The 115,343-nt window shown below is 39.8% G+C and carries 113 protein-coding genes and 2 pseudogenes (1 of these 115 running past the window's edge); 45 read left to right on the top strand and 70 right to left on the bottom strand.

The genetic code is table 11. From position 1 onward, the window contains the following. Positions 1-334: the beginning of a DNA polymerase IV gene (gene dinB / locus D7322_RS23595; RefSeq protein ID WP_121126653.1), read on the bottom strand. The gene continues 839 nt to the left of window position 1, outside the view; the window shows 334 of its 1,173 coding nt (coding positions 1-334); its start codon is at positions 332-334; its stop codon lies beyond the left edge, outside the window. 241 nt (positions 335-575) lie between these two features. Between dinB and D7322_RS23590 the strand changes: the two genes are divergently transcribed. Continuing rightward, positions 576-968 carry a hypothetical protein gene (locus D7322_RS23590; RefSeq protein ID WP_121126652.1) on the top strand — a complete coding sequence of 131 codons (393 nt, stop codon included), beginning with the start codon at positions 576-578 and terminating at the stop codon, positions 966-968. A 488-nt stretch (positions 969-1,456) separates the two neighbouring features. Here D7322_RS23590 and D7322_RS23580 read toward each other — a convergent pair whose 3' ends face one another. Then, entirely contained in the window at positions 1,457-2,200 is a 744-nt protein-coding gene (locus tag D7322_RS23580) for a penicillin-binding transpeptidase domain-containing protein (protein ID WP_394342608.1), read from the bottom strand. A 221-nt stretch (positions 2,201-2,421) separates the two neighbouring features. Between D7322_RS23580 and D7322_RS23575 the strand changes: the two genes are divergently transcribed. Next, positions 2,422-2,814 (top strand): (deoxy)nucleoside triphosphate pyrophosphohydrolase, encoded by a 393-nt coding sequence (locus D7322_RS23575; RefSeq protein ID WP_121126649.1) that lies wholly within the window; start codon positions 2,422-2,424, stop codon positions 2,812-2,814. A gap of 198 nt (positions 2,815-3,012) precedes the next feature. Here D7322_RS23575 and D7322_RS23570 read toward each other — a convergent pair whose 3' ends face one another. After that, entirely contained in the window at positions 3,013-3,735 is a 723-nt protein-coding gene (locus D7322_RS23570; RefSeq protein WP_121126648.1) for a hypothetical protein, read from the bottom strand. A 231-nt stretch (positions 3,736-3,966) separates the two neighbouring features. On the opposite strand from D7322_RS23570, the gene D7322_RS23565 reads away from it, so the two are divergent. The 5 genes from D7322_RS23565 (at position 3,967) to D7322_RS23545 (ending at position 8,424) form a co-directional block, all read left to right on the top strand. After that, entirely contained in the window at positions 3,967-5,157 is a 1,191-nt protein-coding gene (locus D7322_RS23565) for a hypothetical protein (RefSeq protein WP_147430531.1), read from the top strand. Between the two features lie 62 nt (positions 5,158-5,219). After that, the gene (locus tag D7322_RS23560; protein WP_121126646.1) at positions 5,220-5,927 is read left to right on the top strand and encodes a hypothetical protein; all 708 of its coding nucleotides are present in this window, start codon (positions 5,220-5,222) and stop codon (positions 5,925-5,927) included. Between the two features lie 96 nt (positions 5,928-6,023). Next, complete coding sequence (locus D7322_RS23555; RefSeq protein WP_147430530.1) at positions 6,024-6,971, top strand: hypothetical protein; 948 nt, start codon at positions 6,024-6,026, stop codon at positions 6,969-6,971. A 19-nt stretch (positions 6,972-6,990) separates the two neighbouring features. Then, positions 6,991-7,698: a hypothetical protein gene (locus tag D7322_RS23550; RefSeq protein WP_147430529.1), complete on the top strand. Its 708-nt coding sequence runs from the start codon at positions 6,991-6,993 to the stop codon at positions 7,696-7,698. 264 nt (positions 7,699-7,962) lie between these two features. Next, the gene (locus D7322_RS23545) at positions 7,963-8,424 is read left to right on the top strand and encodes a hypothetical protein (RefSeq protein WP_147430528.1); all 462 of its coding nucleotides are present in this window, start codon (positions 7,963-7,965) and stop codon (positions 8,422-8,424) included. A gap of 186 nt (positions 8,425-8,610) precedes the next feature. Here the strand turns inward: D7322_RS23545 and D7322_RS23540 are convergent, their stop codons facing one another. The 5 genes from D7322_RS23540 to D7322_RS23515 form a co-directional block, all read right to left on the bottom strand. Further along, a complete protein-coding gene (locus D7322_RS23540) occupies positions 8,611-9,021 on the bottom strand; it encodes an OsmC family peroxiredoxin (RefSeq protein WP_121126642.1) in 411 nt (136 codons plus the stop codon). A 100-nt stretch (positions 9,022-9,121) separates the two neighbouring features. Then, positions 9,122-9,970, bottom strand: a complete 849-nt coding sequence (locus tag D7322_RS23535) for an AraC family transcriptional regulator (RefSeq protein ID WP_121126641.1) — start codon at positions 9,968-9,970, stop codon at positions 9,122-9,124. Between the two features lie 684 nt (positions 9,971-10,654). Further along, positions 10,655-11,278 carry an ExbD/TolR family protein gene (locus D7322_RS23525; RefSeq protein WP_121126639.1) on the bottom strand — a complete coding sequence of 208 codons (624 nt, stop codon included), beginning with the start codon at positions 11,276-11,278 and terminating at the stop codon, positions 10,655-10,657. Between the two features lie 109 nt (positions 11,279-11,387). Next, positions 11,388-11,816, bottom strand: a complete 429-nt coding sequence (locus D7322_RS23520) for a MarR family winged helix-turn-helix transcriptional regulator (protein ID WP_183078824.1) — start codon at positions 11,814-11,816, stop codon at positions 11,388-11,390. 92 nt (positions 11,817-11,908) lie between these two features. Further along, positions 11,909-12,271, bottom strand: a complete 363-nt coding sequence (locus tag D7322_RS23515) for a winged helix-turn-helix transcriptional regulator (RefSeq protein WP_121126637.1) — start codon at positions 12,269-12,271, stop codon at positions 11,909-11,911. 114 nt (positions 12,272-12,385) lie between these two features. On the opposite strand from D7322_RS23515, the gene D7322_RS29145 reads away from it, so the two are divergent. Both D7322_RS29145 and D7322_RS23510 read left to right on the top strand, forming a co-directional pair. After that, positions 12,386-12,520, top strand: coding sequence for a hypothetical protein (locus D7322_RS29145; RefSeq protein WP_262707663.1), 135 nt, complete (start codon positions 12,386-12,388; stop codon positions 12,518-12,520). A gap of 73 nt (positions 12,521-12,593) precedes the next feature. Further along, the gene (locus tag D7322_RS23510) at positions 12,594-13,493 is read left to right on the top strand and encodes an SDR family oxidoreductase (protein ID WP_165307816.1); all 900 of its coding nucleotides are present in this window, start codon (positions 12,594-12,596) and stop codon (positions 13,491-13,493) included. Positions 13,494-14,136: 643 nt separating this feature from the next. Here the strand turns inward: D7322_RS23510 and D7322_RS23505 are convergent. From D7322_RS23505 to D7322_RS23425, 17 genes are all read right to left on the bottom strand, one after another. Continuing rightward, positions 14,137-15,771 carry an alpha-L-fucosidase gene (locus D7322_RS23505; RefSeq protein WP_165307818.1) on the bottom strand — a complete coding sequence of 545 codons (1,635 nt, stop codon included), beginning with the start codon at positions 15,769-15,771 and terminating at the stop codon, positions 14,137-14,139. Positions 15,772-15,822: 51 nt separating this feature from the next. Beyond that, complete coding sequence (locus tag D7322_RS23500; RefSeq protein WP_165307820.1) at positions 15,823-17,448, bottom strand: RagB/SusD family nutrient uptake outer membrane protein; 1,626 nt, start codon at positions 17,446-17,448, stop codon at positions 15,823-15,825. Positions 17,449-17,478: 30 nt separating this feature from the next. Continuing rightward, positions 17,479-20,835 carry a TonB-dependent receptor gene (locus D7322_RS23495; RefSeq protein ID WP_121126634.1) on the bottom strand — a complete coding sequence of 1,119 codons (3,357 nt, stop codon included), beginning with the start codon at positions 20,833-20,835 and terminating at the stop codon, positions 17,479-17,481. A 161-nt stretch (positions 20,836-20,996) separates the two neighbouring features. Beyond that, entirely contained in the window at positions 20,997-21,938 is a 942-nt protein-coding gene (locus D7322_RS23490; RefSeq protein WP_121126633.1) for a FecR family protein, read from the bottom strand. A gap of 64 nt (positions 21,939-22,002) precedes the next feature. Further along, complete coding sequence (locus D7322_RS23485; protein WP_121126632.1) at positions 22,003-22,593, bottom strand: RNA polymerase sigma factor; 591 nt, start codon at positions 22,591-22,593, stop codon at positions 22,003-22,005. A 619-nt stretch (positions 22,594-23,212) separates the two neighbouring features. Next, a complete protein-coding gene (locus D7322_RS23480; protein WP_121126631.1) occupies positions 23,213-24,043 on the bottom strand; it encodes a DUF4595 domain-containing protein in 831 nt (276 codons plus the stop codon). Positions 24,044-24,053: 10 nt separating this feature from the next. Further along, positions 24,054-24,821: an MbnP family protein gene (locus tag D7322_RS23475; RefSeq protein ID WP_121126630.1), complete on the bottom strand. Its 768-nt coding sequence runs from the start codon at positions 24,819-24,821 to the stop codon at positions 24,054-24,056. 28 nt (positions 24,822-24,849) lie between these two features. Continuing rightward, positions 24,850-25,575, bottom strand: coding sequence for a superoxide dismutase (locus tag D7322_RS23470; RefSeq protein WP_121126629.1), 726 nt, complete (start codon positions 25,573-25,575; stop codon positions 24,850-24,852). A gap of 19 nt (positions 25,576-25,594) precedes the next feature. Next, complete coding sequence (locus tag D7322_RS23465; protein WP_241254764.1) at positions 25,595-26,083, bottom strand: c-type cytochrome; 489 nt, start codon at positions 26,081-26,083, stop codon at positions 25,595-25,597. Between the two features lie 25 nt (positions 26,084-26,108). Further along, positions 26,109-27,059: a transporter family protein gene (locus D7322_RS23460; RefSeq protein WP_121126628.1), complete on the bottom strand. Its 951-nt coding sequence runs from the start codon at positions 27,057-27,059 to the stop codon at positions 26,109-26,111. Positions 27,060-27,069: 10 nt separating this feature from the next. Beyond that, on the bottom strand, positions 27,070-28,137 hold the full coding sequence (locus D7322_RS23455) for a cytochrome-c peroxidase (protein ID WP_121126627.1): 1,068 nt from the start codon (positions 28,135-28,137) through the stop codon (positions 27,070-27,072). A gap of 15 nt (positions 28,138-28,152) precedes the next feature. After that, positions 28,153-29,052 (bottom strand): MbnP family protein, encoded by a 900-nt coding sequence (locus tag D7322_RS23450; RefSeq protein WP_241254765.1) that lies wholly within the window; start codon positions 29,050-29,052, stop codon positions 28,153-28,155. Positions 29,053-29,057: 5 nt separating this feature from the next. Beyond that, positions 29,058-30,179 carry a cytochrome-c peroxidase gene (locus D7322_RS23445; RefSeq protein WP_121126626.1) on the bottom strand — a complete coding sequence of 374 codons (1,122 nt, stop codon included), beginning with the start codon at positions 30,177-30,179 and terminating at the stop codon, positions 29,058-29,060. Next, positions 30,179-31,051, bottom strand: a complete 873-nt coding sequence (locus D7322_RS23440) for an MbnP family protein (RefSeq protein WP_121126625.1) — start codon at positions 31,049-31,051, stop codon at positions 30,179-30,181. Before D7322_RS23440 ends, D7322_RS23445 begins: the two co-directional genes overlap by 1 nt. A 32-nt stretch (positions 31,052-31,083) precedes the next feature. Next, entirely contained in the window at positions 31,084-31,926 is an 843-nt protein-coding gene (locus D7322_RS23435) for a FixH family protein (protein ID WP_121126624.1), read from the bottom strand. Between the two features lie 96 nt (positions 31,927-32,022). Continuing rightward, a complete protein-coding gene (locus D7322_RS23430; RefSeq protein ID WP_147430527.1) occupies positions 32,023-32,403 on the bottom strand; it encodes a hypothetical protein in 381 nt (126 codons plus the stop codon). Between the two features lie 14 nt (positions 32,404-32,417). Next, the gene (locus D7322_RS23425; protein WP_121126622.1) at positions 32,418-33,074 is read right to left on the bottom strand and encodes an SCO family protein; all 657 of its coding nucleotides are present in this window, start codon (positions 33,072-33,074) and stop codon (positions 32,418-32,420) included. Between the two features lie 668 nt (positions 33,075-33,742). Here D7322_RS23425 and D7322_RS23415 point away from each other — a divergent pair. The 5 genes from D7322_RS23415 to D7322_RS23395 all read left to right on the top strand — a co-directional run bounded on the left by D7322_RS23415 (position 33,743) and on the right by D7322_RS23395 (position 37,570). Beyond that, a complete protein-coding gene (locus D7322_RS23415) occupies positions 33,743-34,696 on the top strand; it encodes an AraC family transcriptional regulator (RefSeq protein ID WP_121126620.1) in 954 nt (317 codons plus the stop codon). A gap of 42 nt (positions 34,697-34,738) precedes the next feature. Beyond that, positions 34,739-35,740: an NAD(P)/FAD-dependent oxidoreductase gene (locus D7322_RS23410; RefSeq protein ID WP_121126619.1), complete on the top strand. Its 1,002-nt coding sequence runs from the start codon at positions 34,739-34,741 to the stop codon at positions 35,738-35,740. Then, positions 35,741-36,043, top strand: coding sequence for a hypothetical protein (locus tag D7322_RS28595; RefSeq protein WP_121126618.1), 303 nt, complete (start codon positions 35,741-35,743; stop codon positions 36,041-36,043). Between the two features lie 251 nt (positions 36,044-36,294). Beyond that, positions 36,295-37,149, top strand: coding sequence for an MBL fold metallo-hydrolase (locus tag D7322_RS23400; protein ID WP_206531770.1), 855 nt, complete (start codon positions 36,295-36,297; stop codon positions 37,147-37,149). A gap of 13 nt (positions 37,150-37,162) precedes the next feature. After that, positions 37,163-37,570 (top strand): ester cyclase, encoded by a 408-nt coding sequence (locus tag D7322_RS23395; RefSeq protein ID WP_121126617.1) that lies wholly within the window; start codon positions 37,163-37,165, stop codon positions 37,568-37,570. Here D7322_RS23395 and D7322_RS29310 read toward each other — a convergent pair. Then, a complete protein-coding gene (locus D7322_RS29310) occupies positions 37,478-37,675 on the bottom strand; it encodes a TetR family transcriptional regulator (protein WP_394342607.1) in 198 nt (65 codons plus the stop codon). The two genes, D7322_RS23395 and D7322_RS29310, sit on opposite strands and share 93 nt — an antisense overlap. Before the next feature lie 364 nt (positions 37,676-38,039). On the opposite strand from D7322_RS29310, the gene D7322_RS23380 reads away from it, so the two are divergent. Further along, positions 38,040-38,912 (top strand): AraC family transcriptional regulator, encoded by an 873-nt coding sequence (locus tag D7322_RS23380; protein WP_121126614.1) that lies wholly within the window; start codon positions 38,040-38,042, stop codon positions 38,910-38,912. Between the two features lie 62 nt (positions 38,913-38,974). Beyond that, complete coding sequence (locus D7322_RS23375; RefSeq protein ID WP_121126613.1) at positions 38,975-39,526, top strand: cysteine hydrolase family protein; 552 nt, start codon at positions 38,975-38,977, stop codon at positions 39,524-39,526. Positions 39,527-39,683: 157 nt separating this feature from the next. Here the strand turns inward: D7322_RS23375 and D7322_RS23370 are convergent, their stop codons facing one another. Both D7322_RS23370 and D7322_RS23365 read right to left on the bottom strand, forming a co-directional pair. Beyond that, positions 39,684-40,862 carry a rhodanese-like domain-containing protein gene (locus D7322_RS23370; protein WP_121126612.1) on the bottom strand — a complete coding sequence of 393 codons (1,179 nt, stop codon included), beginning with the start codon at positions 40,860-40,862 and terminating at the stop codon, positions 39,684-39,686. Between the two features lie 42 nt (positions 40,863-40,904). Continuing rightward, positions 40,905-41,579, bottom strand: coding sequence for a hypothetical protein (locus D7322_RS23365; protein WP_121126611.1), 675 nt, complete (start codon positions 41,577-41,579; stop codon positions 40,905-40,907). A 234-nt stretch (positions 41,580-41,813) separates the two neighbouring features. On the opposite strand from D7322_RS23365, the gene D7322_RS23360 reads away from it, so the two are divergent. From D7322_RS23360 to D7322_RS23335, 6 genes are all read left to right on the top strand, one after another. Continuing rightward, the gene (locus D7322_RS23360; RefSeq protein WP_121126610.1) at positions 41,814-42,068 is read left to right on the top strand and encodes a VOC family protein; all 255 of its coding nucleotides are present in this window, start codon (positions 41,814-41,816) and stop codon (positions 42,066-42,068) included. Between the two features lie 230 nt (positions 42,069-42,298). Continuing rightward, a complete protein-coding gene (locus tag D7322_RS23355; protein ID WP_206531771.1) occupies positions 42,299-42,880 on the top strand; it encodes a Crp/Fnr family transcriptional regulator in 582 nt (193 codons plus the stop codon). Between the two features lie 90 nt (positions 42,881-42,970). Further along, positions 42,971-43,678 carry a DUF5131 family protein gene (locus D7322_RS23350; RefSeq protein ID WP_121126608.1) on the top strand — a complete coding sequence of 236 codons (708 nt, stop codon included), beginning with the start codon at positions 42,971-42,973 and terminating at the stop codon, positions 43,676-43,678. A 257-nt stretch (positions 43,679-43,935) separates the two neighbouring features. Further along, positions 43,936-44,316: a VOC family protein gene (locus tag D7322_RS23345; protein ID WP_121126607.1), complete on the top strand. Its 381-nt coding sequence runs from the start codon at positions 43,936-43,938 to the stop codon at positions 44,314-44,316. Between the two features lie 35 nt (positions 44,317-44,351). Further along, on the top strand, positions 44,352-45,116 hold the full coding sequence (locus D7322_RS23340; protein ID WP_121126606.1) for an MBL fold metallo-hydrolase: 765 nt from the start codon (positions 44,352-44,354) through the stop codon (positions 45,114-45,116). 396 nt (positions 45,117-45,512) lie between these two features. Next, complete coding sequence (locus D7322_RS23335; protein WP_121126605.1) at positions 45,513-45,875, top strand: hypothetical protein; 363 nt, start codon at positions 45,513-45,515, stop codon at positions 45,873-45,875. A gap of 579 nt (positions 45,876-46,454) precedes the next feature. Here D7322_RS23335 and D7322_RS23330 read toward each other — a convergent pair. The 11 genes from D7322_RS23330 to D7322_RS23285 form a co-directional block, all read right to left on the bottom strand. After that, a complete protein-coding gene (locus tag D7322_RS23330) occupies positions 46,455-48,716 on the bottom strand; it encodes a hypothetical protein (protein WP_121126604.1) in 2,262 nt (753 codons plus the stop codon). Positions 48,717-49,157: 441 nt separating this feature from the next. Next, positions 49,158-49,928: a helix-turn-helix transcriptional regulator gene (locus D7322_RS23325; RefSeq protein ID WP_121126603.1), complete on the bottom strand. Its 771-nt coding sequence runs from the start codon at positions 49,926-49,928 to the stop codon at positions 49,158-49,160. A gap of 33 nt (positions 49,929-49,961) precedes the next feature. Beyond that, positions 49,962-50,561 carry a hypothetical protein gene (locus D7322_RS23320; RefSeq protein ID WP_183078823.1) on the bottom strand — a complete coding sequence of 200 codons (600 nt, stop codon included), beginning with the start codon at positions 50,559-50,561 and terminating at the stop codon, positions 49,962-49,964. Positions 50,562-50,598: 37 nt separating this feature from the next. Further along, positions 50,599-51,078, bottom strand: a complete 480-nt coding sequence (locus D7322_RS23315) for a hypothetical protein (RefSeq protein WP_147430526.1) — start codon at positions 51,076-51,078, stop codon at positions 50,599-50,601. A 93-nt stretch (positions 51,079-51,171) separates the two neighbouring features. Beyond that, entirely contained in the window at positions 51,172-51,819 is a 648-nt protein-coding gene (locus tag D7322_RS23310) for a hypothetical protein (RefSeq protein WP_121126600.1), read from the bottom strand. 1 nt (position 51,820) lies between these two features. Next, on the bottom strand, positions 51,821-52,051 hold the full coding sequence (locus tag D7322_RS23305; RefSeq protein WP_138096930.1) for a hypothetical protein: 231 nt from the start codon (positions 52,049-52,051) through the stop codon (positions 51,821-51,823). A 198-nt stretch (positions 52,052-52,249) separates the two neighbouring features. Further along, on the bottom strand, positions 52,250-52,993 hold the full coding sequence (locus D7322_RS23300; RefSeq protein ID WP_121126598.1) for a hypothetical protein: 744 nt from the start codon (positions 52,991-52,993) through the stop codon (positions 52,250-52,252). A 21-nt stretch (positions 52,994-53,014) separates the two neighbouring features. After that, positions 53,015-53,179 carry a hypothetical protein gene (locus D7322_RS28590; RefSeq protein ID WP_183078822.1) on the bottom strand — a complete coding sequence of 55 codons (165 nt, stop codon included), beginning with the start codon at positions 53,177-53,179 and terminating at the stop codon, positions 53,015-53,017. A gap of 10 nt (positions 53,180-53,189) precedes the next feature. After that, positions 53,190-53,597 (bottom strand): hypothetical protein, encoded by a 408-nt coding sequence (locus D7322_RS23295; protein WP_183078821.1) that lies wholly within the window; start codon positions 53,595-53,597, stop codon positions 53,190-53,192. 155 nt (positions 53,598-53,752) lie between these two features. Further along, positions 53,753-54,142 (bottom strand): hypothetical protein, encoded by a 390-nt coding sequence (locus tag D7322_RS23290; protein WP_121126596.1) that lies wholly within the window; start codon positions 54,140-54,142, stop codon positions 53,753-53,755. Positions 54,143-54,152: 10 nt separating this feature from the next. Next, positions 54,153-54,605, bottom strand: coding sequence for a hypothetical protein (locus D7322_RS23285; protein WP_121126595.1), 453 nt, complete (start codon positions 54,603-54,605; stop codon positions 54,153-54,155). Between the two features lie 150 nt (positions 54,606-54,755). Here D7322_RS23285 and D7322_RS23280 point away from each other — a divergent pair, with 150 nt between their 5' ends. Further along, positions 54,756-55,565 carry a LuxR C-terminal-related transcriptional regulator gene (locus tag D7322_RS23280; protein ID WP_121126594.1) on the top strand — a complete coding sequence of 270 codons (810 nt, stop codon included), beginning with the start codon at positions 54,756-54,758 and terminating at the stop codon, positions 55,563-55,565. A 338-nt stretch (positions 55,566-55,903) separates the two neighbouring features. Here D7322_RS23280 and D7322_RS23275 read toward each other — a convergent pair whose 3' ends face one another. The 10 genes from D7322_RS23275 to D7322_RS23230 all read right to left on the bottom strand — a co-directional run bounded on the left by D7322_RS23275 (position 55,904) and on the right by D7322_RS23230 (position 68,797). Beyond that, a complete protein-coding gene (locus tag D7322_RS23275) occupies positions 55,904-56,644 on the bottom strand; it encodes a hypothetical protein (protein WP_183078820.1) in 741 nt (246 codons plus the stop codon). Positions 56,645-56,804: 160 nt separating this feature from the next. Next, positions 56,805-57,392, bottom strand: a complete 588-nt coding sequence (locus D7322_RS23270; RefSeq protein ID WP_241254766.1) for a nucleotidyl transferase AbiEii/AbiGii toxin family protein — start codon at positions 57,390-57,392, stop codon at positions 56,805-56,807. 65 nt (positions 57,393-57,457) lie between these two features. Continuing rightward, positions 57,458-57,946 (bottom strand): helix-turn-helix transcriptional regulator, encoded by a 489-nt coding sequence (locus D7322_RS23265; RefSeq protein WP_121126591.1) that lies wholly within the window; start codon positions 57,944-57,946, stop codon positions 57,458-57,460. 406 nt (positions 57,947-58,352) lie between these two features. Beyond that, positions 58,353-59,468 (bottom strand): TlpA disulfide reductase family protein, encoded by a 1,116-nt coding sequence (locus tag D7322_RS23260; protein ID WP_121126590.1) that lies wholly within the window; start codon positions 59,466-59,468, stop codon positions 58,353-58,355. A gap of 23 nt (positions 59,469-59,491) precedes the next feature. Then, positions 59,492-61,033 (bottom strand): PKD-like family lipoprotein, encoded by a 1,542-nt coding sequence (locus D7322_RS23255; protein ID WP_121126589.1) that lies wholly within the window; start codon positions 61,031-61,033, stop codon positions 59,492-59,494. A 52-nt stretch (positions 61,034-61,085) separates the two neighbouring features. Further along, on the bottom strand, positions 61,086-61,940 hold the full coding sequence (locus tag D7322_RS23250; protein WP_121126588.1) for a DUF4843 domain-containing protein: 855 nt from the start codon (positions 61,938-61,940) through the stop codon (positions 61,086-61,088). A gap of 13 nt (positions 61,941-61,953) precedes the next feature. Beyond that, positions 61,954-63,426 carry a RagB/SusD family nutrient uptake outer membrane protein gene (locus tag D7322_RS23245; protein ID WP_121126587.1) on the bottom strand — a complete coding sequence of 491 codons (1,473 nt, stop codon included), beginning with the start codon at positions 63,424-63,426 and terminating at the stop codon, positions 61,954-61,956. An 18-nt stretch (positions 63,427-63,444) separates the two neighbouring features. Next, positions 63,445-66,762 carry a SusC/RagA family TonB-linked outer membrane protein gene (locus D7322_RS23240; protein ID WP_121126680.1) on the bottom strand — a complete coding sequence of 1,106 codons (3,318 nt, stop codon included), beginning with the start codon at positions 66,760-66,762 and terminating at the stop codon, positions 63,445-63,447. 198 nt (positions 66,763-66,960) lie between these two features. Beyond that, positions 66,961-68,118 carry a FecR family protein gene (locus D7322_RS23235; RefSeq protein WP_121126586.1) on the bottom strand — a complete coding sequence of 386 codons (1,158 nt, stop codon included), beginning with the start codon at positions 68,116-68,118 and terminating at the stop codon, positions 66,961-66,963. A gap of 88 nt (positions 68,119-68,206) precedes the next feature. Then, entirely contained in the window at positions 68,207-68,797 is a 591-nt protein-coding gene (locus D7322_RS23230; protein ID WP_121126585.1) for an RNA polymerase sigma factor, read from the bottom strand. A 529-nt stretch (positions 68,798-69,326) separates the two neighbouring features. Here D7322_RS23230 and D7322_RS23225 point away from each other — a divergent pair. Continuing rightward, positions 69,327-69,488, top strand: a complete 162-nt coding sequence (locus D7322_RS23225; RefSeq protein WP_183078819.1) for an NUDIX hydrolase — start codon at positions 69,327-69,329, stop codon at positions 69,486-69,488. 59 nt (positions 69,489-69,547) lie between these two features. On the opposite strand, the gene D7322_RS23220 is transcribed toward D7322_RS23225, so the two are convergent. The 6 genes from D7322_RS23220 to D7322_RS23195 all read right to left on the bottom strand — a co-directional run bounded on the left by D7322_RS23220 (position 69,548) and on the right by D7322_RS23195 (position 75,619). Further along, positions 69,548-70,948 (bottom strand): Ig-like domain-containing protein, encoded by a 1,401-nt coding sequence (locus D7322_RS23220; protein ID WP_183078818.1) that lies wholly within the window; start codon positions 70,946-70,948, stop codon positions 69,548-69,550. Next, on the bottom strand, positions 70,938-72,245 hold the full coding sequence (locus D7322_RS23215; protein WP_121126583.1) for a hypothetical protein: 1,308 nt from the start codon (positions 72,243-72,245) through the stop codon (positions 70,938-70,940). Before D7322_RS23215 ends, D7322_RS23220 begins: the two co-directional genes overlap by 11 nt. Before the next feature lie 89 nt (positions 72,246-72,334). Further along, the gene (locus D7322_RS23210) at positions 72,335-73,594 is read right to left on the bottom strand and encodes an OmpA family protein (protein ID WP_121126582.1); all 1,260 of its coding nucleotides are present in this window, start codon (positions 73,592-73,594) and stop codon (positions 72,335-72,337) included. Between the two features lie 74 nt (positions 73,595-73,668). Beyond that, complete coding sequence (locus tag D7322_RS23205) at positions 73,669-74,472, bottom strand: hypothetical protein (RefSeq protein WP_121126581.1); 804 nt, start codon at positions 74,470-74,472, stop codon at positions 73,669-73,671. Between the two features lie 65 nt (positions 74,473-74,537). Beyond that, entirely contained in the window at positions 74,538-74,957 is a 420-nt protein-coding gene (locus tag D7322_RS23200) for a nuclear transport factor 2 family protein (protein ID WP_121126580.1), read from the bottom strand. Between the two features lie 23 nt (positions 74,958-74,980). Continuing rightward, positions 74,981-75,619, bottom strand: a complete 639-nt coding sequence (locus D7322_RS23195) for a hypothetical protein (protein ID WP_121126579.1) — start codon at positions 75,617-75,619, stop codon at positions 74,981-74,983. Between the two features lie 619 nt (positions 75,620-76,238). Here D7322_RS23195 and D7322_RS23190 point away from each other — a divergent pair. From D7322_RS23190 to D7322_RS23160, 6 genes are all read left to right on the top strand, one after another. Further along, positions 76,239-78,653 carry an outer membrane beta-barrel family protein gene (locus D7322_RS23190; protein ID WP_121126578.1) on the top strand — a complete coding sequence of 805 codons (2,415 nt, stop codon included), beginning with the start codon at positions 76,239-76,241 and terminating at the stop codon, positions 78,651-78,653. A 158-nt stretch (positions 78,654-78,811) separates the two neighbouring features. Then, the gene (locus D7322_RS23185) at positions 78,812-81,811 is read left to right on the top strand and encodes a sensor histidine kinase (protein WP_121126577.1); all 3,000 of its coding nucleotides are present in this window, start codon (positions 78,812-78,814) and stop codon (positions 81,809-81,811) included. 69 nt (positions 81,812-81,880) lie between these two features. Next, positions 81,881-82,504, top strand: a complete 624-nt coding sequence (locus D7322_RS23180; RefSeq protein WP_121126576.1) for a response regulator — start codon at positions 81,881-81,883, stop codon at positions 82,502-82,504. 30 nt (positions 82,505-82,534) lie between these two features. Beyond that, the gene (locus tag D7322_RS23175; protein ID WP_121126575.1) at positions 82,535-82,813 is read left to right on the top strand and encodes an NUDIX domain-containing protein; all 279 of its coding nucleotides are present in this window, start codon (positions 82,535-82,537) and stop codon (positions 82,811-82,813) included. A 344-nt stretch (positions 82,814-83,157) separates the two neighbouring features. Beyond that, complete coding sequence (locus tag D7322_RS23170) at positions 83,158-83,619, top strand: hypothetical protein (protein ID WP_147430523.1); 462 nt, start codon at positions 83,158-83,160, stop codon at positions 83,617-83,619. Positions 83,620-84,842: 1,223 nt separating this feature from the next. After that, positions 84,843-85,034, top strand: a complete 192-nt coding sequence (locus D7322_RS23160) for a hypothetical protein (RefSeq protein WP_121126572.1) — start codon at positions 84,843-84,845, stop codon at positions 85,032-85,034. 490 nt (positions 85,035-85,524) lie between these two features. On the opposite strand, the pseudogene D7322_RS29305 reads toward D7322_RS23160, so the two are convergent. Further along, positions 85,525-85,719: pseudogene (locus tag D7322_RS29305) on the bottom strand (penicillin-binding transpeptidase domain-containing protein); the annotation flags it as partial. Positions 85,720-85,897: 178 nt separating this feature from the next. Next, positions 85,898-86,326, bottom strand: a complete 429-nt coding sequence (locus D7322_RS23150) for a hypothetical protein (RefSeq protein WP_121126570.1) — start codon at positions 86,324-86,326, stop codon at positions 85,898-85,900. Positions 86,327-86,976: 650 nt separating this feature from the next. Between D7322_RS23150 and D7322_RS23140 the strand changes: the two genes are divergently transcribed. The 5 genes from D7322_RS23140 (at position 86,977) to D7322_RS23120 (ending at position 88,705) form a co-directional block, all read left to right on the top strand. Next, positions 86,977-87,414 carry a hypothetical protein gene (locus D7322_RS23140; protein WP_121126568.1) on the top strand — a complete coding sequence of 146 codons (438 nt, stop codon included), beginning with the start codon at positions 86,977-86,979 and terminating at the stop codon, positions 87,412-87,414. Further along, positions 87,368-87,643 (top strand): DUF1016 N-terminal domain-containing protein, encoded by a 276-nt coding sequence (locus tag D7322_RS29300; RefSeq protein WP_121126567.1) that lies wholly within the window; start codon positions 87,368-87,370, stop codon positions 87,641-87,643. The genes D7322_RS23140 and D7322_RS29300 overlap by 47 nt, the downstream gene beginning before the upstream one ends. A 73-nt stretch (positions 87,644-87,716) precedes the next feature. Then, complete coding sequence (locus D7322_RS23130) at positions 87,717-88,070, top strand: hypothetical protein (RefSeq protein WP_121126566.1); 354 nt, start codon at positions 87,717-87,719, stop codon at positions 88,068-88,070. 4 nt (positions 88,071-88,074) lie between these two features. Then, positions 88,075-88,428: a hypothetical protein gene (locus D7322_RS23125; protein ID WP_121126565.1), complete on the top strand. Its 354-nt coding sequence runs from the start codon at positions 88,075-88,077 to the stop codon at positions 88,426-88,428. A 40-nt stretch (positions 88,429-88,468) separates the two neighbouring features. Next, on the top strand, positions 88,469-88,705 hold the full coding sequence (locus D7322_RS23120) for a hypothetical protein (RefSeq protein WP_183078817.1): 237 nt from the start codon (positions 88,469-88,471) through the stop codon (positions 88,703-88,705). Positions 88,706-88,977: 272 nt separating this feature from the next. Here the strand turns inward: D7322_RS23120 and D7322_RS23115 are convergent, their stop codons facing one another. The 12 genes from D7322_RS23115 to D7322_RS23060 form a co-directional block, all read right to left on the bottom strand. Beyond that, positions 88,978-89,301, bottom strand: coding sequence for a hypothetical protein (locus tag D7322_RS23115; RefSeq protein WP_147430522.1), 324 nt, complete (start codon positions 89,299-89,301; stop codon positions 88,978-88,980). 334 nt (positions 89,302-89,635) lie between these two features. Then, a complete protein-coding gene (locus D7322_RS23110) occupies positions 89,636-90,598 on the bottom strand; it encodes an Rpn family recombination-promoting nuclease/putative transposase (RefSeq protein ID WP_121126563.1) in 963 nt (320 codons plus the stop codon). A gap of 459 nt (positions 90,599-91,057) precedes the next feature. After that, entirely contained in the window at positions 91,058-91,330 is a 273-nt protein-coding gene (locus tag D7322_RS23105; protein ID WP_121126562.1) for a hypothetical protein, read from the bottom strand. Between the two features lie 79 nt (positions 91,331-91,409). Then, positions 91,410-92,651, bottom strand: a complete 1,242-nt coding sequence (locus D7322_RS23100) for a right-handed parallel beta-helix repeat-containing protein (RefSeq protein WP_121126561.1) — start codon at positions 92,649-92,651, stop codon at positions 91,410-91,412. Positions 92,652-92,711: 60 nt separating this feature from the next. Then, positions 92,712-94,121 (bottom strand): alpha-L-fucosidase, encoded by a 1,410-nt coding sequence (locus tag D7322_RS23095; protein WP_183078816.1) that lies wholly within the window; start codon positions 94,119-94,121, stop codon positions 92,712-92,714. 1 nt (position 94,122) lies between these two features. Beyond that, entirely contained in the window at positions 94,123-95,391 is a 1,269-nt protein-coding gene (locus D7322_RS23090) for a glycoside hydrolase family 88 protein (protein WP_245971434.1), read from the bottom strand. 83 nt (positions 95,392-95,474) lie between these two features. Beyond that, entirely contained in the window at positions 95,475-96,401 is a 927-nt protein-coding gene (locus D7322_RS23085; RefSeq protein ID WP_121126679.1) for a DUF5017 domain-containing protein, read from the bottom strand. Positions 96,402-96,424: 23 nt separating this feature from the next. Further along, positions 96,425-98,002, bottom strand: a complete 1,578-nt coding sequence (locus tag D7322_RS23080; protein WP_121126558.1) for a RagB/SusD family nutrient uptake outer membrane protein — start codon at positions 98,000-98,002, stop codon at positions 96,425-96,427. Between the two features lie 4 nt (positions 98,003-98,006). After that, positions 98,007-101,135, bottom strand: coding sequence for a SusC/RagA family TonB-linked outer membrane protein (locus D7322_RS23075; protein WP_121126557.1), 3,129 nt, complete (start codon positions 101,133-101,135; stop codon positions 98,007-98,009). 156 nt (positions 101,136-101,291) lie between these two features. Then, complete coding sequence (locus D7322_RS23070; protein WP_121126556.1) at positions 101,292-105,278, bottom strand: hybrid sensor histidine kinase/response regulator transcription factor; 3,987 nt, start codon at positions 105,276-105,278, stop codon at positions 101,292-101,294. Positions 105,279-105,338: 60 nt separating this feature from the next. Then, positions 105,339-105,494, bottom strand: coding sequence for a carbon starvation CstA family protein (locus D7322_RS23065; RefSeq protein WP_121126555.1), 156 nt, complete (start codon positions 105,492-105,494; stop codon positions 105,339-105,341). A gap of 265 nt (positions 105,495-105,759) precedes the next feature. Beyond that, positions 105,760-108,105 carry a TonB-dependent receptor gene (locus D7322_RS23060; protein WP_245971433.1) on the bottom strand — a complete coding sequence of 782 codons (2,346 nt, stop codon included), beginning with the start codon at positions 108,103-108,105 and terminating at the stop codon, positions 105,760-105,762. A 151-nt stretch (positions 108,106-108,256) separates the two neighbouring features. Here D7322_RS23060 and D7322_RS23055 point away from each other — a divergent pair, with 151 nt between their 5' ends. Next, positions 108,257-109,351 carry a hypothetical protein gene (locus tag D7322_RS23055; RefSeq protein ID WP_121126554.1) on the top strand — a complete coding sequence of 365 codons (1,095 nt, stop codon included), beginning with the start codon at positions 108,257-108,259 and terminating at the stop codon, positions 109,349-109,351. 437 nt (positions 109,352-109,788) lie between these two features. Here D7322_RS23055 and D7322_RS23050 read toward each other — a convergent pair whose 3' ends face one another. Further along, complete coding sequence (locus D7322_RS23050) at positions 109,789-111,147, bottom strand: hypothetical protein (protein WP_121126553.1); 1,359 nt, start codon at positions 111,145-111,147, stop codon at positions 109,789-109,791. A gap of 316 nt (positions 111,148-111,463) precedes the next feature. Here D7322_RS23050 and D7322_RS23045 point away from each other — a divergent pair, with 316 nt between their 5' ends. The 9 genes and pseudogenes from D7322_RS23045 (at position 111,464) to D7322_RS23005 (ending at position 115,165) form a co-directional block, all read left to right on the top strand. After that, positions 111,464-111,673: a hypothetical protein gene (locus D7322_RS23045; protein WP_147430521.1), complete on the top strand. Its 210-nt coding sequence runs from the start codon at positions 111,464-111,466 to the stop codon at positions 111,671-111,673. A 139-nt stretch (positions 111,674-111,812) separates the two neighbouring features. Further along, positions 111,813-111,914, top strand: a pseudogene (locus D7322_RS28820) (ATP-binding protein); the annotation flags it as partial. A 284-nt stretch (positions 111,915-112,198) separates the two neighbouring features. Then, positions 112,199-112,453 (top strand): hypothetical protein, encoded by a 255-nt coding sequence (locus D7322_RS23035; protein ID WP_121126551.1) that lies wholly within the window; start codon positions 112,199-112,201, stop codon positions 112,451-112,453. Between the two features lie 54 nt (positions 112,454-112,507). Next, positions 112,508-112,885, top strand: a complete 378-nt coding sequence (locus D7322_RS23030) for a hypothetical protein (protein WP_121126550.1) — start codon at positions 112,508-112,510, stop codon at positions 112,883-112,885. After that, positions 112,882-113,409, top strand: a complete 528-nt coding sequence (locus tag D7322_RS23025; protein WP_121126549.1) for a hypothetical protein — start codon at positions 112,882-112,884, stop codon at positions 113,407-113,409. Before D7322_RS23030 ends, D7322_RS23025 begins: the two co-directional genes overlap by 4 nt. 169 nt (positions 113,410-113,578) lie before the next feature. Continuing rightward, positions 113,579-114,118 (top strand): hypothetical protein, encoded by a 540-nt coding sequence (locus tag D7322_RS23020; RefSeq protein WP_121126548.1) that lies wholly within the window; start codon positions 113,579-113,581, stop codon positions 114,116-114,118. A gap of 47 nt (positions 114,119-114,165) precedes the next feature. Beyond that, positions 114,166-114,459 carry a hypothetical protein gene (locus tag D7322_RS23015; protein ID WP_121126547.1) on the top strand — a complete coding sequence of 98 codons (294 nt, stop codon included), beginning with the start codon at positions 114,166-114,168 and terminating at the stop codon, positions 114,457-114,459. A gap of 32 nt (positions 114,460-114,491) precedes the next feature. After that, a complete protein-coding gene (locus tag D7322_RS23010) occupies positions 114,492-114,860 on the top strand; it encodes a hypothetical protein (protein ID WP_121126546.1) in 369 nt (122 codons plus the stop codon). An 11-nt stretch (positions 114,861-114,871) separates the two neighbouring features. Then, the gene (locus tag D7322_RS23005) at positions 114,872-115,165 is read left to right on the top strand and encodes an antitoxin Xre/MbcA/ParS toxin-binding domain-containing protein (protein ID WP_121126545.1); all 294 of its coding nucleotides are present in this window, start codon (positions 114,872-114,874) and stop codon (positions 115,163-115,165) included. Positions 115,166-115,343: the final 178 nt, after the last annotated feature.

The raw sequence follows: 115,343 nt of genomic DNA, 5'->3' as shown, positions 1-115,343 counted from the left end.
TACCGGAGACATCGAGGTAGTGCTCGTCTATACTGGCTTTTTCAACGATGGGGGTTTCCTCTTCGATGATCTGGGTGACGATACTGGAATACTGACTATAGCGATCGTGATCGCCCCGCACCACAACGGCCTCGGGACACATACGCAGCGCCAGCCGCATCGGCATAGCGGAATGCACGCCATACTTACGGGCTTCATACGAACAGGACGCAACTACCCCACGGTCGCTGCTGCCGCCGATGAGCACAGGTACGCCCTGAAGCTTGCTGTTCTGCAAGCGCTCCACCGATACAAAAAAGGTATCGAGATCACAATGTACTATACTCCTTTCCATGTCTTTCAATTGCCTAAAAAGCCCTGTATTGTGGCTTTTGATTTTTGGTAGTTGCTCTGTTCAAAAATACTAATATTATTAGCAAACAAACAAGAAGATATTTTGATTTAGTTTTTATCACATTCACAGTCAGCGCTATAATTTGTGGTGGACGTCGCGTTAACTTTAGCTACATTACAGAAGATTACACATTTTTTAAACATAAATTATTACTTTCGTTTAAAACATAGTTGACCAAACGATGAAAAGCCTAACGAAAAATGGTCTAAAATGGTCTTATATTTTTAAGCATTGGATAGGTACTCTGCTGTTGGGTAATATACTTGTGTCTATATTCCCGGTATTTAATCGGTTAAATTCTGTAGATATCGGTCTGACAATACTAGTTTCGATACTTTGGCTTTGCTACAGCGCAATTTATTCTATTCCTACGTTGGTATGCTGTATATTGGCATTCAGCTGGTTTGAAGACAATACGCTCAATGTAAATTGGATCAAAATGACTTTAATACTGGTTATATTGGCTGGAATTACAATGACAGTAGCCTTAACAGTTGGCTCAATGGAAGTGGCGATATATTATTCGATCGCAGCAATAGTTACCGGGATATTATTTAAGATTGAGAAGGTATAATTAATTCGATTGCTATGTTAAAGAGAACAGTTTATAAGATACTAACCGACTCCCTCCTTTGTCGAATAATGGGGACTTTAATAATTCTTTTCAACATCCTGATTACTTATGAAGATGTTTATATGCTCTATCAATACAATTTTTGCAAGGGCTGCTATTGGTACGCCATGGAGTATGAATCTATACTGTATTTTCGAATTGTTATAGGCGCTATTGGCATATTACTAGGAGCTGCATTGATAAGCTTAAAAATCAGATATTGGCTCATTGTTTTGATTGTCTATGTGCTAATTTTTAAAGCTCGATTTGAGGGAGAAAAGATGATTTATAGAATAGAAGCCGAAGCGTACAGGCCCAAAACGACTAGATAAGCTGAAATCGGTATAATCGGACTCACACCCCATAAAGGAACTTTTGGCAACTTGTTCAAAGAATTGTACAACGTGGTATTAGGATGCCTAAAATATTCCTTTCCATCACAATTTAATTTATTGCATTATTTTAAGATCCCGAAATACCTTTTTGGTAATTTCCTTCCTACAGCTAGAAAAATCTGATCTATTGAATTTACGATCCTGTATAAGTCGTGTCGCGAAAAAATAGACATTTTGACCAGATTCAAGGTATCCTACCCACCATCCTGTATTCGTATTGTGCTCCCTTGTCCATCCAGTTTTTGACCGTATTATGTAGTCTTTGTCTTTCTCTGTTATCATTACCTTTTTGACAATGTCCATGTTTCGATCGGAAAAAGGTAAATTCCCATCATATAATCGTTTCAAAAATTCAACCTGATTGATAGGAGAAATACCCATCGCTCCAAAATTCCAAAAATCTTCTCCTTTTTCAGTTAGATCGACATTTCCATAACCTGATTCTCGTAAAAATTTTTGGTAGGTAGATCTGTCTATTTTCTTTGCAAGCTCAATAAAAGCCCAGCCTGCAGACACCTGAAAAGCTTCCTTTACTGAAATATCTCTGTAGATATCAGGGCGATAGCCATATTTAATGGTATCTATTGATCCCGGCCATTTCACCACAGCATTTTCGTCTTTGATCGTATTCGTCTCTAATGCAATGAGCATATTTATGATCTTAAACGTAGATGCAGGTACCTTTTCAATCTTGGAATCCGATGTATCGGATACAAACCAGATGTCATTTCCATGATCATAAATAGCTATAGTCCCGCTTACCCCACATTCCTTAAAATACCCCTGAATATTGGGCATTACAATTTTCGTACCTTTAGAAAATATCCCTTTTGTCTGTCCATTTACCCCAGAAACATAAAAGGCAGCTATAAATATCAATAGTGTAATCCTTAATATCATCTTTATAAAATAGTTATCGGAACCGAAAAATTCTTACTGTATTTCATCATTCAGTCTTCTTTTTAGTCCACACAGGATAAGTTAATAATATTTTTCTAAATCATTACCTTTGAACCAGTATGCTGAAAGTAACCTGTGCGATTATAGAGCACGCCAATAAAATACTGATCTGCCAACGGTCGGCTTCGATGAAGCTTCCATTGAAATGGGAATTTCCGGGTGGCAAGATCGAAACCGGAGAATCTAAAGAAGAATGCCTACGCCGAGAAATTAAAGAGGAACTCCATATTGATATTAGCATACATAGCGCACTTACGATGGTAGAACACCACTACGCCGACTTCTCGCTGCAGCTCTACCCTTTTGTATGCAGCCTACAATCAGGAGAAGTAAAAGCGCTGGAACATGCCCAGGCGATATGGGTAGATGCGGCTCAATTAAAGAACTACGACTGGGCGGCAGCTGACCTGCCTATTGTAGATGAATATTTAAACAAAAAAGCTTCCCCCTAACCGGCAGAGGGAAGCAATTTGGCTAACGAGTTGGTCTGCATAGCCGTGAAACCAACAATTGGTTTTCATTACATAAAGATAGACATGTCATCCGAAATAGCTATTGTTCATTTTATCGAAAATGTTGTTCAAAACACCACTTTTATAGATTGCAAGCAAACGGATGATGAATGATTTACAATATTTTTTTTGGAATCTTTATATCTGTTTCCAAACTTTTGAAATAGCATGCTCATTATTGAGATAACTCAATCCATTATGGTTCATTGGATCGTCCTTATCATCGAATAGGGTTTCAATCTGCATAAAGTTATCGAACTTTGCAGATATGTCGTGTCTTGCGAAAACATTATCATAGCTGTTGTTTAAATTGTACCATTTATTTAATGGTAATCTTACAATTGGATAAGGTAAGTGATATTTTAAGCCAGGATTTCCCAGTTGCGATCCTGCTGTGACCAATATTATATCTTCATGTCCTTTTTGATTTTCCGGATGTGAAAAATAGTCGTAGCACAACAACGAGCCTAGGCTGTGGGAATAGATTACATCGGGCTTTAAAATTGTTATGTATTTCTTTAGCTCATTGCGCAACTTCATCCTTAAGTCGGGGTATTGAAAAAACTCAACAACCATATCTGGATAGTTATCCATCCAGTCTTTAACAAGGCCTTTATGCCTCCTTCGATCACCCCAAAGCCCTAGAAAGGACTGTGATAAAAAACGAAGATAATCAGTCGCAGTTGCGTCGTAGGGTTTAAAAAAAGAATCAAAGGGCATAAACTGAACATCTTGATCATTCGCAAGGCTGAGGTGGCTTATTAAGGCTTCGCGCCAGTCTTTCACCCATCCCGTATTATCATTCATTAATGCATCCTTGCCACCGATTCCATGGATACATAATACTTTTTTGGTTTTCATAAATAAGTTTAAAATTTAATTATATAGGTTATTAGCTGAAACTAATTTAATGAATTTTCGAAATAAAACCATGTGTCTTGAATAGAAATTTTAGGATAAATTTTGCGATATGAATTATTGTTTTTATCTTTTACCTAGCCAAATAAGTATTTAATCAAATAGTATAACAGTTAAGATTCTCGCCATTAACCTGAATATACGAGCATGCTATTGACAACTAAACCAATTGATATGAAAAGACTATTATTTACCATCATTTCTGCTATGATAGCAATTAGTTCCCACGCACAGTTTGTATCCTCATTCAGCAGCAGCTATGTAAACGAAGTGAAATCCAAACAAGCAGAGTTAAGTCCTAACACAAAAAGAATTTTAAAACAAGAAGGCCTTTGGGCTGACAGAATCGATGAGGCTTTAGGAACCTTATATCAACATAATTGCGAGAAAAAACTTCAGGACATAGTAGCGAAAAGAAAAGAATTTAAATTGATAGCTGCGATAGATAAACAGGAATTCAGCGAAAACACAGAGGCTGCAAATGCGATCATTGCCGAGAACAAAATCATGCACTTTAACCAGAGCGAAGTTAATAGCATTTTAAATTATACGTTAGATCAGAAAAATATTCTTGCGTTGGCATTAAAAGATGAAGAAAATGCCTACCAAGATGGTATTCGTTATTTTAGCTCCTTAAATAACACTGGAGTGAGCGGTAAAATATTCTTTCCATTTAGGAATCCAGACCAGGCTAAAGCGTATTTTTTTGGAAAAGACCTGCAAGAACATTTAAAGCTGGTCCAAGATGTGATGATACAGCGAAACTTTGACGGCTCGAACTCATTAAACTCAGAGCTGATCTCCGCAATTGTCCCTATCCCATCAATACCGATCAAACTTTCCATAGGTAGTACAATAACGCAGGTAGACGAGAAAAAAATAGACAGCACCAATATAGGCAAAAACAAACTGCCTTATGGCGGGCTTTTTAACGCTACATTTACATATCCATTGGTGTTCACCACAATTAATACCGGAAAAGAAGGTCACCTACTAAGAATATATCTGCCGATGGAGTATAAATTTAACATCGATGAAGTAAAGGACAATCAACCTATGGCAAACTCCTATAGTTTTAGTGAATTATCTAGCATGGCATTTTTCTCAATAGACCTCGTACGGTCTGATAAATCATTGTCTAAAATGAATCTATTTTTGGGGTTAAAAGGCTCATATTACTTCGGGAATGAAAAATTTGCAGATAGAATCGGGCGTCGTGACTTCAGCTTATTACAATTTAATACGGGGATAAAAATCGCCGACAAATTCACAATAGGTTTTAATATTCCACTAAAATCCAATTATAACAGCCTATTAGAAAGCCAAGCTGCCAGTATCGCCTTAAAATTCCAGCCGGGAATATAAACTTTAAACTTATTCTCCGAAATGCGGCAGTAAGCCTATTATATCCCTAAATATTAAAAATTATGAAAAGAAGTGCAATTTTATTAGCTATCATCTGCCATATAGTGATGGTGGCTTGCAATGGAACCGTGAAAACAAAGAATGTGGTGACTAGTCAAGATTCCTGTACTACTGATTCAATGGCGAGAGACAATTTTTTGAAGACCAACGCTAGTCTCCTAAAACCTATTTCTCAATCAAAAGGAGCCTTAAGTGTCACTTTACAGGTCGGTGATTTTAAAACATATAATTCTACGCTGTTATCAAAAGAGATTGCTGACAAGGCTATGGTTCTGGCCACTCAAATCCTGAATTCGAAAGAATTTCAAGACGAGGTAAACAGCCTGGATTTTGCATATAAAAACCATTGTACCTCCTGTGGAGGTAAAAGAGAATCAAGAAAAGAAAGGATCGCCGGTAAAACTGTAGTCGATAGCTTATATAGAAATGCGGAGGTTTCCCTAGATCTAACAATACAGGCCGGCAGGTGTGGCGGCGCTTTAGGTGCAACATGCCCCAACACGAAGCATATTTCCTCAAATTATAAGTCGATAGCCTGTGACATGCGTAACCTCCCTATTGAGCTTGCCTATGCTGTACATATTTGCCATGAGTTTGCGCATACAGTTGGCTATTGTCATACGGACCATAAAGATGATGTCGCCGAAAAAATTGGTTGGATTGCCTATTATATAGCAGTTAAAATGAACACAGAACGATCTAATAGCTAAAGCAAAAAATATGTTATCCCCATACATTTTGACAGCATTTCCTTTAATTACGAAAATTTAATGTAAAATAAGACAATTACAAGAACATTTTATGCCATGAAATTAGCACCTATTTATAGTACAATAGCACTACTTATCTGCTTCCTATACAGTAGGGCCCAAATCTATGAAAGCAAGAGTAACTTATTTCAATATGGTATGTCCAGCTCGTTGACCATTGGATTTAAACTGATCAAGCCCAAAAATCTTGCTGAGAACTTGTATGCCTATGGTAATCTAAATTTCGGAGGCAGTATAAATCCTGATTACGGAGGTTTGGTGGCACAGGTAGGAATAAATGGTACTTACAACTTCTTTTCAAGTAAACGGAAGGGGTTTGCAGCACAGGTCCACTCTACCGTACAAGCAGTGATATCTCCATACAAAGCGAAAGAAATGGATAAACTGAACAGCTACAACCAGCCTTTCTACAGTATGGCGGACTTGTCATTCCCAGCTGTCAAAAATCCGTATCCTTTATCTTTAGCTATCGGAACTGGCCATGTATTATTATTGTCGCGGTCTGGCCCATTAAGTGAAAAGACACAACGCGTGGGATCAGTATATGGAAAATTTGGAAACGTACACATATTTTACCAAAACGATGGTGTATTACCCAAATTCATGGCTGACCAAAAAGATCGCTGGTTTACTTCTGCGGCCATGATAGCATGGCATTCCAATAAAGACTATATCGATATAAATCATATTCAACTAGCATACAACAGATTTACAGGTTATTCTCTGGGAAGCTATGAGTTAGCTAGCGCGTTAAACAATAACATGGTGGTCTATGGTGCGCCAAATGAACGACAGTTTAATATGGATTACTTTAGATTGGGCGTTGGATTAAAACATAACCGTCAGCTGAATTTTAACCTGATCAATTCAAAACTTAGGGCTTTTCAGGGACAGAAAATGATCCATTACATGAGAAATAACCCTTATCATCCCGATAACTCTACTTTTCATATAGGGGTTGATGGGACAATCAGATCAAAGTGAAACGATAAAAAGATCGACAATGAATCTATTTAAATATCTAATTATTTCCTTTCTGTTTACACTTAGCAGCTGTTCGACCTACTACATTAACTTCCCCGACCGAACAACATTCGAGGAAACAATCTTGGATACGCTTAATTTCAAAAATTTCAGTTGTTATAGCCGAGAAGAGTTTTATACCTATCCGGAACAGGATACCGCAACCAAGATTGGGATACATTACTTGTTTATAGAAAAAACATCTGACACCTTAAAAAGGGTACTGAATTTAGTACCAATAAAACCATACCGACAAAGGCTCGGCGCTCCTCAATATGCGAGCAATTATACCAATCAACCTGACAGCATCGTTAATTTAAGCAACTATATCATTTATCAAATGGGATATTTGCATCGCGACAAAATCATTTTTACGAACCAACGAAAAAAAAGAAATATAGTACCAACTTTATACATTAAACAAAGTGATAACAGGCTAGAAATTGACAAGGTATATTATCCAAATAAAGATACTTATAAGATAAGTGAATTTATAAAAGAGGGAATTATTTATCACAAAATCAACCCTACCATAAAAGTGAGGTTAAACCCGGATAATAACTGTGGTATTATGGACTGGGGTGTTGCTGACATGTTTTACATAACCAAAGAAGGCATTATATTTAAATTTCAGCAGGAAATCTGTGATAAAAAGCATTACTTCTCTTTTAAAAAGTATCAGGATTAGTCAATATTGGTTGATGCAAAACACATGATAGATTCCTGTGTTCTGATCGTCTATTTGCCTTAACAGTGTATTGCGGGAGAAGTATTTGTACACTCAGATCTCTTAAGCTACTAACCAGAGAATCTAAAAAAAAACATTGCTGTAAGAAATAGCTATTGTTCATTTCATAGCTACAGCTCAGCCATCCAATTGCATAACATGAGGAAAATGTTAAATCGAAAATTTATCTTGACAAATTACTAATATTATTAGTAATTTTATTTTATGAAACCACTTGAAGTTCACTGTAGAAATCGTGTGCTATATGTTCATATGACCATAGATGATAAGAGTATGGGCATGAGGGATTACTATTTATATGACAAAAACGGGAAGTCTTTCTATATATTCAGGCGATCACAGGGCGAATGGGAATTAGCATATGGCGTACTGGCACACGACATTAAGGAGGCCTGCATCGATGCTCTTATTCGTCGGTTTGACCACGATTCGCCAGAGCTATTCTACAGCAATGGCAAACGCAACATTGTCCGTATTAGCGTAAAGAAAGGCGGTATCTGGCATATTTATGTCAACAATGTTTATGTAGCATCTATTCAATATGACCTGTTTGCAAAGAAATTTGAATATTACCTGGACGATAATACACCACTAACGAAGGATCATATCGAAAAATATATCGGAATGATTGAGCGTGGCGAAATTCAGTGGAAGAAAGAACGATGAAAAGTATACTATTCCGCTGCCTAATTGATGGTGAAATGGAATATGTCGACATATCAGAACTAAAGAATATGATATACGTGGAAAATTAGGCGAGTGGCTTTGCGAGATGTTTGACTTTTTGGTTCCACGACAAAGGAACAAAAATGTCACTTAAAAAAAGCCGTCTTTTCAACGACTTTCTCTACGTTATTTTAGCGATGCCTTCAAATTAATTTCTACACTAAGCGCATTTCCTATTGTACACATATCTTTGGCCTTGCCTGCAAACTGCTGAAAACGATCGTTATCAATATCAGGGATTTTGGCTTCAAGATTAAGGTTTGAGCTCTTAACTACATTGTTTTCTACTACTAGTGAAACACTCGTTTCAAGACTGTCAGCAGAAATTCCGCTTTCCGAAAGGATGTAAGCTAGCGTCATCGCATAACATGTTGCGTGAGCTGAAGCCAGCAGTTCTTCCGGATTTGTAAAGCTACCATCACTTTTTGCAAAAAAAGGTTGAAAACTTACGCCATTCAATTCAGAATTCTCTATACCCAATTTTCCGTTTCCTTGCTTAAAACTTCCCTTCCAAACGGCTCTCATATTTATTGCCATAAAATCTATTGTTTAAAATTATTAACTGTACAAAGTTACCTGTGTAAAAATTTGAAGACAATGGACATACGGCACAATGTATAGGACATTTTGCCACCTGCTATTCGGAAATTGCTCTTCTTTTAAATTCAAATGGGGATTTCCCTGTTTGGATTCTGAAAAAGCGGACAAAATAAGATTGATCATCATAGCCGAGCTGAGCGGCGATTTCCTTTACTTTCAGATCTGTATTGATCAGTAACCGCTTAGCCTGAAGAATAATCCTGTTCTTGATAATGGTATTGGGAGATATTCCTTTTTCACGTACAATCTTTCGATTGAGGGTCTTTGGACTAATAAAGAGCAGTTCCGCATAATCAGCAACACTGTGATTCTTATGGTAATTTGTTTCCACCAATTCGCTGAATTTCCTGTTCAGCGCATCTTCCATTGTTCTCGGGCCTTTCTGCTCGGGGCTGCGGTCAAGCCACGATCTGCTTGCCGTAATAATAAGTTCTTTAAGTTTTGTCCTTGTCATTTCCTCTGTCCAGTAATCTTCCCTGTTCAGTTCCCCTTTTATCTCTGCAATAACCTTTCTGAATGAAATGCCTTCGTCCTCTGTAAGTGTTATTGATGGTGTTTCGAAAACATTATTGAATAGAACACCGTCACATGTCAGTTCTTTATCGTGAAAGGCAATACAGTAAAATTCTGGATTGAAATAAACGAGTTCCCCTTCAGTATTATTGTCCATTTGAAATTGCTGTCCGATATTAAAAAAAAACAAGGTATCCTGCTCCGCTTTATACTCAACAAAGTCAGAAATAACAGTACTTCCGCTCCCCGCAAAGAGAATAATGTAACAGTCGCCCGATTTATGGCAAGGCAACGAAACACTATCAAATGGAATCGTTGTATCTAATTGCAGATAGCCTATTTTCTTTTGTCCGAAAGACCTTAAAATTTCCATAGTTTGACTATCGAATTACTTCTTCTTTTCTTATGATTTTAAGATCAGAACGTATGCAAAGTTGAGGAAATATCCACTTCCATACAAGTACCTACCAATTTGTAGGATACCCACAAATTGGTTAGGATAACTGGTTATCAATATATAAGGGTTTACAAATTATCAGTTATGATAACTTTTCCCTTACTTGGAGAGCCTGCTTACGTAGTAAGAATATCTTACCAAAAGAATGGTCGATACCAGTAAAAACAGCATTGCAGAAGTGAATAAGGCCCTTGTTATTCCTTCGAGATATGAATTTTTAGGATATGCATTCAGTAAAATCAGTGTACCCATTATAAAGATTATGACAGACGAGATCATAATCTTTATTCTCAAACTTTTCAGAACTGATTGCCCTTTCACTTTTTCAGAACTTACAATGCAAGCTGTTATTTCTATAGGTTCAAACAATATTGATTGTCTACGCATAAAAACATGTGTTTCACGGATAATAAGGATTGTTGCTATTGATAAACCATGCTTCAATCCGTTTGAAAAATCAGTGTAATTTTGTAAATAATAAGTGTAAAGCAGAAACAACAGAACCACAGAAGTACATATTCCTAATGAAAAAAATGTCATTATCCGATAGAACCGTATTATATAATCAAACATAGATAAAAATATTTGAACGGTTGGAGATTATGCCTCACTCTTTAAACTTGTAATAAAACTGAATTTATTAGCTTTTTGATTACGTAATGTTTCGATGACCTGACTTACCGCTGGGAACTTTACATTACCGTCTGCCTTTATTAATATCTTCAATTGATTGTCGTGCAGACCATAGTTTACTTTTCTTGCTGTAGAAATCCAATTGAAAAGTTCATTTGACATATTAGTTGTCGTATCGACAGCGATACCGGGATTAAATGATTTGTCCAAATATTTATCAGTAGATAAAGACAAAAATTGCTTTAGCTGCCTTATCGGAACACCTAAAGTTTCCAGTGCTAAAAATTTTTCTTTTTCTTCAGGCGTCAGTCGGATATTGTATTTTTCAATCATAATATCCAAAGTTTGTTGTTTTACATCTCTTTCCGCAAAAGACAAAAGACACTTCCCGTCATTACTTACGGTTATCATTGCGAAATTTTCGTCGGGCATTTTTTCCGTTACTACTGAGGCAGGAACATCTATAGGAATGGGTTCTGGAGTTTTGAATACTGCTGTCATTACAAAGAAGTTCAATAAGAGAAATGTCACATCAGACATTGCTGTCATATCTACACTTGGTGCTGTTCTTTTGATTTTAATTCTTGGCATCGTTGTACAAATTAATTATACAATAGTAAGCATTGTTGACTAATATTAGTCAACAATGCTTACTATATTAATGCGTTATTACATTAATATGACAAGACCAAAAGATCTGCTATTTTTTAAGAAGCGAAGAAAGAGCAGTCAGGCTATCAACAATGGATTTCCAGTCACCACCTTCGGAAATAGTCTCGATATATTTGCTAAAACGTAAATGGGATTCTCTGACAATTTCCTTTCCAAGGTCAGTTAAAGTGATTTTTGAATACCTTTTATCCGCTTCAACAGGCTGTACTTCAATGATATTTTTTTCTATCATATTTGAGATGATGCGGCTCATAGCCTGCTTTGAAATCTGTGCCTGTTGAGCCAACAATTTATTTGTAGTCCCCTCCTCGTCAATATATATCAGCACCTGCATATAGGATAGTTGAAACTTGCCGGGCCATAGGTCTTGCAAATTAGCTTCAGCCCATTCTTCAATATCTTTTTTAAGCGCATATATTATTCTGATATATTGGACTGGCTGTACAACTTTATTCATATCCATACTATTTGTTGAAACTTTTAGACAAACATAATAACTTGATCAATAGGTACCAAATACTATAAGTACGTGTCATTCTTGATAGGCTGTTATTGATGTTTGGCGTTTAGACCGACTTTTTTAACTAAATTATCCAGTCCGAATTCAGCCAATTTATCCACAATAGGCAAAGTCTTCAATCCTAAATCAGTTAACGTATACTCTACTTTTGGAGGGATTTCGGGATAGACTTTTTTGTTGACTAACCTATTTTCAACAAGCATATTCAATTCTTGAATCAACATTTTTTCGCTGATGCCTGTAACAGCTCGTTTCAGTTCACCATATCGCATTATACCTTCGTTGATCTGAAACAATATCATTAATGTCCATTTACCACCCAGTAAAGTTAAAGACGCTCTCACAGGACAGCTATCATCGCAAGGTGGATTTATTTTTAAGTTTTTTTCCATTGACAATCAGTAATTCTAACCATTTAGTAGGTACCAAACAAAAGGGTAAGTACTTGTACAAAGGTAAGAAATAGCATATTTTTGTACAATATTATTTTAAAATAAAGCAGGGTGATGCAGACAGAAAATAACAGACAGAGCGCTATTATGGCTTACAATCCAGTCCTTTCAGATGGGCCTGAAGGCGTAAAAGAAGAAAACTTTAAACATGTTGTTACCATACACTTACACGAAAAGAATTCTTTCTAAAAAAGGAATGGCGATAAAGTGAATGTTGCTGAAGATGTACAATCATACACATTTTAAATTAAACATAAAATATATGAAAATATTAGTATTTGGAGCTACCGGCTCACAACAATTCAATGTAATATCAGAAGGTATTAAAAAAGGAGCAGAAGTAATTGCAGCTACGAGCTCAGGAAAGAGTTTTGAGAAGTTAAGTCAGGCAGGTGCTACGCCAGTTTTGGCAAATTTGAGTGACGCTCAAAGAATAGTGGAAATAACAAAAGACATAGATGCAATCGCTTTTATGATTCCGGTATCCTTACAGAATCCCTTTGACGGCTTACAGTATGCAAAGAATGTAATCGATGCAGCAAAAAAAAATAGTGTAAAAAAAATCGTATGGAATACAAGTGGTTGGTTAGAATCTGAAAAAGTAGGATCACCTGTTGACGATGTGAAACTTGATGTTAGAGATTATTTACAAAATAGTGGAATAAATTATGTGATTATTGAGCCAACCATTTATATGGAAAATCTAATGGGAGGTTTCTGTGCACCATTCATAAAAAACGAAAAGAAGTTGGCATATCCTACCCCAGAAGCAATGCCAATAGGCTGGATAGCTTCCAGAGATGTAAGTGCATTTGTTGTTGAGGCAATTTATAATCAAGATTTAACATCAGATAGTTTCCAGATCAGTGGTTTAGAGAATTTAAGTGGTAATGAGACAGCAGATAATTTTTCTAAAGGAGTAGGAGAAAACATTGTCTATTATCCACAGCCACCAAAGGAGTTTAAAGATATTTTAACACCATTTGTAGGTGAAGCTGGAGCAGCAAGTGTTGCTTCTTATTATGAAAGTCTTCAAAATGCAAATGAGTATCCTAAGAAATTCAATCCTGACATGAGTGGAGTATTAGAGAAACTTCCCGTAAAAATGACTTCATTAGAAGAGTGGGCAAAAAATAATAAGGAATATTTTTTTAACTCATAAACTGAACTCTAAAAAATTACTAGCGACTGTACTTTGAATTTTAAATTCAAGTAAAACTATTAGTTAGTGCATGATATTTAAAGTAGCAGACGCTGTTTAAAAAATCTTTAAAAAAAAGCCCGAGATTTTTTTGAGTATCGGGCTTTTTTGTTGTCCCTCCAACGGTTTGTCTTGTATAACTTCGTCACAGCCTGAATAAATCACACAATAATTGGGTCGGATTAGATTAAAACTGGTAAATCTATAAACAGTAGTACATACAATCACATAATTTTCATACGAAAACTTCTCCCATAATATGCATTAAACTTTCAGCTATCGATCTTGTTTAAGAAGTTCTATTGACATTGAGATTTCACAAACGAAGGTGCAACATCACCAAGGAATTTAAATATGATCCGCTCTTAGATTGGTTATTAAACTGAATTTATTAATTTTCTGTTACCCTAGTATATAAGTAAGATACCACATACGATGCGATTCGTTGAATAAAAAACAATCTCTGTTAAGCAAGGTCCGAGATTGAGCACGATCATAGGAAATTTCTATAGTATCTAAGAAACAAGAAGAAAAAAGGATGAACAATATTGCTCATCCTTTGCGTTTGCCCAAGCCAGATCTTTCAAATCAATCAGGCTCATTTTCATGTGATTTTAAACACGTAAGCCGGTTGCTTTTTATCCATAGTATCCGGAAACGTCACTGCTAGACCATTCGTTGTTTGCTCAAACCTAACGTTATTCTTTGCACCTAAAAGCTGTACTTTATTAGCGGGGTAATTATTTTTATTTAAACTTTTGATCAAAACATTTCCTGTTTCAGGCCATCCCATTACAATAGCGTATAATACATTCCCTTTGGCAGTGAATCTCACGTCTTCGGCGGTAAAAGGCTTATTTTTTCCTTCATTAAACCCTTGTGCCGTTAAGGGGGCAGCATTTTCCATAGCAGGCCCCTCTCCAAAAACGTTCCAAGGCCTCGTGCTGATTATACTCTCGCTATTTACGCTCATCCAAGAGGCGATCCCTTCTACTGTTTTGAGGGCTTCCGAATCGATGGAACCGTCTCCTCTAAGCGGAACGCTCAAAAGAAGGTTTCCATTTTTACTTACCACATCAGCTAGCATATGGATGACCGTTTTGGCACTTTTATAACTTTTATTCTCATAAATGCGTCGATCGTAATGCCAAGCACCGATGCAGGTGCACGTTTGCCAAGGCTCCTTCTCTATCTGATTACTTTGCCCTTTCTCAATATCCCAAACCATACATTTTCGCTGTTGATCATCGAGAATTTTCCCATTAATTACAGCCTCCAGTTTGCCATTGTGCTTTTGCTGACTGACATTGTAATAATGGGCTGCAATCCTTAAACCGGCATCGTCTATCGGCCATAAAGGCAATGCAGTATCATCGAAATAAACTAAGTCAGGCTCGTACTTATCAATAAGTTCGATGGTCCGGTCGTGAAAATTATTGCAATAGTTTTTGGTAGGCACGTTTACGCCATTACCCCAATGCCATTGACGATGAATCATTCCATCATCTCCGCTATTTTCGCTTAAGGGGTGGTTTTGTGCGTAGAGGTCTTGCGGATCTAGGCCATCCCACCATTTATTATTGCCATCAGCTTTTGTGATTTTTCCGTCATAGGGTATATCTTTCAGAGGCCCTTTTTTGTCTGCACGTTGTGCTGTTTCGTACCAAGTCCATGCATGTGCAGCGTGAACGCTCGCGCCGAAACGTAAACCATGATTTTTGGCTGCCTTCGCCCAGCCTGCCATTAAATCTTTTTTTGGGCCCACTTTGGTGGAGTTCCAAGGCTGATGGCTACTATCATAGAGATCCATATTATCATGATGGTTGGCTAAGGCAACAAAGTACTGAGCTCCTGCACGCTTGTAAAGATCCAACAACATTTCCGGATCCCATTTATCTGCTTTCCATTCATTGATCACATCTTTGAATCCGAATTTCGAGGGATGGCCATATTTTTGCACATGATAGTTATATTGATCGCTCCCCTCCTGATACATTCCTCTTGCGTACCAGTCACCTCGTTCAGGTTGACACTGGGGTCCCCAATGTGCCCAAATACCAAACTTCGCGTCGCGGAACCACTGGGGAACCTCGTACTGCTCTAGCGATTTCCAATCTGGTTTAAAGTCTACTTTAGCTATAGGCGCATTGGCATGTATCTTTGAACCCGCGATAGTTTTACTTAACCAAAACGACGGAATAGCTATTCCCAAAGTTTTTATTACAGTTCTTCTTTTCATGTATTTTTTTTTAACGTGTTTGTACTAGGATGAAGTGGGATACAAGATAAATCAGTAACCCACGTTTTGCGTAAGATTTCCGTTGATCTGGAGTTCAGACAGGGGAATGGGCCATAACTCGTTCACACCTGCCTTGAAGTTGCGTCGCTGATAGATCAGATAGCCCTCATCATCCACAGGAAAGTCTTTATATCCAGCAGGATTATTGGTTAATTTCATCCCCGTGAACTGCCTATTAAGTTCCTGCGCAGCAATACCCCATCGCAGCACATCAAAATACCGTAAACCCTCAAATGCAAATTCAACCCGGCGTTCCCGTCTTATCACCGACCGCAAGGATTCTACACCCGTAGCGGTAACTTTAGGCATGGCCACATTCTGCCTTCCCCTCACCAGGTTGATTGTCGCATCCAAAAGAGTTTGGTCGATAGGGTCGCCAGCTTCCAGCTTAGATTCAAGGTAACCCAATAAAACCTCCGGATAACGGATAATCGCCCAGTTGCCCCCAAAGTTCATCAGGTTTCCATTGAAACTTTCATCCATGAACTTACGTATGCAGTAACCACTCCAATTGTAACGGTTGAATCTATCAGGAGAGGTCGTTCCGGGACGCGCGATGTAGGTCTGCCCCTTGAATACACTTCTGTCGGAGATCAAAACGGTATAATCAAGACGAGGGTCTCTGTTTTCGTAAGGGTTGGATGGATCGTATAAGCCGGATTCTTCAATCGACTTTCCGTCTATACATTCAAACGCTTTTACCAGTTCATTATAGGGCGAAAACTGATGCCATCCTCCCCAGGTTTCAGGGTACATGTACTGGAGTAACACATGCCCGTACACATCTTCCTGGTATTGCGAAGTAAGAATAAATTCGCTCGTCGCAACGTTCCCACTTGAGAAAAGCGAAGCAAAATCGGGGTGAATACGATACACATCAAAATCTATTATTTTTTTATAGGTCGCTGCGGCTTCCGCCCACTTTTCCTTCGCCATTTGTAAACGGCCAAGAATAGCCAAAGCTGCACCCGCCGTAATCCGCCCCTGTTCACTTGCAGGTCTGCTTGCTGGTAAAGCTGCCGCACCTTCTATCAGCTCTGCTTCCGCAAAATCCCAAACTTCATCACGTGAGGCGCGGAGTACATTATTTGCCTCCTCGATGCTCAACACTTTGGTGACCAATGGAACACCTCCAAAATAAAGCGCTAGATTAAAGTATTCATAAGCTCGCAAGGTTTTAACCTCACCTATCATAGCGGCTTTCTTGTTTTCATCCATTTCCACTTTGCCGATATTGTCGAGAAAGTTGTTGCAGGCCGTCAACTTTTGATAAGAATTTCGCCAGTATCCTTCCGTTACCCAATAAGCAGAGTTTAATGTACCATCCGTTACTCTGTCTGGTATCAGCTCCTTTTCCGATCCGTTACCCGCCATAAGATCAAGGTACAACAGGCTCCGTGGTGTCCAGAAATCTTCGCCTTTCCATCCGGCTCCTGTGTTATAACAGCCCACCAAAGCCAGTAGGGCATCTTTTTCTGTTTTCCAGAAAGTAGCATCCGACACCGCATCCAAGGGCTGCTTATTAAAAAAATCCTTGCTGCATGCTGCAAAAAATGTGCATGCGGCCAAAAACAGGTAGCACAACCGCTTTTGGCTAAAATATGTGATGAATTTCATTATTATCTTCATGTTATTGATTATCTACCGTTAAAAATTAACATTCAAGCCAAAAGTGTACACACTGGTTATCGGATAAAAGGGTGTGTTATCGCCTGTGCCCTGCCCCATCTCAGGATCCCAGCCCTGATAAAAGCTGCTCAGGGAAAATAAATTCTGTCCGCTGAAGAAAATACGCAGCCTGTCCAACCGCATCTTCCTGGTAATTTTCTCAGGAAAAGAGTAACCCAGCTGAATATTCTTGAGGCGAAGAAAACTTGCGTTCCGATTCCAGAATGTAGATGGCATAATCGTTCCGGAACCCATATTTAAACTGGTCAATTTAATATATTCTGCATTTCGATCAGGATTGTCGGCACTCCATCTGTTATCGGCCTGCCATCGCTGAATCTGTCCTCCATTATAAAATGCGAATGCCTGATAAGAGCCCATCTGACGATCAAAACCTGCCAATCCATGAAGTAGAACAGAAAGATCCACACCTTGGTAATCAAACCTTATGGTGGCGCCATAGCTAAACTTGGGCACGGTATTGCCGATAATTGTTCGGTCATTTGCCGGATCGACAACTCCATCTGGAGTACCGTTGAGGCCGCTTATATCGGCGTATCGCACAAAACCGGGTTGCGCCGCATAGGGTTGCGTTGGGTAGGCTGCAATATCGTTTTCGTCAACGAAAAGGCCGTCGGCTACATAGCCATAAATAGCTCCCAATGGTTGCCCCACAAACAAGTTTTTTGCAATATCTTGCGTTAGACCATCCGCCAGTTTTGTTACCCGGTTTTTCGTATAGGTAAAATTCGGACTGAACCCTATATTCAACTTTCCGATAGAGGTACGATAATCCATCAGAAATTCAAATCCGTTGTTCCGTACAGATGCGGCATTTACCTCCGATGGTGTCAATCCCAACACACTTGAAACCGTCAAATTATATAGAATATCCCGTGTACGCTTATCAAAATAGTCCATCACGAAGGCAAGTTTTCCTTTCATAAGTGAGAAATCGAGACCGATTCCCCTTACCTCTGTTGTTTCCCATGTAATATCGCTGTTTGCCAAGGTAGTTAAGCGCGCACCTGGGAGCAATACACCACCGATCGGATAATTGTTGCCCAAACTCAGCACATTCTGATAGGGATAATTACCGATATTCTGATTTCCCAACGTTCCCCAAGATGCCCGCAATTTCAAGTTATCGACTCCAGTCACATGCTCTTTAAAGAAAGGTTCTTCAGAGATCCGCCAGGCTGCCGAAACAGAGGGAAACAGCCCCCAACGTCCTTCGCTGGGGAAGCGGGAAGTTCCGTCATACCTTGCATTCACTTCAAACAGATAACGATCTGATAATATATAGTTTACCCGTCCAAAGAATGAGCGCAAGGCCCATTCAGCCGCCGAGCCGGACGATTGCATATTGGCTGATGACCCTGCATTTAGCTCGTGCAACAGATTACTCGGAAAATCGTCACGGAAAGCGGTGGTCCAGTCTGAGCGGAATTTTTCTTCCGAGTAACCCGCTAATGCATTGATTGCGTGTTTTCCATAAGTCCTGTTATACTGTAATAGGGACTGAAGCGTTAACAACGAGTTGTCGCCCGAGTTAACGGTCAGATTGTTCGGGCCAACCCGCTTATTTTGGTCAAAAATAAAATCAGACGCAAAGCTATTGTTCGTAAAATTATTATAATTGTATCCCGCTTTACCACTCCAGGTAAGCCCGGGTACTATTTCCCAGGCAAGCTCAGCTCCCCCTAAAAAAAACTTGTTTGCACGGTTTACGAAAGACTCGCTCGAAAGCCATGCTTCCGGACTGAAATTGTCCTGATAGCCAAAGGTCCCGTCCGACTTTCTACCTGCATAAATAGGTCCCTGTCTGACAGCGAAACCGATCATGCTCATCATTTCGCCATCGAATTGCCTTGGCTCATTGGTTTGTGCACTGTTACCCGTCATATTCACCTTCAGCGTAAGGTTATCCAGTATTTTACTATCCGAATTCAGCATGAAGTTATAGCGGTGATAATTATTTTTGGCAACAACACCATCCTGATCCAGGTAGCCTAAGGAAAATAGGTAGGAGTTCTTATCTGAGCCACCGGAAAAAGAAACATTGTGGTTCATCTGAAAGCCCGAGCCCGAAGAAAGCAGGTTTTTCAGGTGCGGTACATTCGGATAATTGTCGGGATCAACACCCGATCGGAACTTATCAATCTCTTCGGGTGTATAGGTTAAAGCTTGGCCAACATTCGTATTTGCCTCATTAAATAGGGTCGCATATTCGTCCGATGCTACAAAATCGGGGAGTTCTGTCACTTTCTGCCAGCCAATAGTGTTATTGTACGAAACCCGAAGTCTACCGCTTGTGCCGCGTTTCGTTTCGATCAGAATAACCCCGTTTGCACCACGCGTACCATATATAGAGGCTGACGCAGCGTCTTTTAACACTGAAATGCTCTTTATGTTGTTAGGATCGATGTCATTCATCGAAGCTGCCAGACCATCTATTAGTACTAACGGATCGTTTCCAGCTCCCGAAAAGGTTCCCTGCCCTCTGATGCGTATCGAAGCTGCATCATTTCCAGGACGTCCTGCGCTTTGAGAAACCGAAACACCTGTTGCTAAACCGGCTAGCGCCTGCGAGGCTTGGGTAATGGGCCTGTCTTCAATGTCAGTAGCAGAAACGGACGAAACGGAACCGGTTAGATTCACCTTCTTCTGCGTGCCATACCCTACTACCACAACTTCGTCCAGGTCTGTATAAGATTCGATTAGTCTAATTTGTATAAATCCCCTGTTATTTACAGGAATCTCCTGCTTCTCATAGCCAATATAGGTGAATACCAAAACCGCATCGCCCGGAATATCAGACAAGGTGAAATTCCCTCTGTCGTCTGTCATGGAAGTTCTGTTTGTTCCTTTTACATGTACACTGATACCCGGTAGCGGATTCCCATCGCCGGCAGAAACGACAGACCCCTTAACGATATTTTGGCGGGCGGCCTTTTGTTTCACTCCGAGCGAACCTGGTTGATATCTAACAGCAATTACATTTCCATCTATTTCTTTAAAATCAAGGTCAGTTTGCTTACGGATTTCTTCCAAAACCGTTTTTAAAGGAGTATCCTTGACATTAAGGGCTATTTGCAATGGTATGGAAAGCAAATCCTTTTTATAGGTAAAGGAGACGTTGACTTGCTTTTCAATCATATTAAAAGCTTCCTGAATATTATTGGTTGTCACGTCCATGGAGATCTTTTTGGAAGCCACCGTTTGGGAAAGAGCAATCTCTGCCTTTAACAAGGAAAACGAAAAACAGATCAAAAATAAAGGCAATCCAAACCCGAACGACATAATTACAATTTTTCGTTGATTAGTTTTTTTCATTATATTAGATTGTTTGATTAAAAATTGAACAGCGTCACTGTTGTGCCCGTGGAAAGAAGCAACAGCGACCAATCATGATGGTCGTTATTTCTAAAATAGCGGCCATTAATTTTAATGAGCATTTACATATCTTAATAAGGTTTATAATGTTGGTGTATTAGTTAGCGATCTTGCGTGGTTATTAAAACAAGCTCCCCTTTTTTCTCGTACCCAATATTTAGGGAAAACTTCATGGCCTCTAAAAGTGTACTTAATGATGTATTTTTATAGCGGCCGATCATTTGAAGTTTCCCAATATCCGGATGACTTAACTTAATTTTAATATTGTATTTTCGTTGGATGGCCGGCAGGATTTCAGCAAGACTTTTACCATCAAAAACGATATCACCTTGTTTCCATGCCAGTATTGTTTCTAAATTTTGGTTTCTCAACAAAATCGCCTTTGATTTTTCACTATAAGTGATCAGGTCATTTTTCATTAATAGCCATTCTTTGTCACTATTAACCTCTTTTACACCCACCTTACCATTTTTTACCGCAACGGTAAATTTTTCATCTTTATATGATTTAACATTAAAGGAGGTTCCATAGACTTTGACTTGCTTTTGTTCGGTTTCTATCACAAAAGGTACCTGTGCATTGTGGGTCACATCGAAAAATGCTTCCCCGCTTATTTTAACTTTTCGCTCCCCCCCATCAAATTTTTCGGGATATTCTATTTTTGAACCGGCATTGAGCCAAACTTTTGTCCCATCGGAAAGTAAGACGGAATCGATCTGACCTAAAGCAACATTTTTCGTAGTGGATACCAAGTTTGTACGTTCCGCTTTCGGGGTCTCGTTATGCGGCAAGAAAAACCACAAAGAAGTAACACATAGCAGTATACTCGCAGCTATTCCAATTTGCCAGCGTATCCGTCGTTCCTTGTTTCTTTTACGAATAGTGGATAGCTCTTGCCTCAAATCATACCTTAATTGATCTTCTATCAAAGGGTCCAATTCACCGGATTCCAATAGTCTAAAAAATAGCGCTACTTCAGAACGGCTAGCGGCCCCACTGAGGTAACGGCATATTAATGTTTTATAAAAATCGAGGTCTTCCATAATTGCTTATAGAAGTAAAGACAAAAAAAAATGAAAAGAGGCCACCCCTCTTTTCATTTTTTTTCTATAGAATTGATTTCAGGAGGAAAAACAGGACTAGGGGTAAATTCAGATCATGCTGTAAATACTTTTTCAAGGTATTGATGCACCGGATCATATGCTTTTTGATTGCACTTTTGGAGACACCTAACATTCTGGAAGATTCTTCGTAACTTTTCCCTTCAACTCTACAGAGCTCAAACACCCGCTTTGTTTGGGTCGGCAATCTATTGAGTATCTCCTGAAGCTTTACTTGATATTCTTTATCAAGAACATGTTGGTCGACACTATTGATACCAAGTTCAAAACTTTCTAAAATACGCTGCTGTTTGATACGATCTGTTGCAATTTTGTGTAAATAGTTGAGTGTATAATTTTTTACGACGATGAATAAATAGGATTCAAGCGATACAACACGGATAAGTTTGGTTCTTTCGATCCAAATTTTCGTAAAAATTTCCTGTACAACGTCTTCAACTAAAACATCTATTTTAAGGTACCGCTTAACCACGCGTAAGACAACTGGGTAATAGGCCTTGTAAAACAGATTAAAGGCACTATGATCTCCATAGCCAATAGCTTCTAAAACATCTTTACTTATTTCAATAGATGCCATAGCACATTTATCTCCAGATTGTTATTAGGTCCACAAAAAATTTCGGTTTATATCCCAAACTTACATAAAAATCGGGAATATTAATCGCGTTCAATAAAAATGACGGCCACCTCGCCCCTCCTCATTATCATTTATAATGAACTAAAAAATAAAGTAATATGGAGAGATTTTGCAACTTTGATGTGCATATTAGGCCGAATCAGGCGAACAGGTTGAGGTAGTTTCTGGACGTCAACACCAGATCTGGATAATCTCGGGGGTAAATTAGTTGAGCATCATGTCGGTAATACCTAATACAGGGAAACAAGTGCAGGCCTGCACTTGTTTCCCTGTATCATTAAGAAATCACCAGTTTTCTTTGCTCTGTAGCGTCTGCGCGCCAATATTTTTTACTTAATTTTATGACCAATCTACATGATAGTTATTTTGTATTTGATCGGTTAGATTTCACTATCATTAACCAATTCAAACAACTAATTAATTAATTCATATTATGAGTCCTTTATATTGAAAAAGTAACTGGCAGGTTACTCCAATTCTCCAAAAAACACAGGAAATAACTTTCCTGGTGAATCTCATTTTTTTAAAATGATCATTTACCCCTCCATGTAAAGAGAGATTAAAAGCAGGTATGTTCGATATGATAAACCGCCGAATCGATTGATTCGGCCGAATTCACCTCCGTTAGTTTACTTATATTGTTTTTATCGTCTGATTCGTATAACAGCTCATATGTACCAATAGTCTTAATACGGTTTTTTGGAAACTTACCGAAGTATCCGCCGGATGTAAGAACGGCCATTCCGACCGGATTAAATATTGGCGTAGGGGTCCTGTGCAATGAATTAATATGATAAATTGGCGCTGTGCTGTGTATAGGTAGATTAGAGAAATCCGTATTGGCATAATAGGTAAGCTTTATATCCTCATCGTTCCCATTGAGCCCATCATGGATATTGACCAAGTTCCCATCTTCATATGAAAACAAAACTTCTTTGTCTTCTTCTTTGATACGAGTCAAGTATCCTTGTTCATTGTATACAAAATCCAGTACAAGATAGTCTTTGATTTCTGTCTCCCAAGGCGCCATCCATTTACGCCTAAGGTGAGTAATAAGACCTTTTTCATTCAAAGAGTAATAATCGGTTACAGTGTTAGGAGCCTCTCCGGCATATTTCAGAATCACTTTGTCTTCATAATATTCAAAAGAAATCTGATTGCTTCCCACCGGAGCCAATATAACGCGTCCTTGCGCATCATAACTGAATGGTGTTTGTGCAGGATTGCCAGATCGATCCCCCATATACCAGTTTCTCGTGTAAAAGTTCACACGACACGAGAGCTTAGGTTCCAGTTCCGATTCTAAAACTGGATTGTCTTCTGAACAGCTTATAAATAATAATGCTATCGCAAGAGAGGTAAGGATGTATGAATTAATTTTAAACATCATGCCTATATAATTATTTTAATGTAAAAAAATTAGTCGAAAAATGGTCTGAAATAGTCTTCATTTGCTTCAGTTGCTGTGCTCCAACGACCGGTGTTTCCCAACTGTCGAACGATCCAAGGAGGCTAAGTACGTCACCCTTAAATTCAATTTTCGATCGCGTTTCCTGTGCAAGATTAACGGGAGTTTTAAAGTCGATTTTAACCGTTCGGTAATTATCGTTCAATCCTGTTTCGATCTTAATAATCTTGGTTGTACCGTCCTCTGCCAGACCTTTTAGTGAAGTGAAAATATAACTTGTGTGCCACATCCATGAAATATTGGTCATACCTGTCATAGCAGACAGTTCACCAGAGGTTATACTAAGATTGTCGTTAAGTTCACTATCTACGCCGATACCGAACTCGATTGCTGTATAGGTTTCAATAGGCAGGTTTTGTAAGTCTATCTGCTCCCGCTTTCTGGCGGGGTAGTTATAAGCTCCATCCTGAATAGCAATGTCCTTAGTTTCCTCGATCAGGTAATAAGAGTTTGGGATTTCGATCCATTCACCATTCTGTTTTTGTAATCGGATATTGCTTACCCAATATCTAAAACTATTAAATGTATAGGTCTTGCCATCAATGTCGAAAGCCTTATCAAGCGCAAAATCCTCGTTGCCTACGACATTGTCAAATTCGATGGAAAGATTTCCACCAGCTACTTCCACAAGTTCTGTGTCCTTAGAACAAGATGCCATCATTGTCAATAATGCGATAGAAAAAAAACTCTTTTTGATCATTTGTTTATTGTATTGTGTATAATTAATTTTATTTGGATGTACGATATAGATGTTCCACCTGCTCCCAGTTTACAATCTCCCACCATTTATCGACATAGTCGGCCCGCTTATTCTGATAGTTCAGATAATAAGCATGTTCCCACACATCGAGTCCCAAGATTGGAGTACCTTTGAATGGCGACACATTCATTAAAGGATTGTCCTGATTGGGTGTCGAACCAATTTTTAATTGATTGCCGTCTTTTACCAGCCATGCCCATCCCGAGCCAAACTGTCCTAATGCGGCTTTAGAAAATTGTTCTTTAAACGAGTCGAAAGATCCAAAACTGCTTCTAATCGCTTGGTCAAGCTGTCCTGTTGGTACATTGTTGTCTGTTGGTTTACGGAGAATAGACCAGAACAGTTCGTGGTTAAATGCTCCTCCCGCATTATTGCGGAGCTTCGTAGAATAGTTCGATATACGGGAAAACAAATCCTTTACATGAGCTGCCGATACGTTTTCCGAAATAATGGCTTCGTTCGCACTGGTGATATATGTCCCGTAGTGACGCACATAGTGTATTTCCATAGTAGCCGTGTCGATGACAGGCTCCAGTTCATTATAGGAATAGTTCAGGCTTGCCTTCTCAAATTTGAATTTGCTAGTTACCTTCGATCCTAGCGTACTATCTGCAAATGTCTTATTGGTTAACAATAAACCGGTAGCCAGTGTTAAACTACCTCTAACAAAATCTCTTCTATTTGTTGTTTTCATGATAAATGGATTTTAGTTCCTAATTCGTTCTTGCATCTTCCTGTCTTAAATATTCCAGTATAGACTTTGCTTCCTGTTCATTTAGGCCAACACTGACCATCATACTTTCGAAGTCGTCTTTTATGGCAAGTGCATCTGGATCCTTATCAAACATTTCCTGTGTATTTAATAGCAGATTCAGTATCCATTCCGGTGTTCTTTTCTTCGTTACACCTTTCAAAGCTGGGCCAAGCTTGTTTTCGCTGTATTCATGACACATCGTACACTTCACGATGAAAAGTTTATTTCCTTCATCTGCAACAGTCTGGTCAAATTCAGGTTGTGTAAATGACGTTATAGGTCCGATCCCTTTATTGCCTTCTTTAAGGTAATCGTGGACGACCATTTCTTTAGGTTGGTCTGCTTTTGTCTCCGGTGGAGCTGTTGAACTGTTTGTCTTCGGACTGTTGTTGCACGCAATAGCCGTAACGAGAAGACCAACGGCTAATATTATATTTAATCTTTTCATATATCTGTTTATTTTACTGGTGAAATTAAAAGGAGAATGATACATGGGTCATAAAACGATTTTCAGCCTTTATACGTCCATCTGCGAGATTTTGATTGATCGGAGTCTGAAAATTTCCACCAATAGAGATTGCCCCGATATTGATTTCAACACCTGCAATTCCCATCGTGGAATGTCCACCAGACTGGGTAACGTCAAAGCGGTTATAAAGCAGATCTTTTGGCTGTGTTTCATATAGCACACCTGCATTTGGAGAAATACGTACTTTGTTCTTTATATTGAACTTATAGTATCCCAGTGCATTAATTGTTAATTTGTTGGCATAGCGATAATCATGCTTGTTTTCTGTATTGATCTTATACGTTGCATTGACGTTGAGTCCGGCATCCATCAAACGAATGTCGTAAGCCGCATTGATCATAAAATCTGTACTCGCCGTTCCTAATTGGAAGTTATTCGGAGCGCCCATCTCTGCACTGGATTGTTCGCTGGTATCATATTTACCGGTAGGCGCCTTGATTCCTGCCCCCACCCATAAGGACTGCATAAGAATTTTGTTCTTTCCTGTCGTACGGACATCATCCAGAAGTTTGTAATGCCCCATAACAACAATATCGCCAAGCCCGTTCTTCTTTCCGGTTTCCAAGCTGTTGTTACCAATGGTCCGTTCATTAAAACTATACGGAATTATCGCCATTACCCGCCAACGTTCTCCGAAATTCCATGCGCCCCAAAGTTCCATCGTACGATAGGTTTCATTCGTTGAATTCGGTGTACGGATACCGTTAGGGCCGAGGTGGGTCTGTAGTCTATTCTGTTGGTATCGTAAACCGACAAAACGTTTGTTGAAGTTCGGTAAGATGCCCAAGTAGTAGCTTCCGACACCACAGCCGCAGACATCACAGGCTACTGACATGGGTATGTTTGCAAAAAGTGCGACAACGGAAAAAATCGATAGTATTATTCTCTTTCTCATATTCTAATAGCTAATTGACTATAAAATCAGACCCGAATGGTTCTGAAAGTAACTTGTTCGACAAAAAGGCAGGGTCTTCCAGTGTTTTCAGAAATGCCATTAAATCTGTTTTTTCATCCTCGGTCATGGCAATGCCCAATGTGCCGTTAGATTGACGGAACAGTGGATCCAATGTCGGTGAATCTACCATATCATGGCGATAATGGTCGAGCATACGGCTAACGGTCAGATAGCGTCCGTCGTGTGTATAAGGCGCGGTAAAGGAAAGGTTCCTTAAAGAGGGTACCTTGAATCTGTATTCGTCCTTTACGTTACCCGTTACGATAGCTCTTCCTTTGTCATTACTTCTATTGGGACGTATACCATTGTTACGATAACTAAGATCCGTGAACAAGGGTTCTTTGTGGCAGTTCGCACAGTTATTCTGGAAAAACAGATAACCCCGTTTTTCCGATTCTGAAAAAGAAGCACCTTTTTCCTTACGCATCACTTTGTCGTATTTGGAATCACTACTGGTAGCCATGAGCATAAATTGCGACAAGGCCCTAAAAAACAACACATCTGTAATCTCCTCCGTACCGAAAGCTTTCTTGAACAGCGCAGGATATTCCGGACGTGCCCTTAATTTGAGCAGGATGTTGGGTACCGTCTCGTCCATCTCCACCTCACTATGGATAGCATTTACCCCTGACAAGTCGAGATCAAATACACCGCCATCCCAAAAGAACTCATTGTGCCAGGCCAAGTTCATAATCGGCATGGGATTACGTGTCCCAAGCCGGTCATCAATCCCGTGACTTACGTCATGGCCGTGGTGTGTAAATCCAGCTCCTTGTATATGACAGCTCCCACAGGCGATTGTATTGTTTCGCGAAAGCCTTGGTTCATAAAATAATTTTTTCCCTAATTCAAAACCATCCTTTGTCACCGGATTTCTGGTGAGGTCATAGGCAGGTTTCGGAAAATTGGAAGGCTGTACAAACCCAAAGAATATCTCTTCGTCCTCCAAGATGTCATTTCCTTTTTTGCAGGCCCATATCAGGGCAAGAATCGTGGTAATAACTATTATTTTCTTCATCTCTTCCTTGTTTTATTAATTCGAGGAAAGCTCCTCTTCACTTCGCACATAGTTTTCGGTATGATCATGCGTAAACAGAACGCCAAAATTACCTGCGATATTCCCACTATCCTCTTTATTGAACATGACGTTAGGTTTATCTGCTATACTCAACTTATACGGGCCATTAAAGATCTGCATCAGGTCGACCATCAAATGGACATTGCTCCTTAAGTCTGCTCTCACATGCGCCAAATGGTCTCCACTAGTTTTGGTCAGGTCAACTGTAATGATTTTGATATTGTTCATTGCTTCCGGATCATCAAAGGGGTAACCAAAACCTCCGATATGATATTTGAATTGTTTATTACCAGTAGGGTCACCTTGCTGATCATCGGATACCACGTCACTATTCCCTTCCAGTTTGAAGAAGATATAACCCTGGCTCCATGTCCAGAACATACCCGCATGGCCTTCTCCCGGATTGAAGGAAAGCACCCCCGTTCTTCGTTCCATAGGCATCATGTTTCTTTCCTGATCGACGCCGATCATAAACTCAATTTTGGTGTAATCGCCCTCAGGCACCTTGACCTTGGTAAAGCGGGTCGTTCTATCCGATCCATTCACCATAAAATAGCTGTCGTCCTGCGGAACGGTATAACTACTTCCATCGGCTTTGTAAAGCTTGATATTGCTGATGTAGTACATCAGGATACGTATACTGAATTGCTCGCCTTTTGCATTTCGGTACAGATAGTTAGGGTCGATATATAATCGGTCTTCCCCAACGATATGGTCAAACTCAATAGAGAAATCGCCCATTTTAGTTTCGTCAATAATATCGTCATCCTTTTTACAGGCCGATAGGAGAAAGCAAAATGCTATAAGTGCGGTCGCCATATTCTTCCAGTTTCTTTTTATCATTTTATATTTCATATCAATTATTTAAAAGGACTTGAAAATTCCCTGTTTTTTAAAAATGTCTCATCGGTCAACGCATTCAGAAAAGACTTAATGTCCTCGACTTCTTTGTCTGTCATGGGTATGCCGGCCCGGTCATTGTTCTGGTATAATACCGAAGCTGTAACAGGGGTATCTTTAATATCGAAACGATAATGATTTAGTACCTCATCTATCGTTTTAAACCGTCCATCATGCATATAGGGTGCGCTCACCATCACATTACGCAGCGTGGGGGTTTTGAAAGCACCCAAATCCAGTGGATTGTAGGTAATACGGTATCTGCCCCAATAAATTCCCTCATGCGATCCGTCCGAAAAATCATCGTCTATCCCATTATTGTGGAAATCATTATCCGTAAATAATTCCCCTGCGTGGCAAGAGCCACACTTTTGGCGAACCAGATTCAGTCCGCGAAGCTGGTCGGCAGATAGTGCGTCCAGCTGCTCTCCCCGACGGTATAAGTCGTATGGAGCATCTGCCGAGATCAACATCCGCTGGAATTGCGATAGCGCCATAGCTGTTCGATGCTCGCTTGGCAGTTCCCCAAATGCTTTGTGAAATAGCTCCACATAAGTAGCATCTGCCCGCAACCGTTCCACCAGCACGGGTAGGTACATACCCATCTCATCTGCATGTGTCAGCGGACCAAATGCCTGCGACTCCAGATTGGTCGACCCGCCATCCCAAAAAAGGCCCTTGTCTGTCCACGCAAGATTGATCAACGTAGGTGAGTGCCGCTCCAGAGGCTTACCCGATACACCGGCTGTGGTAATAGCCACTCCATCGGAAAAGCCTTTGCTTTGGTGGTGACAACTTGCACAGGAAACCTGCTTGTTGGCAGACAGAATCGGGTCGTAGAAGAGTCTCCGGCCCAATTCAGCTCCCGTTTTGGTCAGAGGATTTGAGGGCAGACCCGTTTTGGGATCAATAGCGGATTCCACTGCTTTGGGAAAAAATACAGGCTGACGAAAGGCAAAAGGAATCTCCTCCTCGCCGGTAATGGGTAGGTCATCATCCTTTGAACAGGATAATACGCCGAACAACCCCACCAAAAGGACGAAGACTCCAGTGATATGTTTACTTCTTAGCTTTACAGACATTAATTTGCTTCCACAGAAACCGAACCCGCTTCTTTGAATGTTAACGATTTACTTAAGAAAGTATCGCGAAAAGCTATCATCAGTTCTTTTTTACTTTGGCTGATGCTGTTGTTGGTCCATGGCTGATCGGTAGCTGATAGCAATTCTTTGACATTCACGTCCAAAGTGATTTTTGCCGAGTTTTGAGCATCAACTTTCAATAGTGTAGCCAGTTCTATCGTTTTTTCAGCGCCGTCAAACAGTTCGTTGGAACCTGTTTCCCACGACATTGCCTTCGAAGTTGGTGCACCGTCTGCCCAATGTATAGTACCGGCCAGGGTCAAGAATTTGTAACTCGTGAACCACATCCAGCCATCGCTGACACCCATTCCGTTCAGCGAACCTAGTTCCCCTGCGGTCAGGGTAATATTATCATTGTATTTTTGATCTACACCAATAGAAAATTTAATGGCCTTGTATTCGCCAAAAGGGATCTCCTTGATCATCACTTCTTCGCGCTTGGTAGCCGGATACTTCTCTCCATTGACCAAATGTGGTACAACTATTTCGTTAGTTTCTTCCACCAGATAGTAGGAATCCGGTATGGCATGTTCTTTATTATCTTTATCAACCAGTTTGACATTGCTTACCCAGTAACGGAGACGGTTAAACTCGAAATCTAGATCATAAGTCCCACTGGCGTTGACGAGTTGATAGGGATATCTTTTATTCAATTCAAAATCTGACTCACCGTACCGGGCATCAAAGGTCAGGGCCAGAGATCCTGCCTGATCCGCGTAGACAATTTTTTCAACTTCTTTAATTTCAGTTTTTTCACAGGATGTGAACATCAGCGCAGCCAAAGCTGCAAAAAATAGGTTTTGCTTATTCATTTTTCTAATTATTGTAGCAATTGATTCGTTTTTTATCTGACCTCAACAGGAAATTCCAGTTCTTCCTGTGATACCTTTTCTCCACCTTTGAACAGATTCACTTTAATCTTCCAATGACCTTTCATCGTAAAATTGATCATTCCGCTATAGTGTCCATCACCTTTGCTTGTGGCGGCTTTATTATTCGGAGAGCCATGCCCCATATCGGGCATAAAAGGTTCTATCTCGACCGTGTATCCTTCCAACGCCGGGAAAAGGTTATGATCCATTTTGTGAAGCGTGAAGTCAATAGGTTGGCTACCGGCCTTTACCTCCTCAGGTAACAATAGACTAACGAACACACGACTGTCATCCTTAGTGCCTACTGGAATAGTCCGTGCGTATTTTGCCTCGGAAACAGGTAAAATAAAAGATAGGCTATCTTTTTTATTAAGGAAGGCATTCAACATCCAGCCTTTACCCATATCATTCATGTTGGCCATAATAAAGACGACTTCGGCTTTGTATAATCCATTACCCAGATCGACTGGTGGGTAATATGGCCCACCATGCGACACCATTCCCATGTCCATGACGACATCGTAGTCAAGATGGGCGTCCGTCGTGGGATCTCCATTGAGGTCCGTGACCTGAATATAAATTGTTTCGTTTTTGCTCGTGAGGCTATCTTGCACAAATACGCTAACCTTGTTCTGAGCTAAGGTCGTATCCGCAATCTTAGTCAAGGTGGTTACGTCCACCATGGCACCTGCCATGTCGACAGGATTTTTTTCGTCGGTTTGCGTGCTATTTCCGCACCCCGCCAAAGTACATACCGATGTTATAGCCATTATGCTAGCCCACATGGACGTCTTTCTAAAGTAGATAAATTTCATTCTCGATTTTATTCAATACCAAAATCGCAATGTTGACTGCCATCAGGATAAACGCTCCTTAGGTCAACACAGCACAACTAGTTATATGTAAATCAACTAGGCTTTGAATCGAGGTGGGCGGAAGTTGTTTTTAAAATGTATAAAGCTGTAGTAAGCGTTATAATAAGTTACATAGGTGTTTTTCACGCAGATCGACATTTGCTCCGGCATTATAATGAAATCCTGCATCAGGCATATGAAAGTCTCGTATTTTACATTTTGTGGAAGGTCTTTTTCAGAAGATTTCTCGTCGAGTGCTTTGAGCTTTTTCATGAGCACACATTGACCATTGCAATGCATTTCAGGTCGGGCTCTATTTTCGCAAAGATTTGCTGCAATAAAAGATCGGTTACTTTCAAACCACACAAATACACCCATGCTTCCCAGGCATTGGTAGGCAAGCACAATAAGGAGTAAGAAAGATACGATCTTTTTCAATTTGGTTTAAACGTTTACAGTTGTGTCAATAATTTCCGGATATCTACTATTGCTTTTTTTGCATCTTCTTCATTCGTACCGTCGTAAACACCCCTAACATGCCCTTTGGTATCTACCAATGTAAATGCGCCGCTATGGTCAAATCCTCCGGGGACATCGGGGTTCTCCTCTGCATAAGAAAAATAACCTTCTTTACCTGCAATCTTATAAACGGCATTCTGAGGGCCATTTAAGAACCTCCAATTCAATGGCGCTCCAACTTTTTTTGCATAATCCCGAAGAACAGTTGGCGTATCATGTTTATCGTCAATGGTATGGGATAAAATAACGAACCGTTTTTCTTGCTCAAATTCTTTTGCTATAATCAGCATGTTTTTGGCGAGCAATGGGCATATCGTTGGACAACGGGTAAAGAAAAAATCTGCCAGATATATTTTATCAGCAACATCCTCATTGGAAACCCACACGCTGTCCTGATCCACAAAACGGAATGCAGGTATAGTGTGATATATTGTGTCGTTAGCTTTTTTACCATCTTTTTCCACCAAAACAATTTCCTTCTCACCCATAATAGGAAGATCGTCTTTGTCCTTGTTTTGGTTAATGCAAGAATGAAAGACAGAAATACTAAAAAGCAAAAGCGATGCTCTAAGAAATTTAAAAGACTGCATATATTTTTTCCCTTATATCAGATTATACCAATAATTGCACACAAAGTTACCACTCTATATATTCCCGAGCATAAACATAAGCGTGCCATTGATTTAGGTTTTCGTGCATAAGTAGCTTCAACCAACCTATGTTAAATATATATACAAGCGATATTTTACCTTTTGAAGACGGATTGCCTGTGGAGGGATGTTCCGGTAGGGCATTTCATTAGCCAACCTTCTTGCAGGCAACAAAATGTTTTGAAATTCAATCTGTGAGAAAAAAGGCCTTCGAAATAATCTAAACCACGGTTTATACCTAATATACCGGTATAAGCAAAAGTCCTCAAGCATAGACCTTGCTACATTTGAATTACAATTTAAAAAGAATCACCAATATCATTATTGGTCAATAACTATAATACCAGTTACACGGATGTTCTCCGAGCAGAACGATTGCTATTAGAGTCAAAATTGAATGCTACAAACGATGCGTTACAAGAATGGATGAGTGTGGTGAAACTTTACAGGGCTTTAGGAGGTAGCTGGAACGAAATGAAAACAATTGAATGATGGCCGTATCAATTTAATAAACGGCGATATGTGCTATAACATCAGCACAACGTACCACATCCATTTCCTGTAATTAGGTATCTTTGTAAGTATAAACGGTATTAATTTAACGAGTGATGAGAAAGAATACTGTAAAGGATATCAAAGGCCCTGCCGACTTTAATAAGGAATATTTAAAGCATAATCATGTTTCTATGTGTGAGACATTGGAGATGCATAGTGAATCTGAAAATAATTTTTGTATTGTTGGAACACTCGAACAGATAAAAGGTGCTCAAAAAAGAATTCAGTTTGAAGCCGCACGAAAAAAGTTTTTCACTATTGTATTGGTGACAGCTGGTTCGATAAAGGAAAAGATAGGATTTACTGGATATGAATTTGGTCCTAATACTTTATATTTTGTTCCGGAAAATCAACTTCATACTATTGAGCATTGGAGCCGTGATGTGAAAGGATTTCATTGCATTTTTGATGTTGACTATTTTTTATTGTGCCTTAAAAATCAGGTAAAACTCAATGATTATCCTTTTTTTCAGCCCGATGGCAATATCAGCCTGAAATTATTCGAAGCAGAGGTAGGTATTTTTACAGAACTTTTTAAAAAAATTAAGTACGAATATTGTTCACGCCGAAATCATAATGATGATTTGATGGTAAGACTCTATCTGAACATATTTCTACTCGAAGCGGAGCGTCTTCATGTTCACCATTCGGAGATTAGTAGAAGTGGTGTTCCACGTCGGGAGCTTCTTGTAGCAAATTTCCAGAAACTGGTTTCAAAAAACTACAAGGAAAAGCGGCAAGTTCGTGATTATGCCGCCTTGCTTTATGTCAGCCCTCATTATCTCAATGATACGGTGAAGGAGTTCACAGGAAGTGCTGCTAGTGATTTTATCCATGACAACCTGATTTCAGAAGCAAAGTCGTTACTAATACAAACCGAACTATCGATAACCCAGGTTGCCTATGAGCTCAATTATAGCGATCAATCTTATTTCTGTAGATTTTTCAAATCTAAAGTCGGTACAAGTGCTAAAAAATATCGGGAACTTCATACTACACTTAGCTAAGTTAGTACAAAAGAATTACAGTTTAATATAAATTATAACGAAATGAACAGAAGACTATTTATAAAAAACGGATCATTGGCAGTTTTGTCGATCTCAGTTACTTCTGTATTTTTAAAAAGCAATGCTATGGAAAAAAGCAATCAAAAATTATACGATACAATTATTATAGGGGGTAGTTACTCAGGACTTGCTTCTGCCATGACACTAGGACGTTCTTTAAGGAATGTCTTGGTAATTGATAGTGGGAATCCCTGCAATAAACAGACGCCACATTCGCAGAATTTTTTAACAAGAGATGGTATGCCTCCTGGAAAAATTGCTGAGATTGCAAAGGAAGAAGTATCCAACTATCCGAGCATTGAATTTCACAAAGGCTTGGCAGCAAATGGCAAAAGAATATCTGAAGGTTTTCAAATAACGACTTCGGACGGTCAATCATTTAAAGGCAAGATATTAATTTTTGCTACTGGAATAATAGATATCATGCACGACATAACTGGGTTTTCAGAATGCTGGGGTAAATCTGTAATACATTGTCCATACTGTCACGGGTATGAATTCAAAGGCAAGAAAACAGCCGTATTAGCTGATGGAGATAAGGTTATGCACTTCGTTTCATTAATTAAAAATTTGACGGATGACGTTACATTAATAACTTCTGGTAAATCCTCCATGCAAATGGACAGCATAGCTAAACTTAATAGAAACGGCATAAACGTAATCCAGAAGAAGATTTCTGAAATTGGACATAATAATGGGTATGTTAATCAACTTATTTTTTCTGACGGCGCAAGAGAAAGTTTTGATGCAGTATATGCTCCCCTACCATTCCGACAACATTGCAGCATACCACAAGAATTAGGTTGTGAAATGACAGAAACGGGACTTGTCAAAATAGATTCCTCACAAAAGACGAGTGTAGATGGTATATATGCTGTAGGAGATAACTCCAGTCCGTTACGCGCTGTCTCATTAGCCGTCTCATCTGGAAATATTGCAGGGTTTCGGGTAAATTCTGAATTGGCCCATGATATATTGTTATAATTGAACTCACCATCATATCTCTGGGTACGTATAAAATTTCTGAAAAAAATAATATTTAAAGATGATTATTGGTCCTTCCGGTGTGTACGGAGATCTAACCACGAGAATGGCATTGCCCCTTATAATAGTACAGTAGCAGTAACAAGTAACAGCGAGGTTTTAAGTGTCAGGCAATCTGAAGATGAGGTTATCCAGCAGTTATTCCAGCAATTCCGGTTTGCAGCAAAATTAGTGGGTGAAAAGCACCTTTCAGCATCGGTTGCAGGTCAGATGCGGCTGGCAGCTATTACCTTTTTAACATGAACATGAAACCAAATATGACAGGTCATTCACGGCCGCACGTAAGAATCAACAGAGCCTTACTGCTTTGATCGGCAAAGATACCAGATGGGCATGACTACGTGACAATTCATATCTGCTTATCAAAATGGTATTTTTTCATGATATCTTGGTAGTTAGCAACACAGGCTCCCTATCTATCTTTGCACAATGTAACATCTATAGATTTTATGATATTATAAATGGGTGGAGCGTACAGTTAAATAGTAGAAGATATGAAAAAAATGATTTTTGGTATTGCATTGAGTTTGATCGCAATATCGTCTTATGGACAGAAAAAAAAAGTAGATCAGTCAAGTGTCCAATTGATAAGGAATGCAACTGTGGTTTTAAATTATGGTGGTAAGGAATTTCTCATTGATCCGATGCTGGCAGAAAAGGGTGCCTATCCTGGTTTTGAAGGAACCGCTAATTCGCATTTGCGCAATCCCATGGTTGAATTGCCTGTTTCAGCAGAAAGCCTTCTTAATTCTGATGCTGTCATTGTGACGCACACACATCCGGATCACTGGGATGAAGCCGCCATAAAAATGCTACCAAAAGGAAAGACAGTCTACGCCCAGGACCAACAGGATGCTGAAGTGATCATGTCTCAGGGATTTAAGGACGTCCGAATTCTAACAGATAGCTCTCGTTATGAGAATATCAGCTTACAAAAAACCTTTGCGCAGCACGGATCGGATGCTGCCTTTGCAAACCCGCAGATGGCAGAGATACTGGGACACGCCTCGGGAGTTTTTTTCAGCCAACGCGGACAGAAATCTGTATATTTTGCAGGAGATGCCATTTGGACAAAAGATTTCGAATCAAATCTAAAAAAACTAAATCCTGATGTAGTAGTTCTTAATACAGGCTATGCACAGGTAAATGGTTTCGGTGCCATTATAATGGGTAAAGAAGATGTGAGTAAGGTGCACCAAGTATTGCCAGATGCCACAATAATTGCGGTACATATGGAAGCAATTAACCATTGTATCCTTACCCGGAAAGAACTTCTGGATTATGTGAAACAGATGGGGATAGCTGACAAAGTGATCATTCCACAGGATGGGCAGGTAATTAACTTTTAAATAGTATACTATTATGAATTTAACGGATAATAAAAAATTGGTTCGTAATTTTTATAACCTGTTGGAACAAGAGAATTATAGTGCTGTAGCGGAACTCTGCCATCCTGAATTTGTATTTTATTTTCAGGTTGACAATCCAATTCTGGGTGCGGAGGGATTTGTAGCTTCAGAAAAAGCAAATTTTGATGCTTTTAAAGGTTTTACTATGCAAATCCACGAAATGATTGCGGAAAATGATAAGGTAGCTGCTTATATGATATTTGAGGGGAGCCATACCGGCAAAGTACTTTACGGTATAGAGCCAACGGGCAAAAGGATCAGATTTTCGTTATCTATGCTGCTTACCATCAGAGATGGGAAGATCTATGAAAAGCGTGCACACTTTGATGTCGCTGATATAAAGGCACAGCTTATACGATAGCTTTATTACAGCTACATCTGTTATGATTAAGGTGACAAAAATAGCTTCCTTAGCTGGGAAATGATGGATTATTCCGCCTTTGCTGAGTCCGCATTTCTTTGCCAACGCATCAAAGAGACCAGTCCGTAACTTATTAACGTTCAAAAGAAATAACCAAAAAAATACGGGTAAGACGGAAATTTTCCGCCTTACTTTTTGCTTATTTAACCAAAGTAGCTAAACTAATGTCTATCATTTCGCATCTTTGTACTTATTAAAACAGAAGTTATCGTTTTTTTTAGCATTATCTAGTAACACAGACAACAAGCAGGTATCCGAAGCAATTAATGTGGTTGCTTTTTTGGTAGATGCCCCCACACCTGGCGAATTTTTGACAGGCAGCGTGAAAGGAGCTATCTTTATACTGATAAAACGCGGAAAGGAAATTGTGTGATTTCAGTTTTATTTTAATAATCAAAGAAAGAAATAGTTGAAAACAATAAAATTTAACAAGACAGAATGTGGGGTAGATTTTCTGCTCAACGTACTTCCTTCTGATGAAGTCGGTGAAGCATATATTAGTCAAAAATTGTTTAATACAGATTATTTTGAAATCATTTTTATCAAGAAAGGGAGCGGTCAGCTTACACTTAACTACCAAAAAATAAATATCGAGGACAATAGTATTATATTTATTTCCCCTTTTCAAAAACGTCAATGGAATCTTAATGAAGATAACCTGGAATTTACGTCCTTGGTTTTTCAAGAAGATTTTCTAAATGAGTTTTTCTCCGACAAACTGTTTACCTACCGTTTATCTTATTTCTACCAGTTGGAATTTCCATTAAATATGCAGATTGAGAAAGAAAACATGGATATGTACTGTGTTTTGTTATCAGAAATTAAAGTAGAATTACGGAAAACCAGAATAGACAGTGTGCATATCATCCGTTCCCTAATCTATTACCTATTACAGAAGTTGAACAGAGTGTATGCCGAAAAGCATCAATTATCATTACAAAATCAAGACACAAGTTATGCATTTCAATTCAAAAAACTGATTGAAACAAATATCGAACATAAACAGCGAATCAGCGATTATACAGATCTAATGGGCATCAGTCGTATTACCCTAAATAAGGCGGTAAAAGAGCAGTTCAATCTGACAGCAACAGATTTGTTAAAGCAAAGATTGCTGGTAGAAATCAAAGATTACCTCATCCATTCTGAATTGACCATTTCGGAAATAGCCTACAAACTCAATATTTCGGAACCCAACCATCTAATGCGTTTTTTTAAGAAGCAAACTGGGATGACAACAACTGAATTTTTAGCCGATTATCAAAATGGTATCATTTCTTAATGATTTGGTATAATCGGTCATAACGGTGTTTGCTAATTTTGTCATACAAAAAATAAATGATTATGAGCAAAAAAGCATTGATTGTCATCGACATCCAGAATGAATATTTTGAAAACGGAGCACTTCCATTGGTAAACCCTGAAATGGCAATTCTAAATGCCCGCAAGGTTTTGGACCATTTCAGAGCAAACAATTTACCCATTGCACACATCCAACACGTATCGGCTGATCCCGAAGCATTGCCGATTTTTGTTGAAGGAACTCCCGGTGTAGAAATCCAGGAAAATGTGAAGCCACTTGCTCGGGAGAAAGTTTTTCAAAAGTATTATCCAAATAGCTTTAGAGACACAGGGCTTTTAGACTATTTAAAGGAAAATGACGTAACCGAAGTGGTTATTACCGGAATGATGACTCATATGTGTGTGGACGCCACCACACGTGCGGCATTTGACTTCGGTTATAAATGTACGGTTATCGGCGATACTTGTGCGTCAAGAGACTTGGAAATTAACGGTAAAACGGTAAAAGCCGATGATGTGCACCACGCATTTTTAGCAGCATTAGCGTTTTTCTATGCGGAGATAAAGAGTACCGAAGATTATCTATCTGCATAACAGAATAAGGAGGATGTATCAAAAGTACTTTTGACGATTTCGTGCCAAATAAAATTTCGACACCACATTCGATTTAAATGAAAAAGGGCTAAAAACTCATCAAGACGTTGGCCCTTTTTATGCTATTTCGATAATATATAATACAGCCCCTTTTATTTTATTGATCTAGCAGACTTTTCAATTCCAATTCTTGATGGTCGTAAATGTCCTCTTGAAGTTGGAAAATGCCACCAGTCAATAAATACAGATCTTTTACACCATACTCCTTGCAACGCTTGGCAAACGCAAACAATTCTTCTTCCATCATCCTGTCATAAAGGATAATAGTCTTGCCCGCATATTTGGCTATTTTTTCCTTATTCAGAGTAGCCAATGGCATATTTATGGCATTTCTCAGGTGTCCTACATTTTTATAAAAAACCTTATCCGTGCCGTCAAATTCCGTTTCAGGTCTAACATCAATGATAATTGTATTACTGTTTTGATTGGACAATTTCAGTAATTCTTCGGGCAAAATCATTCGATATTTTGTTTCCAAAAATGCTCTCTCAATGCTGGTATAAGAACTAATTATATTTTGAAGCCCGAAAACCAGAACACTTGTTTGGTAGCCTTGCTCAATTAAATAGTTTGCCGCAATAGGACTTTGATTTCCATCATTATCGAACAGCAAAATGGTTTTGCTTTTGTCCAATAATTTCAAATTATGTTGTAGCTTATCGTAGGGAATATGAAGCGCTGATTTGATTTTTCCAAATGAGTTTTCACGCTCCGCTTTGGCTATTCCTAAGTACAAGCTATCGGGTCTGATATCGATTATCTGGAATTTTTCGTTGTTGAGGGCTTTGGTAAATACGACTGGAGGAACCAATGCATATTTAAGGTTACTCGTATAATATTTGCTTCTATAAGGCATTTCGCTTTCAGAAAGAGAATTAAAATACGATAAGCCCCCATTAATATTAACCACATTCACAAAAGAACTATCTGCCAATCGCTTGGCTAGGTACCTCGACCTTTTGCTATGACTGCAATATAGGTAAATCGTATCATTTTTATACTTTTGATATTCGGGGTAATATTTTTCAAAATCACCAAAATCCGTTTCTATTGCACCTTTTATTTTTCCTTGATTAAATGCTGGTAATTTTCCGTTATCGGTTCTTTCGCCGTCAGATCTTATATCGAAATAAACAAGCTTCGGATTAAGTTCCAGCCGTTTAAAAAAATTGCTCCAGGAAATGGTTTGATAGCGAACGTTATCCGATTTAAAGTCTTGTGCGTGACTAAAAACATTAAACAGCGATAACACAAAGGCAAAAGTGATTTTTTTCATTTTTTATTAATTGTAAATTATTGTGATTGTTATCTATCGCCGTTAGAAAAGCAAAAAGCTAACGAAACCGCCAAAGCTGTTTTCATTATGTTTCTCTGGACCATAATAATCGATATTAGAACCCAATCCAAAAGAAAATTCGTTATAACTTAAGCCGGCACGAGCCATCAAATAACTTCTGGTTTGCATCTCGATGATGGTATTGTATTCATATAAAGCCTGAAGTCGTGAATAGAAACGCCATTTGTCATTAATCTTTGGCTTATACTCAGCTAAAACTAGGCCTTCAACATTAGTGTCTTTAGAAAAATCTATTCTCGAATTAACAACAAACAACCAAGTGGGGTTGGCTACCGTATAAATTATGCCGGTTATGGGGCGCATACCTTTCACAGGCGTTACATGAAAACCTCCCGCAAGTTTTAAGCCTTTCAAAACTTCATAAGTCAGGCTAGCTTGTGTCATGTAGTCGTTGATTTGATCATTATCCCATTCACCCACCAAGGACGTTACGCTAAAAAAGCCCAATCTGGGAATACTCTTGAATTTTTTATCAATAATCATTTGAAAAGCCAGTCCTCTGTTGCTGCCTAATAATTCTGTATTAATTGGAGGGCTTAATACCGGAATTTCTGCTTTTTCTTGCGAAAACGTATTTCCACTTATGACTAAAAGCAGTACTATAAAAACATAACTAATTTTTGTTAAGAACTTCATTGTTCAGAAATTTACTTGTTTGGATTTTTTTTTAAGAAGTTCACTTCAACTAAAGCAACTTACGGCGATCTGAAATTCAATTTATAATTATATTCCTACCTCCTATTGGGTCGTACCAAAATTTCTTACAAAGTTACCACTCTATATATTTCTGACATCTACATAAGCGTGCTATTGATTTAGGTTTTCGTGCACATTGTGATTTCTAGATGATATCTTGAGAAGCTATAGTGCTTGTTTGGCCGGGATTTCAAAACAAATCCTGATCTGGAAAGCCAGGGATATCAATATGATGGTATTCTTGAATCGGGAAATGAAATACCTACTGGAGGAATGATGCATACCGCTGGTAAAAAGCCGGAATATGCTGTTTTTTATGTATTTGTTGATGATGCTGAGAAAGAAATAAAAATAGCGCTAGAAAATGGCGGCGCACTTGTCAGGGGACCTGTGACTGATGACTCTAACATTACTTTTGCGCGTTCATAAGACAATTCAGGTCATCAATTTGGCATTTTTTCTGTAAAGAAATAATCTCTTATCGTACTTATCAAGAGCCTGCCTTTTTACGATAGCAGTTTTTTTAATGCCTTTTAGGGTAATTAACATGCCTCATATCATGAAGTACATTATCCCCCATTATTTTGTACATTTATGTAAGTTTAACCCGTTGGAGTTTTTAGCCTATGTATCAGGAAACGAAAGATAGATTTACAACAATGATTGATTTTTTTAATTCAATCATTCCGTTAAAGCAAGAGGAAAAGGAATTGATCCGCCAATACTTCCATTTGCGTTCCTATAAGAAACGTATGTTTGTACTTCAGGAAGGAGATGTGTGCCAGCATCTCAATTTTGTACTTTGCGGTTGTCTCCGTATGTATAAAGATGATGAAAATGGCAGTCCGCATATCCTGCTTTTTGCTACCGAAGGTTCGTGGATCAATGATCTGGACAGTTATTACCAAGAAAAAAAATCGTTGCTGAACATTGATGTTTTGGAAAATGCAGAATTACTCCAAATCAGTCGCCAGGACATTGTAAAACTGTATCTCAACGCACCAAAATTTGACAGGATTTTTAGAATTCTCACCGAGAAAAACCTCGTTCTCCTACAAAACCGAATGTTGGAAAATATCAGTTTGTCGGCTGAGGACCGTTATTACAATTTTCTCTCCAATCATCCAGACCTTATCAATAGAATACCTCAGGTACATATAGCATCCTATCTCGGTGTCTCAGCGGAGTTTATCAGTCGTTTAAGGAGCCGAAGGGCTAGAAATCCTTTAATGGGAAATTGACCTAGATCAATATTGTTTCTTGATCTGGTTCTGCGAAGGATGATTACTTGTGTCCGTAAATTTGCATAGTAAAGTAAAGATAATTTTATTATGGAAATTGTTAATATAAGTAAGCTGATAAAAACCCTGAATCCCGTAAATGGATGTACTGCGGGGTGCGTATATTGCTATGCACGAAAAATTAACAACAGGTTTAAAATCACCGCTGATTTTGAAATCCCTGAGTTCAGCCCGCTTCGTTTAAAACAGATCAGGCAAACCACAAAATCCCAAACCTACTTCATGACAAGTATGAGCGATTTCTCCGATTGGCAGGAAGAGTGGAGAACAATTGTTTTTGATTACATCAAAGATTTTCCGCAGCACGATTTTATATTTCTTACAAAATTCCCAGAGCGGATTCATTTCCAGACCGACCTTCAAAATGTATGGATCGGTGCTACTATTACGGCAAAGAATGAAAAACGCAGGATTGATTCATTGAGAAGCAATATCAAATCAAAAAATTATTTTCTCACATTCGAGCCATTGCTAAATGATCTTGGAGAGCTTGACCTGCACGATATCAAATGGATTGTTATCGGGCCTGAAACCGGGAACAGGAAAGGTAAGATTACGGTTAAAAAAGAATGGGTAGACAACATTATGAGACAGGTCGATCAGCAAAATGTTTCAGTGTTTATGAAAGACAGTCTCGCACCTATTGTAAATCCAGATGACATGCGACAGAAATTACCCTTTAATGATCGGGTTGAAAATAAAGAAGAAGAGCTGCAGATTTCGTTTAATTTCCAATAGCTAAACCGAGATGAATGTATCTAATATTAACCAGGATCAATATTAAATATTGATTTAGGTCAAGTAATATTAATCCAATTCGTTAGTAAATTAGGTAGAATTAAATTTTATGCTATTTGGATATCATTTGAATGGCCGGAATCGACTTTTATTTCAGGTAATGCGGATTAAAAAGAACACCGGTTTTAAGAAAAACAGATCTTAAAAGAAATATTAAGTAAGAAATAGACTGAACCTTACATTTTATAAGCAGCATAATGAAAACAAAAAGAAATATTGCTGGCTGGTTTGAGATTTATGTAGAAGATATGCAGCGTGCGATGGATTTTTACCTGTATGTTTTCGATGATGTAAACTTCATTGACCTTTCAAAAGGCGACAATCAGATGCAGATGTTTGAATGGGAAGATCACTTCCCCGGAGCAGGCGGGGCATTGGTAAAGATGCAGTTCAATAAACCTTCACCAATTGGAACTATTATCTACTTTAACTGTGACGACTGTGCTGTACAAGAAGCCAGAGCCCGAAAAAAGGGTGTGGAGATTTTAGCTTCTAAAACACAACTTCCCCACTTCGGCTTTTCAGCGCTCCTGAAAGACAGCGAAAATAACACGATTGGGTTATATTCACTTAAATAGAAATAATTTAGTAAAACACATTTAAATAAATTGATATGAAACTACAACAAATCAGGAATGCAACGATGGTTGTCAATTATGGAGGTAAGAAATTTTTAATTGACCCTATGCTAGCCGATAAAGGCACATTACCTGCATTTCCACATCCGGCAAGCGGTGATGAGCGTGATAACCCTTTAGTAGAACTTCCAGTATCAATAGATGAACTGGTTAAAGATCTGGATGCAGTTTTTTTAAGTCACCTGCATTATGACCATTACGATGACGCGGCAAAGAAATTCCTGCCCAAACATATAAAAATTTATGTCCAGGATAATACAGATAAAAAAGAAGTGGAATCTGCTGGATTTACAAATGTTGAAGTCCTTATCGATGGTATTGAGATTGACGGAATTCAACTGTTTAAGACCCGGGCACAGCACGGATTTGGCGAAACATTAAAATTAGCAGGAAATGTTCATGGATTTGTTATGAAGCATGGCTCAGAAAAAACAATATACTTTGTTACCGATTCAGTATGGTATGAAGGCGTGCAGCAGGAACTCGAAAGACACCGTCCTGACGTTGTAGTTGTGAACGGCGGTGACAATCAATTCGTCGGCGGCGGCCCGCTGATTATGGGCAAGGAAGATATTAAAAAAGTACATGAGACTGCTCCGGATGCAACGTTGGTGGTAAGCCATATGGAGGGTGTAAACCATAATACCTTATCCAGAAAAGAATTAAAGCAGTTTCTAGCAGACGAGAATATTTCGGATAAAGTACTTGTTCCAGACGACGGACAGCACTATGAGTTTTAAAGTTTGGAATACAGTTTTGAAACTATAAACTGTCATTATAAAATCTATCCGCTATTCATTGAGAATAACGGATAGTACTTATATTGGGAGGAAAACAGTTATTATAATTTCACTAAATTTTGCTTTTCGAACTTTACTATCATCTCATTCACTTCATATCTGATCTCTGTAGGATCTACATTATTAGGGTCTGCAAGTTATTGTCCGTCTTTCCGAAATTCTTCGAGTTGCCAGGAGTGTCCTTTATTAAAATTTGCTTGCATATTCAAGGCAACTCTACTTTCAGGTCTATTTCTGAGCTATCCAAATAGTTTGCTTATTGCAATTTCTCCCGTCCTAAAATTGGATCAAAAAATAAATTTAAGTACCTTAAAAGAGAACTATAAACACTTAAATATGAGCACAACAGAAGTCTTTTTCTCAAACGTAGCAGTTACCGTAATTGGCGGTTTGATCCTGGCAATAATCCTATCAGCAAAAAATCATTGGAAAGAGTTTCTTTCGGATTTGAAGTTGTCTATTATGATTTCTCTTTCTTTATTATCAAATGAAATAAGAACAATTCTTCTTTCTGAGAGTTTTAACTCTGTCTTTAACCCCCTCTCCAAGATCATTATGGCATGGACAGTCCGATTTTCGTACATTATTTGCGGCGCGATCATCGTTATTGGCCTGTTATTGGGAGTAAACCCTTTTGTTACTGTTCTATTGGGAGGGTCTATTGTAGCAGCAGTTGAAGTTCCTTACCGTTTATTATGAGCATCCCAAAAGCAGATACTCGATAATCAATAGCATCTATTTAAGGGGTCTAGCATTTGATTCTAAGCCCCTTAAAACACCAATTATAAGGGCTGTTATAAGACCTTTTTAATATCCGTAAAGATAGCCGAGCGGACTGGTTGTCACATTTCCAATTTGTTTAGCCAAATTTTAGACAATAACCTTCCCAAACTATTGATAATTTTGGATTCGCAAACGAGATCTTATCGGCACTCGTTCTATCAGTACAAAAGCGAAATTGTAAGTACCCCAATAACTGGACACCTACATATATAGGATTGTTCCCTTTCAATCCGTCTATATCAGTTACGGATAGATTCCGCAAAGCTTCATCGTCTCCTTAATTAAAAATTGATTTGCCATATTATTATGTTTTTATGTGTATAGCAAAAGTATGGCTGCTACCGAGGCTATCCGAGGAAATTAAGGTGTATTTAAGCGGTATGGGAGAGATACCGAAAAGTCCGTGTTTTCACCATTTACGCGGTACAATATTGAACAAAAAAAGCAGTATTCTGGTCGAATACTGCTTTTTCATTTTGGCTTAATCAGTCGCAACTAGGTCGCCAAAACCCCTGCATTCCTTAACTTTGTTTTCAGATCCCGAAGTTCAAGCAAGATTCCTTCTACTTCACTTTGAGTGTAAGTGGTACTAGGTACAGTTGCTGAATCCGTACAAACTGTTGCCTGCTTCACCAATCCCGCGGTCGAGCTGTTTGCTAGAACTGGTATTTTCGCGATTGTATGCCATCGGTTCTCTTTAAATATAACTTCTAATAACTGCCCTTCAGCACTCAACGTAACAGCAGTGGCCCCATCTATCGTATGACCTGTGGCTGGACTTATAACTACTGTATTTGATGAACTATCAATCTTTTTAATCAGAAGCGAACGTCCATCCTTACTTGTTGTCGGCAAATTAATGATTCTATTTCCTAATGTGGCGTCCAATAAAATTACATCCAGGTTGTCTGTAAAAGTTGGGATATTTGCGCTGACTACCGCAATGTTTCGTTTGATATTGGTCGTAAATAACGCATTGGACCATGATGTATCATTTGTTTGGTACCAAACGCCATTATAACATAAAAATTCCAATTCCATGAGACTTCCTGAGGTATTGGCAGACAAAGCAGTAATTGTATTTTGAGATAGTTTATAGGCAGATTCTGAAAATGCGACGGTTTTATAGTTAGGTATCCCAGCTGTTAATAACACGATTCTCATCTTCGTGTTATTAATATTGCTTACAGGTGCATTGATCACTGTAGGCGAATCAACAATTCGAAGAAATATCGCTTCATTATCACCTTTGCTATTATCTGGTGTTATATTATTACCGCTAATATAATTTAAGGGCATATTTCTCTTGTATTTATCAGCCAGCCCTCCTCCTACACAAGCCACCCTTCCGTTGCCGATAGAAGCAACAAACTGTGCGTCAAAAGCTTTCGGGGAATTATTTAAAATAGTGGGATTCACTATTGTGCAAGCAGGTGGTGTTGCAGATGGTTCATAATATCGAAATGCCGCTCCAGATTTATTATTAACGACAGTATTTATAAATTGTACATTATCCACATCGGTAGCATAATGCGCGGATAGACTATTGCAGTAAACAATTTCAAAAGTATCGTTAATAGAGGTAAAACTTGGTGTATGACCTGCATAGGTACTCGATGTGCTATATTGCAGTATATTGCCTTTGTTATTTATCGAATAAGAATTTTCTACTCCAGTGAATCTCGCCCAGCCTGTAGTTCCAAAATCGCAGTCTTTCACTGTGATTCGCTTGAGAGGTCTTCTATTTGAAGCTGCTGGGGCTTCAGCTACCAAATCCATACCTTTACCACTTATCCACCGACATCCTTCTACTAGAATATCTTCCATTTTATCAAAACTATCTTTTATCAGATCGTCTTTTTTGTCTTGAAGGGAATATTTGACTTCCAAATTGTACGAATTGGGATCGATAGCAGTGTCAAACGTAATATTTCTGAAAACACCATTCGAACTATTGATTAAATAAACGTCGTGAGTATCTCCATTTACCAAATAACCATTGTCTTTAAAAAGGATATTATCAAGCTCAAAATTATTAACAAAGCCGCTCACTCCTGTTAAAATATTATTATGTATTGTTCCATTCGTTACCTTTAATCCGGTGCAATAATAAATTCTCAGTCCTGATGTCATCTTTGATAAATTGAATTCATCTATGGTAATATCTGTGCAGCTGTCAAACCGTAAAGAAGAAGAAATATCTGAATAACCAATCGAACCGTTGCTAGTTAACGATCCCTCCGCTATTAATCCATTAATCGTAATGTTCGGCGAATTGACTGAAGCAAATATTGCGTCCTTATCGGTTTGAACGGTTTTTTGTACAATGGACTTATTAAAGTATAAAGTTGTGTTGGATGGTAGATTGATAACCGCCTTTGTGATATACGTCGTCTTCTCAGCAAACAGCAATGGTATTTTTCTAGTAGCTGAATAATTCACTGCTTTTTGGATACCTTCCGTGGCGTCCGCCAACCCTTGTCCTGTCGCGCCAAAATACGATACATGTACATGGTCCATAAAATGGTGGATAAGTTTGATTCCCCCCAATTCAACAATGCTTCCACCGTTATCCAAACCGGGGTCAAGAATCGTTGGGGTGAGATAATAAATAATCGGTGCCGGGGTATCCCCTTTTGCATAATACCCCAATAGTTGTACACCTTCATAAGTTCCGTTTTGTAAAGCTGTAATTTCAGCAGCAGATAAGCCTCGCATAGCTGCCATCGTTTCCTTAACTAAAAATTGATTTGCCATATTCTTTTGTTTTTATGTGTATAGCAAAAGTATGGCTGCTGATGTGGCTATCTGAGGGAAACGAGCGGTACGTAAGCGGTATGGGAGAGATACCGAAAAGTCGAGGTTTGCAATTCTTTGAAGGGATCGGAATAAACTTCCATTAACCCAAAGAAGAAAAATCACTTGTCTTTACTAACGAGCAGATTAAGCAAACCACAATACCTTATTCAAATCTCCTGGTTTTGAATAGATTAAATTCATCGGGTATTTCATTCGAAATAATTGAATATAAATCCGAAAAACGGGATGAATATCTCTGAACATCATCTTTGCAATTATTTTCATAGCTTATTTTTCAGTTAAATAGTAAAGCGAACTTATATATTTGATAAATAAAGGTAAATACCACAAATGGGGTATTTTTAAAATATTGAGCTTTCTCGATCAAGTAAACAACTTTTACAACAGCCCTAATTCTGTTGACTTTTTAATTAAACTTGCAACGCTATGACAGCCTATTTTTCGGAATAGATTTTTACGATGTGTTCTACAGGTATTGGTTGTGATACCCAGAGCTTCGGCAATTTTTTCACTCGAAAATCCTTTGGCAATGTATTGTAGAATTTCGCACTCCCTTATAGTGAGTTTCATAGCTGGAAACGTAACCATTTTACTGTCGTTTATGATTATCTGATGGAATTCATTATTTCCTCGGATGCCCATCACAGTTACAATATGATTATTGACGCTGGTAATATGCTCTATGTCCGTATGAATATTGAGGCTTTTGACCATACGGAATTTACTGTCCACTACAATAGAAATAGACTGGTGATGAAATAATCGGTACGTACCATTAGCCACACGCATACGAAAACAATAGCAGCATTTCAACGATTGAATATGCTGAATGCCGACACTAAGAATATGTCGATGTGCCGCTTCTTCTGCCCGAATCACAAAACCCATATCATCTGGATGAACCAATTCGACTATTTCATTTAATGTTTCAGGCATATCAGTTAGACCATGTGTTTTGAGGATATTCGGATGCTGGTTTGAAATCGCCTGTCCGACAATATCAATGGTATAGTAATAATAATTGCCTGTAAATAGAAAATCTGCTAATAGGTCTACTAAACTGAGCTGCTGTTCCACTCCTTTTTCGGGAGAAAATATTTCGGGGTAATTGTCCCATGAAGTCACCAGTTGGTTTTCTTTATTTTCCATGATCCTAATTTTTCGATAGAAATAAAGGTTTGTTTACCTGAACTTTCGTTTTTGTTGTTCGCTTTTTGTTGTAGTAACTATAGCGCTGATGCTGTTCTTTTCTTTGATCTGATTCACCATGCTCCCAAGAACAACCATTCGTTCAGGGCAGACAACAAAAGTCCGGAGTCCTTCGCTGACCGAGGCACCGGCGCAACTGATACAAATTTCGATAAAGCCAAACGGCTTGTTGTCATGGCCGTAAAAGACAAGCATATGTCGGGGTTCATAACATCCCGCGATCATAAGCTCCTCACAGAGCTGACTTTGATACAAGGTATATTGCCAATCGGTACGTTGAGTGGGATCGAGCTCTACCCGTCCGGCAATACTATCTGTAGGGACATTTAACCGACCATCGGACAGTAGTTCTTCGAGATTTTTTCCTGCACTATTCTTCCAAGACATACGATTGCTCGTATAAAATATTAGTTCTACCCGTTCGGCCACTTCAAAAGGATCTAGCCCTGTGCTGTCCCGCTTTTCAACAATGGGGCTAGTACTGACTTTCTTTCCTTTGTAGAGTATTACCTTTTCCTGAGCGGATAGACTCAGGAAGGATAACAATAGGTATAATAGGGTGATGTATCGCATAAGCAAGAGCAAAAAATAACTGATTGCACTTCTATTGCTAGAATAAATTATCATTGATAAGTTTAGCTCCCTTTAGCGTGGCCAAATGTTTTAAAGCCTTAACAATCCGTAAGATCTCTTCTTTTTCTACACTAGCATTGAAGACGAAATCTGTTGTTTCAACGTTTTTTGTTTCTGTAACCTCGTTGTTAAATCCAATTTTGTTTGCTTGAAAATTACCAGTAATAATTATTTTATAATATAATTTACCCGCAAGCTCCTTTTGGAGATAGGATATACTTTTTATGTTGGAATACTTAAATACATGAACTTCAACAACCCTTATTGGAAAAGAGGTGGTTATAGAAGAGGCTGCTTCGCAGAATTCATCTTTAAATTTAATGGTTGCACCAAAATCACTTTCCCTTTGCAATGGGGGCACCTTTGCCTGAAGCCATTCTATGGTTTGCTCTGCGGTCTGTGCTTTCGTCGCGCCTATCCCTAGGAATAATGCGAAAAGTATCAATAGGTTTTTCATGTTGCGTGCCATTTGAGTTAATATCAGAAGTCAACAATATCAAGCGCCAGAAACCGGCAATCTTTGACTTTATCTATTCAAGTTAATTATCTTTTAATCAAAAGAAATAGGTTCTGGTGCTCCACAGAGTTTGCGGAGGTGATTAAAGGCTTTCGTTAGCTTGTCTACATTAAAAGCATTTATATCCAATGAGTATTTTGAAAATGTAAGGTTCTCCCGCGAATGATAAATTAAATTTTCTCCCTTACTTACCTTAAATTCTATAAAATCCGTATCCACACCAGCTTTTTCATCAGTAATAGTTCTTTTTTCAATAGATTCTATTTTATTTAAAGGTATTTTTATAGTTACATCTTTTTGAAAGTCTTGTTCATATTCCCGCCACCTAATATCACTATATCGTTCTGAAATTTTTGTTTCAATATTAAATATAAGTTCACAGTTGTCAAAAGAAATACCTTTAATAAAAATTTTGACTATCCTTTTCGGATTCAAGACTCCATTTCTTCCGCTCTCTGGGTAAACGACATAGTATATTGCAGATCCAGTATTCAATTCATTTTTAATATATGCTATTGTCTCTTCTTTTGTTGGTCCTTTGGCCTGAGTGGAAGATTCCTCTTTAACAGTTCCTGTTGGTTGTTCTTTTGTAACTGCGGACTTTGCAACTGCTTTTTTAGCTTGTGCATTCACTGTTCCTAATCCAAGAAACAAAGTGAAAAGTATTAATAGTTCTTTCATCTTATTTATTGTAAGTACATTGAACATTAATTTCGTCTTCTTTATTTTCGCGATGTCTGTCTTTGAATCCATCGATAAAACCTTTAAGGTAGCTGTCATTTTTATCGCAGGCCATACGTGTTTCAATTATTTTTCCATCGCTTGATTCCGCAATGCAAGTCACACATTGTTCCTTTTTGCAGGAAGAAAAAAGAAAAGTGATTATGCATAAAATTAATTTTAGATGTTTCATTTTATTAGATTTTAAATTGATGAATAATGATCTGGTTTCTATCATTATTAAAAGTTACACTGAAAAATAAGGCGGAGAATAGAATTTATTTTTTTGTAAAACAAAATTTTCACAAGGAAATAGGTTTATGTGGACCGAAAATTTACTTTAGTACCAAAACATTACTACGCATTTTTTACTTTCTTTAATCAATTTGAATTATCTATTATCCTCTAATTTTTTAAGTCGGTCGTTTATTGCTTTATTAGTACTATCTGCCATACGACTCATTCTATCTAAGCGTATACTTGCGCTATCTATTTTGCTTTTGCTCGCAGTTATTTGGTTTGTTAGTTTTTCTAAAGATGCGTTAAGATCTGCAAAGTTTTGTTTATTTGCTATTTCGGCTTCTGTTTTAGATATCTCTGCGGCTTTGCATAAAATTGTTGTAAATAGTTTTTGATACATGTCAGCATTTAGAACCTGACTAGGAAACGCGATTGATTTGCCCGTTTTGTCTGCTCTAATACTATCGATATTTAGGGTATTGATGTACATTTCGTTAAGGCGGTACAGTGCATCAGCGGAAAAGATATTGGTCGTAGATTTTTTATTAAGTTGCATAGCAGTTTTAGCAATATCTATCGTCGCACTGGCATTAACTTTATTATTTACATCGGCATTGGCTACAATCTCTAAGGCTTTGCTAAAAATAGCGTCAGGTGTATTTTCCGCAAGTACAGTATAATTTTGATCATTGGCGACAATTACTGTACTGCGTTTAGAGGCATCATAGAAAGAATTGAATATTGTATTGCCGTCTTTATACCTTGATGCTCTTATCATAGTGGAAGACGTATTAGCATTGCGATGTGTCATGCCACCGCCTTGAAAAATGGAGCATCCACTTAGGAGGAACACACCCATTCCCAACATTGCTATGATCTTAATTGGATTTTTCATAACTATAATGTTTTTAAATGGTTAAAAGGTTTCTTGAATTTTGGGACGAATACTTGTCAAATGCTTCAATGCTTTTTCAATACGAGCACGAATATTCTCAACTGCCTCCTCCTTAGTCTGTGCTTCATTCTGCATTGTAAATCCTAGAAATACAATAAAATATATTGATCTTAAGAATGTTTTCATCTGTTATTTTTCAATGGTCCTCTTCTTTTCTACTTTTTCGAAAAGAGAAAGTATTCACATAACGAATTGTATACCCTTCTTGCTTAAATTTGCCTATGATCTCGGTACGTTCTTCATCAATTTTGTCATAGCCATCCGTACGTGTGCTGCCATGAAAGCCTCTATACGCATTTGACCAATTGTAATAGTCATTAACGACCGTCTTTAGCTTTGCCGTCCATTGAATCTGCAAATCATCTCGATTGACATCGTAATAGATATCACTATTTATAATACCATTTACGATATTGGATACATAGAGCAGTTTATCCCCAGCTTTATAGGAATAACAAAAAGCGTAGACCGTTTCTTCCTTCTTCTGTGCATGGCTCTTAGCTACAAAGCCTATAAACAAGAAGATGCAAATCATCTTTGCCATAGTTTTCATAATCAATTTTTTAGTTAATACAGTACTACTAAGTTCCATATTTGACACACACGGGTAAATACCCCAAATGGGGTATTTTTAAAATATCTATTGAGATGCAGGAGTTTTAAGGGAAGAGTTTGGTGTATAGGTATCGAACTGAGTGCCTATCGCTTAGAAGTACGAAAATTATTGATCTGTTTGATCAGCGATGGTATGTTCTCATCGAGATACTGCCTTTCCATAGGGCTATCCGTAGCAGTTTTAAGATCAGATTTGTATAGTACCAAAGACTGCAATATAAATTGAAATGAACGTGATAGGTGGGATAATTGACTGCGGTGAAAGACCTTGTCCAACGCTTTTCCTTTGTTAATTAAGCTATCAAGCATAACGATTTTTTGTTGTATTGCCTGTTTCTTAGATAAGGATCTCTGAATATCGAGCAGATAGGTCTTTGCCAACAGGAGACTATCTTTTGGCTGAGTCGTTTGGGCTGAAGCGAAATGTACCCATCCAAATAATAATAAAAACAAAATTACATACAATCGTTTCATAGACCCAATGCTAAAGTGGACGTTTCCGCATCTTATTGATCAATTTCAACAATGCAGCTCGATTTTTGGCATCATGGTAAAATCTGGGCAACTTTTCGAGCAAGGTAAAATGGCTCCGGTCTTTATGTTCCCTCAAGGTGGCCGAAATATAACTTTCTAAATAATCGAGATGCGCATAATTATGGGCCCAAACAACATCCCCCTTAAACGGATGTACCAGCCACAGTTCAGCATCAAAATAAAGATTTGCTGCCATCTCTACAGGACCTCGTATACCGAACAAGCGTGCCTCTGTAGTTCTTTCTTTATTATAGCCGCATGACGGGCATAGCAAACGAGATTTTTCATTCTCATACTCCACGCTCGCTACAGCTTGTTTTCGACAAGCTGGACAGACAACCAATACTTCTGTCCGAAAGTCGGTCAACCTCTTGTTCTGATCATTAAAGCGTTCAGTTTTCATTAATTCTATTTATCAAATCGAATACTAAAATACAGCAAAGCTTTGGACAGGTATATACCCCAATTGGGGTATATTAAATTTTTTTTATATTTTAGTAAGGATAAATAGCCTATTTATTAAGCCACGTTATTGACTACGGACCGAGCGCCTATGGAACCTAAGAAACATCATCACCTCCTTGCCGACCTTTGGGAAAGTTATCCTGATGCATTGTCAAATAATTTTCAATCCGAAAAATCATATGGTATTGTGAATCACCTATCGGATATTTTGGCAGTTGGTCCATATTACCATTATGTAATCAATATAGCTGACTATTCGCTTTCCCAAGTTTCAGAAAGTATCACAAGTATCCATGGATTGGCTACTCAACCAACGACAATAAGGGAGATCATAGACCAAATACATCCGGAGGATCTGGAGTTTGTCCTGAAAGCTGAGGAAGCTACATTAGTCAAAATGAAGGAAATTGGATTTGAACATCAACTATTTTTGAAAACGTCCTATTGCTTTCGCATGCGTGTTGCCAAGGGTGATTATCACTTGTTTCATCATCAAGCTATACATTTGGCCAAAGATGATTTAGGGCGTTTGACTTCCGCATTGAATATCCATACCGACGTACAACACATCACCCAAAGCAACAATAAAATTGTGCTCGTTACCGGTATAGGTTCGCGTGATGATTATTGTCAGATCGACTTATCTAAACAGCTTCCACAATTTGATATACCTAAACTTTCCAAGCGCGAGATGGAAATCGTATCCCTGGTTGCCAAAGGGAACTCAAGCCCGCAGATTGCTGAAAAGCTTTTTATCTCGCCAGATACCGTAAGGACACATCGAAAAAATCTATTTCGGAAGACTGGAACAAAAAGCGTAGGTGAATTTATCTGCAAATGTATCGAATGGGGGTTACTGCAGCTGATTTGTTTTACTAATATAGAATTTTTCATATAAAATATCCCATTTAAAAGTCGCAACAGTTATTTGTTAAATTTTCTCATTATCCGTATCTCACATTGAAAAAGCAATTGCTAAGCATTCAACAGAAGAAAAGCTGCAGAATCAACAACTTCTCTTTTTCCATTATGTTAGGCTACTTCACCACTCAAACAGTTTTCACAGTGGATTGCTTGCCAGAATAGTAATTTATTTGGATTTGTCATAGAATGCTTGTAACTCATCTTTTGATTCTGTGAATTTAAAATATTTTGGCTCGTGTAAAATAGAATTGAAATAAATTTCTTGCATCCTTTTCTTATCCTTTAATTCAGCAGATGCACTGAATTGTGCAATCAATGTACTGTAAAAACTACCAATGTGCCATTCATTATAGGCGACTGTTTTATCGAATCCAATCCAATCAAAATCTGCGTAGTCAAAGTTTTTAAATAGAAATATTCCTTGCCATTAAACGTTGGAAGTTTGCCGCAAAACTCAAGTATCTTTTTATTGTTCTTCATCATCTGTAGAACTTTGAAGCGTCCTCCAACCAAAGCATCCATCATATTCAAAAAGAAGATTGCCTTTTCAGTGTCGTCCTTAAATCCTAAACTGTCCATATTGAAATTGTACTTGCTCAAATCAGCTTCGTTAAACAATGAGGCTATACCACCATGGATACGATAGTAGTAGTTATCAAGCAACCATCGACTATCAATCTGCTTGGAAAGAACTTCATTTGCTACCGCTACAACTGGTCTTGCCTTGACTTTTTCGTTTGTCCTATTGTAGTGAATTTCACGAATGACATACCATAATACCAACTCTTCTTCGTTTGGCCTTGCAAGAAATTGTGTCTCCAAAATTGTATGGTCACCTTTGCCAACCGCAATTAAAGCATCAACAATATGATTCAGCTTAGGTGTCCGTAATGAGTCAATTGATTTGGCAAATTGATCTCCTCTTGCATCTGTATTATAGGAATAGAGCTCAGCAATAGCTATTAAATTATGGAGGTCTTTTTGATCAAGCTTTATTTGGGCTTTAGTAAAAATCGATGCTGCCAAAAGGATAAGACTTAGAAAGTATTTCATTATTATTCGTCTATGTGTTTGCATATTTGTTTTATCTGCGTCCAATTAGTTTCGTGAAGACATTAAATCTTCTGCGCCAAGGGTCCATCTTTAGTCACAAGACTAGACCAACCGGGACAGGATCCCTCGGTAAGTTTTGCAATCAATCTGAATCCCACAACTAAATCTTACCTATTACTTCCTCAAAATCAGCTTTAATAAATTCCCAATATTTACCTTTTAAACACACAGGATCGAAGTCATTATCAGCGTTTTCAAAATTGATTAAGTTCATCAAGATCGTTTTCTCATCGTGAGAAAACGGATATCGCTCTTCATGTAATGCAACCATTTGTGAAATCGAATACTTATCTAATAACTCGTGTAAATCCCAAAAATCTTTTTTACGTCCTCCTCGCTGAATCACATCGATCTTCATGGCAATAATTTCTTCGATTGAGGCTAAACGAATATTATCTTCTTCGATGAATTCTTGAATGAACGGGTCTGTATAGAAAACGTCCAATTTAACGCTGTTGTTTTTATCATTTCCAATCGTATAAGACCTTCCCATAGCGGGAGCAATATTGGACAAGTGATCGACGTACGAAAAAGTATCTTTCAAGTAATTGTCAATTGACTCAAAGTCTAAGCTACCATATGGAACATCCGAGAAAAGATCAATATCGACAGATTCCCTATGGCCTAAATGCAAGCTTAAAGCGGTTCCCCCAACCAATCGAAAAGTTGAAAAAACATCCGCTTTCATTAGGGTTAATAGTGTATCTCTTAATAGGTCATTAACAGTATTATAATATAGCATAATTATTTGCGCTAATGTTTATGCAACAACATTGGAGCTGTTGTTGGTTCAGATAAGGCCTGCTGAACTTGCTCCTTGCCATAAAACCTTAGTATCTCATTTTTCTCTTCTTGATTTCCCCTTTCGAAAGTACGATGAATTACGGCTTTAGCTTGTTTTTCCCAATCTATTTTATGGACATCAGTGTCCCAAAAAAGAACTTTTCGCAAAATAGTCAAATCTGGCTTGTTTATATTTCCAATGTTTGTTTTAGCATTTTTTATCTCATAAAAAGTTTGTAACAACGCAAAAGTCCCTTCTTCAAATCCTAATGCCTGGTCAACTTTCAATGATAAAGGTACTGGAATGCCGCGTTGACCTTTTATGATTGCATTGAATATTTGTCTTTGTGTATCTATAGAGCGGGCAAATGGACTTGGCTTAATCGCACGCCTCTTAAGCTCTCTTTCTAAGATAAGCCCTGGATGAATTCCTTTAAAACGTTCCATACTTTTTTCCATAACGCAAATGTAATCAAAATTGATTACACACTTACGACTACACATAAAAATTCTTTAATGATATGACTCAGAAGTTCATTTGTATATTAAGAAAAGTCCTGTTAAATCCATTGACGAAGTAATTAAAGTGATTGAAATGCTATATCTTTAAATACCCACATTAATTTTTACGAGCTTAGCTAGCTACTACCCGACCATATTCCAGGGAGAATAGGATATCGATGGGATTTTTGCGCTGAAATCTGGTCTTGGTACGCAGGTAATTGACAATAATAATTGTTATCACATATCCAGTCGTTTAAAATGATGATATCTGTAAAAAGCTTCCTTCTGTTTAACCAAAAGGAAGCTTTTTTACTTAATTTTCTGTCAAATGGATATAAGCCGGAAATTGGCTATTGAAATGTTATTTCAAAAGACTTTGTACTTTATTGAAAAGTGTTTCACCCCGTAGGTTTGTTGCTACAATCTTCCCCTGGCTGTCAATCAGCACGTTTTGGGGAATAGCCCGAACACCATAGAGTGCTGCAGCAGGCTCTTTCCAACCTTTGAGGCTGGAAACATGGTACCAGGGCATCCCATCCTTGCTGATCGCCTCCGTCCATCGAGTCTTGTCATCGTCGAGCGAAACACTCAGCACTGTAAATCCTTGCTTTTTAAATGCCTCATAGGTATCCACAACATGCGGATTTTCTTTTCGACAAGGCCCACACCAGCTGGCCCAAAAGTCAAGCAATGTATACTTGTTTTTAACGATCACCTCTTTCAGACTCAGCTCCTGGCCGTCTGGTGTGGTAGATACAAAATCTTTATAAAGCTGCCCTGTCAGGACTCCTTTGGCCGCCGACAGACGGTCGCCAAGTTGCTTGCCCAAAGCACTATTTTTCACTCCGGGGCTAAGTTTGTCGTAATAAGGATAGGTTGTCTCATAATTAACATTTCCACCTGCTACTCGATCCAAATGGTATAAGGAAACATAGGATCCAGGATTTTCTTCAACAAACTGATGAATTGTTTCCCGCTTAAACCGTGTGTATTGGTCCAAGCCCGCGAGAAGCTCGGTAATATAAGCTTTTTTTTCCTCGCCCTCAGGCATATTTTTAAAACGCACAAATCCGTCTATCACTTTTCGGTCGGCAGGTCTTAATTTCTGGGCCAGCTTTTCGTGTGCTTCAGTTAATGCTGTTCCATATATTCGCGCATAACTCAACGAATCTTTTGTTTCGACATGGACGGTCCCCTGCGCAAGAAAAAGATCGATACGGTCACCGGATTCGATATTGTCCATGGATAAATGACCTAGGGTGGGATCGGTCAATTGGCCCCGTAGGACAAAGGCACCACCTGTTACAAGCACACTATCGACGACTTTTGTCGTGTCGCGTTGATAATATAGTTTAACATACTTTCCATTGTTGACTTTCCCTATTTTTCCTTTAACCATAAACTGACTGCTTTGTGAGAATGCGGAATAGGTTCCTAATAGCAGGGCAACTGTTGTAATGATTTTTCTTATTTTCATTTTTCTTGATATATAAATAGTTTTTAATTGACTGCACGCCAGTTAATCGATTGTACTTTGATGAGATCCGTCCAAGTGCTGTTGTCCTGCAACTGCAATTCAACGATATTTGGATTATTGCCCACTTTAAATCGACGAAGAATGCCCTTTTGATCCTTATAGCTGGCGATATAGAGACTATTGGTCAAATGGTCGATCTGGGTATCAAACTTGATCATGGTAATCGCATCTGTTCCCAGTTCGGGAAAAGTATAAATCTTTTCAAAACCGGGATTATAATCATAAGCATATAGCCTGCTGCCCACAAAGTAGCATATGATACTGCGATTTGATGAAAAGGCATATCCTTCTGCTTTATCAAAATCCGTAGCAATGGATTTGACGGTATAAGCATCCCGTTTTGCCGGATTCGTTCCATTTGCATAAAACTTGTAGATATGGTAAGTATTATCTTTGTCTTTCATCAAGGCAAATGAATTACCATTATTGGAGCCTCCATCAGTGTTCCGGGTATTTTCGGCATACACCAATGTACGGCCCGCGGGCTGATTCCAGGGGAATGCTTCGCCATCTTTATCCGCAAGTACCATTGAGGTCGTAGACAATCCGATACCGGTATAATTCAGGAAACGCTGATAACGGGTGTCATACCACATGACATTGTTCATGCCATTGATAGGGTATAGTAAATAGGGCGCAGCGGGAATCAGTTCGTCCGGGGCCGCCGTTACCCTATTCACAGGATTGTTGTAAAAGTCACCGGCCATGAACAGGGGTACGTTTGCAAAAATATCGCCGCGCTGGGTTACCAAGGCACGATAAAGGGTACTACCGATATCACCGGTTGCTGTGCGTATCTGCGGTGCAATAACGACGGGATTTAGCGTTTTGGGATCGATAATATCTGACATAAACACGTAACGTCCCAGATGATTGTCTAAGGTAGCAGTCATGGATGCTCGGTCTAAAAAGTACGACCCTTCACGGGTCATCGCCCATAATCTAACATATGCACTCGAGCCGCCGGTATGTACCATCCCCAATGGTCCTCGAAGACGAGGTAAACCCGATCCGGATAGCATGTGCCTGACATGAATGGTATCGCTCTGCATGGATAGCATTTCTGCCTCAGCATAGCCTTCAGGATCCTCCCCCATGATTAAAAGTCCTCTGGAATAAGGCGATACGACCTTGAGCTTGACATTGCTTGCCCAGGAGACACCGGTCATTTTGTCAAGCACCCGGTAAAAAATAGCATATTCTCCTGGAGCTAAACGAACTGGATAATTGATATCTTTTGCTCTGCTGAGGGTATCAAAAACTTTATTGTCAATTCTGAGAATCCAATTATAAGTATAACGGGTGAGATCATTGCCGTCCATAGAAGCGGTAATGTTAGGGTTTATACTTAAGGTATCAAGTCCCGTCCGTAAAGTATATTCTTCTTTTATATCTTTGATTGTCAATTCGTTTATTTCCTGGTAATCGTAATTACCAAGGTCTTTGCTGCAGGCTCCTAGGATAAATAGTAAGACTGCGCCCATGATTAATTGATAGGTTTTCATTTCAATATAACTTGTTTATTCCTACTGATTTCGCTCTTCTTTTGATTTTATCTTATCCGCCCGGAACCCACGGAACGCCCAGATATGAGGTCCAGGGTACAGTGCCCATCCACATCAACCGGCCATCATCTTCGAGGACAGGTTTGCCTTCATTATAGCGTTTAACCAGCACCTTTGTCGCATCGCTGGCGATAAGCATCATCCTAGCCATTGGCATAGTCTCCGCGGCGCCAAAGTCTTCATATTTGAGTCCTAAATATTCCGCTAAAAACTCCATTTTACGTCTGGAGAAAACGCCAAACAATCCTGACTCCCTATTTCCGGGCTGCAATGAACCGGACCAGACAGCGGGCTGCACCATCACATCATTGATATGCAAAGAATGCAGGGTAGCATCAAATTGTGGCACCACAGTACCTGAATTTAATGAAGGGATAGAATGCCATTCGGGAAAGGAAAGCGCAAAGTCTTTGGTGGCTACAAGTTTTAAGCCCAGGGTTACGGGTTTTTCTTCGAGATCGGCCGTGCGCTTAAGCCGCACATTGACTTGCGCCGAAACAGCACCGGCAGGCAGAATATATTGGTCCTTCAAAGCCTCGTAATGCTGTCCCAAAATCGCGGTAGTGGAGTCTGGATTGACCTCCACCCGATAAATCCGGTCATAAGTTTTGCTAGGACCTGTGATCATGACCTTAACCGGAAAATCAATTTCATCGGTACTCATGCGTACAAAGTCTATATCGGTAAAGGGCTGATAGGGCCATAGATCCGGAAGATACTCATTTGTACCATGACGCATCGCGAAATAGACGCCTTCCTTACCTTCATAGGACATGATTTCTTTTTTGCAGGCCGTAAATAGTACAAACAGCTGAAAAAACATGATATAAAAAGTTGTTCTTTTCATAATTGTATACTAATTAATAACGTTGGGAGGTTTCACTGTCCGGTAGCGGAACAGTGTAATTCGTAAGCACCATGGTCTTCTCCGGACTGATATTGAGTGTGGACGAATTAGGTAAAGCCTGCATGGCATTCCTTTTATAATAAAAAAACTGCTGTCCTTCACCCAACATTTCACGTCTGAATTCTTTGGTGATTTCGGTTTTCAGTGCTGTCTGATCGACGGGTACAAGCGAGACACAGTTGCGCGCGGTGCGCAGGCTATTGAAATAGGCAGTCGCCTTGGCCAGTTCGGGGGAGCATTCTGCCGCAATCAGTAATACCTCGGACAGTCTGATAAGCGGGATCATATAGCGCCCGGGCCCATCGATCACATCAGCATATTTCATATTGGTCGTCGCGGTGGTCGTCCCATTGGAAGCACTTTGCCAAATCCGACGACGGAAATCATTGTTGTCATCATAAATGGCCCTTATGCGTGTATCGTTGACATCGCCGTTGGAAAAAGAAAGTTTGTTATTTGATTGCAGGCTGACATCAAATAATCTATTGTACATCTCCTTTCTGTTAATATTGTATAAGGAGAATATCACTTCGGTCGAAAACATCCGGTCTGGCTTGTCAACACTTACAGCACTTGCAAAGGTGACAAAGGGGAAAGTCATCTTATCAGCCGATTGTACTTCGGTCAAAAGCTCTTCGGCATATTTTAATGCTGCAGTCCGATTGCCCTTCCAAAGGTATGTTCTTGCCAATAATGCTTTTACAGCATAGTAATTGAGCCTATACTGCCGATAATAAAGATCATTCTCCCCTGTCGGGCTACCTTGATTACGCACACCTTCTGTCCGTATCGGGTCAATGTCTTGCAACAATAAAAGAGCTGCTTCAAGATCTGCAACAACATGCTCGGTAAATTCTTCGGATCCAAGTAATGGTGAGATGTCATAACTGATTTTGTCGATATAGGGTAATGCTGGCTTGTCCTTATTGTCTTCGGAATAGATCGGCCCAAACAACCGGAGCATATCGAGGTGGATCATCGCCCGCAAGGCCAGTGTCTCGCCTTTGATGATTCCATAATAGGGCTGCGGAAGGATCTCACTCGGAGCATTCCCACATTTGTCCAGAATGACGTTGCAATTGGCTATAAGCTCATAGGCTTTTTTCCAAATCTGCTCGAAGCCAGATTTGACACTCGCTTCTGTATATACAAAGTTGTTATATTTGTCAAATACATGTGTGGAACCATTGATGTAGTAATGTTGCGCCAGGACATCTATAATTCCCGTACTCATATGCTGTCCGTAAAGATCCGTACTGGCCATTTCGACGTAGATGCCGTTGATCGCTTTCATAAAGCCGGCCCGATTGACAAACAGCTGTTCCTCTCCCAGCCTGTCGGCAGGCTTGACATCAATCCATTTACTGCAGGAGCTTGCTACAAGGGTGAGACATGAAATCAAGATAATGTACTTTAGTATTTTCATTTTTTAGATCTTTAATTATTAAAACCGAATTCCAGCCGAAAATGAGACTGACCGTGCAAAGGGATAATCTATTCCGCGTTCATTTGTTATAGTCGAAAGATGAAAGATATCATTCATATAAGCCCTAAAAGTTACCGAAGAGGCGCGGATGGATCTTAACCAGCCGGCTGTAGTAGTCTCGTAGCCAAGCGAAAATGCCTCACCGACGAGCATATTGTTATCCGCGACAAACCGCGATGAAATGGGTGTCTGGTCTGTATTGGAAATCGCTTTGAATTTTGCCTCATCTCCCGGTTGCTTCCAGCGGTCGTACAATGCCCGTTTATCCTGATTAAGTGCGACATCCCTTGCCGAAATATTTTCTACCTTTTCAAAAAGTGTCTGCATAAATGATTGTCCCCCCCATCTGTAGCGCAAGTTAACCGAAGCCGAAACCCCCTTATAGTAGAAGCTGGTACCTAATATTCCTTCGAGGTCGGGATCACTATTTCCCACAACAACTTCATCTCTATAATCGTGTACGAAAGTCTGTTGGTCATTTTTATTCAGGAAGATCTCCCGTCCGGTCGCGGGATCGATGCCCAAAGAACGCACGGCCCAAAGGTCGGATGGGCTGCCTCCGTCATAATAGCGGATGAGATTACGGCTTTTATTGGCCTCGTTAAAATTGCTCAGCTGATTACCAATATTTTGATATTCTGCTTTTAGCTGTCGCATATTTAGATTGACACGCCAGTTGAATTGCTCTCTTCGAAGCAAAGTATAATCACCAGCTATCGTAAAACCATGGGTAACCTGTGCGCCCATATTTTTAGCCACGGTATTTACACCTGTAGAGGTGGGTAATGACACAAGCACCAATAAGGGATCTGTACTCTTTACGAAATAATCGAAATTGAGACGAAGCCGGTTTTTAAATGTTGTAAAATCCAGACCTAAATTGCGGTCCAAAGTTGTCTGCCAACGGAGTCCGCTATTGCCCATATTGCTGATAATTGTACTCGCCCCAAAGGGATTACGGTTGTCATTATTATAACGGTAAACACGCATTGAAATATAATCGTCAAAATTCTGATTGCCGGGATTACCTATTGTAGCTCTCAAACGCAATTGATCAATCCAATGAAACTGTTTGAAAAAGCTTTCGTTATGTGCATTCCAGGCTAAACCCAAAGACCATATTGTCGAAAACTGACGTTCGGATCCAAATACCGAAGAACCGTCAGATCTTATGGTCGCATCCAACAGGTAGCGTTTGTCGTAAGAATAGCCCATATTCATAAAGAAGCTGGCGCCACGCCGCTTGGATTGCATGTAGTCTGCACGCTGTCCTTCGGGATAGCCTAAAGCGAAATTTGGGTTTGAGAACTCATCATCAATAAACCCTCGGACCTGATAACTACTACGTTTGGTAGTGGCCTGCTCCATACGTGCTCCCAGTACCGCATTGAGCATATGTTTGTCTGCGAAGAGCTTCCCATAGGTGAGACTAAAATCACCGTCATAATTCACATTCTTACCATTGTTTTCCTGATAGGATCCTTTTTGTAACTGGTCTGTACCCACAAACTCCACATTAAAGGGCGAGCGGAATATTTCATCGTGTAAATTTAAACTGCGCAGGCCAAAACGCCCCCTTGCCCGCAACTCTGGCAGCATGCGCCACTCGATCTCAAAATTATTGGTAAAGCCCTCAGACCCCTGTGTATTTATATTCAAATTGTTGAGATCGTAAAAAGGGCTATAAATTGGATCATAACCGGAGCGGGTCGCACTAAAGTCTTCCAATACCATTTTGATATTTCCATTTTCATCGTATTTGCGGTGATATGGATTGGCCCTCGAAAATGTGGAAAAAGGAGAAACTTCTTTATTCGCTACTACATGGTCAATACTCAATGAATTGGTAAATGATAAATCTCCTTTTCGGTACAAGAGACGAATATTGCCGTTAGTTGCCTTTCGGTCTGAAGCTTTCATGACGCCATTGGTAATACCATGGTTAACAGAAACGCTATACCGTAAGCTTTGGTCGCCACCTTCTGCAAAAAGTGTATGCCGCTGGTTGATCGCAGTGCGCAAGGGTTCGTTTGCCCAATAGGTATTGACACCGCGACGCACTTCTTTTAAGCGCTCTAAATAATTTGCTTCACTGACGGGATTAGCCCCTAATATAATCTGCCCTTTGTCATCGAGCATACCATAGAAGCCAGACAACAACTCAAATTGTAATTTTTCTTCAGCATTCATGAGGTTATAGTCGGTGAGGTCTGCAAAGCTAATGCTACCATTGAGCGTATAGTTGATCCGTAGCTGTCCGGGTTTAGGGCGTTTTGTTTCAACCACCACCACCCCATTGGCGGCTTTAGAGCCGTAAATGGCCGACGCGGCGGCATCCTTGAGTAAAGTGATGCTTTCGACACGGTCCATACTCAGATCTGCTATCACGGCCAAGGTACTCTCGAAACCGTCTAAAATAAAAAGTGGCTGATTGGGGTTGGAACTGTATTCGTCAGTGAGGCCAATCACACTGCTTTTGCCCCTAATCTCGATATCGGGTAAGCGATTCGGATCGGATCCAAACTGGTTATTATCCACAATGGCGAAAGAGGGATCCAAGGTCTTTAGACTCTGTAAAACATTCTGATTGCCGACCATCTTCAGTTCTTTGGCTGTATAAGTGGATGAAGAGCCCGTAAAACTTTCTTTGTCACGCTGGTAAATTCCTGTAACAACGACATCTTTGATTTCTGTAGCAGCGGCGGGCTCAAGTTTTACTTCAATAAACTTTTGACCGCTGTAAGCAACTTCTTTAGGTTTCATACCGATGTGACGAAACAGTATGACAAATTCTTCGTGTTGCATGCCTGTAGCAAACAACTGAAATTGCCCTTTTGCATCGGTGGTAGTTACCCTATTTGTTCCTTTTATCTGTACGGTAACACTCTCAATGCGCTCACCTGACTCGGCATGGATGACTTTTCCGGTAATGCGTTGCTGTTGAGTAGAAATTGTACCGGACTGGATTTTCGAACTGTTTTTTTCTGAATTATAAAAAGAAATCGTCCGATCTTCTACCTGATACGTTAAAGGCTGATTGCGCGTCACTAGGCTGAGAAACTGATCCAGTTCCATATTTTTGACGTCTATCGTAAGAGGCACAGTACTGCTTAGGGTATGCTTGGTACTGAAAATACTGTAGCCCGTTTGCTGGCGAATGGCTTGAATCACTGCCTCCAGGGAAACATTACGGCCTTTGAAGGTAATTTGTTGTGAATAACTTTTAGCACTCACAGCGCATATTCCAGTCAATAGTAAGAATAGTGTAATTCTCATCACTTTTAATAAGTAATTTTTATTCATTAAATTTACGTGGGTTTGGTTAGTGCAAAATCTGCTAATTGTTTAGTTTGGCTTTGTTGCAACCGATAATCAAAGGAAAGGATGGCCGTCCTTTCCTTCTTTTATACGGCACTCTTCATGGTCATTAGGTCTGTTTCATCATGATCGTTGTTTAGGTAAATAGTTTGTTTTTTAATAAATAATAAGCTCTCGCTTGCGGATATCCAGTTGATAACGAACATTTGCGGCATCCAGCAACCGGAGTACAAGGTTAATTTTTTCATTACGATAGGCATCCCCCACCAATTCGACGTCTGGTATCTTGCCATTATATTTAATCGTTAAATCATACCAACGACCTATTTCAGCCATTGTCTCGTCAAAGGATTTGCCGTCGAAATTAAATTTGCCTTCCTTCCAGGCAATTTCCATCTGCGCATCCACAGTTTTTATTTTTGTCAGATTACCTCGGGTGCTAGCCTGTTGCCCCGGATTCAGAATAATTTTTTGGTCAGTTGCATGGATATTGACTTTGCCTTCCAACAAGGTTGTTTTCACAAATGACTGCGTGGAGTATCCGTTTACATTGAATTGTGTACCGAGGACCTCCACGATCTGCTGTTCCGTCTTTACGAAAAAAGGAATACGCTTTCCTTTAGTGCTGAACTGTCCTTTTACCATAAAAAATGCTTCTCCATCTAGCTCCACTTCTCTCTCAGTAGATGCGAACTTTGCGGGATAACGTAATCGTGATTCGGAATTTAACCAGACCTGTGTACCGTCTGATAAGGTTATGTGATAAATCCCACCCTTGGGAACATACAATTGTAAATCGCTCATCTTATCCAGATCGACATTACTAGCTAAGCTTCTTCCGTCTGCATAATGAATCGCACCATCCACAACAATCCCATCTTGCGCAGTATCTAGCATGAGCTTTCGCCCGTCTTCTAAGAGGAGAACTGCCCGAGGCCCACCGGGCAAAATAGCATCTGAGGAGGACTGCACTGCAAAATTCGGAGATTTAACTTGCTTATTCCTGTTAATTCCAAACCATGCCAATGATGAAAGTATCAATAACACGGCTACAGAAGCCGCCCAAAATTTCGGCTGCATCCAATATACATTGTTTTTATCTACTGGCTGGGCGATCCTGATCTTGGCGAGCAGACCGTTGAGCATACGCTCACGGATCTGTTCCTTTTGCAAAGGCTCATCAGTAACAATGGTCACTTCCTCGTCCAAATGACTGTTGTACCATTTCGTAAGCTCGGCCAATTCCTGTGGAGAAATTATACCAGTCTGAAATTTGACTATTAAATCTTCTATATATCTAAGATCGTTATGCATGAATTAAAAATTGGTAGTAAGGGTGTTTCCTATCTAAATAGACAGTAAAAAAGACGGATAGGGTGAGTCTGCCCAACAATTTTTTTTATTAGCGAAAGTAAATTGAGAAAAAAACAATGATCGTAAGAAATTCGGTATTGTTTCCTAGATCTTTTTTCGCTTTTTTAAGATGTGATTTGACCGTATTTTCTGACAAATTAAGCTTATCAGCAATCTCTTTTGTTGTGAGACCTTCATTTTTGTTCATAACAAAAACAAGCTGACACTGTGGAGGCAGGTTTTTGATGGCATTATCAATCTGTTGTTGGAGTTCCTGAATGATAAGTTTCCGCTCTGGCGAAATCGAATCGATGACATTCTCTTGTAGATTGTATCCTGCTAGTTTTTGGCGTTTCTGCTTATTCTGATAGATGATGTTGAAGGTCTGGTTGCGGACTGCCCGTGCTAGGTAACTGGATAGTTTTTCATTTTGCAAACTGAAAGTTGAGCGAAGTTTCCAAAGTTTACAAAGCACATCCTGCACACATTCCTCAGCTTCCTCTAGATTGCCCAAGCGATTAAATGCAACAGCCAACATCTTATCCCAGTATCGGTCATAAATTTCTATTAACACGCGCTCATCATTGGTATTGAAGAGAGTCAGGAGATCATAGTCGCTATATTTTTTATAATTAAGCATTTAGGCAGAATGTAAAGCAAAGCTAAAAAAAATCTTCTTATTCAAGAATAAAAGCGATAACAATGTATTAGGACTGGAGTTGTTAACTTAGTCGGCATATCAGTTTAAGAATAGGTTATTATGAAAAAATTATTTTTACATGTAGTATACTACTACTTTCGATCTTTGTTTACAGGTAAAATACGATCTGGTTCACTTATATAAACAATCACTTTTCTTTTTGTTCAAAATGTCCGTTAGAATCGGTTTGTTCAGACGGATATCTTGTTAATATATACAGTAGTAAAAACGTATTTGATAACGAATCAGCATTCTGTAAAGATTTGATAAAGTTGTCGGGTAATTGGAGCATTATTGATTCTTTTCAATATACTAATTACTTATGAAGATGTTTACATGCTCTATCAATACAATTTTTGTAAGGGCTGCTGTTGGTACGCGATGGAGTATAAATCTATATTGTATTTTCGAATCTCTATAGGCGCTATTGGCATACTACTAGGAGCTGCTTTGATAAGCTTAGTCACATTTGGGCAAAAAACTTTGGGTAAACCAAACCAAGGTAAATGATGCGATGAAACTGCCATTGAAATGGGAATGTTCAGGGGGAAAGATCGAAACCGGAGAATCTAAAGAAGACTGCCTTCGCAGAGATAAGAAGATTGCAACTGTGGAAAGGTCAGAACAATAAAAAGGCCCTGCGTCCTCTGGGGACTTGGGGCCATAAATAAACATATGAACAAATTCTTATCAGATATCCAAGCGTCTTTCATAGCGCTTACCCTTTAGTTCAAATATATAACGAACGTAGGGACGATAGACTTTTTTAACTTGCGCTTGATGCCGTTGCTGCATGCCTGTTGCTATTATTCTCGTTTGATAATCACTCACAATGAGTTCGCCGCCTTGAGAAAGAATTTCAAAAGAAATCAAACGCACGGGTTCACTTGATCCATTTTCGAAAAGGGTGTTGACATCCGAACTGATATAACCATTTTCTGCTACTCGCCCTCTGTTACTCAGCACCGTAAAAACTTGATCTTCGGGATTCATAACCGCAAGATTACAGCTCGCATAAATTTGCGGATTAGCTACCGATATTGCGTTGATAATTGCTGTACCAGGTTTCTTTCCTGTAACCTGTCCATGAGCATCCACTGTTGCAATACTATTATCTGAAGAGACCCATGTGATATTCCTCTCTTTTGCCTCCTCTGGTACAACGGTGGCTATAATCTGCCGCTGTTGTCCCGCAACCATGACCAAACTATGTGCAGATAAGATAATATGATCCACCGTAACCGATTTTACGGTAACTGTACAAAATGCACTTTTTTCTCCATCCATAGTAGCCACTTTAATCGTTGTTGTACCCACCTTTACTCCTTTTACTACTCCACCGGTCACCGTAGCAACCTGTGGATTACTGGAGGACCAAACCAACGTTTTATTATCGGCATTAACAGGCAACACTTTCACATGCAACGACAATTCCTTCCCAACATGTAACTCTGCCTGTGCAGGGCTAAGTTCAATCGATCCTATAGGCACTGGTTGGACATAAATTGTTAGTTCACCTTTGATTGCTGTCCCTTTGATCTCTGCTGTCACCTTCGCCGTTCCAATGCCAACTGCCTTGAGCTTGCCCCCATTAACGGTACACACTTGATTATCAGAACTATTCCATTCGATTTCCAGCGGATCTGTATCCGATAAATCTGTAGGTTCGATTATATACGTTATCTCCACTTCTTCTTCTGGCGCTAAGGTGGTCTTACTTACTTGTAATTTTAATGCTGCCAGCGAAACCGGTAAAATCCGAATCAAGGCTTTCGCGTTTACGTTTTGACCTCGCACTGAAACAGTTACTTCTGTTTCACCAACACGATGTCCGTAGACAATTCCATTTTCTACAGTTGCGACTTTCGGATCTGCTGTCGACCATATGTAATCAGAATCTTTTATATCCCCTGGTGTATGATCTACAAACAGTCGTTCAGATTTTCCCACAACCAAAGAGAGGGTATCATTCCTAAATGTAATGTTGTTTATCCGACTCGGAAGGATATCATCCCGGCCACAGGCCATAAACAACAATATTACCTGTAAGATGATCAGCTTCAGGTACAGACGGATTAAATTACTTCGCATGTGTAGCCGCATCATAAATCTTTGCTCTGAACCGTCCACTTGCTGAGGTTATATCCAATAACATCGGGCCATAGCCGGCATTTGTTACATTAAACAGCCCTTCCACCCAGCCCTTATCTATTTTGGTAATCTGAATCTGACCGCCACTGGGCACAAGGTCTTTTACGATCTTATCTACGTATCTGCTCATGTAGGTTGTTTTGGATGTCTGAAAATGAAAATGATTGCCACCATTAGAAATCTCATACTTATAGCTGCCCACACCACCGTTCCACCGCAACAAAAAGTAACCTCCACCTTCATTTTCAGGATTCGATAACAAATATGTGTTTCCTGATTTCGCAGCCGAAGATGCAGGAAACTTTACAGGTCCTCCACCAGCAATACTGAGCTCAATCCAGCCGTTACCTGAAATATGGATATTCGACAGTAGTAGATAGGTTCCTTCCCGCGGGGCCTTTAATTTGAGGTTTATGACGGCAGTTGCACTACCGTTAACACTTGCTGGTGCCTGATAGGTTACAGTACTGGCATCTGTTTTAACGATTTTACCCGGCCCCGCAAGCTCCCAGGAATCTATAAATTTGCTGGGTAAGGCAGCGGGTGTTCCAACAGGATACCCTTGTTCGGTCCCCTGACCAGTGCCGGTCAGGGGTGTCAAAAGATCATCCCATTTTGTCTGGGTATAAATAAGTGCGCGTACAGACTGGGTCTGTCCGGATTCGATAGTAGCTTCATAGGGTTCCAATGAGAGTCTATTCATTAATGACCAGTCACTGAAATGCGTGGTTTCATAGCTAATTGTTTTCTGAACCGTATCCGTTGTACTGGCACCGACATATTTCCAAACCTGATCTCCTTGCTGATAGGCAAATCCAAGGGTTTGTGGCAGTCCGACCTGATCAGTTATAGCCTTCCAGTCGAAGGTAAGGGTGACCGCCTTCTTGAATATGACATTATGTGGTGTCAACCGATAAGATAAACCGATACCAGCAATATTCGTCTGTTCAATTGGCTGCACTAAAATTAACTTTTCCTCTATGAGTGCACCCGCAGGAATGGAGATCTTTAATTTTCCATCAGCTGAAGACAGCACACCACCGGCCGGCCCAATAGTTTTACTCGAAGCTTGCCCTTTGACTGACCCGATCGGTCGCGCTAAAGGTGTGATCGCAATCTCTGTCTCAGATTCTTCCTCGTTCTTAATGGGGTCTCTTTTACAGGATGTGCCAAATAGTATTCCACCGAGTGTGGCACATGTAAGAAAAATATATAAACTATTAAGTTGTACTTTCATTTTTTCAAAATTCTAATATTCAACAGTAGCAAAATTAGATGCATTGATTGGCTATAAACATGATTGTGTCCTTCGAATAGCGGTCCTTATTAAATTTTGACAAATTCAACCCTTCTATTTTTTGCTTTATTCTGCTCATTGGATTCATCAGCTACAGGTGCGGTATCCCCTTTCCCATCTGTTTCTATTTGGCCTATTTCTATCTGATAATCATTGATCAAGATATCACGAACAGCGTCAGCACGTTTTTTAGATAGGGTCAAATTCGCGCTGGCATTTCCCACCGCATCCGTATGACCTATGATACGAATCTTCAACTCAGGATTCTCGCGAAGTACTGTTGCCACCTCCTCGATAGTCCCCTCACTATCAGACTTTATTTCTGCGGAATTCGTGGCAAACAGAATACCACTGGTTTCAAGCTTTCCTCCACTCAATAGCTTGGAGCGCCTATCCCCACTCCCTTCAGCAATTTTGAAGTTGGATACATAGAACCCTAGTTGATCGTTGGTATAATTGGAGCTGCCCATATCCAACTTGAGCTGGTTAAAGTTGCTGTTCAACGGCACGGCATTGGGGAGATCAAAGACCTTCTCCTTATCCAGCCAGATACGGATACGTTCTTTTTGGATACTGATCGCTACATGAATCACATTTCCAACTTTCCTGTCAAAATTGGCTACCCGATATTTATCTGTTTCCAGTTTTTTTGCGACATTCTCATAGGAGGTCAATTGTACTGCCGCTTCTGAACGATAAGGGGCAATACCTACTTTGAGACAATTTTTTAGGCGGTAATCATAGGACATTATCTCACCTTTGTTGCCCCGATCATAGAAAGCGAAATTAAAAGCAGGCACCATATAGCCTCCAGCAAGAGGCCAATCCATGATCAGGTCAAACTCTATGGTCGCGTTCTCACCAATATTGACCACGGGACTGACAAAAGCTCCGGGATAAAGCCGGAGCCATTTACCTTTAGCATTGTTGAGGGTGACAACCTCTCCCTTACTACGGGTATACCATTTCAATGGAAACTGTCCCAGCGCGTCCTGGGAGAAATCATCCGCTAACAAGACCTTACTTCCTGGAATAAAATCGTAAGTAGTTGTGCCACTTAATGCCGTTTTTTTTCCAACTGGCTCATTCTCCTGATGTCCGTTATCGTCACCAGAAGCATTGGACTCAATAGATGTCTTCTTACCGGTATTGTTCTTGCCATCAATTACATTCTCCAATGTTTTAGTGGCCATATTTTCAGCTTTTTGTTTAAGCTTATTAAGAAAGCCCTGGGCGATTGCACTCCCGCCAAGCAGAAGCATAACTGAAGTAAAAAATATCTTTTTCATGGCTATACGTTAGGATAAAATTGGTAGTGATCAAACAGCTGTTATTTATGTTCAATTACCACTGAATAAGTTTTTTAAGGTTGGTAAATGAATTTTCTATTGATCACGACCGGATTGCCACCATTCTCTACCTTTTTTTCCTCTGCGGTAAGTGGATAACCGGCATTGTCATAGGTATATGCTGTCGTGATTGTCTGATTTAGAGTACCCGTCGCATTTGTTGTGACCTCTTTGATAACATTGTGCTTACTGTAGCTGTTTGTAAACAGGGCAAGATAGGAGCCTACTGTCCTCACATATGGATTGACTTTATTATCGTATTCATAACTGATTTTTACCGATGGTACGAGTGTATTATTTTCTGTCAAATTATAAACCTCCACACGTTCAACATCACCGCTCTGATTATAAAATAGTTTTTTTCTAAAATAAGGTTCATCCTGTTCGACAAGTCCGTAGCCGGTAATTTCTTTGACCTGTTCGTCTTGATAAACGTACTGGTTGTAGGAGAACATTTCAGAATCTGTATAAGCTATCTCCTCCTTCGTCAAAAGGTTTCCAGTATACAGGAACTTAATCTTCCCTTCCTCATTTTCAACCGCTATTGGCTTCTTACTATTGTCATAGGTAATCTTGGATGTCGACCGTCCTTCCCCCTCTACCTCGATCAGCTCGGTCAATACGCCATTCGCATACTTAAATTCACTATAATTAGCTGCGTCGATCTCAATCTTACTTAGCTTTTTTTCAATTTTTTCTGGCTCCACTGCGCAAGTCGAACATTTGTCAGAACATGAAAACATGGACAGGCCTATAAATGATAACAAGACTAGAGTTCCCTGTTTTGAACGCAATTGACGTTTCATTGTATTATTCATTTTTATACTTTATTTAAAATACCCACACGACAACAGTGTGGGATAAGAGTTTATAATTAACTTTTTCAGCTATTCCCAACTAATATTTTACAGACTTTCCATCCTGCGTCAGTCGAACTCAGATAGATATAATCGGTACGTGTAAACGTTTGGAACCGCATTGTCATTTTAGCTAAGCAGTTTGTTGTGGTTTCGTCAAGAACACTATAGGCTGTCTCACAGTCATAGGTATGCCCTTTCATCGATTTTAGAAATTTTATAACTTCTTTTTTTGATTTTCTTCCTTCCCCATCTTTTACATAATATTCTAGATCGTCCGTAAAGAGGTGCTCGACCAATTGTGATTCTCCTGCAGTGACGGACTTCACATAGGCATCTAAAACTTTGGCGGCTTTCCAGCTCCGCATCGTACTTGGCTTAGAAGCAGCGTTGGCTATACTACTTATTATGCCTACAAAAAACAATGTGCTAATTATCACTTTCATAGTTTTGCTATTTTAATAAATGATTATTTTTGTGGTTCAGTTGATTTCACATAGCGTTGTACTTCACCGCCACCTAGTGGAACTTCAAGTACTTTTTTGCCGTTATTTTCTTTTATTGTCCAATCTTTAAGAACCATTTTTTTGTTGGGATACAGTTCTGCAGCTGTGTACTTCTTTGTTTCACCAAATCCCGGAGGGTTGCTTGATCCGCAGCTATTAAACCCTCTGTAATTACCGCTTGCGTAGAACATTTCCAAGGTTTTATTGGCTGGATCTATTTTTACAGTACCTTCTTTATAACCCAGTACTTGGGTACGGCAATAAGTGGATGTGCTGGTATAATAAAAGTATTCCTTGGCCCGGCCATCTTTGTAAAACATGTATCCAACCGCAATTTCATTGGCAGGGCCTTTGTACACTCCATCGTAACCCCAAAAATTACTGATCGAACTTACTCCAGCAATCCAATAGCCCACCAGTTCATCCGGCACAGTAGATCTAGGATGATTTCCAAATTCACCTTCGGGCAGTTCGGATGCATTTTCTGCTTTTTTACAGCTAGAAAATGTACAGCAGCACAATGCACTTACACACAGTAGACAAAGGGCGAGCAATAGCCCTTTTATTCTGCCTGATTTTTTTTTCGATACTTTAGCATTCATTTCTTTTCTTATTTAATTTCAGTCTAGTGTTATAATATATCTTTCTATGATAAATTTTATTTTTCAAAATTAACCCCTTGTAACACAGCAATGAATCACATCTTTGGGTGATTCGTCGGATTTTACACGTCGCCTATTTGATTCTTTAAAATTATCGCAGCTTTGGTGGCGAACAAATAAGCAGAATCCACTATCTTAATAGGCAATACTGCCTATGTATCTGCTTCAGCTACTACCTAATCTTGGATATATATATATATTATGAAGAGACTTTTGGGATTAGGGTATGGATAGCACATCATCGAATCACATTAACATGTGGTTTATCCGACTTACTATTCTTTCTAATTTGCAACATCTTAAAGGCTAATTGTCAGGACAAATAAAAGCCATATAATAACTCAAAATTGACCAGCTAGTAATAGTAGTTTCATATGTGAGGACATGTCGCGAGGATATTTCCATGTTAAAAAAGAAGATCGGGGCTTCCCATAGCCCCGATTCTTTGAAAGAATAATTTAATTAATCCCACAAACATGTGATAGATCACCAAAAAAATGCGAACTACTTTTGTAGATAAAAACAGTCGCTATTAAAGACCACTAAAATCACTGATACGATGAAAAAAAACATATTCCCATTATTAATAGTATTCCTGTTTCAAATCGCTAGACTCATTGGGCAACCGCAAACGGAGCATTATATGCTTTCAGGAAAAGTGGTCACCTCGAACAGCACTGATCTGGAAGTAAATCTCTTCAATCTGGAAAGCAAACTGATAAAGACAGAATTAGTTAATACGACCGGAGAATTTAAATTTGAAGGGCTAATCAGCGGATCCTATTATCTAAAAATTAGCCGGAACCGGGCAGATATCTATAACTCCCAAGTTTTCCAGGTTCGGGATCAATCGTTACTACTTCCCACAATCACGATAAATGATAGGATATTGGAGACTGTTGTTGTCACCAAAATGCGTCCATACATAGAGCGACAGGAAGGAAAAATAATCCTAAATGTAGAAAATAGTCTTCAAAATACGGGTGGTTCAGCCTTTGAAGTATTAGAAAAAGCACCCGGTGTCAATATTGACGCCAATGACAACATAAGCTTGCGAGGAAAAGGGAATTTACTTATACAGATCGATGGGAAAAACACACCGTTGACAGCGGATGCCCTTGCAGATTATCTCCGGGGAATCCCTGCCTCCAGTATCGAAAAAATTGAATTTATCACTAACCCTTCCTCAAAATATGATGCCGCAGGTACAGCTATCGTCAATATTAAACTAAAAAAAGGAACAAAGAAAGGAACAAATGGTACATTGACTACCGCAATCGGCACAGGAAGATACATCAAAAACAGCAATAGTTTAAATATCAACCATAGGAGTAACCATGTGAATCTGTTTGCCAGCTATAGTTTCGCCTATCGTGAGATGTCAAATGATCTGATATTAAACCGTAGTTTTTATGATCAGGAAAATTTCGTTAAAGCATATCTTCAGGATAACTTTATCAAGACAGGATCTCGTAACCATAGTGGAAAGCTAGGGCTGGACTATAATCTTAACGACAAAAACCTCTTAGGCATCTCCGTTGGTTTCAATAGCAATGTGATGACTCCCAACAGTACGAGTAAAACGATTATACTGAATAGTGAATCTCTGCTTACCAAAGAAATAGAAACCCAAAGCGATGCCAAAAACAGGTGGCGAAGCGGCAGCATGAACTTAAACCACAAGTATACCATGGACTCTATCGGTTCTGAAGTAAGCACCGACTTAGACTTTATCCACTATTTCAATAAGTCTGACCAAAACTTTAATACCAAAACAATCATCCCTGGTCAAACGATGCCGCTCCCTTATCTTCTACAAGGAGATATAGACGGTGGTCTGAACATCTATTCTTTGAAAAGTGATGCCATAAAAGTTTTTAAACAAAATTGGAAATTTGAAACCGGAATTAAAACCAGTTTTGTCAAATCCGATAACGACATGGTATTCTATGATCACAGTACCGATAATCCGAAACTGGATGTGAATAAGTCTAATCATTATATTTATAAGGAATACATCCATGCTGTCTATGGCAATTTCTCAAAAAAATGGAAAAATATCAAAGCTGTTGTCGGATTGAGGGCTGAACATAGCAATGTCACCGGAACACAGGTCACGATGAATCTGGTCAATAAAAGAAAGTATACACAGCTGTTCCCTAGCGCTTCATTATCATTTGACCTCAGTTCAGAAAACAATCTGGAAATAAACTTTAGTCGGAGAATTTCACGTCCGAGCTATATACAGCTCAATCCGTTCAAGTATTATATCAACGCAACAACCTATAAAACAGGGAATCCCGATCTAAACGCACAGACTTCCCTGAATTATGAAGTCACTTATAGCCTAAAAAGTAAATACCTGGCCACCGTGAGCTACAGCAAAACCACAAATAATATCACATCGGTCGTAAAACCTATCATCGAAGATGGGGAGAACATTTCGGTGCAGACAGACGAGAACCTTAGATCAGCTTCATACTATGGACTATACCTCGTTGCTCCTTTTAAAGTATTAACCTGGTGGGATCTGAATACAAACCTCAATTTTTATTATGGCTCCTATACAGGGAATATCTCCGAAACACAAATCAATAACAAGGGGAACTTTAATATTGACATAAATACCGTGAGTACCTTTAAATTAGGCAATAATTATTCGGCCGAGCTCGCAGCAAATTACAAGTCGGCCGAAGTCTACGCTTTCGCTCGCATCTCACCGCTCTGGTCGGTAAATATTGGTGCCCAGAAAAAATTCCGAAATAACAGTACATTGAAACTCTCTTTTACAGATATATTCTGGACCAACTATTATAAGGGATTGACGGTCTATGCTAATTACAGGGAGAATTTTAGTTCGAAAAGGGATACAAAGGTGATGATGCTCTCTTATAGCTACAATTTCGGAGGCGGAAAATCCACACAAAACCGCAAAACCGGGGGAGCTGAAGATCTCAAACGCCGGGCCGAATAATCCAATCCATACCGCATCATCACCGTTTAAATCTGTAGAAGTACTAAAGGGAGCACACCTTGTAATAGATTGATTATCAATCAAAATCATCATAACAAAGTGTCTAGATTTTATTAAGCCATAGATTTATTGCATTTTTAAGAAAAATAACTTCCGTAATGAAAAGCAACAGGTTTATCCGATACCTACTGGCTGTACTAACCTTATTTCCACTGCTGCTCACAGCAAAGGAGATCTCTTTCAGCCGTATAACCGAAGGCTTAGCATCCAACTTTGTAAGCTCCGTCACGCAAACGGAGGACGGATTTATTTGGGTCGGAACCAAAAATGGTTTGCAGCGCTACGACGGCATGCGTTTTCGCCGGCTTCTGAGTTTGGGCCTCCCGGGATTGCCCGTTGACCAATTGCTCATCGCGCAAAAGTCTAAATCGCTCCTTGTGCGAATGGAACATAAATTTTTTCTACTAAATACCCACACGAATAAAACGCAGGAAATCGCGATAGACAAATACAGCAAGGACTTTCAGAATTATCAGATCCGTCTCGTCCAACAGGGACAGCATATCTTTCTAATACTTCATGGAGTGGATATTTTGCTATTAAACGAATCGAAAAATAAGTTCGAATCCAGCAAAAGTATCATAGATTTTCCATCCAACTGGGAGCCAACCTGGCTACAATATGACCAAAAAGGTATTTTTTGGATATCAGGAAAACAAGGAATGGGCTATTTTGACACGAAAAAAAGATCGTTTTTTACAAATAGTAACCTAAGTTCACTTAAAAACATAAACCGCTTTTTCATCGATTCCAAATCCCGTTTTTATATTCACACAAAAATACGCCACTCGAACGGCCAGATTTATCTCGCCGATGCTAATTTTCAACGTAAGAAAATTATACCATCTGCGCCGAATAGTGACAGCAACTATCACGACTTTTATGATTGCTTCGAATATGACCATACTGTATGGACTTATGGCGTGGATATCTTCAACCTTTTTGACGAAGATAAAAAGGAGTTTATCCAATTCTATGATCGAAAAAATATGGATTATGGAATACAGATTACTACAGTTTCGCAGGTTTTTAAAGACCGCGACAATAACCTCTGGGTAGCGACAGACAACGGGTTATACATTATGTCCGTCATAGGAGATCATGTACGAAACATCGTTACGTCCACAATATTTCATAAAGCGGCTATCACCGCCTTAACTTCTTTCGGTTCCGATCGTATCTTGGTAAGTTCCTGGGGGGAAAAACTGACTGCTTTTAAGTATGACACGGCACTACATATAAACCATGAACCTGCCATAAATAGCTTGATATATAAAGGACAACCACCGCAAGATGGCAGTTTTAGGCACATCTGGGCTATGGAATACGATCCAAAGCGAGGAAATATCTGGGTTGGGTGTAAAGACGGAAGATTGATTATTTTTAATACAAAAACCAAAAAATCCCAGTTTCTGGTACCTAAAGTTTTTGAAGGACAATCCATCCGGCATATAACCATTGACAACGGTGGCCAGCTATGGTTTGGAACAGATAATGGCAAAATAGTTAGGACAAGTAACAGCGGATTTGCTTTACTCGCCGATTTAAAATCTGCCATTTCCTGCATTCGGCCCGGTGAAGGTAATAAGATATGGATAGGTACGCGTGGCTCAGGGGTATTTGAGCTGGATGGTGGTTCCGGAAAAATTCTAAAAAACTACAAATCCGGAAACCATGGTCTTAGCACTTCAAAAATTCAGGATATTGAATTTATTGGGAATAGGTTCCTCGCGATAGCAGGATATTCTGGTCTAGATATCTTAAACCTTTCTAATGGTCATATTATGCAATATAATATTAATAATGGATTGCCGCAGAATATGATCACGGCCTTGGTCACCGATAATGAAGGTCTACTCTGGATGAGCACAACGGCTGGTATTTGCCGTTTTGACCCCAACAAAAAAGAATTCCATTCCTTCAATAAGCAGCATGGTCTAATCAACACGTCAAATATCGTTAATTTGCCAATGCGAGGCATCAAGCTTGAAAGTGGAAAAATTGCATTCAGCAGTGACAAAGTTATCCTTATTTTCGATCCGTCAAAATTTAACAATAGCAACTCAGCACCTAAAAAGCTACATATTACCGATTTCAAGCTTTTTGACAATTATTTATCTGTTGATTCTTTAATCAAAGTGGGAGGTGTCACGCTAGAGAACTGGCAGAATTATTTTTCCATCTTTTATTCACCGCTTTCCTACAATGATCGTGACAACCTTAAATACTATTATCGGCTTGAAGGTTCAGAAAATTCCTGGATCCTTAGTGATCCTCGACTAGGCGTTAGAGTTGCGGCGCTATCACCTGGAAAATATGTCTTTATGATACGCTCGGAAAACCAAGAAGGTAAATTTTCGGCAATCACACGTTTGCCGATCACTATTAAACCTGCGTTTTATCAGACTTGGTGGTTTTTTTCCATGATTATTCTCCTTATTTTACTTGGAATTTTCATTTTACACCGTTATCGGTTAAGGAGATTGCTGGAAGTACACCGGCTACGCGAAAAGGTCGCACGGGACCTGCATGATGATGTTGGATCTACGCTCACTTCTATCCATATTCTGAGCGAAGTAGCAAAAAAAGATCTTTCGGACGAATATCATGTCGTGCAGTCCTATCTTGACCGGATCGGAGCAAACAGTTCACAGATGATGCAGGCAATGGATGATATTGTCTGGAGTATAAAACCGGATAATGACCTTCTACAGAAAATCGCAGCGCGTATGCGCGAACATGCTGCCCTAATCTTGGATCCACTGAAAATACAGTATATTTTTAAAGCGGATGACAGTATACGGAATATTAAATTAGATATGGAACAACGCCGCAATCTCTTTCTGATCTATAAAGAAGCACTGAACAATATTTCCAAATATGCCGAAGCCACCCTGGTAGATATCCATATCGGTGCAGCGGCATCGCATATTGAACTAATTATCAAAGATAATGGCAAAGGTTTTGACTCCAATAAACAGCAATCCGGTAACGGTTTATTCAATATGAATCAACGAAGCGAAGCCTTAGGGGCTGAGCTTAAGATTTCGTCATCCACAGGTGTAGGAACCAGCATTTCACTGATCATGAAAATCTGAGAAAAGACAATTCACATCAATATGCGATTGGTCCTGCTCTAAATTTTTCATAAAATTGTAGCATAGATTATGACAAAGATCCTTATATACGAAGATAACAACCAATTGAGAGAGGTGTTATCCATCCTGATTAATAGTGATCCAAAATACCTGGTACAGGCTGCTTATGGCCATTGCGCCAATGCTATTGAAGATATCCGAAAGCATGCACCCGATCTCGTTCTCATGGATATAGACATGCCTTTTATAAATGGTATCTCGGGATTAAAGCTGTTAAGGGATTCAGGGTTTAAGGGCAAAATTATCATGCTTACCGTATTTGATGACAATGTCAATGTTCTTGAAGCTATAAAGGCTGGTGCCAACGGCTATATATTAAAAAAAACACCGCCGGCAAAAATTCTTGAGTATATCGAAGATGCTTTAAATGGAGGCGCTCCCATGACCTCCTCTATTGCGACTCAGGTGCTACATATGCTTGCGGATGGAAAGGCTACAAGGACATCGAGTTTCAACCTGTCCGCTCGTGAGAAAGAGGTGCTGGATCTCCTGGTGGATGGATATAGCTATAAGATGATCGCAGATAAGCTCTATATTTCCATGGATACCGTTCGATCCCACATTAAAAAAATTTATGAAAAACTCCAAGTAAACTCCAAGAGCGAAGCGGTAGTAAAGGCATTAAGAAATTAGATCGATGGGGCAAGAAAATTCCTGTTGCGAGTGATCCTAATAATTATACACCTTTCTGAGCAGAGTTTTAAGGAAAAAATTTTCATTAGCGCAAAGATTGAAACCGAAGAATCTAAAGAAGACTGCCTTCGCAGAGAGATCAAAGAGGAGATCAATATTGATATCACCATACGCAGATCGCTCACGATGGTCGAGCATCAGCATTCCGACTTCTCACTGCAACCCTTTCGTATGCAGTCTACAATCTGGAAAAGTAAAAGCGCTGGAGCATGCTCAGGCAATATGGGTCGCGATAGATCAACTGCTTGACTATGACTGGGCTGACGCTGACAAGCCTATTGTAAACTAGTATATCGCTTACGCAAAAACAATCGAATAATAGCAGCTATCTGCGTACATAAAATCCCTAAAACAAAAAGAGCTTCCCTCTAACCGGCAGAGGGAAGCAATTTGGCTAATGAGTTGGTTTACTTAGCTGTAATAGCCGCAAACTATATATAGTTTGTCTTTACATAAAGAAAAGCATGTTATCTGAAATAGCTATTGATCATTTGGTAGGCTACAGCTCAGCTATCCAATTGCCTAAAAAGTGGAAAATGTTAAATCGAAAATTCATCTCGGTAAATTACTAATATTATTAGTAATTTTATTTTATGAAACCACTTGAAGTTCACTGTAGAAATCGTGTGCTATATGTTCGTATGGCCATAGACGATAAGAGTATGGGCATGCGGGATTACTATTTGTATGACAAAAACGGAAAGTCATTCTACATATTCAGGCGATCACAGGGTGAGTGGGAATTAGCATATGGCGTGCTGGCACACGACATTAAGGAGGCCTGCATCGATGCTCTTATTCGTCGGTTTGACCACGATTCGCCAGAGCTATTCTACAGCAATGGCAAACGCAATGTTGTTCGTATTAGCGTAAAGAAAGGCGGTATTTGGCATATTTATGTCAACAATGTTTATGTAGCATCTATTCAATATGATCAGTTTGCAAAGAAATTTGAATATCACCTGGACGATGATACGCCACTGACGAAGGATCATATCAAAAAATATATCGGAATGATTGAGCGTGGCGAAATTAAGTGGAAGAAAGAACGATGAAAAGTATACTATTCCGCTGCTTGATTGATGGAGAAGTGAAATAAATAGTGAATGGATTATGCATTGCGACAATCGAAGCTGGCTTACCTCCGATGAGCTGACGATTGTACAATAGCTCCGCCGTCATCTGCCTCCAAAGTGTCACTTTGATAATAATGTATTGGGAATGGGGTATCCCCTGTCTCGTAATAGCCTAACAGCTCGACTCCCGCATAAGTTCCGGTCTCTAACGCTGTAATTTCAGTGGAGATAGCGCTTTCAGATCCTCCATTGTTTCCTTAATTAAAAATTGATTTGCCATATTTTTTTGTTTTAAGTGTATAGCAAAAGTATGGCAGTTGCGGAGGTTATCTGAGATAAACAAGGTGTAAGTAAGCGGTATACAGGAGGTACCGAAAAGTTATAAGACTTAGCCACCTATAAACAAAGAATAACCTTTTAATAATTAACGAAATAAATCATCGACAAATCATAATACTCTAATCAGCAAAGTGCCATTGCGAATGAAAAACAACCTTAGTCGAGCATATTGTAGCAATTAAACCTTATACATTGATATTATTTATTATATTTAATTAACCATTAATTTTTTGATGACCAAATTAATCCTTCATTCTTGCAACAGTATAGTTTCAAAGCACTATTCTCTTTTATTGCTCTTAATTGCAATATTTTATTGTTTTAAAATTGTTGTGCAAGACTGGATAATACAGAGAAATACTCGGACTGGAGCACCATTACCGATTATTTATGGAACAACTCCACCAGGACTATATAAATCCATTAAGGCAAAAAAGGACTTAGGTATTGCAGGTGCGACAACAAGCCCAGTGAATGCTCAGCAATCTACAACATGTAACTAATATGAAAAAACCAGCAAAATATCTAATTCTAATATCCCTAATAGTCGGCCTAGTCAATTTGCCGCCATTAAGAGGTCTATGCGATTGGCTCCTTGATACATACCATTACGAATTCGCTAACAGTTCAGGTGATTTTTATATCATGGCTCCAAGTGCTGAAGATTTTGAGGGGGTTAATCAGAGATGGGATCAATATTTGAAAAAGGGAAACGTACTACCTAACGATACTACGTTATATCGACTGTTTTCGATAAATCCTGTAGCATTTTGGAGGTATTACAATTATTTCAACCCAATATATAAACTGCCGTATAAAGATAAAGATGAAATACCCAAAATAGAATCTAATTAGTATAAGCTATGATAAAAAGTGATCATATCAATTATAGTACTACACTCAATGTCAATTGGATCAAAATGACTTTAATACTAATTACATTGGCTGGAATTACGATGACAGTGGGACTAACAGTGCAATTAATGGAGCCGGCGATATATTATTCGATTGCAGCATTAGTTACTGGGATATTATTTAAGATTGAGAAGGTATGATTAACTCGATTGCTAGGTTAAAGAGAACAGTTTATAAGATACTAACCGACTCCCTCCTTTGTCGGATAATGGGGACTTTAATAATTTTTTTCAACATCCTGATTACTTATGAAGATGTTTATATGCTCTATCAATACAATTTTTGCAAGGGCTGCTATTGGTACGCCATGGAGTATGAATCTATACTGTATTTTCGAATTGTTATAGGCGCTATTGGCATATTATTAGGAGCTGCATTGATAAGCTTAAAAATCAGATATTGGCTCATTGTTTTGATTGTCTATGCGCTAATTTTTAAAGCTCGATTTGAGGGAGAAAAGATGATTTATAGGATAGAAGCCGAAGCGGTCAGGGCCCAAAACGTCTAGATAAGCTGAAATCGGTATAATCGGACTCACGACCCTATAAAAGAATTTTTGGCAACTTGTTCAAAGGATTATACAACATGGTACTAGGATGCCTAAAATATTCCTTTCCATCACAATGTAATTTATTGCATTATTTTAAGCTCCCGAAATAGCTTTTTGGTAATTTCCTTCCTACAGCTGGAAAAATCTGATCTATTGAATTTACGGTCCTGTATAAGTCGTGTCGCGAAGAAATACACATTTTGACCAGATTCAAGGTATCCTACCCACCATCCTGTGTTCGTATTGTGCTCCCTTGTCCATCCAGTTTTTGACCGAAAACAAGGTGTATGTAAGCGGTATGTGGGAGATACTGAAAAGTCTTCAAAGGTTAACAATGGACTTTATCAATAACTTAAAATATCAGAATAAGTACTGAAGATCTAATAATCACACAGCCCAATCATCAGATCGGGCTGTATAGATTACAATTGGAAAAAACTGATATAATAGCATTTAATCTTCACTAAATTTTGAAATCAATTTTTCTTTGATATCGATAGAAAAATATAAGTGGTGTATTTTATGGTTGTTATTCTCATAATACTGCTTTTTAAACTCATCATATTCATCATTATTATAGATTATTTTACTTTGATATCCGACTATGTTGACAGCTTTATCTTGCCTCGAATATAGCACAAAATCAGAATTTGCATGTTGTTTGTCAATAACAATTGTTACAAAATTGTCATTGGTCGTTTCAATATATTTAGATGGCTTAAAAATTGAATAATGTTTATCAAGTGTTATGAAACATTTATTACCTAATCTTTTCCAAACGGTAATGTAATGACTATCATCAAGCCTATATATAGACCTAGACTGATCAAATACTAAAAGTAACAGAGCAATAACACCAATGATTTTAATAATTGTTCTCACTTTTTTACTTATTATACATAAAAGTTTTTTGTCTAAAAAGACTGATTCCTGATTGATGCCCAAGATATTGTGCGCTCTGAGTTGTCATTCCCTCAGCCGCTAACCCCATTTTTTGATAACTTTCTAAGAGATTCATAACAAATCTGGCCTCTGCCCAAGATATACCCTTTCTGCCTGCAATAAATCCCGTCGAGTAATTTCCAACATAACTTATATAATAATGATCCCGCCCCCGCAACTACAAAAAAGAACCCATATTTTTTTAATGGGCTATATTCGTCCTGAGAGGAATATTTAAGCAATAATCCTAAGAAAATTAAGCAAATAGCTGCGATATAATTTAACATAATTCATTTATTTTAAAAAATCCAAGATAGTTAAAAAATGGGTAACTCAATATATAAACGCGTTACCTAATAACTGCACACCTCCATAAGTTGGATTGTTTTTTTCAACCCAGCGATTTCTGCTGTGTCTAGATCTCGCATTGCATGAATGGCGTATGTACGCGGTATGTGTGTATATCGAAAAGTGTGATGTTTGAAATACAAAATCCCCAAAATATGATATATTCTTTTTAAATTGTGAGGAAATGCTGTTAAGTGAACTTAACCAGGCTATAGTTTAACTAAATTTATACGATATAAAAAATGGTAATTAGAACTATTATCATCACATGTTTACTCATAAATATATTTTTATTAAAGGCGGCCTTTGCACAGCATAAGAAACTTGATTTGGACCGCGCATATTCATTTATAATAGCCGATGGAGAGATAGAGCGCATAATTATAAAAGACAGTCTTCTGTTGAAACTCCATGGCAGCTTATATGAGCTGAAAGGGACATTGAACCTAGACGCTAAAGACTGGGAAGTTGATAAAACAAAGAGAATCATCAAAGAACGTGCGCAAAGCGACAGCTGGTTGGTAATGACAGAGTCGCTTGACAGCCTTCCTATGTCTACAGTTCCTTTTCCTACCAATAGATTTTCTATCGCGGTATTTAGAGGAATTACAAAAAACCAAATAGAAACAGCTGATGTCGCTAGGCGTATCGATCGACATGTGGCAGATAGCGGATTTTGATGATGAAATCATTTTTCAGAACATAATAAATGGTGAGAAAACTACTCACCTCGTACAACTCCTTCCAATTCAAAATTTAGAGAAGCGCGCATTTTATGAGTTAGAATGTATTCGGCAAGCATGGAGCGTCGCCGAATTGAAAAGACAAATCAACACGCTATATTATGAGAGAGGTGGGATAAGCAAGAAACCCGATAAATTATCCAAGATTATCAACCGCAATATTTGACAAAAGGCCGTAAATGGTGGCTACATGAAGGACCTAAAATTATTGGTGAAGCGGAAATTTTATAAAAGTAATTATGGACAAGAAACTTGGACTTAAAGTAAAAGTCAATGGCAATCTAGTCACAAATGCCGGATTGGACACGGATGACTATGTATTAATTGGTAATGTAACCTTTGCGGAACGAAATAACGGCAGTAAGGACTTTACCCTTAATGTAACTGGAATGGATGGCGAGCAGAACGACCATGTTTATTGGTATGGGACCAAACTAAAAGAAGGGGACGCAATTACTTTTGAGGTAATTGAAGCTCCTTTTGACGACCCCAAAACTAGAACCAAAAGTGATATAGACCAGGAAGCCAGGATAAAAAGTAAACTGGAAAACTACTATCATCTGAAAGAAAAACTAAAAGACCACATCAAATAATTCCATGGAAAATATAGGCATCAATATCAGAATAAACGGGGAACAGATTACAAGAGCAGGATTTAACAAAGCTCACTACGTATTGCATGCAATGGCTGCTTTTGCGCGTAGAGGAGGCCGCAATGATGCGTTTGGTTTCCGTGTAGGTGGTCTAGATTCTGATGTAGACAGTCATGTTAATTGGCTAAATACTACACTTAATCTAGGAGACATAGTCACTTTAGAAATTGTAAAAGGCCCATTCGATGCTTCGGAACCACGACAACCTCCAGTTGCTTCGGAAGAAGATCAGCTAAAGTATGAGTTAGAACTATTCTATAGGTTGAAAGAGGAATTGAAAGATCACATTAAGGAATAGGTCTTTTTAATTGATCAAAGCTGTTAATGAATTTGAGTAAATGTCTACAATATTCCAGATAAACGATCCCAGTCTCGAGTCGCAATGGCGCGCCATTATTTTGTTTGGCAAAAACTCGGCGACATATAAGTTTGCCTTTGCCAAGGCAATGATTGAGTTATTGCCTTCTGGCAAATCTTCGTTGTTGTTGGAAGATTTAGCACGCCCCTTCTCAAGGAATATTGTCGAACATTTGCTGAAAAGTGATAAGCAGGATAATTCTTCCTCAAGCAAATGAAAAGATTTTTTACTTGGTTAATGTATGTCGCTGTTTTTTTTTCTGCAATTATTATACTGTTGTTTATTTATTTGTCTGTTGACCCATTTCGTAAACAAAAACAAAGAAAACTTTATTATAAAAGGATCGAAGAAATAAAAACACGTAGGAATCTTTACTGACAATCATATTTTAAAAGCTCTACATCTTCAGTGCCAAAGGCCCATCTTTAGTGACCAGACTAGACCAACCGGGACAAGATCCCAGGGTTAGTTTCGCGATCAATCTGGACGCTAGAAATATATTGGCCACTGTTTCTTCCCAAAATCCCAAATAACCTCAACAGGCGAACAAGCGTCGAATGGTTCAAGATTTTCGCTAACAAACTGCAAGGTTCTTCCCTCCTTTTCGCCCAGTTGATGGGCATGCTGATCGGCGGCTTCCTTATCATCATAAGGCGTGAACAGGAAGCCTGTCTTTTCCTTAACACCGGGCCACTCAAAATGCTGCAGCACAAAGTCGGCATACCCCGACTCGACGAGCTCACGAAACGAACTTTTAGTGACTTGTTCAAAGGGATTGTACAGCGTAGGACTAAGATAGGATTTATAGCACAAAAAAGGCCGGAATAAACCAGCCCTGATATATATATATATAGTTATGATCCCAATAATGGGATAGTCGGTTTCAAAAAAATGCTGGCCTAACAAGTGCAAATCAAGCCAGCAAAAGCAATCTTCTCATTTTTCGTATAAAGGACAACAGAAATATAATATTCGTTTAATCTTTTTATAAAAAGGTTGAGTTTGTCGCTTCGGTCTTACAATTATTTTTATTTAAATGAGAGCTTATTCAAAATGGTATTGTCTAAGACCAACTTAACCTATAAAAAAGGAAAAGGCCACTTAGACATTATCCAAGCGGCCTAAAAATCTTATATTGTAATCTGTTTTATTTTCCTTTAGCCTTCTCTGCCTCGATCTGCTTTACAAAATCTAAAGTGACGTCCGCTAATTCGGCTATCTCCGATATCGAAAACTTATTCGAAGACAAAAGATTTTTTATTACTTCCGCCTTTCCTTCGGCTTTTCCGATAACTTCTCCCTCTGCTTTTCCTTCGGCTTTTCCCTCTGCTTTTCCTTCAGCCATTGCTTTTTCGCGCGCTCGTTTCAATTGCTCCTCTTGACTACTTCGGATACTCTCGGCATCCCATTTATTCCTTAAACTTACGTTGTACATCTCTCGTTCCTCCGGTTTTAGTTTGCTATACTCTGCTAACTGAAATAACTTCTCAAAAATAGGCTTACGCAAATAAGTGGAAAGTCCATTTAGCGAAGACATATTTTTGAGTACATAAAGCCAACGATCTAAATCATTAACTAACTCTGCCTCAGCTTTAACAAAGTTAACCAATTCCACATATATAAAGCCTAGATCGTCATAAAATATTTTACCATGATCTCGATAACATAAACAAATATCGTGCAGAAAATACTTCTCATCCCCCGCATCAGGCATTGCAAATCCATCCATCAGTACAATGATATAAACTTCACTAATTGCATAATTCCAAGCCCTTCGGTTGCCTTTGGGAGCCTGATCCGCTATCAATTTACTGCTGTAGTAAAGCATGCGCTTTTTCAAATTATCCTGCGCCGTGCGCTGCACTTCAATAATAAAACGTTCGCCATTGTCTGCCGTACAGGTCAGATCAAAAATAACGGTACCCATATCCTCTGTATCCCCGACATGCTCATTTTTGTTATAATACAGGTCGGCAATAATCTTGCGTCCTCTAAACAGTTCGTTTAGGAAAGCCATCAGAAGATCTTTATTGGTATCTGATCCGAAAACTTTTTTAAAGCCATAATCTGTCGTGATATCGATATATTTCGATTGTTTCAACTCACTCATAATACATTGTTTTCAAATTGGTTAACAATGCAAATATAAGTAAAAAAACATTTAAATACTAATATTTTTAGCATAAAAATATTGGTATGCATATGAATTAAAACAAGTTCCCCGATGAAGATCATTTCCGTCCTATTCACTCCTCGGATCGGATTTAATAGTACATGTTTACATCAATACGAATTAAAATGGAGCTACCTTTACTTTTGGAACCTGGCCTTACCATCTATGAAAGTATGTTCCAATTTCTCTTTATAATAGAACGTTTTGATCTCAAAACATTGATTAAGTGCGAAAAGATTAGCAGCGGTTAACGCTATTTTAATGAAAGTCATCATAAATTAATAAACCAAATATCTCCAACTATTCTTTTCTCATTCAATAAGTATGCTTAACAGGCCTTATCGTCATCTTTGATAAATACCGCGAATTCTGGACGATCATTTGATACATATTTTGTTAAACGGCGTCCTTATCATCATAAGGCGTGAGCAGGAAGCCTGTCTTTTCCTTAACATCGGGCCACTCAAAGAGCTGCAACACGAAGTCGGTATAGCCCGACTCGACGAGTTCGCGAAAAGAACTTTTGGTGACTTGTTCAAAAGGATTGTACAACATAGGACTAAGATAGGATTTATAGCACAAAAAAGGCCGGAATAAGCCAGCACTGATATATATAGTTATGCTCCCAATAATGGGATAGTCAGTTTCAACCATTTTTTTCTGATTCATTACGGTCCAAAACCATTATAAAAAAATGGCACTGGCATTTCTCGTAAACTACGATGGTACAAAAATGGAGCTATTAGCCTTAGTAATTACCCGATTGACTTACACCTGCCGCAAGCGAAAGAAAAGGCAGGTGTAGATCATTGTTGAATACCCCACCACCAGATAGATTAAACTGCGCGCTGCTAAAGCCATTGGATCCCGAAATACTAATTGATCCATTTGGCATCTCATTGCCGGATATCAGAATTGACTCTTCCTGTCCGGTAACACCGCTCTGCCGCCAATAGCCGATCCCACCATACATGCCTCCGATCAATGAATCCAGGTAAATCTTGTTGTTCTTGACCTGTACATTTTTAAGATACTGGTACGAGGAAGGTTCAATATAGATATACAGTAAAATCCCCGAAGTATGGAATTCATTGTTGAGGATAGCCAAGTTCTGCCCGTTTCGAGCTTTAATAGCACCACCGCTTCCATTCGCCGGCCAGCCTTTGATCACATTGTTCTGTATTGTCAGGCCGTTAAAACTATGTGCATAAATACCATGATCGGTATTGGCATCTTCATTATTGAAAGATACATTGCGTAAAATGGTATTTCCACTGATCAGACTATTGCTTTGAGAATTATCATTTATCGCCGTGATAAAGTAACCCGTTGTGCCAGCATTGCCAAAGGTATTGTTGATGATCTTTGAATTTGTACTGCCCGACCCGTTCCACACCCCTCTTCCACTGTTTCCCTGCCTCCTGGAGAATACACAGTTTGAAACGGTGGCTTTATCCGTGCCGATCAGGCGAATGTAAGCATCATGCAGATCATTCGATTTGTTACTGCCTGCTTTCTTAATGCCATAGTCAAAAATACACCATTTAAAAGTCACGTCAGACGCATTATTGATGTAAAAAGTCAGATTCCAAAATGTAATGCCCGAGAATGTACAGCCAGCAACATTGGCCGCACTGAAGGTCTGCCGAAGCAGCTGGCTGTCCGATGCCCTGGCATCAAATATGGGGTTTGTATTTCCGCTTTTCATAAGTGTAATACCGGGCTTCATCAGCAGGGCACCATCAATAAGATAAGTGCCGGCTTCCACCCATATGGTATCACCGGCACTTGCCTGTGCGATTTCAGCATTGATTTCCGCCAGTGTCATCCCGGCAGAAACAAGGCCAGAGCCGGACAGACTGCTTTTTGTTACCGAACTACCGTATAAGGAAACATGGGTTGCTGTTGTGGAATCGAGTCCTTCCAATGGGCTGGAACAAGAATTTAGCAGCAGACCGAGTACCGCAAAACTGAAAATGATCTTTTTCATCTGGTTATAATTTGGTTGTGAATATCCTTTCTTTCCTTTTATTGATAGTGTTCCATAGCGTTATGACTGGCCAACAAGTTTTACCTTGAAAACATAAACAGGTATCTCTCCGCCTGTCGCTGAAGGGACAGGAAGATGTAATGCTTTAGCGTCCTGTTTCCATTTGATTTTCTGCTTGCTTCCCAATAGCGTAATTTTAGCTATTTGCGCCTGACCTGCTGCCAGACTTTTTACCGCCGCAAAGTCGGTCTTTGGACTTCGTACAAACACATAAACAAAGCCATCCTTTGTCGTAAAACGGATGTCGGACACAATATCTTTTGAGGTGGCATCATTTTCGGCGTCTTTGATCGTTTGTTGCCCCGCGATCTCGGTTTCCTCCTCATGTAACTGGTTTCCTTCGCTTTGTATTTTCCATTCGCCTGACCCGTATATTGCCTCTGCATTGAGGCTCATCCAATCTCCGATACTCCGTAATCGGGCCATACTTTCCACAGGAAAGGTACCATCCCCTTTCGGGCCGATATTCAGCAGCAGATTTCCACCTCTACTAACCACTTCTACAAGATTTCTAACCAATATTTCGGGACTTTTCCAGACTGTATCATGCTTATTAAAACCCCAGTTGCGACTCATTGTGATGCAGGCCTCCCATTTGCCCTTTGCTTTATTCATTAGGGATTGCTCAACGACTTCGTAGTCGCCCAGCTGATTGCCGATACGACTATTGATGATGCAATTGGGCTGTAAATCGGTAATGAACTGTTGGATTTCTGTGCTTTGTTCTTTAGTAAAGAGTTCGGGCGTATCAAACCATATTATACCAATGGGACCATACTGTGTCAATAATTCGTGTAATTGTGGTTTTACTTTTCGCTCGATATATTTTGATAAATCTTTGGCGTCTTCATTTGGATAATCCCAGAAGTTGCTTCGTCCGGCCTTGCTAGGCCAATTGGTAGGAACATCCGGATCTGCCCAGTCCCGCCCCAAAGAATAGTAAAAGCAAAGTTTTAAATCATAACGTTTGCAGGCATCAGCCAGGTCCCGCATTGGGTCCCGCTGCCAGGGAGTCTGCTGGACAACATTATAATCGCTGCTGGGGGAATTAAACATGGCAAACCCATCGTGATGTTTTGCTGTAATGACAATGTATTTCATGCCGGCCCACTTGGCGGCCTTTGCCCAGGTATCGGCATCAAAAGCAGTAGGGTTAAAATCTTTGGCGATCTGCGCATACTGTTGCAGTGGGATCCTTTCATATAACATAAAATGTTCTCCGCCCCGTGTTGGCCTGCCATTCCAGTCACCGGCAGTCTGAGAATATAGGCCCCAGTGGATAAACAGTCCAAATCTGGATGCTGACCACCAGGCCATCTTATCGGAGGTGCCCATAGGCTGTTGCTGGGCGAACGACCATAGCGAACAGCCCAACAAGAAGCACGACAATAGTATCGTTTTAATCTTCATACTAGGCCCCATTTAGTTTTCTGTAACGTAGCAACGCTTCTAAAAAGTAGTAATCTGCATAGATAAGCGGAACATCAATTTCACTTTTATGTGGCATGCTTCCTGTCGAGTGTTTAAGGATGAAGCCGCCATTGGTCCCCTTTTCAGCCAGGTATTCGCTGGAGGAGAGCGATTTCAACGTGCTTTCGGCAAAGTTATAATAGCGTTTGGCATCTGCTTCGGTCATATAGGTGGATAATTCGAGCAAGGCTGCACTGACCAGTGCAGCCGCCGACGCATCCCGTGGTATATAGTTCAGCTTTCGGTTTGCATAATCCACATCCGGTCGGTATCCTTCCTGGCCAGCATTAAAATCCCAATAGGGAACATTATCCTTTGGCAGGTTGGGATGATTCATATAAAAATCTGCCGCTTTCCTGGCTGCATCCAGATATTTACTGTCCTTGGTCTCGCGGTAGAGCAGCGTATAGCCATAGATTGCCCAGCCCTGCCCTCTAGACCAGGTTGAATTGTCGGCATAGCCCTGATTGGTCTGCTGATGCAGGACTGCTCCCGTATTGGGATCATAGTCCACCACATGGTAGGTGCTGTAATCGGGCCTGAAATGATTCTTCAGGGTATGGTCGGCATGACTGATTGCGGCATTTTTGTATTTGGGGTCTCCAGTTAATGTTGATGCAAAAAACAACAGCTCCAGGTTCATCATATTATCGATGATCACCGGATATTTCCATACCGTTTTTCCATCCCAGGAAGCTTTTTCATTCCAGGATTTGATCAGTCCAACTTTCGGATCAAAGCGCTTCAGGGCAGACTCTGCTGAATGTACGAGGAGCTGCTGGTATTTTTTGATCTTTGTAGAATCGTCCTCCAGCCGTAAAGCGTTGCCATACGAACAGTACATCACAAAACCAATGTCATGATGTTGGGTCAGATCCTTCGCCTTTTCCAGTTTTTCGGTCCATGCTGTGGCCTGAGCTTTGACATCGGGATCCTTTGTATACTCATAAATATACCAAAGCGCGCCCGGGAAAAAGCCACCTGTCCAATCCCATTCATCGGTTCCCACCACATGGCCTGTTGTATCCAGCGTCCGAGGAAAGTTGCTGTTATCAAGGAGCAGGTCATATTGCGCTCTGGCTCGCGTAAAGCCGGCAGCCACAAAATCGGAACTGTTCTGCTTGGTGCGCTGCTGCGCACAGGAAAAGAGGTTTGTCAAAAGAAATAAGAATATCATTTTAAGTCCAAAAGAATAATGTGTCTGCTTCATAAGATTTTATTTACTGCGCTGTTGATTCTTGTATATTATATTTTTCGGGGAATGTCGGATTATTTTTTCCGCATGCGTCGGTTTCATTCCGTCACTTCCAGTTCGACTGTTTTGACTACTAGATATTCTCCGTACACATTGCTATTACTGCCAACGAAAGTAATTTCATAAGTCCCGGGAGCTGTGAAAGTGTAAGCATAGGTATCCATACGGGTGCTCATATTTTTGAGCGCTACCCCTTTGTCCGGTGTCACACTGGTCAGGTCCAGCGGTTTTGAGATAGCCCACACCTGATTGGAGCCTATTGTTGCTCCGCCACCCTGAAAGCGTAGTCCCGCACTGCTTAATAACCAGGAGACAGGAGAATTTTCCAGACCGATTGAGGTCCAGGCTGCACCTTGCAGATTTGCTATCGGCAAGGTAATACGCTCTGTTGTTTCGGTATTTAGGCTGAACTGATTGATCCACCAACGGGGCTGTGTCGATCCGGTATTCCCGGAGTATTTAAAAGCAAAATAAACCATGGCATTCGCATTCAGATTAAAACCAGACGCACTTAATTTCGACAGATCAACTTGTCCCGAGGATACATAGGTAGCGTCATTGACCTGGATGCCAGATAACTTAAATGCGGCGGTAATATCCACCCAGTCGCTCTCCTTGATCGCATCAGGCTGGTAAACTCCTGCAAATTGCTGCGATACCAGTAGGCGGAGAGAGTTCGGCTGTTGCACATCCGTACCATAACGACGGTTGGTCGAAAACTCCAGTGTTACAGCCTGTGGGATAGCTTTGGTGCGCTCGCGGTAAACGTACTTATGGCCTTCTTCACCAGAGAAGAACGTCAGCTGGTCGGGATTGCCACTGATATGGAACAACACTTGCTCACCAACTTTATAGCTATTTTTATCCGTATGGACTTCTAAGTTCAAAGGGGTGGCCTCTTTTTTCTCGCATGATTGTAGGATCGGCAGTACGAGAAGCGATGCTATATAAATATATCTTTTCATAATTTTCACATTATTAGCTGGTATTACCATGCGGGATTTTGCGTCATCAGGTTATTCAGGGATAGTTCGTTGATTGGAATAGGGAAATACGTATCGCGATCACTGACATTATTGAAAGCCAATGCCATGTACCGATAATCGGCCGGCGCCAACTGGTTATACTGTTGGGCAACGAGTTTCATTTCGGCAATGAAAGTACCATAACGTACGAGATCAAATTTCCGCAACCCTTCGTAGCATAATTCCCGAAAGCGTTCCTCCCGTATAGCTATTCGCATTTCGCTTTCATTGGTTAACTCATTATTCCGGTTTGAAGCATTTGCACGGTCACGTACTTCCTGAAGTGCATTTTTGGCACGGGCCGTGGGGCCATTCACTTCATTTTCGGCTTCAGCAAACATCAACAGAACATCAGCATAACGTAATAGCGGAAAATTAATTGGCGTATAATTCCTGTTTTTAGGCTTTAAGGTCTCGTAATCTCTTCTAAATTTGGCGGCATGCCTACGCTCAATTTCCGCTGCCGTATAGAATACAGAGTCTGTGATCAAGTTGTTGGCATGGTTGTACCGATAACTGGCGATATTCCAGTCCCGGCGTTTGTCTGTGGGTTCGTAAGATTCAAAGAGCTTGCGCGTGGCAGCCAACAGACCATAGCTAAAGCCCTTGCCCTCATCGCTGGTCTGTATGCCACTTTGATTGCCAATGCGCCCAGCTTCAAAATCACCGCTGCGATTGCCATAGAATTCTACCTCCCAGATGGATTCGCTGATATTATACCGGTCTGCCGCCATATCTGTAAAGATCTTTTTGTAATCTGCGACAAGGCTATGTTTATAATCTCCCCCTTGTGGAAAGACCAGTTTGCTCGACCATTCCAATGCTTTTTGATACTTGGATGCGTCATTGAGCGGAGCTCCGGCCATTTTTAGGTATACCCGGGCCAAGATGCCCCGGACGGCAGATTTTGAAACGCGGCCAGCATGACCGTACGCCTGAATGTCCTTGACTATGGAATCCGCTGCTTCCATCTCCTGCACAATAAAATTATAAACTTCCGCCTGTGGCGTACGTGCGATATTGACATTACTGACCGAACTTGTAGGCGCTGTTTTCAAAGGAACGTCCCCCCAGTTGCTGACCAAAATAAAATAGTAATAGGCCCGCAAAAACCTGACTTCACCTATCACAGCCTGTTTATCAGAAGCAGCCATCTGTACGGCCTCAATTTTGCTCAGAAAAAAATTGGCCCGCTCAATACCCTCATACAGAAATCGCCAGATATCATTGATTTTTGGATTAGAAGCATCGTAACTATAGATTTCTGGTCCAGCGAGATAAGATGAGCGAAAATAGGCCCCCTCATCACCCAGGGTCAGATAGCTCGAATAGGTGGATCCGTAAAAGTCTTCCCTGCCGAGAATATCGTATACGCCAACAAGTCCGGTCATCACCTCCTTTTCATTCTGATAATAATTTTCCTTGACCACATCAAAGGGCTGCTTGTCCAAAAATTTAGAACATCCTGAAAAAATTGAAGTCGAAACTACTAAATACAAGAAGCTTAAATGTTTATATTTTTTTGTTAATGCTATTTTCATAAGATTACAGATTAAGGTTGATACCAAATACAAAGGTTTTGGGTCTTGGGTAAGATGAATAGTCAAAGCCGGGTGTCAGCGCCGAGTAGTACACAGCAACCTCGGGATCATATCCTGAATAATTGGTAAGTGTCCATATATTCTGTACGGAGGCATAGATACGCAGGCTTTTGATTTTCCACTTGTCCAACAGCCCCTTATCAAAAGTGTAACCTATAGATCCTGTTTTCAGACGCAGGTATGAGCCGTCTTCGATAATGCGGGTCGAATAGACATTAGGCCCCTGGCCCCCCACACGGGGCATGGTAGAAGAAGTGTTTTCCGGTGTCCAGCGGTCCGCATAGCTCGCAAATTGATTGAGATGTGCTTTACTGCCGTTTTCAAACAACAGCCTATTGGCATTGACAATATCGTTTCCATAAGACCACTGGAAAAATAAGTGGAGATCAAAGTTCTTGTATTTAAAGGTATTCGCAAATCCCCCCTGGTGAATGGGATATCCACGTCCGATCACTGTCCTGTCGAGATTATCCACTACCAGATCCCCATTGAGATCCTTATACTTCACGTCGCCGGGGCGAATCGAGCTACGTGTATTACCATTGGTCGCCACCGTCTGTTTTAAGAGGTAACTGCCATTGGGCTGTTGGTCAAAGTCTTCATATTGATAGACACCATCCCAGAGGTATCCATACATCTGTCCGAGTGGCTGATTGATTTTGGCAATATATAATGGAGTAGTTCTGTAATCCTGATCCCAGGCCAGTGCCGTGGTCAGGCTTTCCTGATTTTCGGTAAGTTCAACCACTTTATTTCGGTTAAAGGAAATGTTAAAGGAACTATTCCAGCTAAAATTGGCTTTTTGGATGATATCTCCCGATAAGGTCAATTCAATCCCCTTGTTGCTAGTTTCACCTATATTTTTAAAGGCATTGCTATAGCCCGTGGTGGAGGGTAATGCTGCATAGAGCAGGAGATCATAGGTGCGCTTGTGGTAATAATCTGCCGTCAGCATCAACCTGTTTTTAAAAAGCCCCAGATCGATGCCGGCATTGCGCTGCGCCGTGCTTTCCCAGCGCAGATCCGGTGTTCCGATACCAAGGTACATCCCTTGTAAAAGCTCATTTCCCCAGGAGTAGTAACCGTTGGTGCTGACACTGGTATTTTCAAAGTACACAGGCGAAAAAGAAGCATATTCACTCACCCTGTTATTTCCTGTAATTCCATAACCCAGTCTCAATTTCGCATCCGAGAAAAGTTGCTGATTTTTCAAAAAGGGTTCATTAATCAGTCGCCAGGCAAATGCAGCAGAGGGAAAGTACCCATATCTGTTATTGCCAACGAACTTGGATGAGCCATCTGCCCGAAACGAAGCAGTCAGGAGGTAGCGGTTTTTGTAATTATAGTTAACACGGCCCAGATACGAGAGCATGGACCATTCTGATTGCAAGGAGGTGACAGGTTGAGGCACCCCTTCACTCAGGCCGGCCAGTCCTTTGATCTCGTTGGGCAGATGAATAGCTGAAAAGCCATACCTATGGTACTTGTTGCCCTGAAAAGTGATCCCAACAACCGCATTTAGGGTATGGTCTTTAAATTTTTTGTTGTAGGTCAACAGGTTTTCATTGAGCCAAGTGTTGCTCTGCGTGTATAGAATCGAACCGTTTACGCCATTTGTGCTTCCGGCGAAACCGTACCGGGTACGTGAATTGTTGTATGTGTCCAGCCGTGTATCCGAATTGTTAATACCGCCATTAATCCGCAGTTTTAGCGCCGGCGAGAACGCGTATTCGGCATAACCGTTCACGATAAGCCGGTTGTTATAGTTTTTGCGGAGCTCATTCTGAGCAGAAAGTATCGGGTTGAACCGATAGTCGTTGGTGGGATTAGCGAGATCGTCTGTTGGATCATTTAAAAGGTCTTCATCGGCAAAAGCAATGGGACGGTAGCCCCATACGCTGTACATCAGGTAGTTCATGGCGGAGAATGCCGATTCAGGAGCCGCGGGATTGCTGCCATCAGTAAGTGTGCCGGTATACATGGCATTGATACCGACTTTTAGTTTCTGAAAACTCTGATCGAGCGTGATCTTCCCTTGTTTGCGGTCAAATCCCGAATTAATGATAATACCCTGCTGACCAAAGATATTACCCGAAACGGAATATTTTGTGTTGCTGTTGCCGCCCATCACCGAGAGGCTGTGGTTTTGCATCACCCCATCTCTAAAAATATGCTCCTGCCAGTCGTTGCTCGGTACAGACCTATAGTCTTCTAATGTCTTGCCATCGTTAAAATAAGTGAGCTGCGAGCCGACAGGATCGCGTTCCGCCTGCAAACGGACAAATTCATAGCCATTCATCAGATCCATGCTATTGATGATCTGCTGCGATCCTATATAGCCACTATAACTGATCTGTGGAGCTCCTGCTTCGCCCTTTTTTGTGGTGATCAAAATAACACCGTTTGCACCACGTGCACCGTAAATCGCAGTGGCAGATGCATCTTTCAGCACTTCGATCGAAGCGATTTCATCCGGATTAAGGACATTACTGTTCGCATTTTCTATTGGAAAACCATCGATGACATACAGGGGTGAATTATCCTGTGTCAGGGAATTGGCCCCACGGATCACAATGTTCATCTCACTGCCCGGTTTCCCGCTTTCTGATGTGACCTGTACACCGGCTACACGACCGGCCAATGCTTCCAGTGCAGAACCAACGGGAGCCTTCTTGATATCCTGCATATTGACTGATCCCACCGAACCTGTAAGATCTTTTCGTTGCACTTCACCGTACCCGATTACAACAACTTCATCTAAGGACTTATTGGTCTGTACGAGTTTTATCTGCAACACTTTAGCGTCTTTTACAGCAACTTCTTGTTCATCATAACCGATAAATCTAAAGATAAGTACAGCTGAAGTGTTCGTGACCTGAAAAGAGAAGCGACCATTAAGGTCCGTGGTTCCTTTTGTACCGGAGCCCTTTTGCAAAATACTTACACCTGGCAATGGCTTTCCCGTAACTATATCAGTTACTGTTCCACTGATCTGCTGATTTTGTGCATAGAGCTGCGGAACTTGGAACAGGCAGGTCGCTCCCAATACGATTGTTTTTAGATTCGGTATCATATTTTACATTTAATAAATTGATTGGTTTTCGGGCAATCCAACATGAGGTAGTATTTGCCCGTAGCTTTTTTCTGTAGTAGAAAGAAGCTTGACAAATATTTGAATCTTTATGGAAAATGCAGGGGTAAAAAATCGGAAATTTAGGGGTAAAATCTCTTAGCGCAAGCTACTTTCTCTATATTGAGTGGGATTTACACCAAATTTCTTTTTAAACTCTTTACTGAAATACTTTCGATCGTTAAATCCTACGGCATAGGCAACAGATGCGACCTGATCAGACTGTATCAGGAGATTGGCAGCGACACTCAGACGGATATCTTTAATCAATTCGGCAACACTGAGGCCTGTCAAGCTTTTCACTTTCTTCAACAGCGCACTTTGACTCTGTCCCATATTTTCTGCTAAAGTCGCGACTGAAAACTCAGTTTCGGCTAGATGTGCTTCGACCACCGTTCTCAACTTATCCAAATAAGCCGCAGCAGCATTGCTTATGTTTTCATCACGTTTCGATAACAGCAAATAGCGTCGGTTACGTTCCTTAACCAATTCTAAAGCTGATATGGTGTTGAAAATCTGAAGATCTAAAACCTGTAAGTTGAATGGTTTAGTTACATAATTGATGATGCCACTTTGATAACCAATGATACTATCCTGCTCGTCTCCTTTGGCTGTCAGCATAATCACGGGGATGTGAGCTGTATCCGGATCGGCTTTGATGGATTTCACTAGCGTGTAGCCATCCATCTGGGGCATCGCGATATCTGTTATAATCATATCGGGCACACTATCGGCAATTGCCACAAGCGCCTCCTTTCCATTGGCAGCAGCACTTACGTTGTAACATGTCTGCAGATGGTTCAGTAGAAAAGAACGGAGTTCGTCATTATCTTCCACGATCAACAGCTGAAAATCCCGGGCCGAGTCCGGAATGCAGGCCGCGGTACTGTCAGCTGTACTTGTCTCCGAAATAATTTCCGTCGGTATCCCCTGCTGCTGCCGGATACATGCCGGCAACAATATGGTGAATACGGTGCCCTCTTGTTGGCCTAGCTGCAGCGGATTGTCAAGATAGAGATTTCCTTGATGCAGTTCTACGAGCTCTTTGGCGAAAGACAACCCGATCCCCCAGCCTTCCTTCCCTTTTCCCGCATCAGCTTGGTAAAAGGTATCGAATATGCGCTCCCTGTCTTCCCTTTTTATACCCTGACCATTATCCATCACATGGATAAACAGATCTTCGTTCCGCTGACGGATGACAAGTTGAACCGTTGGAGTATGCTCGCGCCGAAATTTAAAGGCATTGGAAAGCAGGTTGAGCAATACTTTTTCCAGCTGTTGGGGATCAGCCATAAAAGAACCTTCAAATTGATTGTCCAAGACATAGCCTATCCCCGATTCTTCGGCTATCACAACAAAGGATTGATGTATATTCTCAAAATAACTTGTTGCGTCTATAACAACTTTATTCAAGGTCAATTTTTGGGCATCCATTTTGTTGAAAGACAATAGTTCTTGCGTCAAATGTAGCAGCCGCTTAATATTACGTCTCACCTGTTGTAACTGCGCATCCACCTGATTGTCTAGCCTTTTATCCAGCAATATTTTCTCTATCGGGGCATGGATTAAGGTCAGCGGGGTGCGGATTTCATGACTGATCTTGGTGAAGAAATCAAGCTTTGACTGCATCAGCGCAGCTTGATCCTGATGTAGTTTTTCCTCATAATATAACTTTGTTTTAAGCTGCTTTTTGTCCAGGTTATAGCGGTAGAAAAAATAGACAATGCCCATCAGTAGCAATGTATACCCGGTATAGGCCCAGATAGATTTATAAAAAGGCGGAGCAATATTGAACACCACAGATTTGCTCACGTTACTCCATAGTCCGTCATTATTTGCCGTCTTTAACCGAAGCGTATATTGTCCGGGGCTCAGATTGGTATAGGTTATGGAAGGCTGATCGGTCAGATTCCATTCTTTTTCGAGTTCTTCAATTTTATAGGCATAGCTGTTTTTTTGCGGATTGATAAGGTTGTCTGAACTAAAGTCGATCGTAAACGTATTTTGGTCATGTTTCAGTGCAATTTCCTCCGCCCGGTCCGGATTTAGATAGCCCAACACTTTGTCGACTCTCGCCCTGGTCAGACCGTTGATAGAGAAGCCCGAGATCAACAATTTGGGCACCCCCTCATTTGACTGGTGATGAGACACGTCGAGACTGATCAAGCCTTTGTGCGAACCGACGAGCAGCTGCCCATCCCGGCAAAAAATGGCATTTGGTAAGAATTCATTTGTTGGGAAACCATCCTGAATATCCATATAGCGTTTTGCTCCCGTCAGCTTATTGTAAAACACGAGTCCATTATTTGTGGAGATAATAATTTCGTTGGCGTTGTTTTCGGCAATCCCCAATACATGGTAATAGCTACGCGTTGGAAATAACTCCACCCTGTTTACCACTCCTGTTTTCGGATTATAGTTATAAAGCCCCTTTTCTTGCGTCCCAATCCATATTTGTGAAGTCCTATCTTCAAAAAGCGTGTTGATATAATGATCTTTCATAAGATCCTCAGAACGATAGATTCCTTGTTGTTCAGCACTATTGCGGAGCTGACCAAGCCCCTGGGCCGTTCCAATAAATAGACTACCGTTTCGGCTGGCTAAAATATGCTTGATATAATTGTTGGCGGTATTTTTTGTAAATGTGCTGGTAGGTTGAATAGCAGTCGTAAACTGACTATTGATCATTTGTAAGCCTTTGTTGCCAGTCCCGATCCAAATATTCCCGAGGCGATCCCGGTTAATGCTGCTGATGTAATTCTGGAGCAGCGTAATACCATTTTCACCGGTAATATTGTAATAGCGAATATCTGTGGTATTTTGACGGCTGATGCGAGCCAGCCCTGCGCCGAACGTACCCACGTAAATATATTTATCATCTGTGAGCAGGCATTTGATCGTATTGGACCGAAGCTCTATTTTCCGATATACATCACTACCCTTTTTGCGAAGGTTCAGCCCGTCCCGTTCTGTTCCCACCCAAGTATTTTCATCATCGTCAACGGCAATGGCGCTGACCAGATTTCCGCTCAGATGTTTGAAATTGCCGTCTGCCAGATCTACCTTAAAGGGATATACCGATGGATGATGATAGTTTATTCCGCCAAAATTTGTCCCCATCCAAACAATACCCTGCCGATCAATATAAATCGTCTTGATGGAATTATCATTGATACTGAAAGGATTGATGGCACTCGATTTTATCTGCTGTATCTGACTTCCGTCGGGCTGTAGCAAATTGGCCCCTTCCATTGTCCCCACCCAGATATTTTTGGCTTTGTCTATCGCTATCGCTCGCACATAGTCACTTGATAGTCCCGTTTTACCTGTATAATGCGCAGTCTGCTGAAATAAGATGTCCAATTCAAAAAGACCATGTCCATCCGTGGCAATCCAAATTTTATCTGTAGCCACTCGCTTAATATCCTTCACGGATATCGCGGAGCTATTTGTATGACTTAGTTTAATTGGTTCAATTGTTTTTTGATCCCGCCAAAGATATAATCCCCTGTTGGTCCCGATCAAGATATTTCTTCCCAGCAGTAACAAGGAGTAGATTTCCAGTCCGGGGAGAATATTCACGTTTTCTATCTTTGGATGATCGGCATTTTTAATGCACATCAGACCATTATTTGTACCGAGTAAGACGCTAGATTCAATAAAACAAATTGCTAAAACTGCAAAATGGTTGCTATTTTTAGGTTTGACATGCTCAAAGCTAATTCGCTGAAAACGGTCTTGTTTAGGCTGATAAATATTTAGGCCCTGCTGTGTTCCGATCCAAAGGGTCTTTTGGCGCGGATGTTCAACAATGGTGTAAATATAGTTGTTCGTGGAAATGGTGTTAACATCGTTATTATCCGAACGGTACTGTTTAATGCGCTTACCATCGTATCTATTAAGTCCGTCCCTGGTACCGATCCAGAGAAAACCTGCATTGTCACGGCATATACTCAATACGGTGCTATTCGAGAGCCCTTTATCATAAGTTAAACTACCGAAATGATACTGGGCTTGGGCACGTTGTGCAAATAAACAGCAGATTAGCGTTAAATAAATAATGCATTGGACATATCTTTTTGTCATTTAGATCCTTCAACTGGTAGTAGAGACAAGTATACGATTTTCTCTGCAATGAATGAAAAATTACGTACCATTAATTGGTCTACAAATAAAAGATTTATCGCGTATATTTTGGGGTTTGCGTACCCTTTCGTTTCCTAGCATCATAGGCGTCGTTCCGGTCGCAATAATCACATAGAGACCCGAAATTGCACCGCAAGCGATCACGATAAAGGTCAATGGAAGACCGGGAGTGTTTCTCCAATTCTATGGATAGCATTTGCGATATAAAATGGCTTAACGAATGTAGCTAACTGAAATTATCTTTCAGCCTTAAATACACATTACTCAATGGCGGTTGAGCCTTAATTGTCGGTTGGTCTTCCGAGTTCATTTCTGTAAAGAAATGCCTAGAAATTGGAAACCGGAATTACAACAATAAGATAATCGCATTGAGCGGCACGTTTGTAAATGACTTAAATGAATCGATCGTCACCTCTCTTCTTTAGAGCAATAGCTTTAATCCAATAGAAATATTACGCCCCGGTAGTGGGGCTAGATATTTGAGTATGGAATTTTGCGGACGTGCTTCAACATTCAATAGATTATTTCCGGAAATAAAATAGACAAATTCATATTTTTTTAGATTCACCTTGTAACCTAATTGACCAGATAGCAAGGAATAGGCCGGCATAGGTGGTTCAATATTGATATTTTTACCTAAATAACGCTGTCTCAGATACCGGTCGAAATTGGCGTTCCCAAAAAACTTTTTATATTGAAGTAATGCGGATATCCCATATCTACTGGTCGGTAGGTTGGGCATATAGTCCCCTTCGGCCCATTTACGCATAGTATCATCTGAGGTATTTATATTTTTGACAAGATCGGCGAACGCATTTAATGCGAGATGACAATCTGCTGCCCATGCATAGGTATAACCTCCTTCCAACTCCCAACCCTGGATCTCGGTGTCTGAAGCACGCCATTCCTTGACCAAAAAACCTCCAGATCGGGAAATGCCTGTATGGGCCAAATAGAGATAATTTTTAAAGAAGCTGCGGTAATGGGTCGCTGACAGTTTTAATCCACCATATTTTATCCCTCCGGATAACTCATAGGAATTTGAGCTTTCCTTGTTAAGTCGATCATCTCCATTTTCTTCTACCAGGATCGCGAAATGGTCGTTCCCAGCATAAAGTTCATTGACCCCGGGTGCTCGTTCTGCGTGTGAAAATGTAGCCTGTAAATAGGCAATGTCAAAAATCGAATAGTTGATATCTCCCGAAAAGTGGTTTAAGCTAAAATCCCGGGCCGAAAGCTGCCCTCCGGCCATCCCCCGGCTACGCTGGTAGGTAGGATCGCTCAAAGTACGTCGGGCAACCCAGTCATGCCGGTAGCCCATATGAAGGGCAACCGGATTAAGTTCTATTGTCTGCAACGTAAAGATCCCTCCTTCCCGGCTCAGATTATTGGGTATATACCGCCGATCCCCCTCGCCCTTTAAGGTTACAAATGAAAAATCAAATCCACTCGTCCCAGACCAAAAACGGGTAAACTGTTGCGATATCTCCGATCGAAGCGCATGACGCTCGCTATCGAACTTATTGACACGGTACCTGCCCAGGAGCTCCCGGTCGTCCGACAACTCACCTCTATAATTAAATTTAATCTCCGACATCAACGGTGTTCTCGGCTTAAAAGCAGATTCTAACTGCCAGGCATAGGAATAAGTGCGCGTATTGATCGGTTCATATATGGGTGTCCAAACTGTGCTGTGGCTATGGACAGGCTTATTGCGCTGTGCAAAACCGGGAATACCATAATAGCTTTCAAGAGCGTAAAGCCCTAGACCTACTCGAAAGTTGTCTCTGATATAGCTGGCACCTGCATTGACAGCGCTTCTCTCGGCATGACTATTGGGCATCACTCCGCGTTTGACAGGTACGTAATCTGTAATCCCATGAACGACTTCGGTGTACAATGGTGTGTTGGGATCCTGTCCAGCAACATATTTGTCATTTTGAGGGTTTCGGACTTTTGCTCCATTGATAAATGAATAATCTTCAAAGGTATACAGATCGGCCTCTGATAAACCCCACTTTGGATCGCCCATATTATCGAGCACAAACTGACTTAAATAGGGATATAGGGTCAGATTTCGAATCGTCTCGCGGTCGACATTTACCTGTGCCATTGCGGCTGTCAAATGATCGATCTTAGGATCATAAGCAATGGCTGCCTTTGTGTTGCCCGGAATCTTAAGATTTCCGTGTCTGAGTCTCATTGCGCCGATATGTCCCACCCAGTACTTTCCAAGGTTTGTATTGAAGGCCAGGGACTGGCTATTGCCACTATTGGTTCCTAACTCTGCACTGGCCTGGCCTGCAATCTTCTTTGTCAGACGGGTCATAGGAATGGTGTTGTCTTTGAGATTGACCGCTCCACCAATTGCCTTTCCTCCGAATAACACACTAGCGGCACCCTTGTACAATTCTATTTCGCGTAGATTGTCCATATCGAAATTGGGATTTAGGTTAGGACTGATTCCCGACAAATCATTGACCGAAAGACCATTGGAAAGCACACCTACCCTGCTACCACTGAGACTGCGTATCATGGGCATGCCAGAATTGGGACCGAAAGAAGCGTTTTGTATCCCGGAAATATGACTTAATGTTTCACCGAGCGTTTGCGCCTGAATACGATCTAGCTGATTTCGATCGAGCCTCTTCTTTTGCGCATGCCCTGGCAAAAAGCCTGTTGTCTCTGCGGTGGGAAGCGTATAGCTTCGCAGCGTATCCACTGATGGTTTGCGCTGTGCATGCGCAGTTTTTGTGCTAGTTAACATCACTAGAGATGCTAAAAAAACTTCTTTCTGATACCGTAACATAGTGTAGCCTATTCCTGTTTGAGCTGCAAAAATAAAAAAGATAATATTAAATGCAATCATGTTGCATTAATAATTTACAATTACTACCTTCGTCAAAATTTTACACCATATGAAGTACATCAACACACCAATCGCTCTAGCGGGAGCGCTGATTCTGATGCTCGGATCGGCATCATCCTGTAAAAAGGAAACAGCAGCTATTCCCAGTGAAACCTCACTTTCGTTACCATCCCAGGTCAGCATTCGCTACGGCGAAACACAGGAAATTAAGCTACCAAAAGACCTATCTGTAAGTACAGGACTGACATTCAGTTTTGACTTTTCCCAGACTGCAGAGATCAATTTGGGCAACGGGATTAAACTCAGTGACAAACTGAACCAAGCCATCAAATACGATAGCGAAAAACAAAGCATACAGATTAACAGTGCCCTACTCTATCCAAACGGGGCCCAATCGAGCAGCGCACGCATTCCCGATGATTATAAAGTCACCGTGTTAGCCAAAGAATCTCATGGCACAGTGGTAGGGAAAGAAAATCTTTCAATCAAGATAACGGCTGGATCAATCGCTATTAAAGGCCTAAAAAGCGGCGGCGAGTTACCTTATTCGTATGTACTGTATGGCGACCAATCTACGGATTTTGAAATAGATCCTCTTGACCTACCGATTAATGGCGCTAGTTTTCACTTGGCAAAAAAGGATGGCCAGGAAAATATTGCTTCAATAGCAGGCACGCATATCAAATTATCAAAGGATGCTGGAGATCCGGAAAAAAAAGCTGAAAAGTCTTTCGAGCTGACTCCCGAACTTAGGAAAGATGGCTTTCCTGTGGCTTCAACTACTTTCAGGGTCATTCTGATTCCACAAATTAAGTTCTTGTTTGGACAATATTATCCCGATCTAAACCTGACAATCGACTTTAGCCTGATACACATCGGTCTTTCAAATGGTTATGTCTCTGCAGCGCCCACATTGTATCCAGAAAACTATAAATCGACATTTGAACTGGTTTCGATACAGAAAGATGGCGTTGCCTTTGACAATAGCGAAAAGCTGTTTAGCGTCAATGCACAAACAGGTACAGTTTCCGTGAAAAAAAGTGATAGTTTGAAAGCTGGCAGCTATAAGGTAACCGTAAAGGCACTGACAACCACAGGGCTTGAATTTACGGCTAACCTCACTTTAGCCATGTCTGAAGGATAGCGGCTCCACCCAAGTTACCGTAACCGAACCATTACGGTAACTTAGATACTTCCTTACCCCCTTGCTACTGACAGGTAGCGCCTAAGGGGGTTCGATTGAACTTCTTAAATGAGGCGTCACGGAAAGGAAATGTATTCAATTAACTCTACTTGCTATTATCCTTACTGACATCAATAGCAACGATTACTTCGCTCTTCAAGGCACGAAAAAAAATATTGTCTGGTGGCTTATACTCATTCCAAACATCTACCTCATCGTGGCGCAAACAGCATTTGTCATCCTATTTTTTTTACTCGGAGGGCCTGAAAATCGTATTCGAAAGAATGCGAGGAAATCTTTTGAGGCACTAATAGTTTATAATGGATCATATTTTGCGGTATTTATTTGTCGTAAAGTAAGGGGGTGGCTACACAGAAATAAACAGTTATGTTTCCATTTTAGTTCGACAGCGCTTCGAGTATGGCATATGTTTTAAAGATACTGAGGAGAAGCGCAAACAAGAAGCAGTACCAGAAAACATCGATTTCCTTGGCCAGTTTGATCGCAAAAACAATGATGAACATCAATGGGCAAACTGCAATAAAAACGAAAATAGCTGTAGCGATCGCTTCAAAAATATCCTCATCGTAATTCATCAGCAAGAGCATGATGCCAATGTAAAACAGCCATACGACCAGTGGGGAGACAAAACATATCAGCAACTTCCAAAGTAAGCTGAGCTGAAGGCCTGTAGGGATCGCCTTCCGCTTATTCCTGTACAATAAGAAGCACATAGCCGCTACCGCTAAAGTCAGCATCGCCAATTGCACATAGGTATTTACAATGGTGTCGGCGCGCGTGTTTACCGTCGAAGAGGATTTGAGTTTATCCCCGCTATATTGCTTTACCTGCGTTTTCTCGCCTTGGACAAATGTCTGTACCACCCTATCGTTACTGCTGCTATCCCGGAGTGTCCAGGTAGCATCTTCCAGCCCCATCTTATAAAATCCTTCTATGATCCGCTTATTTCCTTTTGTTCTTATCAATGGTCCATCGAGGCGTCCGCCATTAAATCGCAACGAATCCGTCCACTCATCCGTATGAATGGTGAGCTGGGTGATTGTTCCAACGGGAATATGCGTTGCGCTATCCCCGATAATGCTTAACACGTCCTGATCGAGCTGTTGGATATTTTTATTTTTATTGTAATCATCATTCCGGACAGGCCTGTTGCGATATAAATAATCTATTTTAACAACAAGCAGCGAATCTATTTTATAAAATTGAAATCCATAGTAAGGATCAAAATTCTTGAGTGTCGGATGCTTTAGTAAGATATACTGCGGTTGCTCAAAGGCTTGGATATATCGCGGCTGTGTGGTGGCACAAAAAGCGAACATAGCGACCATACCGATAAGGTAAGTACTTAGGCGCAGCATGAATGCGGGCCGAATAGCAGGCTGTGATCCGCTTTTCGTATAAAACCAGGCCAAGCCGATCATGGGTAATGTCATGAGATCGGACAGATCTACTGTTCGTCCTACACCAAAATAAGGATTCATCCATTGGATGAGCCCCGCCGAATATTCACTCTTCCAAAAGGTAAATAGTACTGCTGTGGCTATAAAAATCAATGCTTTCCGTTTGGGAAAGATAGCCGACCAGAAAATAGGGAAAATAAAAAGCCCACTAAAATCGGAGAGCTTTCCCATCAGCACATTGTGAAATGCCCCTTTTAAATAAAAATCGTTCACGAGCAGCAGGATCAGAAAAAGAATAAAAAGTGGCGAAGCGAGAATCCTTAAGCGTTGATACATAATCTAAGTTACCTTTTCTATTGATACCCATTATACCATTTGGTAACCTTTTTCATCGCGATATGGTTTAGGAGTCTTAGCTCTTTTTTACTGCTGCGGCAGAGTATAAATTGTATCGCAACTTTGTAATAACAGGTCGGATAAAGCAGGTCAGCATATTAAAGCTTGGTTGAAGCAAGTCAAAGTACAGAAGAAAATTTGCGCTATTCCGGCAATGTCGTTAAGCAGCAAGGCTATCCAGGAAAATCCGTCTGTTAGATGCAGGTGGCTCCGCAGAAAAACAAACAGAAGATACAACAGCACGATACAAGAGCTTATGGAGAAGCACTTTAATACATACGAATATCAACAGGATCAGCCGGCAAGCTCCCCTAAACGCGGTAGTTCAATCCGCTCAGGTACACGCTGGATCTATCGTCGCTTACCTGGTCTGATCATTTATGGCAATGCCTTTCTCTACATGTACGCGGGATGGGTTAAGTTTATGAACATGGCTGCCTTTATCAAGGGTAATAGCAAGCACTAAGGTCTGTAGGTTTTATCATTGCTTGCATAATCCGAAGGATGTGCACCCAGCTTTTGGATTCGGGTATATATCCGGGACGATTCCGGAGCATGTGCACCCAGGAAAGGAAAGAGAACCGTTGTTTTCAGCCAAGTAAACGGTGATTCCGGAGCAGACAATAGCAGATGCCATACTCGATAGGATTGTGCATACGGCACACCGCTTTACTATAAAAGGAGAAAGCTTACGTAAAAAAAGGTAACTTTGTCATGCTAAACAAAAAGCACAGGAGCTAAAAACTGGGGGCATATTACTGGAATATGCAGCATATTAAAAAACACACGGAAAGCTTACAAAAAAGTTTTAAAGATCTCTCCGTGGAACAAGTCATTCAATTAAAGCTAATGGCACTGGTTCTCTATTTAAATTACCTCGATGGAAAATAGTGGTCGAGCAGTATATAAAATCCCCTATTGACAAAGAAAAGTTGATAGCCGATATTATTAAAGAATCTACTAGCAGCTATCAGGAAATTACATTTTCATATTGGATGCTTTTGATAATGCTGTGGCTGACAACAATAAAAAGGAAAGCGTAGTTGCGCTGTTTCTTGGTATTATAGACACGTTGGACCATTACGAAAATTTCTCAGAGGAACCGGAGTATTGGAATCAACTATTGGAAGAGGAAATTGTTTTTCAATCAGAATTGTTAACGCAATTACAGTCAAAAGTTCAACTAAATACTTCGATTTATGAAGATCGATACAAAATGGTTGAATTTCCTGACCTGGAAGCATAAACCTATAGAATAGGCATATTTAAGGTTCATCACTAATTAAGCATATATATTAAAATGAAAAAGCAAAATATTCAAAACTCAGACTATTTAAAAAGAGAGAAGAATTTTCTTAGCGCCATTGCTTCTGAGGAAACTTTTCAGATAATTATTGGAAATGATGGTAGTAATATCTTGCTATTATGGCAAGATGAGTATTATATGGAAGCCTACTTAAATTCTTGTGAAACGCCAATAAGATTGAGTAAGGTCGATACCGTGGGTTTTCTGAAATGGATGAAAGAAAGTCATCCGGAAATGAATTATGCTATTCACCCGGTATTTGGACAAGCATCTCATTACTTAACTCCAACCCAATTGAGTAAAAAAATTATAGATCAAATGGAAAGTGAAGGCGATTTTGATGACACATTAAGAGCAAACAATTTACTATGAGCACGCTGGAAAATAATAAGATAACTTCAAATCTTTTTCAAGAGGATATAAGCAACAAAGATTTTAAAAAGGATTTCGAAAAAATATTTGAAATCAAAATTGAAGATTTTTTGTCTGAGTATGAATATGACGAAATTGATGAATTTCCAATTGAAATTGAGAATAGAGGTATTATGATTGGTTTTATTGCCGAAACGATTAAAGTACCGCCGCAAATAGCATATATTGATATAGACGTTTTTAACTACCCTCACAATATTGGTTATTTAGCTAAAAAAATTCCTGTTCAATCAGCTATTAAAAATCCCGCTGATATTCAAGAGCATTTAACTCCTTTCGACAACCTTCGAATTTATTATTCTCTTTATAACCAAGAACAAATAGATAGGATCATTTTTCAGTATGAAGACTTGCGGTATGAATTGTCCTTAACCAAAGATTCGGTTATTACCAGAATAAGAGTTTGTATGGCCGAAATTGAATCCAATATAAACATGAGCACATACTATCTTTTTGATAATTGATTATAAACCGTATTTTAATGTTGCAACTAATCTATTTTACAAAGAACAAACTTGAACAACATATTGATGATAGCGGCAGCCAGGCTTTGAACGATCTGGTAAATTGGTCGAGAGATACCTGCCGGACTAATTCCATTCTTAAAGAGATATTAATTCTAATGATTGAATAATGATTCACAAAGGAAATGAACAATATAAAAGATTAATGAATACTGTCCATAAAACCGATGAAAGGCTAAATAGACACCGGTGGATTTTGGACGAGGAAATTGACATGAATGATTCAGGGTGGCGGATGCTTGCCATGCAAAAATATGACGTTTTTTTTCAGCGAAACAAATCTATTATCGTCGATTGTGCTCAGTTATTGGTTCAAGAGTTTCCCCTTATCAGCGATGCGTATCGAAAGGATGTTCTCCATCAAATCCGTCAGACAGTATTTCTTAAAGACCATCTCACCTTATTAACCGACTGTGATACTGATACAGATTTCAGGAATAATATTATCCTGCACATCGTATTGGATCTGGGTCCAGATAGCAGGGACTGGATACTGTCATTAAGGGATTGTGTGGAAAAAGGATTTCAACATAAGATAGCCGTTGCAAAACATCTGAAAGATCTGTTAATCTTAGCAAACGATGTAGACCATCATGGCATGGGCTCAGCCAAGAAATTAATCGAGGATACACTAAAAAAATACGTTTAACATGAATCGGGCAAAAGCATTATAGTCAACCACACTAGATAAATATTATGAGAAGTTTTTTAGAAGGTCAAATGAACAATGAAAATGTACATCGGGTTACTGGCCATGCAGGGAACCAATATGGAATACGTGTTCTATTTAGAGGTGATAATCTACTATTTATGGAAAACGAAAAGGGACTGATCTGTACCATTGACGCAGCACATGGTGCTATCTTTACAAAATCTATCAAACAGTGGGACAGTACAGGCAAAAAAATGAGTCAGAAAGAACGCATAAGAGTAACTGGTTTGATCAAGAAATATTGCAAGGAATTTTACAATCATGCTGTTGTTGAATAGACGATAATTAACCCAATAACCCACTGTAAATTATGAAAAAAGTAATTGTGAGATTAAAAACCAACTCCATAACAGATGCAGAACTATTTTATTGTAAAGAACTGGAGCTTTTTGAGTTTTACCAGGATTATGGCATGGAAACCATTTCATTAATGGCCAAAGAAAATTCCAGCTTTATACTTTTGCTGACAACAGGTACCGTTACTGACACAGATGAATACTTATTTGAACTGGAAGTAAACAGCTGTACTGCTACATTCGATAAATTAAGACAAAAAGAATTTGAAACTACAGGGAGATTATTAAGTACAGCAGTATTTGAATATCCACTGGGTAAAAGTATAGCAATTAAAGACCCTTCAAATAATAAGTTCTTATTATTTGAAACATTTAACCCCTAACCTATCAAACTATGAATAAACTTGAACAATATTTTGACAGCAACGGAAGCCAAGCTTGGGATAAGTTTGTAAATTTGGCAACGGAAACTTATTGGACGAATTCGGAAAGCCAAAAACTTTTGGAGAGATCATTGAAGAACCATACCGATATAGCCAAAGTGATGTATGCAAGGTTTGGAGAAGCGAGCCTGCAATGGATACACCGCAAAGTGCCTGCGCTTGATGGCCTGACCCCTCTGGAATGTCTGGAAACACCCGAACTCATAAAAAGACTAAAAGAAGGACTTTCTAGAATGGATATTTAATCGCAGAGTAATACACCACTTAACGTGAAGTTTTTCATTTCCAATAGAAATATTATTATGCTACCTATTCTGGAAATGCCGGTTGGACTTGCAAATAAAATCGGCAGTGCTAGTTAAGCAGCTTTTTTAATTTTTTGCTCTTTGTTATTAAATTGCTCAATTGTAAGATTTCCCAATG

Origin of the sequence: Sphingobacterium puteale (assembly GCF_003627955.1) — a bacterium.
Classification (GTDB): domain Bacteria; phylum Bacteroidota; class Bacteroidia; order Sphingobacteriales; family Sphingobacteriaceae; genus Sphingobacterium; species Sphingobacterium puteale.
Note: the sequence above shows the minus strand (reverse complement) of the source record. Positions and strands in the feature narration are given on the sequence as shown.

Excerpts from the sequence above, each read along its gene's own strand:
- D7322_RS23590 (WP_121126652.1), top strand. The coding sequence starts at position 576 with ATGAAAAGCCTAACGAAAAATGGTCTAAAATGGTCTTATATTTTTAAG.
- D7322_RS23580 (WP_394342608.1), bottom strand. The coding sequence starts at position 2,200 with ATGCCCAATATTCAGGGGTATTTTAAGGAATGTGGGGTAAGCGGGACT.
- D7322_RS23575 (WP_121126649.1), top strand. The coding sequence starts at position 2,422 with ATGCTGAAAGTAACCTGTGCGATTATAGAGCACGCCAATAAAATACTG.
- D7322_RS23570 (WP_121126648.1), bottom strand. The coding sequence starts at position 3,735 with ATGAAAACCAAAAAAGTATTATGTATCCATGGAATCGGTGGCAAGGAT.
- D7322_RS23565 (WP_147430531.1), top strand. The coding sequence starts at position 3,967 with ATGAAAAGACTATTATTTACCATCATTTCTGCTATGATAGCAATTAGT.
- D7322_RS23560 (WP_121126646.1), top strand. The coding sequence starts at position 5,220 with ATGAAAAGAAGTGCAATTTTATTAGCTATCATCTGCCATATAGTGATG.
- D7322_RS23555 (WP_147430530.1), top strand. The coding sequence starts at position 6,024 with ATGAAATTAGCACCTATTTATAGTACAATAGCACTACTTATCTGCTTC.
- D7322_RS23550 (WP_147430529.1), top strand. The coding sequence starts at position 6,991 with ATGAATCTATTTAAATATCTAATTATTTCCTTTCTGTTTACACTTAGC.
- D7322_RS23545 (WP_147430528.1), top strand. The coding sequence starts at position 7,963 with ATGAAACCACTTGAAGTTCACTGTAGAAATCGTGTGCTATATGTTCAT.
- D7322_RS23540 (WP_121126642.1), bottom strand. The coding sequence starts at position 9,021 with ATGGCAATAAATATGAGAGCCGTTTGGAAGGGAAGTTTTAAGCAAGGA.
- D7322_RS23535 (WP_121126641.1), bottom strand. The coding sequence starts at position 9,970 with ATGGAAATTTTAAGGTCTTTCGGACAAAAGAAAATAGGCTATCTGCAA.
- D7322_RS23525 (WP_121126639.1), bottom strand. The coding sequence starts at position 11,278 with ATGCCAAGAATTAAAATCAAAAGAACAGCACCAAGTGTAGATATGACA.
- D7322_RS23520 (WP_183078824.1), bottom strand. The coding sequence starts at position 11,816 with ATGAATAAAGTTGTACAGCCAGTCCAATATATCAGAATAATATATGCG.
- D7322_RS23515 (WP_121126637.1), bottom strand. The coding sequence starts at position 12,271 with ATGGAAAAAAACTTAAAAATAAATCCACCTTGCGATGATAGCTGTCCT.
- D7322_RS29145 (WP_262707663.1), top strand. The coding sequence starts at position 12,386 with ATGCAGACAGAAAATAACAGACAGAGCGCTATTATGGCTTACAATCCA.
- D7322_RS23510 (WP_165307816.1), top strand. The coding sequence starts at position 12,594 with ATGAAAATATTAGTATTTGGAGCTACCGGCTCACAACAATTCAATGTA.
- D7322_RS23505 (WP_165307818.1), bottom strand. The coding sequence starts at position 15,771 with ATGAAAAGAAGAACTGTAATAAAAACTTTGGGAATAGCTATTCCGTCG.
- D7322_RS23500 (WP_165307820.1), bottom strand. The coding sequence starts at position 17,448 with ATGAAATTCATCACATATTTTAGCCAAAAGCGGTTGTGCTACCTGTTT.
- D7322_RS23495 (WP_121126634.1), bottom strand. The coding sequence starts at position 20,835 with ATGAAAAAAACTAATCAACGAAAAATTGTAATTATGTCGTTCGGGTTT.
- D7322_RS23490 (WP_121126633.1), bottom strand. The coding sequence starts at position 21,938 with ATGGAAGACCTCGATTTTTATAAAACATTAATATGCCGTTACCTCAGT.
- D7322_RS23485 (WP_121126632.1), bottom strand. The coding sequence starts at position 22,593 with ATGGCATCTATTGAAATAAGTAAAGATGTTTTAGAAGCTATTGGCTAT.
- D7322_RS23480 (WP_121126631.1), bottom strand. The coding sequence starts at position 24,043 with ATGATGTTTAAAATTAATTCATACATCCTTACCTCTCTTGCGATAGCA.
- D7322_RS23475 (WP_121126630.1), bottom strand. The coding sequence starts at position 24,821 with ATGATCAAAAAGAGTTTTTTTTCTATCGCATTATTGACAATGATGGCA.
- D7322_RS23470 (WP_121126629.1), bottom strand. The coding sequence starts at position 25,575 with ATGAAAACAACAAATAGAAGAGATTTTGTTAGAGGTAGTTTAACACTG.
- D7322_RS23465 (WP_241254764.1), bottom strand. The coding sequence starts at position 26,083 with ATGAAAAGATTAAATATAATATTAGCCGTTGGTCTTCTCGTTACGGCT.
- D7322_RS23460 (WP_121126628.1), bottom strand. The coding sequence starts at position 27,059 with ATGAGAAAGAGAATAATACTATCGATTTTTTCCGTTGTCGCACTTTTT.
- D7322_RS23455 (WP_121126627.1), bottom strand. The coding sequence starts at position 28,137 with ATGAAGAAAATAATAGTTATTACCACGATTCTTGCCCTGATATGGGCC.
- D7322_RS23450 (WP_241254765.1), bottom strand. The coding sequence starts at position 29,052 with ATGAAATATAAAATGATAAAAAGAAACTGGAAGAATATGGCGACCGCA.
- D7322_RS23445 (WP_121126626.1), bottom strand. The coding sequence starts at position 30,179 with ATGTCTGTAAAGCTAAGAAGTAAACATATCACTGGAGTCTTCGTCCTT.
- D7322_RS23440 (WP_121126625.1), bottom strand. The coding sequence starts at position 31,051 with ATGAATAAGCAAAACCTATTTTTTGCAGCTTTGGCTGCGCTGATGTTC.
- D7322_RS23435 (WP_121126624.1), bottom strand. The coding sequence starts at position 31,926 with ATGAAATTTATCTACTTTAGAAAGACGTCCATGTGGGCTAGCATAATG.
- D7322_RS23425 (WP_121126622.1), bottom strand. The coding sequence starts at position 33,074 with ATGCAGTCTTTTAAATTTCTTAGAGCATCGCTTTTGCTTTTTAGTATT.
- D7322_RS23415 (WP_121126620.1), top strand. The coding sequence starts at position 33,743 with ATGAGAAAGAATACTGTAAAGGATATCAAAGGCCCTGCCGACTTTAAT.
- D7322_RS23410 (WP_121126619.1), top strand. The coding sequence starts at position 34,739 with ATGAACAGAAGACTATTTATAAAAAACGGATCATTGGCAGTTTTGTCG.
- D7322_RS23400 (WP_206531770.1), top strand. The coding sequence starts at position 36,295 with ATGAAAAAAATGATTTTTGGTATTGCATTGAGTTTGATCGCAATATCG.
- D7322_RS23395 (WP_121126617.1), top strand. The coding sequence starts at position 37,163 with ATGAATTTAACGGATAATAAAAAATTGGTTCGTAATTTTTATAACCTG.
- D7322_RS23375 (WP_121126613.1), top strand. The coding sequence starts at position 38,975 with ATGAGCAAAAAAGCATTGATTGTCATCGACATCCAGAATGAATATTTT.
- D7322_RS23370 (WP_121126612.1), bottom strand. The coding sequence starts at position 40,862 with ATGAAAAAAATCACTTTTGCCTTTGTGTTATCGCTGTTTAATGTTTTT.
- D7322_RS23365 (WP_121126611.1), bottom strand. The coding sequence starts at position 41,579 with ATGAAGTTCTTAACAAAAATTAGTTATGTTTTTATAGTACTGCTTTTA.
- D7322_RS23355 (WP_206531771.1), top strand. The coding sequence starts at position 42,299 with ATGATTGATTTTTTTAATTCAATCATTCCGTTAAAGCAAGAGGAAAAG.
- D7322_RS23350 (WP_121126608.1), top strand. The coding sequence starts at position 42,971 with ATGGAAATTGTTAATATAAGTAAGCTGATAAAAACCCTGAATCCCGTA.
- D7322_RS23345 (WP_121126607.1), top strand. The coding sequence starts at position 43,936 with ATGAAAACAAAAAGAAATATTGCTGGCTGGTTTGAGATTTATGTAGAA.
- D7322_RS23340 (WP_121126606.1), top strand. The coding sequence starts at position 44,352 with ATGAAACTACAACAAATCAGGAATGCAACGATGGTTGTCAATTATGGA.
- D7322_RS23335 (WP_121126605.1), top strand. The coding sequence starts at position 45,513 with ATGAGCACAACAGAAGTCTTTTTCTCAAACGTAGCAGTTACCGTAATT.
- D7322_RS23330 (WP_121126604.1), bottom strand. The coding sequence starts at position 48,716 with ATGGCAAATCAATTTTTAGTTAAGGAAACGATGGCAGCTATGCGAGGC.
- D7322_RS23325 (WP_121126603.1), bottom strand. The coding sequence starts at position 49,928 with ATGGAAAATAAAGAAAACCAACTGGTGACTTCATGGGACAATTACCCC.
- D7322_RS23320 (WP_183078823.1), bottom strand. The coding sequence starts at position 50,561 with ATGCGATACATCACCCTATTATACCTATTGTTATCCTTCCTGAGTCTA.
- D7322_RS23315 (WP_147430526.1), bottom strand. The coding sequence starts at position 51,078 with ATGAAAAACCTATTGATACTTTTCGCATTATTCCTAGGGATAGGCGCG.
- D7322_RS23310 (WP_121126600.1), bottom strand. The coding sequence starts at position 51,819 with ATGAAAGAACTATTAATACTTTTCACTTTGTTTCTTGGATTAGGAACA.
- D7322_RS23305 (WP_138096930.1), bottom strand. The coding sequence starts at position 52,051 with ATGAAACATCTAAAATTAATTTTATGCATAATCACTTTTCTTTTTTCT.
- D7322_RS23300 (WP_121126598.1), bottom strand. The coding sequence starts at position 52,993 with ATGAAAAATCCAATTAAGATCATAGCAATGTTGGGAATGGGTGTGTTC.
- D7322_RS28590 (WP_183078822.1), bottom strand. The coding sequence starts at position 53,179 with ATGAAAACATTCTTAAGATCAATATATTTTATTGTATTTCTAGGATTT.
- D7322_RS23295 (WP_183078821.1), bottom strand. The coding sequence starts at position 53,597 with ATGGCAAAGATGATTTGCATCTTCTTGTTTATAGGCTTTGTAGCTAAG.
- D7322_RS23290 (WP_121126596.1), bottom strand. The coding sequence starts at position 54,142 with ATGAAACGATTGTATGTAATTTTGTTTTTATTATTATTTGGATGGGTA.
- D7322_RS23285 (WP_121126595.1), bottom strand. The coding sequence starts at position 54,605 with ATGAAAACTGAACGCTTTAATGATCAGAACAAGAGGTTGACCGACTTT.
- D7322_RS23280 (WP_121126594.1), top strand. The coding sequence starts at position 54,756 with ATGGAACCTAAGAAACATCATCACCTCCTTGCCGACCTTTGGGAAAGT.
- D7322_RS23275 (WP_183078820.1), bottom strand. The coding sequence starts at position 56,644 with ATGAAATACTTTCTAAGTCTTATCCTTTTGGCAGCATCGATTTTTACT.
- D7322_RS23270 (WP_241254766.1), bottom strand. The coding sequence starts at position 57,392 with ATGAAAGCGGATGTTTTTTCAACTTTTCGATTGGTTGGGGGAACCGCT.
- D7322_RS23265 (WP_121126591.1), bottom strand. The coding sequence starts at position 57,946 with ATGGAAAAAAGTATGGAACGTTTTAAAGGAATTCATCCAGGGCTTATC.
- D7322_RS23260 (WP_121126590.1), bottom strand. The coding sequence starts at position 59,468 with ATGAAAATAAGAAAAATCATTACAACAGTTGCCCTGCTATTAGGAACC.
- D7322_RS23255 (WP_121126589.1), bottom strand. The coding sequence starts at position 61,033 with ATGAAAACCTATCAATTAATCATGGGCGCAGTCTTACTATTTATCCTA.
- D7322_RS23250 (WP_121126588.1), bottom strand. The coding sequence starts at position 61,940 with ATGAAAAGAACAACTTTTTATATCATGTTTTTTCAGCTGTTTGTACTA.
- D7322_RS23245 (WP_121126587.1), bottom strand. The coding sequence starts at position 63,426 with ATGAAAATACTAAAGTACATTATCTTGATTTCATGTCTCACCCTTGTA.
- D7322_RS23240 (WP_121126680.1), bottom strand. The coding sequence starts at position 66,762 with ATGAGAATTACACTATTCTTACTATTGACTGGAATATGCGCTGTGAGT.
- D7322_RS23235 (WP_121126586.1), bottom strand. The coding sequence starts at position 68,118 with ATGCATAACGATCTTAGATATATAGAAGATTTAATAGTCAAATTTCAG.
- D7322_RS23230 (WP_121126585.1), bottom strand. The coding sequence starts at position 68,797 with ATGCTTAATTATAAAAAATATAGCGACTATGATCTCCTGACTCTCTTC.
- D7322_RS23220 (WP_183078818.1), bottom strand. The coding sequence starts at position 70,948 with ATGCGAAGTAATTTAATCCGTCTGTACCTGAAGCTGATCATCTTACAG.
- D7322_RS23215 (WP_121126583.1), bottom strand. The coding sequence starts at position 72,245 with ATGAAAGTACAACTTAATAGTTTATATATTTTTCTTACATGTGCCACA.
- D7322_RS23210 (WP_121126582.1), bottom strand. The coding sequence starts at position 73,594 with ATGAAAAAGATATTTTTTACTTCAGTTATGCTTCTGCTTGGCGGGAGT.
- D7322_RS23205 (WP_121126581.1), bottom strand. The coding sequence starts at position 74,472 with ATGAATAATACAATGAAACGTCAATTGCGTTCAAAACAGGGAACTCTA.
- D7322_RS23200 (WP_121126580.1), bottom strand. The coding sequence starts at position 74,957 with ATGAAAGTGATAATTAGCACATTGTTTTTTGTAGGCATAATAAGTAGT.
- D7322_RS23195 (WP_121126579.1), bottom strand. The coding sequence starts at position 75,619 with ATGAATGCTAAAGTATCGAAAAAAAAATCAGGCAGAATAAAAGGGCTA.
- D7322_RS23190 (WP_121126578.1), top strand. The coding sequence starts at position 76,239 with ATGAAAAAAAACATATTCCCATTATTAATAGTATTCCTGTTTCAAATC.
- D7322_RS23185 (WP_121126577.1), top strand. The coding sequence starts at position 78,812 with ATGAAAAGCAACAGGTTTATCCGATACCTACTGGCTGTACTAACCTTA.
- D7322_RS23180 (WP_121126576.1), top strand. The coding sequence starts at position 81,881 with ATGACAAAGATCCTTATATACGAAGATAACAACCAATTGAGAGAGGTG.
- D7322_RS23170 (WP_147430523.1), top strand. The coding sequence starts at position 83,158 with ATGAAACCACTTGAAGTTCACTGTAGAAATCGTGTGCTATATGTTCGT.
- D7322_RS23160 (WP_121126572.1), top strand. The coding sequence starts at position 84,843 with ATGATAAAAAGTGATCATATCAATTATAGTACTACACTCAATGTCAAT.
- D7322_RS23140 (WP_121126568.1), top strand. The coding sequence starts at position 86,977 with ATGGTAATTAGAACTATTATCATCACATGTTTACTCATAAATATATTT.
- D7322_RS29300 (WP_121126567.1), top strand. The coding sequence starts at position 87,368 with ATGTCGCTAGGCGTATCGATCGACATGTGGCAGATAGCGGATTTTGAT.
- D7322_RS23130 (WP_121126566.1), top strand. The coding sequence starts at position 87,717 with ATGGACAAGAAACTTGGACTTAAAGTAAAAGTCAATGGCAATCTAGTC.
- D7322_RS23125 (WP_121126565.1), top strand. The coding sequence starts at position 88,075 with ATGGAAAATATAGGCATCAATATCAGAATAAACGGGGAACAGATTACA.
- D7322_RS23120 (WP_183078817.1), top strand. The coding sequence starts at position 88,469 with ATGTCTACAATATTCCAGATAAACGATCCCAGTCTCGAGTCGCAATGG.
- D7322_RS23110 (WP_121126563.1), bottom strand. The coding sequence starts at position 90,598 with ATGAGTGAGTTGAAACAATCGAAATATATCGATATCACGACAGATTAT.
- D7322_RS23105 (WP_121126562.1), bottom strand. The coding sequence starts at position 91,330 with ATGAATCAGAAAAAAATGGTTGAAACTGACTATCCCATTATTGGGAGC.
- D7322_RS23100 (WP_121126561.1), bottom strand. The coding sequence starts at position 92,651 with ATGAAAAAGATCATTTTCAGTTTTGCGGTACTCGGTCTGCTGCTAAAT.
- D7322_RS23095 (WP_183078816.1), bottom strand. The coding sequence starts at position 94,121 with ATGAAGATTAAAACGATACTATTGTCGTGCTTCTTGTTGGGCTGTTCG.
- D7322_RS23090 (WP_245971434.1), bottom strand. The coding sequence starts at position 95,391 with ATGAAGCAGACACATTATTCTTTTGGACTTAAAATGATATTCTTATTT.
- D7322_RS23085 (WP_121126679.1), bottom strand. The coding sequence starts at position 96,401 with ATGAAAAGATATATTTATATAGCATCGCTTCTCGTACTGCCGATCCTA.
- D7322_RS23080 (WP_121126558.1), bottom strand. The coding sequence starts at position 98,002 with ATGAAAATAGCATTAACAAAAAAATATAAACATTTAAGCTTCTTGTAT.
- D7322_RS23075 (WP_121126557.1), bottom strand. The coding sequence starts at position 101,135 with ATGATACCGAATCTAAAAACAATCGTATTGGGAGCGACCTGCCTGTTC.
- D7322_RS23070 (WP_121126556.1), bottom strand. The coding sequence starts at position 105,278 with ATGACAAAAAGATATGTCCAATGCATTATTTATTTAACGCTAATCTGC.
- D7322_RS23060 (WP_245971433.1), bottom strand. The coding sequence starts at position 108,105 with ATGTTAACTAGCACAAAAACTGCGCATGCACAGCGCAAACCATCAGTG.
- D7322_RS23055 (WP_121126554.1), top strand. The coding sequence starts at position 108,257 with ATGAAGTACATCAACACACCAATCGCTCTAGCGGGAGCGCTGATTCTG.
- D7322_RS23050 (WP_121126553.1), bottom strand. The coding sequence starts at position 111,147 with ATGTATCAACGCTTAAGGATTCTCGCTTCGCCACTTTTTATTCTTTTT.
- D7322_RS23045 (WP_147430521.1), top strand. The coding sequence starts at position 111,464 with ATGGAGAAGCACTTTAATACATACGAATATCAACAGGATCAGCCGGCA.
- D7322_RS23030 (WP_121126550.1), top strand. The coding sequence starts at position 112,508 with ATGAAAAAGCAAAATATTCAAAACTCAGACTATTTAAAAAGAGAGAAG.
- D7322_RS23025 (WP_121126549.1), top strand. The coding sequence starts at position 112,882 with ATGAGCACGCTGGAAAATAATAAGATAACTTCAAATCTTTTTCAAGAG.
- D7322_RS23020 (WP_121126548.1), top strand. The coding sequence starts at position 113,579 with ATGATTCACAAAGGAAATGAACAATATAAAAGATTAATGAATACTGTC.
- D7322_RS23015 (WP_121126547.1), top strand. The coding sequence starts at position 114,166 with ATGAGAAGTTTTTTAGAAGGTCAAATGAACAATGAAAATGTACATCGG.
- D7322_RS23010 (WP_121126546.1), top strand. The coding sequence starts at position 114,492 with ATGAAAAAAGTAATTGTGAGATTAAAAACCAACTCCATAACAGATGCA.
- D7322_RS23005 (WP_121126545.1), top strand. The coding sequence starts at position 114,872 with ATGAATAAACTTGAACAATATTTTGACAGCAACGGAAGCCAAGCTTGG.